The organism is Chryseobacterium sp. Mn2064 (assembly GCF_049319685.1).
In the GTDB taxonomy this organism is placed as follows: Bacteria; Bacteroidota; Bacteroidia; order Flavobacteriales; family Weeksellaceae; genus Chryseobacterium.
In genome coordinates, this window is the sequence record NZ_JBMOUE010000003.1 from 403,700 (window position 1) to 519,042 (window position 115,343).

General features: G+C 34.9%; 107 protein-coding genes, 1 tRNA gene, 1 pseudogene and 1 riboswitch (2 of these 110 running past the window's edge). Of the genes and pseudogenes, 82 read left to right on the forward strand and 27 right to left on the reverse strand.

Going from position 1 to position 115,343, the window contains the following annotated elements; translation table 11 throughout:
• The 5 genes from ACL9RH_RS14330 to ACL9RH_RS14350 form a co-directional block, all read right to left on the reverse strand.
• A protein-coding gene (locus ACL9RH_RS14330) for a deoxyhypusine synthase family protein (protein WP_184165598.1) crosses the window boundary here: on the reverse strand, positions 1 to 144 show its start. The gene continues 831 nt to the left of window position 1, outside the view; only the first 144 of its 975 coding nucleotides appear in the window; its start codon is at positions 142 to 144; its stop codon lies beyond the left edge, outside the window.
• Between the two features lie 386 nt (positions 145 to 530).
• Positions 531 to 911, reverse strand: coding sequence for a GreA/GreB family elongation factor (locus ACL9RH_RS14335; RefSeq protein WP_422694047.1), 381 nt, complete (start codon positions 909 to 911; stop codon positions 531 to 533).
• Positions 912 to 1,202: 291 nt separating this feature from the next.
• The gene (locus tag ACL9RH_RS14340; protein ID WP_422694048.1) at positions 1,203 to 1,850 is read right to left on the reverse strand and encodes a hypothetical protein; all 648 of its coding nucleotides are present in this window, start codon (positions 1,848 to 1,850) and stop codon (positions 1,203 to 1,205) included.
• 46 nt (positions 1,851 to 1,896) lie between these two features.
• On the reverse strand, positions 1,897 to 2,289 hold the full coding sequence (gene arfB / locus ACL9RH_RS14345) for an alternative ribosome rescue aminoacyl-tRNA hydrolase ArfB (RefSeq protein WP_422694049.1): 393 nt from the start codon (positions 2,287 to 2,289) through the stop codon (positions 1,897 to 1,899).
• An 11-nt stretch (positions 2,290 to 2,300) separates the two neighbouring features.
• Positions 2,301 to 3,329 carry an AMP-binding protein gene (locus tag ACL9RH_RS14350; protein ID WP_422694050.1) on the reverse strand — a complete coding sequence of 343 codons (1,029 nt, stop codon included), beginning with the start codon at positions 3,327 to 3,329 and terminating at the stop codon, positions 2,301 to 2,303.
• Positions 3,330 to 3,427: 98 nt separating this feature from the next.
• Here ACL9RH_RS14350 and ACL9RH_RS14355 point away from each other — a divergent pair.
• Positions 3,428 to 3,498, forward strand: a tRNA-Gln gene (locus ACL9RH_RS14355).
• A gap of 129 nt (positions 3,499 to 3,627) precedes the next feature.
• Here ACL9RH_RS14355 and ACL9RH_RS14360 read toward each other — a convergent pair.
• The 8 genes from ACL9RH_RS14360 to ACL9RH_RS14395 form a co-directional block, all read right to left on the reverse strand.
• Positions 3,628 to 3,945 carry an Imm32 family immunity protein gene (locus tag ACL9RH_RS14360; protein ID WP_422694051.1) on the reverse strand — a complete coding sequence of 106 codons (318 nt, stop codon included), beginning with the start codon at positions 3,943 to 3,945 and terminating at the stop codon, positions 3,628 to 3,630.
• 367 nt (positions 3,946 to 4,312) lie between these two features.
• Positions 4,313 to 4,921, reverse strand: coding sequence for a hypothetical protein (locus tag ACL9RH_RS14365; RefSeq protein ID WP_422694052.1), 609 nt, complete (start codon positions 4,919 to 4,921; stop codon positions 4,313 to 4,315).
• A gap of 3 nt (positions 4,922 to 4,924) precedes the next feature.
• Positions 4,925 to 5,488, reverse strand: coding sequence for a hypothetical protein (locus ACL9RH_RS14370; RefSeq protein ID WP_422694053.1), 564 nt, complete (start codon positions 5,486 to 5,488; stop codon positions 4,925 to 4,927).
• 499 nt (positions 5,489 to 5,987) lie between these two features.
• A complete protein-coding gene (locus ACL9RH_RS14375) occupies positions 5,988 to 7,091 on the reverse strand; it encodes an agmatine deiminase family protein (protein WP_422694054.1) in 1,104 nt (367 codons plus the stop codon).
• A gap of 4 nt (positions 7,092 to 7,095) precedes the next feature.
• The gene (locus ACL9RH_RS14380; protein WP_422694055.1) at positions 7,096 to 7,713 is read right to left on the reverse strand and encodes a hypothetical protein; all 618 of its coding nucleotides are present in this window, start codon (positions 7,711 to 7,713) and stop codon (positions 7,096 to 7,098) included.
• 103 nt (positions 7,714 to 7,816) lie between these two features.
• Entirely contained in the window at positions 7,817 to 8,617 is an 801-nt protein-coding gene (locus ACL9RH_RS14385; RefSeq protein ID WP_422694056.1) for an AraC family transcriptional regulator, read from the reverse strand.
• A gap of 174 nt (positions 8,618 to 8,791) precedes the next feature.
• Complete coding sequence (locus ACL9RH_RS14390) at positions 8,792 to 10,210, reverse strand: amino acid permease (protein ID WP_422694057.1); 1,419 nt, start codon at positions 10,208 to 10,210, stop codon at positions 8,792 to 8,794.
• A gap of 110 nt (positions 10,211 to 10,320) precedes the next feature.
• Positions 10,321 to 10,614: a helix-turn-helix domain-containing protein gene (locus tag ACL9RH_RS14395; RefSeq protein WP_422694058.1), complete on the reverse strand. Its 294-nt coding sequence runs from the start codon at positions 10,612 to 10,614 to the stop codon at positions 10,321 to 10,323.
• Positions 10,615 to 10,797: 183 nt separating this feature from the next.
• On the opposite strand from ACL9RH_RS14395, the gene ccoN reads away from it, so the two are divergent.
• The 5 genes from ccoN (at position 10,798) to ACL9RH_RS14420 (ending at position 22,593) form a co-directional block, all read left to right on the forward strand.
• A complete protein-coding gene (gene ccoN / locus ACL9RH_RS14400; RefSeq protein WP_422694059.1) occupies positions 10,798 to 13,077 on the forward strand; it encodes a cytochrome-c oxidase, cbb3-type subunit I in 2,280 nt (759 codons plus the stop codon).
• A gap of 19 nt (positions 13,078 to 13,096) precedes the next feature.
• Entirely contained in the window at positions 13,097 to 13,984 is an 888-nt protein-coding gene (locus ACL9RH_RS14405) for a cbb3-type cytochrome c oxidase N-terminal domain-containing protein (RefSeq protein ID WP_422694060.1), read from the forward strand.
• 293 nt (positions 13,985 to 14,277) lie between these two features.
• The gene (locus ACL9RH_RS14410; protein ID WP_422694061.1) at positions 14,278 to 19,305 is read left to right on the forward strand and encodes a translocation/assembly module TamB domain-containing protein; all 5,028 of its coding nucleotides are present in this window, start codon (positions 14,278 to 14,280) and stop codon (positions 19,303 to 19,305) included.
• The gene (locus ACL9RH_RS14415; protein WP_422694062.1) at positions 19,305 to 21,632 is read left to right on the forward strand and encodes a BamA/TamA family outer membrane protein; all 2,328 of its coding nucleotides are present in this window, start codon (positions 19,305 to 19,307) and stop codon (positions 21,630 to 21,632) included. Before ACL9RH_RS14410 ends, ACL9RH_RS14415 begins: the two co-directional genes overlap by 1 nt.
• 1 nt (position 21,633) lies before the next feature.
• Positions 21,634 to 22,593 (forward strand): YihY/virulence factor BrkB family protein, encoded by a 960-nt coding sequence (locus tag ACL9RH_RS14420; protein WP_422694063.1) that lies wholly within the window; start codon positions 21,634 to 21,636, stop codon positions 22,591 to 22,593.
• Between the two features lie 47 nt (positions 22,594 to 22,640).
• On the opposite strand, the gene argS is transcribed toward ACL9RH_RS14420, so the two are convergent.
• The 5 genes from argS to ACL9RH_RS14445 form a co-directional block, all read right to left on the reverse strand.
• Positions 22,641 to 24,725: an arginine--tRNA ligase gene (gene argS, locus ACL9RH_RS14425; protein WP_422694064.1), complete on the reverse strand. Its 2,085-nt coding sequence runs from the start codon at positions 24,723 to 24,725 to the stop codon at positions 22,641 to 22,643.
• 138 nt (positions 24,726 to 24,863) lie between these two features.
• Positions 24,864 to 26,318 (reverse strand): SusD/RagB family nutrient-binding outer membrane lipoprotein, encoded by a 1,455-nt coding sequence (locus ACL9RH_RS14430; protein WP_422694065.1) that lies wholly within the window; start codon positions 26,316 to 26,318, stop codon positions 24,864 to 24,866.
• Positions 26,319 to 26,342: 24 nt separating this feature from the next.
• Positions 26,343 to 29,375 carry a SusC/RagA family TonB-linked outer membrane protein gene (locus ACL9RH_RS14435; RefSeq protein WP_422694066.1) on the reverse strand — a complete coding sequence of 1,011 codons (3,033 nt, stop codon included), beginning with the start codon at positions 29,373 to 29,375 and terminating at the stop codon, positions 26,343 to 26,345.
• Positions 29,376 to 29,791: 416 nt separating this feature from the next.
• On the reverse strand, positions 29,792 to 31,429 hold the full coding sequence (locus tag ACL9RH_RS14440; protein WP_422694067.1) for a SusD/RagB family nutrient-binding outer membrane lipoprotein: 1,638 nt from the start codon (positions 31,427 to 31,429) through the stop codon (positions 29,792 to 29,794).
• Positions 31,430 to 31,460: 31 nt separating this feature from the next.
• Positions 31,461 to 34,457: a SusC/RagA family TonB-linked outer membrane protein gene (locus ACL9RH_RS14445; RefSeq protein ID WP_422694068.1), complete on the reverse strand. Its 2,997-nt coding sequence runs from the start codon at positions 34,455 to 34,457 to the stop codon at positions 31,461 to 31,463.
• A 303-nt stretch (positions 34,458 to 34,760) separates the two neighbouring features.
• Here ACL9RH_RS14445 and ACL9RH_RS14450 point away from each other — a divergent pair, with 303 nt between their 5' ends.
• A complete protein-coding gene (locus tag ACL9RH_RS14450) occupies positions 34,761 to 35,345 on the forward strand; it encodes a ribonuclease HII (RefSeq protein WP_422694069.1) in 585 nt (194 codons plus the stop codon).
• A gap of 124 nt (positions 35,346 to 35,469) precedes the next feature.
• Here ACL9RH_RS14450 and yidC read toward each other — a convergent pair whose 3' ends face one another.
• The gene (gene yidC / locus ACL9RH_RS14455; protein WP_422694070.1) at positions 35,470 to 37,269 is read right to left on the reverse strand and encodes a membrane protein insertase YidC; all 1,800 of its coding nucleotides are present in this window, start codon (positions 37,267 to 37,269) and stop codon (positions 35,470 to 35,472) included.
• Between the two features lie 178 nt (positions 37,270 to 37,447).
• Positions 37,448 to 39,055 carry a CTP synthase gene (locus tag ACL9RH_RS14460; protein ID WP_422694071.1) on the reverse strand — a complete coding sequence of 536 codons (1,608 nt, stop codon included), beginning with the start codon at positions 39,053 to 39,055 and terminating at the stop codon, positions 37,448 to 37,450.
• A gap of 153 nt (positions 39,056 to 39,208) precedes the next feature.
• On the opposite strand from ACL9RH_RS14460, the gene ACL9RH_RS14465 reads away from it, so the two are divergent.
• The 6 genes from ACL9RH_RS14465 to ACL9RH_RS14490 all read left to right on the forward strand — a co-directional run bounded on the left by ACL9RH_RS14465 (position 39,209) and on the right by ACL9RH_RS14490 (position 45,488).
• Entirely contained in the window at positions 39,209 to 39,811 is a 603-nt protein-coding gene (locus tag ACL9RH_RS14465; RefSeq protein WP_422694072.1) for a CDP-alcohol phosphatidyltransferase family protein, read from the forward strand.
• Entirely contained in the window at positions 39,801 to 40,604 is an 804-nt protein-coding gene (locus ACL9RH_RS14470) for a phosphatidate cytidylyltransferase (RefSeq protein ID WP_422694073.1), read from the forward strand. The genes ACL9RH_RS14465 and ACL9RH_RS14470 overlap by 11 nt, the downstream gene beginning before the upstream one ends.
• A 4-nt stretch (positions 40,605 to 40,608) precedes the next feature.
• Complete coding sequence (locus tag ACL9RH_RS14475; protein ID WP_422694074.1) at positions 40,609 to 41,652, forward strand: patatin-like phospholipase family protein; 1,044 nt, start codon at positions 40,609 to 40,611, stop codon at positions 41,650 to 41,652.
• A 102-nt stretch (positions 41,653 to 41,754) separates the two neighbouring features.
• Positions 41,755 to 42,510 (forward strand): SDR family NAD(P)-dependent oxidoreductase, encoded by a 756-nt coding sequence (locus tag ACL9RH_RS14480; RefSeq protein ID WP_422694075.1) that lies wholly within the window; start codon positions 41,755 to 41,757, stop codon positions 42,508 to 42,510.
• Positions 42,492 to 43,784, forward strand: a complete 1,293-nt coding sequence (locus tag ACL9RH_RS14485; protein ID WP_422694076.1) for a phosphatase PAP2 family protein — start codon at positions 42,492 to 42,494, stop codon at positions 43,782 to 43,784. The genes ACL9RH_RS14480 and ACL9RH_RS14485 overlap by 19 nt, the downstream gene beginning before the upstream one ends.
• A gap of 3 nt (positions 43,785 to 43,787) precedes the next feature.
• Entirely contained in the window at positions 43,788 to 45,488 is a 1,701-nt protein-coding gene (locus ACL9RH_RS14490) for a bifunctional alpha/beta hydrolase/class I SAM-dependent methyltransferase (RefSeq protein WP_422694077.1), read from the forward strand.
• Positions 45,489 to 45,581: 93 nt separating this feature from the next.
• Here ACL9RH_RS14490 and ACL9RH_RS14495 read toward each other — a convergent pair whose 3' ends face one another.
• On the reverse strand, positions 45,582 to 46,151 hold the full coding sequence (locus tag ACL9RH_RS14495; RefSeq protein ID WP_422694078.1) for a YceI family protein: 570 nt from the start codon (positions 46,149 to 46,151) through the stop codon (positions 45,582 to 45,584).
• 130 nt (positions 46,152 to 46,281) lie between these two features.
• On the opposite strand from ACL9RH_RS14495, the gene radA reads away from it, so the two are divergent.
• Complete coding sequence (radA, locus tag ACL9RH_RS14500; RefSeq protein ID WP_422694079.1) at positions 46,282 to 47,631, forward strand: DNA repair protein RadA; 1,350 nt, start codon at positions 46,282 to 46,284, stop codon at positions 47,629 to 47,631.
• 135 nt (positions 47,632 to 47,766) lie between these two features.
• Positions 47,767 to 48,360 carry an ACP phosphodiesterase gene (locus tag ACL9RH_RS14505; protein WP_422694080.1) on the forward strand — a complete coding sequence of 198 codons (594 nt, stop codon included), beginning with the start codon at positions 47,767 to 47,769 and terminating at the stop codon, positions 48,358 to 48,360.
• 11 nt (positions 48,361 to 48,371) lie between these two features.
• Here the strand turns inward: ACL9RH_RS14505 and ACL9RH_RS14510 are convergent, their stop codons facing one another.
• Together ACL9RH_RS14510 and ACL9RH_RS14515 are read right to left on the reverse strand one after the other, a co-directional pair.
• Positions 48,372 to 48,887, reverse strand: a complete 516-nt coding sequence (locus ACL9RH_RS14510; RefSeq protein WP_422694081.1) for a DUF6702 family protein — start codon at positions 48,885 to 48,887, stop codon at positions 48,372 to 48,374.
• Between the two features lie 80 nt (positions 48,888 to 48,967).
• Positions 48,968 to 52,201, reverse strand: coding sequence for a S8/S53 family peptidase (locus ACL9RH_RS14515; protein ID WP_422694082.1), 3,234 nt, complete (start codon positions 52,199 to 52,201; stop codon positions 48,968 to 48,970).
• A 152-nt stretch (positions 52,202 to 52,353) separates the two neighbouring features.
• On the opposite strand from ACL9RH_RS14515, the gene ACL9RH_RS14520 reads away from it, so the two are divergent.
• The 4 genes from ACL9RH_RS14520 to ACL9RH_RS14535 all read left to right on the forward strand — a co-directional run bounded on the left by ACL9RH_RS14520 (position 52,354) and on the right by ACL9RH_RS14535 (position 56,471).
• On the forward strand, positions 52,354 to 52,932 hold the full coding sequence (locus ACL9RH_RS14520; RefSeq protein ID WP_422694083.1) for a HupE/UreJ family protein: 579 nt from the start codon (positions 52,354 to 52,356) through the stop codon (positions 52,930 to 52,932).
• 67 nt (positions 52,933 to 52,999) lie between these two features.
• Positions 53,000 to 55,387 carry a M1 family metallopeptidase gene (locus ACL9RH_RS14525; RefSeq protein WP_422694084.1) on the forward strand — a complete coding sequence of 796 codons (2,388 nt, stop codon included), beginning with the start codon at positions 53,000 to 53,002 and terminating at the stop codon, positions 55,385 to 55,387.
• A 136-nt stretch (positions 55,388 to 55,523) separates the two neighbouring features.
• A complete protein-coding gene (locus ACL9RH_RS14530) occupies positions 55,524 to 56,165 on the forward strand; it encodes a hypothetical protein (protein WP_422694085.1) in 642 nt (213 codons plus the stop codon).
• Between the two features lie 171 nt (positions 56,166 to 56,336).
• On the forward strand, positions 56,337 to 56,471 hold the full coding sequence (locus ACL9RH_RS14535) for a hypothetical protein (protein WP_422694086.1): 135 nt from the start codon (positions 56,337 to 56,339) through the stop codon (positions 56,469 to 56,471).
• Positions 56,472 to 56,542: 71 nt separating this feature from the next.
• On the opposite strand, the gene ACL9RH_RS14540 is transcribed toward ACL9RH_RS14535, so the two are convergent.
• Positions 56,543 to 57,241: a LytR/AlgR family response regulator transcription factor gene (locus ACL9RH_RS14540; RefSeq protein WP_422694087.1), complete on the reverse strand. Its 699-nt coding sequence runs from the start codon at positions 57,239 to 57,241 to the stop codon at positions 56,543 to 56,545.
• A complete protein-coding gene (locus tag ACL9RH_RS14545; protein WP_422694088.1) occupies positions 57,234 to 58,202 on the reverse strand; it encodes a sensor histidine kinase in 969 nt (322 codons plus the stop codon). Before ACL9RH_RS14545 ends, ACL9RH_RS14540 begins: the two co-directional genes overlap by 8 nt.
• A 382-nt stretch (positions 58,203 to 58,584) precedes the next feature.
• On the opposite strand from ACL9RH_RS14545, the gene ACL9RH_RS14550 reads away from it, so the two are divergent.
• The 17 genes and pseudogenes from ACL9RH_RS14550 to ACL9RH_RS14630 all read left to right on the forward strand — a co-directional run bounded on the left by ACL9RH_RS14550 (position 58,585) and on the right by ACL9RH_RS14630 (position 73,585).
• Positions 58,585 to 59,190: a DUF2490 domain-containing protein gene (locus ACL9RH_RS14550; protein WP_422694089.1), complete on the forward strand. Its 606-nt coding sequence runs from the start codon at positions 58,585 to 58,587 to the stop codon at positions 59,188 to 59,190.
• Positions 59,190 to 60,503 (forward strand): CitMHS family transporter, encoded by a 1,314-nt coding sequence (locus ACL9RH_RS14555; protein WP_422694202.1) that lies wholly within the window; start codon positions 59,190 to 59,192, stop codon positions 60,501 to 60,503. The genes ACL9RH_RS14550 and ACL9RH_RS14555 overlap by 1 nt, the downstream gene beginning before the upstream one ends.
• Positions 60,504 to 60,548: 45 nt before the next feature.
• On the forward strand, positions 60,549 to 61,757 hold the full coding sequence (locus tag ACL9RH_RS14560) for a cation:dicarboxylate symporter family transporter (RefSeq protein ID WP_422694090.1): 1,209 nt from the start codon (positions 60,549 to 60,551) through the stop codon (positions 61,755 to 61,757).
• The gene (locus tag ACL9RH_RS14565; protein ID WP_422694091.1) at positions 61,744 to 62,535 is read left to right on the forward strand and encodes a TerC family protein; all 792 of its coding nucleotides are present in this window, start codon (positions 61,744 to 61,746) and stop codon (positions 62,533 to 62,535) included. The genes ACL9RH_RS14560 and ACL9RH_RS14565 overlap by 14 nt, the downstream gene beginning before the upstream one ends.
• 115 nt (positions 62,536 to 62,650) lie before the next feature.
• Positions 62,651 to 62,929, forward strand: a complete 279-nt coding sequence (locus ACL9RH_RS14570) for a co-chaperone GroES (protein ID WP_034696138.1) — start codon at positions 62,651 to 62,653, stop codon at positions 62,927 to 62,929.
• 33 nt (positions 62,930 to 62,962) lie between these two features.
• Positions 62,963 to 63,322 (forward strand): four helix bundle protein, encoded by a 360-nt coding sequence (locus ACL9RH_RS14575; protein WP_422694092.1) that lies wholly within the window; start codon positions 62,963 to 62,965, stop codon positions 63,320 to 63,322.
• 56 nt (positions 63,323 to 63,378) lie between these two features.
• Positions 63,379 to 65,004 carry a chaperonin GroEL gene (gene groL, locus ACL9RH_RS14580; protein ID WP_129054448.1) on the forward strand — a complete coding sequence of 542 codons (1,626 nt, stop codon included), beginning with the start codon at positions 63,379 to 63,381 and terminating at the stop codon, positions 65,002 to 65,004.
• 130 nt (positions 65,005 to 65,134) lie between these two features.
• On the forward strand, positions 65,135 to 66,250 hold the full coding sequence (locus tag ACL9RH_RS14585) for a DUF6794 domain-containing protein (RefSeq protein ID WP_422694093.1): 1,116 nt from the start codon (positions 65,135 to 65,137) through the stop codon (positions 66,248 to 66,250).
• Positions 66,251 to 66,294: 44 nt separating this feature from the next.
• Positions 66,295 to 66,490 (forward strand): annotated as a pseudogene (locus ACL9RH_RS14590) (hypothetical protein); the annotation flags it as partial.
• 54 nt (positions 66,491 to 66,544) lie between these two features.
• Complete coding sequence (locus ACL9RH_RS14595; protein ID WP_422694094.1) at positions 66,545 to 67,144, forward strand: hypothetical protein; 600 nt, start codon at positions 66,545 to 66,547, stop codon at positions 67,142 to 67,144.
• A 183-nt stretch (positions 67,145 to 67,327) separates the two neighbouring features.
• Positions 67,328 to 67,870 carry a hypothetical protein gene (locus tag ACL9RH_RS14600; RefSeq protein WP_422694095.1) on the forward strand — a complete coding sequence of 181 codons (543 nt, stop codon included), beginning with the start codon at positions 67,328 to 67,330 and terminating at the stop codon, positions 67,868 to 67,870.
• 264 nt (positions 67,871 to 68,134) lie between these two features.
• Entirely contained in the window at positions 68,135 to 68,707 is a 573-nt protein-coding gene (locus ACL9RH_RS14605; RefSeq protein WP_422694096.1) for a hypothetical protein, read from the forward strand.
• A 148-nt stretch (positions 68,708 to 68,855) separates the two neighbouring features.
• The gene (gene arr / locus ACL9RH_RS14610; RefSeq protein ID WP_422694097.1) at positions 68,856 to 69,281 is read left to right on the forward strand and encodes an NAD(+)--rifampin ADP-ribosyltransferase; all 426 of its coding nucleotides are present in this window, start codon (positions 68,856 to 68,858) and stop codon (positions 69,279 to 69,281) included.
• A gap of 369 nt (positions 69,282 to 69,650) precedes the next feature.
• Positions 69,651 to 70,643: a phosphotransferase gene (locus ACL9RH_RS14615; protein WP_422694098.1), complete on the forward strand. Its 993-nt coding sequence runs from the start codon at positions 69,651 to 69,653 to the stop codon at positions 70,641 to 70,643.
• A gap of 102 nt (positions 70,644 to 70,745) precedes the next feature.
• A complete protein-coding gene (locus tag ACL9RH_RS14620; RefSeq protein ID WP_422694099.1) occupies positions 70,746 to 72,179 on the forward strand; it encodes a ligand-binding sensor domain-containing protein in 1,434 nt (477 codons plus the stop codon).
• Positions 72,180 to 72,200: 21 nt separating this feature from the next.
• The gene (locus ACL9RH_RS14625; protein ID WP_422694203.1) at positions 72,201 to 72,335 is read left to right on the forward strand and encodes a hypothetical protein; all 135 of its coding nucleotides are present in this window, start codon (positions 72,201 to 72,203) and stop codon (positions 72,333 to 72,335) included.
• 206 nt (positions 72,336 to 72,541) lie between these two features.
• The gene (locus ACL9RH_RS14630; protein WP_422694100.1) at positions 72,542 to 73,585 is read left to right on the forward strand and encodes a hypothetical protein; all 1,044 of its coding nucleotides are present in this window, start codon (positions 72,542 to 72,544) and stop codon (positions 73,583 to 73,585) included.
• 130 nt (positions 73,586 to 73,715) lie between these two features.
• On the opposite strand, the gene ACL9RH_RS14635 is transcribed toward ACL9RH_RS14630, so the two are convergent.
• Positions 73,716 to 74,003, reverse strand: a complete 288-nt coding sequence (locus ACL9RH_RS14635) for a helix-turn-helix domain-containing protein (protein WP_422694101.1) — start codon at positions 74,001 to 74,003, stop codon at positions 73,716 to 73,718.
• 500 nt (positions 74,004 to 74,503) lie between these two features.
• On the opposite strand from ACL9RH_RS14635, the gene ACL9RH_RS14640 reads away from it, so the two are divergent.
• The 8 genes from ACL9RH_RS14640 to ACL9RH_RS14675 all read left to right on the forward strand — a co-directional run bounded on the left by ACL9RH_RS14640 (position 74,504) and on the right by ACL9RH_RS14675 (position 81,880).
• On the forward strand, positions 74,504 to 75,028 hold the full coding sequence (locus ACL9RH_RS14640) for a hypothetical protein (RefSeq protein WP_422694102.1): 525 nt from the start codon (positions 74,504 to 74,506) through the stop codon (positions 75,026 to 75,028).
• A gap of 173 nt (positions 75,029 to 75,201) precedes the next feature.
• On the forward strand, positions 75,202 to 76,239 hold the full coding sequence (locus ACL9RH_RS14645) for a hypothetical protein (RefSeq protein ID WP_422694103.1): 1,038 nt from the start codon (positions 75,202 to 75,204) through the stop codon (positions 76,237 to 76,239).
• A gap of 297 nt (positions 76,240 to 76,536) precedes the next feature.
• A complete protein-coding gene (locus ACL9RH_RS14650) occupies positions 76,537 to 77,025 on the forward strand; it encodes a hypothetical protein (protein ID WP_422694104.1) in 489 nt (162 codons plus the stop codon).
• A gap of 116 nt (positions 77,026 to 77,141) precedes the next feature.
• A complete protein-coding gene (locus tag ACL9RH_RS14655; protein WP_422694105.1) occupies positions 77,142 to 77,876 on the forward strand; it encodes a hypothetical protein in 735 nt (244 codons plus the stop codon).
• Between the two features lie 195 nt (positions 77,877 to 78,071).
• Positions 78,072 to 78,872, forward strand: a complete 801-nt coding sequence (locus tag ACL9RH_RS14660) for a tetratricopeptide repeat protein (RefSeq protein WP_422694106.1) — start codon at positions 78,072 to 78,074, stop codon at positions 78,870 to 78,872.
• A 187-nt stretch (positions 78,873 to 79,059) separates the two neighbouring features.
• A complete protein-coding gene (locus tag ACL9RH_RS14665) occupies positions 79,060 to 79,602 on the forward strand; it encodes a hypothetical protein (RefSeq protein WP_422694107.1) in 543 nt (180 codons plus the stop codon).
• Between the two features lie 605 nt (positions 79,603 to 80,207).
• Entirely contained in the window at positions 80,208 to 81,140 is a 933-nt protein-coding gene (locus ACL9RH_RS14670) for a Kelch repeat-containing protein (RefSeq protein WP_422694108.1), read from the forward strand.
• A 125-nt stretch (positions 81,141 to 81,265) separates the two neighbouring features.
• The gene (locus ACL9RH_RS14675; RefSeq protein ID WP_422694109.1) at positions 81,266 to 81,880 is read left to right on the forward strand and encodes a hypothetical protein; all 615 of its coding nucleotides are present in this window, start codon (positions 81,266 to 81,268) and stop codon (positions 81,878 to 81,880) included.
• A gap of 82 nt (positions 81,881 to 81,962) precedes the next feature.
• On the opposite strand, the gene ACL9RH_RS14680 is transcribed toward ACL9RH_RS14675, so the two are convergent.
• The gene (locus tag ACL9RH_RS14680) at positions 81,963 to 82,436 is read right to left on the reverse strand and encodes a hypothetical protein (protein ID WP_422694110.1); all 474 of its coding nucleotides are present in this window, start codon (positions 82,434 to 82,436) and stop codon (positions 81,963 to 81,965) included.
• A gap of 517 nt (positions 82,437 to 82,953) precedes the next feature.
• Here ACL9RH_RS14680 and ACL9RH_RS14685 point away from each other — a divergent pair.
• The 38 genes from ACL9RH_RS14685 to ACL9RH_RS14870 form a co-directional block, all read left to right on the forward strand.
• A complete protein-coding gene (locus tag ACL9RH_RS14685) occupies positions 82,954 to 84,126 on the forward strand; it encodes a Kelch repeat-containing protein (protein ID WP_422694111.1) in 1,173 nt (390 codons plus the stop codon).
• 143 nt (positions 84,127 to 84,269) lie between these two features.
• Positions 84,270 to 84,797 (forward strand): hypothetical protein, encoded by a 528-nt coding sequence (locus ACL9RH_RS14690; RefSeq protein ID WP_422694112.1) that lies wholly within the window; start codon positions 84,270 to 84,272, stop codon positions 84,795 to 84,797.
• Between the two features lie 85 nt (positions 84,798 to 84,882).
• On the forward strand, positions 84,883 to 85,377 hold the full coding sequence (locus ACL9RH_RS14695) for a hypothetical protein (protein ID WP_422694113.1): 495 nt from the start codon (positions 84,883 to 84,885) through the stop codon (positions 85,375 to 85,377).
• Between the two features lie 53 nt (positions 85,378 to 85,430).
• Positions 85,431 to 86,867: an MBOAT family O-acyltransferase gene (locus ACL9RH_RS14700; protein ID WP_422694114.1), complete on the forward strand. Its 1,437-nt coding sequence runs from the start codon at positions 85,431 to 85,433 to the stop codon at positions 86,865 to 86,867.
• Between the two features lie 3 nt (positions 86,868 to 86,870).
• Positions 86,871 to 87,953 (forward strand): alginate O-acetyltransferase AlgX-related protein, encoded by a 1,083-nt coding sequence (locus tag ACL9RH_RS14705; RefSeq protein WP_422694115.1) that lies wholly within the window; start codon positions 86,871 to 86,873, stop codon positions 87,951 to 87,953.
• Between the two features lie 166 nt (positions 87,954 to 88,119).
• Positions 88,120 to 88,788, forward strand: coding sequence for a hypothetical protein (locus ACL9RH_RS14710; protein WP_422694116.1), 669 nt, complete (start codon positions 88,120 to 88,122; stop codon positions 88,786 to 88,788).
• A 51-nt stretch (positions 88,789 to 88,839) separates the two neighbouring features.
• Positions 88,840 to 89,349 carry a hypothetical protein gene (locus ACL9RH_RS14715; protein ID WP_422694117.1) on the forward strand — a complete coding sequence of 170 codons (510 nt, stop codon included), beginning with the start codon at positions 88,840 to 88,842 and terminating at the stop codon, positions 89,347 to 89,349.
• A gap of 98 nt (positions 89,350 to 89,447) precedes the next feature.
• The gene (locus ACL9RH_RS14720; protein ID WP_422694118.1) at positions 89,448 to 90,140 is read left to right on the forward strand and encodes a hypothetical protein; all 693 of its coding nucleotides are present in this window, start codon (positions 89,448 to 89,450) and stop codon (positions 90,138 to 90,140) included.
• A gap of 30 nt (positions 90,141 to 90,170) precedes the next feature.
• The gene (locus ACL9RH_RS14725) at positions 90,171 to 90,722 is read left to right on the forward strand and encodes an HD domain-containing protein (RefSeq protein ID WP_422694119.1); all 552 of its coding nucleotides are present in this window, start codon (positions 90,171 to 90,173) and stop codon (positions 90,720 to 90,722) included.
• 10 nt (positions 90,723 to 90,732) lie between these two features.
• Positions 90,733 to 91,434: a hypothetical protein gene (locus ACL9RH_RS14730; protein ID WP_422694120.1), complete on the forward strand. Its 702-nt coding sequence runs from the start codon at positions 90,733 to 90,735 to the stop codon at positions 91,432 to 91,434.
• A gap of 33 nt (positions 91,435 to 91,467) precedes the next feature.
• Complete coding sequence (locus tag ACL9RH_RS14735; protein WP_422694121.1) at positions 91,468 to 92,130, forward strand: immunity protein Imm33 domain-containing protein; 663 nt, start codon at positions 91,468 to 91,470, stop codon at positions 92,128 to 92,130.
• 169 nt (positions 92,131 to 92,299) lie between these two features.
• Positions 92,300 to 92,959: a hypothetical protein gene (locus tag ACL9RH_RS14740; protein ID WP_422694122.1), complete on the forward strand. Its 660-nt coding sequence runs from the start codon at positions 92,300 to 92,302 to the stop codon at positions 92,957 to 92,959.
• Positions 92,960 to 93,141: 182 nt separating this feature from the next.
• A complete protein-coding gene (locus ACL9RH_RS14745; protein ID WP_422694123.1) occupies positions 93,142 to 93,990 on the forward strand; it encodes a metallophosphoesterase family protein in 849 nt (282 codons plus the stop codon).
• Positions 93,991 to 94,041: 51 nt separating this feature from the next.
• Positions 94,042 to 94,587 carry a hypothetical protein gene (locus ACL9RH_RS14750; RefSeq protein WP_422694124.1) on the forward strand — a complete coding sequence of 182 codons (546 nt, stop codon included), beginning with the start codon at positions 94,042 to 94,044 and terminating at the stop codon, positions 94,585 to 94,587.
• 205 nt (positions 94,588 to 94,792) lie between these two features.
• Positions 94,793 to 95,755 (forward strand): DUF2157 domain-containing protein, encoded by a 963-nt coding sequence (locus ACL9RH_RS14755; RefSeq protein WP_422694125.1) that lies wholly within the window; start codon positions 94,793 to 94,795, stop codon positions 95,753 to 95,755.
• Positions 95,745 to 96,815 (forward strand): DUF4401 domain-containing protein, encoded by a 1,071-nt coding sequence (locus tag ACL9RH_RS14760; RefSeq protein ID WP_422694126.1) that lies wholly within the window; start codon positions 95,745 to 95,747, stop codon positions 96,813 to 96,815. The genes ACL9RH_RS14755 and ACL9RH_RS14760 overlap by 11 nt, the downstream gene beginning before the upstream one ends.
• Positions 96,802 to 97,290 carry a GDYXXLXY domain-containing protein gene (locus ACL9RH_RS14765; protein ID WP_422694127.1) on the forward strand — a complete coding sequence of 163 codons (489 nt, stop codon included), beginning with the start codon at positions 96,802 to 96,804 and terminating at the stop codon, positions 97,288 to 97,290. Before ACL9RH_RS14760 ends, ACL9RH_RS14765 begins: the two co-directional genes overlap by 14 nt.
• A 53-nt stretch (positions 97,291 to 97,343) precedes the next feature.
• Positions 97,344 to 98,003 (forward strand): DUF2461 domain-containing protein, encoded by a 660-nt coding sequence (locus ACL9RH_RS14770; protein ID WP_422694128.1) that lies wholly within the window; start codon positions 97,344 to 97,346, stop codon positions 98,001 to 98,003.
• Between the two features lie 364 nt (positions 98,004 to 98,367).
• Positions 98,368 to 99,009, forward strand: a complete 642-nt coding sequence (locus ACL9RH_RS14775; protein ID WP_422694129.1) for a hypothetical protein — start codon at positions 98,368 to 98,370, stop codon at positions 99,007 to 99,009.
• Between the two features lie 11 nt (positions 99,010 to 99,020).
• A complete protein-coding gene (locus ACL9RH_RS14780; protein WP_422694130.1) occupies positions 99,021 to 99,521 on the forward strand; it encodes a DUF2004 domain-containing protein in 501 nt (166 codons plus the stop codon).
• A gap of 43 nt (positions 99,522 to 99,564) precedes the next feature.
• Positions 99,565 to 100,602, forward strand: coding sequence for a serine hydrolase domain-containing protein (locus ACL9RH_RS14785; RefSeq protein ID WP_422694131.1), 1,038 nt, complete (start codon positions 99,565 to 99,567; stop codon positions 100,600 to 100,602).
• 105 nt (positions 100,603 to 100,707) lie between these two features.
• A complete protein-coding gene (locus ACL9RH_RS14790) occupies positions 100,708 to 101,319 on the forward strand; it encodes a DUF7079 family protein (protein WP_422694132.1) in 612 nt (203 codons plus the stop codon).
• A 76-nt stretch (positions 101,320 to 101,395) separates the two neighbouring features.
• The gene (locus ACL9RH_RS14795) at positions 101,396 to 102,040 is read left to right on the forward strand and encodes a hypothetical protein (protein ID WP_422694133.1); all 645 of its coding nucleotides are present in this window, start codon (positions 101,396 to 101,398) and stop codon (positions 102,038 to 102,040) included.
• Positions 102,041 to 102,050: 10 nt separating this feature from the next.
• Positions 102,051 to 102,779 carry a phosphodiester glycosidase family protein gene (locus tag ACL9RH_RS14800; protein ID WP_422694134.1) on the forward strand — a complete coding sequence of 243 codons (729 nt, stop codon included), beginning with the start codon at positions 102,051 to 102,053 and terminating at the stop codon, positions 102,777 to 102,779.
• Between the two features lie 81 nt (positions 102,780 to 102,860).
• Positions 102,861 to 103,400 (forward strand): dihydrofolate reductase family protein, encoded by a 540-nt coding sequence (locus tag ACL9RH_RS14805; protein WP_422694135.1) that lies wholly within the window; start codon positions 102,861 to 102,863, stop codon positions 103,398 to 103,400.
• Positions 103,401 to 103,440: 40 nt separating this feature from the next.
• Positions 103,441 to 103,815: a VOC family protein gene (locus ACL9RH_RS14810; RefSeq protein ID WP_422694136.1), complete on the forward strand. Its 375-nt coding sequence runs from the start codon at positions 103,441 to 103,443 to the stop codon at positions 103,813 to 103,815.
• 21 nt (positions 103,816 to 103,836) lie between these two features.
• A complete protein-coding gene (locus ACL9RH_RS14815) occupies positions 103,837 to 104,625 on the forward strand; it encodes a hypothetical protein (protein WP_422694138.1) in 789 nt (262 codons plus the stop codon).
• Between the two features lie 65 nt (positions 104,626 to 104,690).
• On the forward strand, positions 104,691 to 106,301 hold the full coding sequence (locus ACL9RH_RS14820) for a serine hydrolase (RefSeq protein WP_422694139.1): 1,611 nt from the start codon (positions 104,691 to 104,693) through the stop codon (positions 106,299 to 106,301).
• Between the two features lie 129 nt (positions 106,302 to 106,430).
• Complete coding sequence (locus ACL9RH_RS14825) at positions 106,431 to 106,814, forward strand: 5-carboxymethyl-2-hydroxymuconate Delta-isomerase (RefSeq protein WP_422694140.1); 384 nt, start codon at positions 106,431 to 106,433, stop codon at positions 106,812 to 106,814.
• Positions 106,815 to 106,844: 30 nt separating this feature from the next.
• A complete protein-coding gene (locus ACL9RH_RS14830) occupies positions 106,845 to 107,342 on the forward strand; it encodes a DinB family protein (RefSeq protein WP_422694141.1) in 498 nt (165 codons plus the stop codon).
• Between the two features lie 36 nt (positions 107,343 to 107,378).
• A complete protein-coding gene (locus ACL9RH_RS14835) occupies positions 107,379 to 108,386 on the forward strand; it encodes a DUF2268 domain-containing putative Zn-dependent protease (RefSeq protein WP_422694142.1) in 1,008 nt (335 codons plus the stop codon).
• 541 nt (positions 108,387 to 108,927) lie between these two features.
• Positions 108,928 to 110,172, forward strand: a complete 1,245-nt coding sequence (locus tag ACL9RH_RS14840) for a hypothetical protein (RefSeq protein WP_422694143.1) — start codon at positions 108,928 to 108,930, stop codon at positions 110,170 to 110,172.
• Between the two features lie 36 nt (positions 110,173 to 110,208).
• A complete protein-coding gene (locus ACL9RH_RS14845) occupies positions 110,209 to 110,964 on the forward strand; it encodes a hypothetical protein (RefSeq protein ID WP_422694144.1) in 756 nt (251 codons plus the stop codon).
• A 14-nt stretch (positions 110,965 to 110,978) separates the two neighbouring features.
• Entirely contained in the window at positions 110,979 to 111,737 is a 759-nt protein-coding gene (locus ACL9RH_RS14850; RefSeq protein WP_422694145.1) for an ATP-grasp domain-containing protein, read from the forward strand.
• 136 nt (positions 111,738 to 111,873) lie between these two features.
• Positions 111,874 to 111,999, forward strand: a riboswitch (FMN riboswitch).
• A gap of 92 nt (positions 112,000 to 112,091) precedes the next feature.
• The gene (ribB, locus tag ACL9RH_RS14855; RefSeq protein ID WP_422694146.1) at positions 112,092 to 112,739 is read left to right on the forward strand and encodes a 3,4-dihydroxy-2-butanone-4-phosphate synthase; all 648 of its coding nucleotides are present in this window, start codon (positions 112,092 to 112,094) and stop codon (positions 112,737 to 112,739) included.
• A 136-nt stretch (positions 112,740 to 112,875) separates the two neighbouring features.
• The gene (locus ACL9RH_RS14860) at positions 112,876 to 113,874 is read left to right on the forward strand and encodes a T9SS type A sorting domain-containing protein (protein ID WP_422694147.1); all 999 of its coding nucleotides are present in this window, start codon (positions 112,876 to 112,878) and stop codon (positions 113,872 to 113,874) included.
• Positions 113,875 to 114,118: 244 nt separating this feature from the next.
• Positions 114,119 to 114,871, forward strand: coding sequence for a DUF3575 domain-containing protein (locus ACL9RH_RS14865; RefSeq protein WP_422694148.1), 753 nt, complete (start codon positions 114,119 to 114,121; stop codon positions 114,869 to 114,871).
• Between the two features lie 110 nt (positions 114,872 to 114,981).
• Positions 114,982 to 115,343, forward strand: partial view of an MFS transporter gene (locus ACL9RH_RS14870; RefSeq protein WP_422694149.1) — the beginning only. It continues 931 nt past the right edge of the window; 362 of the gene's 1,293 nt are visible here — the first part of the coding sequence; the start codon lies at positions 114,982 to 114,984; the stop codon falls past the right edge of the window.

Below are 115,343 nucleotides of genomic sequence, written 5' to 3' on the forward strand. Positions count from 1 at the left end.
AGTAGACATTGCTCCTGCTAAAGTAATCATCATTTTCCCGCCATCTTTAAGATGTGCAACATACCCTTTAGATGCATCTACCAATGCAGCTGCATTGAAGTGCAGGTAATATTTCTCTATAAATTCAGAAATTGGTTTGCTCATTTTTTTAATTTTTGCAAAGATAAAACTTAAAAACGGAATGCAATCAAAGCGCTTGAAGAAAGTATCAAAGCAAAGTCTTTTTTTATCATTTGTTAAATTGGAAAAGTTGAAATAGTTGGAAAACGCAAACGCGCAAAAGTTTTTTATGTCTTGTAAATATTTTAAGGCGCAAAAAAAATCTAAGACTTCAGGAAAGATGAGATTATTAATATTAAACTTTCTCACAGATTGCGCAGATTTCTATACTGTGTACAAAATTAACGGGAGATAAAAGATACCATACAAAATTTTATTGAAGATATATTCCTTACTCAATCTATAAAAAAGCGCAGCCCATCTGAGCTACGCTTCTATAATAATTCAACTTAATCGCATTCTGTGAAAACTTATCCTTCCCAGGTTTCTACTTTCAGGATTTCAATTTTTCTTTCCCCCTCTTTAAAAGGCCAGTGAATAATATCCCCCACTCTATATCCTACAACTGCGAGAGCGATATCGGAAAGAATAGAATGTTTATTCTTTTTCAGTTTTTCTTTATTAGATGCCACAAAAATATATTCATGCTCAACATCCAGTGTATGATCTTTTAAGGTCACTTTTCTTTCTACTGTCACAATATCTGCCGGAAGATCTCTTCTCAGTACCTGCTTGGCTTTTCTAAGCTCTTCAGCGAGTCTTTTTTCTTCTTCCATGCTTACTTTTTTTCTTCTGATCGTATCTTTTATAGCATCATAAATTCCTGTGGTTACAATAATATGATTGGACATTTTTTTAATTTTTAAAATATGAAATGCAGGTATTCCAACGATCCAATGTAGAATACGGACGAAAAGTCTTCTTCCATAGAAAACCGCAAAAACTAATCAATAAAAATCTGTAGTAGTCCCCTGTCTTGGATCCTGACAGGGCTTAATTAATAAAGTCCTTAGAACTTTTCAGAAACGAATCTGTGTGAAGATAAAGTAATGACAGCAACAATCCCGATCCTCTGCGCTCTGCCGATAAAAAGATTGTTGCTGTCATTGTATAAATTATTTTAATTCTTACAAATATAAGACTTAAAAACGGAATGCGGCAGCGGCGCTTAAGGAAATTCTTGTAAGTCCTTCTTTCTGATCATCAGGAAGTTCATAAGATCTTCCATCTATTTTTACTTTGCCTAATGTACCTGCAGTAATTCCGAATTTAGGACCGATCAGAAAGTTCTTGGAAACAGCGTACTGATAGCCAATTCCTGCTTCCAGACCAAGGTTGGAACCTGTTCCTTTTATAGCTCCTGTTTTGGTTGTATAAGTGATCACACCCAGAGAAACATCGGCTGCAAACTTATGCCTTGACGCTGCTTCGTTATAATTGGAAAACATTACAGAAGGACCAAAGAAAGTAATATTATCTTTAGTGCTTACATGAGCAGAAACTCTCTGAACATTAACATCGTAACCTTTTAATGTTCCACTGCTGGACGAGCTGAAATTGGAAAATTTAGCCCCGATTCCCATATTTTTTATGTTGTAATAGGCTGCAATCTCGAAATTCACACCGTTTTTCAGTCCCTCCAGATATTTTTTTTCATCTCTTGAAAGTCCCGACGGTGTCTGAGCTATTCTCCATGCATATCCTACTGCTGGTGAGATTGTTATTTTTTCCTGTGCAAAAGAAATGAAAGAATACGAAATAGCTCCCAGAAGCATTAATTTTTTTATCATGGTTTTATTTTTTTGCAAAAATAAAATTTTCCAGGAAAGAATCAAGTTAAAACTTGAAACGTCTGTTTTCTTTTTTATCAGAAAGCTTCTTTTTACTATCTAATCTTTTCTGTTTTTGCGTCCGTGAAGGTTTCGTGGCTGTTCTTTTTTTAGGAACAATTAAAGCTTTATTGACAATTTCGATAATTTTTTCAACGGCTTTGTTTTTATTCATCAGTTGGGTTCTGCTCTCTGAAACTGTTAAAAAAAGAAAGCCATCCGCATTGATTCTGTTTTTCAGTTTATTCTGAATCATTTCTTTTTCTTCATCACTGAAAAATTCTGATCCATCTACTTTCCAAAGTACAGTGACAGCCGTCTCCACTTTATTAACGTTCTGCCCTCCTGCTCCACTGCTTCTGGAGGTTTTAAAGCTGAGTTCTTTTGAAAAATTTTTCATCGTTTTCAGGGTTATAAGTTTTCCGTTATCTTTTTATACAGTTCCATCCTGCTTACTTTTCCATTGGGCGTTCTCGGAATTTCAGAGATAAAAATAATTTCTTTAGGCTTATGAAAGCTTTTTTCAAACGGAATATCTGAGATTTTCTTTTTTACTTCTTCTGTTTCTTTTCCTTCGATAGCCAATATTAGCTTTTGCCCCAAAGTTTCATCTGGCAACCCCATCAATACAGCTTCATTGGAAATTTCTTTTTTAATAAGTGTTTCAAGTGTTTCTGGAAAGATTTTCGCTCCTCCGGAATTGATGACGTTATCTATTCTTCCGAGAAATTTAAACTGTTTATCATTCTTAATTTCTACCAAGTCAGTAGTCTGTAATACTTCTGCATTAACGTTGGGTGCAAAAATTTTCAGGCAACCTCGGTCATCTAAAGAAATAGATACATTTTCAAAAACTGTAAAATAGTCTTCCGAGATTGGCATCAATTGCTTTAAACCAATATGAGAAAGGGTTTCAGACATTCCGTATGTTTCAAAAATACGATTTGATTCTCCTAGATCCATTTCCCGAATTTTATTTTTCAGGCTTTCTGAAACAGCGGCTCCTCCGATGATCAGGTTTTTAATCCAATGAAGCTTATCCAATGAATTTTCTACCTGAAGTGGGGTCATCGCACAAAAGTCTATTTCTTCATTTAAATTTTCAACAGGTTTCAGGTTGGGTTCTGCTATGATTAATTGTAATTTTCTTTCCCAGGAACGCACCACCATCATTTTACCCGATATGTATTCTACCGGCAGGCACAGAAGGGCTTTATCACCTTTTTTCAATTCCAAAAAGTTACAGGTCATAATGGCAGAATTGATCATTTTCTTTTTCTCAATTCCAAAAATTTTAGGAGTTCCTGTAGAACCGGAAGTCTGAACATTTACCGTTTCTTTGTCAAAAAGCCATTCCTGTAAAAAAAAATCAACTTTTTTTTCAAATTCCGTATGGGATGATAATTGATTCGTATTGAGATTATTGAAGTCTATCAGCATATTTTCCGTGAATAAAATCTACAGTAAATTTAAAAAAAAAATTAAAAAGTTCTTGTATATAAAGAAAAAAGCTGTAAATTTGCACCACTAAAACAAACAGACTCATGGTGTAGCGGTAACACTACTGATTTTGGTTCAGTCATCTGGGGTTCGAATCCCTGTGAGTCTACAAACCATCCTTTTTTAAGGATGGTTTTTGTTTATTATTTATATTAGGAAAATTTCAAGAATATATCATCTAAATACAAAAACAGTCATCATATTTTTTTTACAATGACTTCTTAATAAATAAAGATTATTATTTTGAAATAAAGCGATCATAGTATTTTCCGGTCTTTTTAGCATCCAGCCTTCCGACTATTACTTCGGTAGAACTTTTAGAAAGCTCCAATCCTGGCCTTAATTTTATATGTTGTCTCTCTCCAATTGGTAATTCCTTATCATCTATTATATCCTGATTAAAGTTTGCAATGTCAATTAATAAATTTGCAAAAGACTTCAATCCAGTCGGATCACCGTGTATCAGAACTTCATTCCATTCAGATATTTCACCTTCGAATTCATCCGTATTATGTATCACGAAAATATCTAGATTTCCTTTTACTTTAATATTCATTTTTGATTTATATTTTTGGTTTATATTTTTATTTTATCGTAAAATCAATAAATTTGTTTTGTATCAAACATTGGTTTCGGATTAACTGTTTCCATCATAAGAGATACTACCATACATAAAGGAGTCAATCTAGAAGTAGCTACATCTAAAACTTAAAGAAGCGATTGCTAATGCTTTGTTTCTTTAAAAGCAAATCCCGCCTTTTGGTTGTGTAAACTTCCCAAGCCATGTACATATGAAAAATAATGTGAAATTAAAAACTTATAAAAAGCAAAATCAGAATAGGAAAATTCCTACCCTGATTTAACTATATTTGATTTATTAAACTAGCCAACCTTTTTCAGGACTAGTCATTTACTTATTTAAATTACTGTTTTAAATAAGATGAAAGTTCAATAGGAATAGTAGGTAATTTATCTTTTTTATTACTATAAACAACCTGTCCACCCTCTTTATAAAGAACACTTACAACTTGATAATCAGAATTATAAAACCATATCTTATCTTCTTTATCAATATACAATGTCCATTTACTTGAACCGCTAAATGATTCTGAAAGATTTTGTTGAAATAAAGGTTTATTTCTTTCATCAAAAATACCATAAATTAACGTTCCATCATCAAACTGCTTAATTTTAATAATATAATCTTTAAAAAAGAAAATCCCCTTCTTGTTTATAAATTCATCGTTCTTAACTATATGATTTTCTAAATCCCCAGAACAAGAGAATAAGGACAAAATTATTATAAAAATTATTTTTTTTACATTATTCATATTATTTATCTTTTTACCAATTTCTGCTAGAATATTTCTTCTGTTAGAATAGTACTTTCTACCTCTTACTCTAACATCTTTATAATCATCTACTGGTCCATTTTCAATATTATCGATATGGCTCTCTACAATATTAAACTTAAAAAAACACTTTCCAATGCGCTGGCTTTGTAAATAAAACTTCCTGCCTTTCGGCGGCAAGTTTTATTGTAAATCATTTATTTTTTTGGAACTCGAATCATAAAATTTCCAAACATTTTCATCGACTAATATGTATTCAAGAGAGTCTACTTTAATTCCTTTATATGCTGAATTTTTATATTCAAACACTTTATTATAATAAATATTACTCTTCAGATCGTAATTAATTTGATCAACAATTTTATTTTTTACAATTCCATTTTCTTTGACAATCTTTGAAATATAATTTTCTTTCTTGGAAAAATATGGAACATACTCTTTTATCTGGGTATTTTGAGATTCATAATATGATTCTTTTGATTTGTATAGAATATTGAGCTTTACTTTAATTTTATCTTTAATTGGAGCAAGATTCATATAATATATTACAGAACAACCTGTTCCGCATCTTCCATTATAATAATAATCCCATTGGTTGTTGTTTTGTTTAACAATACTGTCTTTTCCATAATAGTTTCCAATATTCTGGATACTATCAATAATGATATCATCTTTGGTTAGGAATAATGTAGAACTTCTATTTACTTCATCAAATTTTGTAAGAAAATCATACTTGTTTTTAATCATACAGCTATTGAAGAAAACATAAGCTGAAAAAATTAGGATTATCTTTTTAATGGCCATTTCTTGTTGGGGCTTGTATATTTAAAAAATGTTGTTTATCCAATCTCAGCAGTAATTACATATGCACCACGATTGTCATCTTTTTTCGCATTTGCAAATATAAATTTCTTTTTAGGGTCAGGACCTTGATAATCCTCTATTTTCTTTCATAGAAAAATTGCAAACACTTTAGAGAATCGCAGGTATTGTAAATTCTGATAATATATTTTCGGATATGGATTCTCTTAATCAATCTGTTGTAGAAAAAGTGCAGATTATAGAACAGTTGGACGCAAAACAAAAAGAGTCCATTTTTAGTATTAAATGGATCTCTACAATATTAAACTCAAGAAAAGGATTTCTAAAGCACACGCTTTAGAAACAAAATCCCACACAAAGGTGGGAGTTGGTTTATTTTGTCATGTCTATTTCTTTTTCTAAAGATTTCTTTTATCACTTCCATCTACTTTAAAAGATTTCCGGCAGGCTGCTGCTGAGTAACACAGTGCACCATTCCGCCATTTTCATAAAGATTTCTTACGTCTATTCCTACTACTTTTCTGTCAGGATATTGCTGTTGAATAATCTTATTGGCAATAGTATCGTTAGGATCTCCGTAATTCGGAACCAAAACTACGGTGTTAGCCACATAATAGTTGATGTAAGAGCCTTTTTCATCAAGTTGTTTCCCGTATGCTGTTTTCACCTTGTTTTGGGTAGCCGGAAGGTATATTTTCTTGTATTCTTTTCCTTCAGTATTGGAAGCTTTGTACAGCGTATTAATATCTTTATCAGACAACCCAAGTTCCAGAAGATCGTCCTCCTTCATGGTAATCATTGTCTGAGGATTGATAAACTTCATAAAGCCATCAATATGCATATCGGTAACATCCAGTCCGGTAACTCCGTCCAGCCATATAACTTTGGATACTCCGTAATAGGTTTCAAACATTTCTTCTGCTTCTTTCTGGGTAATTCCCTTGTTTCTTGTTGAACCATTTTTCTGGCTGATCACAGAGCTTTTGCAAGCCATCAACACTCCGTTTCCATCGGTTTCTACTGAACCGCCTTCATTCACCATTTCGTCATTCAGATCAATAACTTTCACCCCAAGATCTTTACCAATACGTGTTGGAATTTCGTCACAGTTCTCAGAATCAAATTTCTCTCCCCAACCATTGAATCCCCAATCTTCAATCAACACATTTCCTTTATTATCTTTAACGAAAATAGGTCCGTTATCTCTGATCCAAACATCATCTGTAGGATAAATTCTGAAATCCACATTCTTTAAAGGCACTTTATTTTCTTCCAAAAGACGGATAATTCTATTTTTCTCTTCTGTATTATAAGCAACGATATGTACTTTTTCTCCTGTCTGTAAAGATTTTGTCATATCGATCCAGGTTTGCTCAACTCTTTTACGATAGGTAGTACCATGCTGATAATGATGAGGCCATTGGAGCCATGTTCCCTCATGGCGTGAAGATTCTTCGGGAAAGTGATACGTTTGTGCCATAATTCCTAGATAACTAAGGATGAATGTAAGGGTGAATAATTTATTCATATCGTTAAAATTTTTTTCCTATAAATACACCGAAATTAATTTCGGTTTCAAAGTGGGTTCCGGTTTGAGAAATATTGCTTCCTATTCCGAACTGCATTTTATTTTGATTTTCAATGCCTAAACGAATAACCTGACTGCTGGATTGATGTTCTTTGAAACTGAAGTCTGATTCTACAATCAACATTGTGTAAAGATTCAGCCGTTCGTTAATTTTTGGGGTATATTCTAATAAAGTATACAGTCCCAATCCAAATTCCTTAGCATCTGCAGAGTAAGTAAAAGCCGGAAAAACACTGATTCCGAAAACATCATTTTCTTTTCCATACGCCAAACCTACCGAAGGCATTATATCCTGATCTGAAATGTGAACTCCCGCTGAAACGCCCAGGTTTTTTCCAATCCCATAATTAAGGTTTTGGTAAATTTCCGGATTTACTTTTCCGGAATGGTAATCGTATGCTACGGTACCTGATGCAAAATAATTCCATTTGGTTTTAAAGTCTTTAGAATAGATTCCCAAGAGTTCGGTTTCTTTATTGCCGCCATAAGTCTGAACTGAAATCTGAGACTTCGCACAAAAAGAAAATAGTATCAAACTCAAGGAAAGTACATTTTTTTTCATTGTCTTGTTTTCTTACATTTTACTCTGTAAACAATAATCTCTGATTATTTACTGATGCAAAATTAGACCTTGAGAAAAACAAAACTTGTCCTAAAAAGACATTCTACTCATACAGCGGAAAATAAATATGAGTAACTTTTTCACCGCTTTCTGTTTCCGTATATTCTTCAATAACGTCAGAATTATCAAGTAAAAGACTCTGCTCGGAAAGCCAAAAACGATAAAACGAACGATAAGTTCCTAAAATATGTTCATACAATCCGTAATGGGTAAATTTTACATATTTCCTGCCAAATATCTCTTTTTTCAAGAATCCTTTTAGATCATTATCATACGTTACTGCAGCGCCATATCTGCAATGGAAACGATTGGTAATAAGAGGCTGATCGTGAATAATTCCGTAAGCGGATTCAAATATTTCATCTTCCGGTTCTATTTCTTTCCACAATGCATCAATCTCTGCATTATGATAGTCCTTGGTTTTAATAAATTTACAATACACAATTACCTCATCCTTGTATTTGATCTCAAACTTCAGGTTAGGGCTTCCGTTTTCTATAAATTGTCTGAAAACGTCCTGCTTTTGTTTTCTTGCCTCTACCGGAGAAACAGAAAATTGTTTTTTAAAGGCTTTTGAAAATGACTGGATGTTATCATATCCTACCTGCCATGCAATTTCAGATATTTTATCTTCGGTATAGATCAGTTTTTTATACGAATTTTCAAGTTTCAGCCGTTTTTGAAATCCAGAAACCGTCTCATTGAAAATTTTGAAAAAGACACGCTGAAAGTTTCTATAAGAATAGTGAGACAGCAATTCTATTTCATGAGCTGTGATCTCCCTATCAAAATTGGTTTCAATATGGTCAACGATTTTTTGGATCTCACCGAAGCTTGCCTGCATTTTCTGCTATTTTAAAGATATGTTATCTGTAATATCTTATGCAATAATCGGGCGATTTTTTTTCTGACATGAAAAATATAGGTTGGAGCAATTTATAAAAACAGAGACAAAAAAAAGATGAAAATCATAGTGATCTTCATCTTTACAAAAACATAATAGTTCTTTTTATATAATTTAGTTTGGTTTGTAGAGTTTATACATGATAAATAAGAATGCAATCCAGACCGGGATCAGGATAACCTGTATCTCCATCCCTGTAATGCTCATCAGCACCAGAATAAGCAGCAAAAATACAATACAGATATAATTGGATATCGGATAAAATATGGATGGGAATTTTGACTGAGTTCCTGATTTATCAATGGATTTTTTGAATTTCAGATGGGTGTAGCAAATCATCAGCCAGTTGATAATTAAAGTAGAAACTACAAGAGCCATAAGGTATTCGAATGCTTTTTCCGGCACCAATTTGTTAATGATTATACAGATCCCGGCAAAACATGATGATACAAGAATAGCATTGATAGGCACTGAATTTTTATTTAGTTTCTTTAAAAACTTAGGGGCATTTCCCTGCTGAGACAATCCAAAAAGCATACGGCTATTACTGTAAACACTACTATTGTAGACTGACAGAGCAGCAGTAAGAACAATTAAATTAAGAACATTCGCAATCAATGTATTGAACTGAATTACTTTCCCAAAAACACTGAATTCAAGGCCATTTAAATTTTGAAAAACCATTACAAACGGACTTGATCCTTCTGTAATATCTCTCCATGGGCTTAGCGAAAATAAAATCACCAAAGCGCCTACATAGAAAATTAAAATCCTGTAGATCACCTGATTGGTAGCCTGCGGAATGGTTTTTTCAGGGTTTTTGGCTTCTGCAGCCGTAATTCCGATCAGTTCCAATCCTCCGAAAGAGAACATGATCATTGCCATTGCAGCAAATAATCCTGAATAACCGCCTTCTGTTTTATTGAATAATCCTTTTGGGAAGAAACCTCCATCATTCCACAAATTGGTAATGGTTGCTTTTTCTCCTCCTGACCCACTTATTAGTAGATACACTCCGAAGATGATCATAGCAATAATGGCTACTACTTTGATGATGGAAAACCAGAATTCAGTTTCACCATATACTTTCACTGAAGCAAGATTAAGGGCATTGATTACCACAAAGAAGAATAAACTGGAAACCCAGAGTGGTATTTCCGGCCACCAGAAGTGAATATAATGTCCGATGGCTGTAAGTTCAGCCATACTCACAAGAATATATAGAATCCAATAGTTCCAACCGGAAGCAAAACCGGGAAAATTTCCCCAATATTTGTAGGCAAAGTAGCTAAAGCTTCCCGAAACCGGCTCCTGAACTACCATTTCACCGAGCTGACGCATAATAAAAAAGGCAATGATACCTGCTAAAGCATAGCCTAAAATAACGGATGGTCCTGCCAATACTGCTGCAGGTCCAATTCCCAGGAATAACCCGGTTCCGATGGCACCTCCAAGGGCAATTAACTGTATATGTCGATTTGTTAATCCTCTAACTAAAGTCTCGTTTTTTTCTGTTTTATTTTCGTTGCTCATTGAGTGAATTATTCGGTCGCTAAATATATAAAAACTTTTCAGAGAAATTCACATTCCATGGGGTAAATTGATAACCCGAACAGCAACAACAGGAATAGGATCATTACATCCTATAAAAACTCTTTTGGGATCGAAATATTATTCTTTTTCAGGTGGTCCAGAAGACTTTGGTATTTATCTTCATATTCATCATTTCCACACTTATGCGAAATACTGCAGATATCGGAAGGTTTGATGTCTAAAATATCTGATATTTTAGTAAGGATTTCCAGATTGATCTTCACCTTAGAATTCTCAATGTCGGAATAGGCTTTTTGGGAGATACCCATTTCAAACGCCATATACTCCTGCGTAAGATCTCTGCTCCTACGTATTTTTCTGATATTTTGTCCACACACTTTCATCGTTTTTGTTTTAGTAGTTTTCGGTATATTTTAGAAGATTATCTATTAGCCTCTAACAAAGTTAATAAATACCTTTGGCAAAACATTATACACGTTACATGATATTTATTTTCAACATAGAAAAAGCTACAAAATAGGGCTTTTTCAGAGAAAATATCACTTCGGTAAACACTATTGGAATTTATGGAGACGCAAAAATTTAATTATGACAATAATATTGTCAGAGCATTCCTCTATGCTACTATCGCATTTGGACTTGTCGGATTTCTGCTGGGGCTTACAGCCGCATTGATGCTTTTTTATCCTGAACTGCCTGAATTTTTATTCGGTACTGATGATACTACTATTAAGAGTTTAGCCTCGGGGAATATTCAGGGACTGATCAATACACAGGGAGCGATGGGCTTTGGAAGGATCAGAATGCTTCATACCAGCGCCGTTATTTTTGCCTTTGTCTGTAATTCCTTTTTCTGCGGTGCGTATTACAGCATGCAGAGGCTGCTAAAAACAAGAATGTACAGTGATACCCTTTCATGGATTCATTTCTGGTCTTGGCAGATTATGATTATCAGTGTAGTAATCACCTTCCTGATGGGAATCAATACATCTAAAGAATATGCTGAACACGAATGGCCTATTGATATTTTGATTGCCTTCTCATGGATCATATTCGGAATCAATATGTTTGGAACTATTGCCAAAAGAAGAGTAAGACACCTGTATGTAGCCATCTGGTTTTACCTAGCAACATGGATTGCCGTTGCAATGCTTCACATCTTCAATAATCTGGAAGTTCCTTTATCTTTCACAAGCTGGAAATCTTATTCTGTATATGCAGGTGTAAAAGATGCATTAGTACAATGGTGGTATGGTCACAATGCAGTGGCATTCGTATTAACCACTCCTGTATTAGGTCTTATGTATTACTTTATGCCAAAAGCGGCACAACGTCCGGTATTTTCATACAAATTATCTATTATTCACTTCTGGTCGTTGATCTTCGTATATCTTTGGGCCGGGCCTCACCACCTGCAGTATACAGCTTTACCAGCCTGGGCTCAGGCTGTGGGAACAGGTTTTTCCATCATGCTTATTGCCCCGTCTTGGGGAGGGATGCTGAACGGTCTGCTTACCTTAAGAGGAGCATGGGACAAGGTAAGAGAAAATCCTATTCTTAAATTCTTTGTGGTTGCTGTTACCTGCTATGGTATGGCTACTTTCGAAGGACCTTTATTAGCAACAAAATCATTAAATAAAATTGGTCACTATACCGACTGGGTAATTGGCCACGTACATTTAGGAGCTCTTGGATGGAATGGTTTCATGGCATTCGGAGTGGTATATTACCTGGTTCCAATTATGTGGAGAACAACACTTTGGTCTAAAAAACTGGCCAACTGGCACTTCTGGCTGGGAACATTAGGAATCATCTTCTATGCCGTTCCTATGTATATTTCAGGATTTACCCAGGGATTGATGTGGAAACAGTTCAACCCAGACGGAACCTTATTATGGAAAAACTGGTTAGATACTGTTACAGCTATTATTCCTTACTTTAAGATGAGGTTCCTTGGAGGAGTTCTGTATCTGTCCGGAGCGATCTTAATGGTGATCAATGTCATCAAAACAATTAAAGCCGGTTCATTCCAGAAAGAAGTTCCTGCTGAAGCTCCTGCATTGGCCAATATCGGCAGTACAAGAAAAGAGGGCGAAGGCGTACACTTATGGTTAGAAAGAACACCTACTCTTTTATCCATATTAGCTTTTATTACCATTGCCATTGGTGGACTGGTAGAAATTGTACCTACATTATCTCTCAAACAAAGTGTGCCTACCATTACTGCAGTGAAGCCCTATACTCCATTGGAACTTGAAGGAAGAGATCTGTATATCCGCGAAGGATGTAACTCATGCCATTCTCAGATGATAAGACCATTCAGAGATGAGGTGGTAAGATTTGAAGGAAAAAACGGACAGTATTCCAAAGCGGGAGAATTTGTATATGACAGACCCTTCTTATGGGGATCTAAAAGAACGGGACCTGATCTTCACAGAGAAGGAGGAAGAAACCCTGATTCATGGCACTTTAAACATATGTATAACCCAAGAATTACTTCTGCAGGTTCCATTATGCCTCGTTTCCCATGGTTAATTACCAATAAACTAGACAAAACACAAATGGTGGACAAAATGAAACTAATGAAAAACGCCTTTGATGTGCCTTATACAAAAGCTCAGATCGATTCTGCCAACCAATGGGCAGATAACCAGTCCAAAGCAATTGTACAGAGAATCTACTCAGAAGCTACGGATGTAAAAGATCAGATGATCAAAGAAAAAGCGGCAAAAGGATCAGCGTATGTTCCGCTTGAGCAAAGAGAAATTGTAGCAATGATCGCTTACCTTCAAAGATTAGGTACAGACATCAAAACAACTCAGATACAAACAGCCAGCGTAGAGTAATCATTTAAATTGTATTGTAATGAAAACGAGAACCCCAATTTCAATATATATAGCGGCAACAATAGGTTTAACAATTATGGCCTTTGAAATGTTCGCAAGCGATTCAGATTATTTTTCTTCCCCATTTTTCTGGGCGTTGATCCTGATTGCGATTATTCTTCTTTTCATCATGAATTCAATTGGTGATCTGATAGAGAATGAAAATTTTAGCAGATTGCCGGAAGAAGAAAAACAAAAATATCTTGAAGAAAAAAAAGTTCCCTATTATCAGAAACTTTGGAATTCAGCTTTCAAAAAACAGTCTGTAACTGAAGAAAAAGATATTCTTATTGATCATGGTTTCGACGGAATTACAGAGCTGGACAACTCTCTTCCAAAATGGTGGATCGGTCTGTTCTGGTTTGGATGTATCTTCTGTGCGGTATACCTAACGGCTTATGCTTTCACAGATTATGCTCATCCGGAAGTAGAATATACCAAAGAAGCCAAAACAATGCTTGCCTCTATTGAGGAATATGAGAAAACAGCTCCTCAGATCAATCTTGAATCTGCAAAATACAGTGCAGACAATATCGCAGAAGGCCAGGAACTCTTCAAAACCAATTGCGTAACCTGCCACGGAGATTCCGGGAAAGGAGGTATTGGTCCTAATCTTACCGATACACACTGGATCAACATCAAAGAAAAAAGTTTATTCAAAAATGTTTTCTGGATGCTTGAAAACGGTTCTCCCAACAACCCAACGATGAGACCTTTCATCAAAGAAGGAACCATTACCGGAAGAGATGCTGAAAAAATAGCAGCATATATTTATCATATCAACCAGGAAACCTCCCCTATTACAGTAGCACAAGGCGGTGCCACTCCACAGGGAGAAGAGGTGAAATGGGAAAACGGAAACGATTAAAAACTAATAACCTTTTCATAAAGAACCATGCCACGCCCCCTTTACACATACTAACATTTGAATTTTCATTTTTGCTAACTAACCTTTTCAACATTAAAAAATGATATAAAGGGGGCTTTCTAAAAAATAACAATCCTTACCTTGGCTCGTCTTACTCAACTATTCACTTGACAACTACACACTAAAATTCCATAAAAAGGCAGCCAAGGCAGGATTTTTGCATTTGCAAAAAGGTACCATAACAAAGGCTAAATAAAATAGTATTATTATCTTTGTTACAAACCATATCGCATTTGAAACTGAAAATCAACACCACAAAACTTCTAAGGCGTATTGTAATAACCTTTATTTCAATATTGGTTTTTCTTACCCTGTTGATCCTAAGCCTAAGACTTCCAGCTGTTCAAAACTTTATCAAAGACAAACTTATTGTCTATCTTGAGAAAAAAATCAAAACCAAAGTAAGCCTCGAAAGAGTCTACATCGGATTTCCCAATAGCCTTGTTATGGAAAATCTTTACCTTAAAGGGCAGGATGTAGATACCCTTCTGGCAGTCAAAAAACTTGATGTAGGTCTTCATATGCTCAAGCTCCTCAATTCTACGGCAGATATTACCTCGGTAGAAATGGAAGGAACCCGTGCCCATGTCATCAGAAAACCGGACGGTAAGTTCAATTTTGATTATATTATGGATGCTTTTGCCAGCAACGATAAGGAAGAAAGTCCATCCAAACCCTTTATTATTTCTCTTGACAAAATCAATCTAAAAGATGTTGGAGTCATCTTCAACGATCAGCAGTCTAAGAATGATATCAACATCTATTTTAAATCATTCGATACCAGAGTCAAAACTTTTGATCTTAACAAAAACAGCTATGCTGTCAACGATATTAATCTCGACGGATTACGATTAAATTTAAAACAGGGGCTTCTGGAAGAAGTTTCCAAAAAAGTAGAAAAAAAGGTAGATTCTCTAAATAAAAAGAAACCGATGAATATCGGTCTAAGAGGAATCAAGCTTACCAATTTTGACATCAACTACGGAGATGATAATACTAAAACATTTGCAAAAGTTCTCTTCAAAGAGCTCAGTACAAAAGTGAACAAGCTTGATCTCGAAAACAATGCGTACGATATTGCTAATGTATTCCTTTCCGGTGCAAATATCAATGCCAATCTTTACCTTCCTGCTCAGAATGCCAATCCAAAAAAATCCAATGAACCGGAAGTTTCAAAAGCGTCTGATAAAGATAAGGCGATGAAAGTGCTTTTAGGAAAACTGGTTCTTAACGATGTAAAAGCAACTTACAACAACACAGCCATTGTCCCAACTCAAAAAGGGATGGATTTCAACCACCTGAATTTTTCAAAAATGAATGTGGAAGTCAGAAGTTTCAAAATGGAGAACAATACTTTCGCAGGAACTGTGAATTCCGCTGAAATTCAGGAATCAAGAGGTCTGGATATTCAGAAATTCAATACCGATTTTGTGTATGCAGAAAAAGAAGCTTATCTGAAGAGTCTATATCTTCAGACACCAAAAACATTGCTGCGTGATGAGGTTATTTTAAATTATAACTCAATCAACGAACTTACTTCCAACCCAGGTGCGGTAAAAATTTCGGCCAATATAAAAGATTCTAAAATTGGATTTTCTGATATTTTAAACCTTGTCCCTACTTTAAGAAATACGGTTCCGTTCAATAAATATCCGAATGCGATCCTCAATGTAAATGCTAACGTAAAAGGAAGTGTCAATGATCTTTTCATTCAGGATCTTAAAGTTTCCGGACTGGATCAACTGAGAGTTTCAGCATCCGGAAAAATCAAAAATGCGATGAATCCTTCTCAGCTTTATTACGATCTGAGAATTGGGGAATTTTCGTCCAATGCCAAAACAGTTTTTAACCTTGTTCCTAAAAATACCATCCCGTCCAATATTGCTCTTCCTTCTCATTTCAGTATAAAAGGAAATGCAAAAGGAACTTCCAAAGTAGTAAATGCAGACCTGAACCTTTACTCTACTCTCGGAAATGCCGCTGTTGTAGCACAGGTTGACATGCGGAGAAAAAATCACGAATTATATGATGTAAAAGCAAATCTACAGGGCATACAGGTAGGAAAAATGATTCAAAATAAAGATATTGGCCCTATTACTGCCCAAATAGCCGTAAAAGGAGAAAGTTTTGATTTCAAAAATGCCAATGCTGACTTAAAAGGACATGTAGCTTCTGCGGTTTACAAAGGATACCGCTATCAAAATATGAATCTGACCGGTAAGATCAATAAAGGGGCTTATCATGTGATTCTCAATTCAAAAGATCCGAATGCGGATTTACAACTGACTGCTTCCGGAGTATATGATGAGAAAAATCCTACGGTAAAAATTAATGGTGAAGTGATCAAACTGGATGTCAACAAACTTGGCTTCTATGAGAAACCAATGATCATTGCAGGAAAAATTGATGGTGATTTCGCCAGTCTTGATCCTAATAACCTGAATGGATATTTAAATCTAAAAGATTTCGCATTTTCGGATACCAAAGAAGTGTATCCGGTACAGGAAGTTAATCTTAAAGCGTCTTCCACAGCAGATTCTACGCAAATTATTTTCAATTCACAAATTGCGGATGTTGAACTGAAAGGGAAATATAAACTTACTCAGATTTTCGGAGCTTTAACGAAAACGATCAATCAGTATTATCAATTCCAAAAGCCCGATAAAACGCAAAAAATTGATCCTGGACAGCATTTCACCTTTGTTGCAAAAATTAAGAATGATGATCTGATCAGAAAATTTGTTCCCGATCTGAAAAGTTTTGAAACCATCAATGTAACCGGAAACTATGATGCGGATTCTCAAAAAATTGAAATCGACGGACAGATTCCGCAATTGCTGTATGGAGAAAATACCATTGAAAAAGGAGCTTTAAAAGTTACCAATGAAAACCAGGCTCTGCAGTATAGCCTGAATGTAGCCGCCTTAAAAAGCTCCAGCCTTTCACTAAATAAAATAAGTATTGATGGGGATGTAGCGGATAATACAATCAATTATAATATCATCACTAAGGACGAAAAAGATGCGACCCAATTCCTTATTGCAGGGAATGCAAAGTCTTTGAATGATATTACAGAAATATCTCTGAAACCTAATGGCTTAAAACTGAACTACTCAGATTGGAATGTTGCTGAAAACAATAAAATACAAATCAGTAATAAAGGAATTCTGGCAGAAAATTTCATCCTGTCTAATGCAGGAAGTGAAATTGCCATCCAGTCTGAAAGCAGCAGCCCAACAAGTCCTTTGAATATTTCGTTGAAAGATTTTAAAATAGAAACTATTACAGAGCTTATCAAAAAGGATACTGTTCTGGCAAGAGGAACCATCAACGGAACAGCACAGCTAAGGGATGTTATGAAAAAAATGACATTTACCTCAGATTTAAATATTTCTAACCTGATTGTCTACGGAAGTCCTGTTGGAAATCTGGCCGTAAAAGTGAACAATTCTTCACCGAACGTTTTAAACGCTGATATTGCTCTTTCAGGAAATAATAATGATGTAAAAATTCTGGGAGATTACAATACTTCTTCCAGCAGTTTCGACATGAATATGGCGATTAACCAACTTCAAATGAAGAGCATTCAAGGTTTCTCTATGAATGCTATCACCAATACAGAAGGTTACCTTTCCGGAAATCTGAAAATCACAGGAACCACAACTCAGCCGAATATTGCCGGAAAAGTAAAATTCAATGATGCAGGGTTGGAAATTGCCAAAACAGGAAGTGATTTCAGAAAACTGAATGATGAAATAGATTTTACAAACCGAGGTATTGAATTCAATAAATTTAAGATCAACGATAAAGACGGAAATGCTCTTATTATTGATGGGCAGGTGCTTACACAAACGTACAGAGATTTCGCTTTCAATCTTAATGTAAATGCTAAAGATTTTAAAGTCGTTAATTCTGAGAAATCAAATGATGCCATGATGTACGGTGTTCTGGCTATTGATGCCGGTCTGCACATCCGTGGAAATCTTGATCTGCCAAAAGTAGACGGCAGGTTAAGCGTTGCCGATAATACAGATTTCACTTTTGTACTGCCACAATCTAATCCTTCACTACAGGAAAGAGATGGTATTGTGGAATTTGTTGATCAGGATCAGGTTGTTTTGAATAAAACCATTAAAGCAGACTCACTGAACGCACAAAGCCGCATCAAAGGAATGGATGTAAGTGTAAACATTGAAGTGAGTAAGGAAGCTAAACTTTCTATTATTATCGATAAAGTGAATGGTGATTTCGTAAAACTTCAGGGTGAAGCTGAACTTACGGGAGGTATTGATCCTTCCGGAAAAACAACTCTTGTAGGAGTATACGAAGTAGAAAAAGGAAGCTATGATCTTTCGGTAAGTTTACTGAAACGTAAATTCGACATTCAGAAAGGAAGTACCATTACCTGGACCGGGGAACCTACCATGGCTCAGATGGATATTACCGCTGTTTATAAAACGGAAGCTCCGCCTATTGATCTTTTAGAACAGCAGATGAGTGGAAAAACATCTTCTCAGATGAACCAATACAAACAAAAAATTCCTTTCAATACCTTATTAAAGATGAAAGGTGAGCTTTTGAAACCACAGCTTACCTTTGATATCACTACCGATGAAAAAAACAATTCTGTTTCATCTACCATTACAGATGATGTGAATGCAAAGCTTGCCCAGCTTAGAAATCAGGAATCTGAATTGAACAAACAGGTGTTTGCATTACTGCTTCTTAATCGTTTTATCGGAGAAAATCCTTTTGAAAGTGCTGTCGGAATGTCTGCTGAAACCATGGCGAGACAAAGTGTGAGTAAAATTCTTTCTCAGCAGTTGAATAATCTTGCTTCCGATCTCATAAAAGGAGTTGACCTGAACTTCGGTCTGGATTCTACAGAAGATTATTCCACAGGGCAGAAAAATACAAGAACCGATCTGAATGTGGATATCAGTAAAAAATTATTGAATGACAGGCTGAAAGTAACGGTAGGAAGTAATTTCGGTCTAGAAGGAGAAGCCCGCCAAAATGAAAACATGACCAATATTGCAGGTAATGTTTCTGTAGACTATAGCCTTTCTAAGGATGGAAGATATATGCTTCGAGCTTATCGTAAAGATGAATATCAGGTGGCTCTCCAAGGGCAGATCATAGAAACCGGAGTTGGGTTTATCATTACATTGGACTATGATAAATTCCGGGAAATCTTCCAAAAATCTAAAGAAAAGAAAACCAAAAAGAATCAAAACAATCAAGTGGTAGAATTTAAATAATGAGTAAAATATTCCCTACATATTGTAAATATCTATTGGCCTTCGGGTTGGCCTCTGCTGTGGTTTCCTGTAGCAATACAAGATTCCTGAAAGAAGGCCAGATGCTTTACACCGGTGCTGAAGTGAAGATTGAAAACGATACAATTTCCAAAAAAGAGAAAAAAGATCTTCAGTCTGCTCTGGAAGCCAATCTCACCCCAAAACCCAATTCTACATTTTTAGGAATGCGTCCCAAGCTGTATTTTTATAATATTGCCAAAGAGCCTAAAAAAGATAAAGGATTCAATTACTGGCTGAAATATAAAGTAGGTGAAAAACCGGTATTACTAGGAGATGTAGATCGTGAATTCAATAAAGATATTATTGAGAATTATTCTGAAAACAAAGGATACTTTAATGCCAGAGCAACTTATGATACAGTTTCAAAGAACAAGAAAGCGAAAGTTGTTTACACGTTAAGGCCCGGTTCCAGATATCTTATTGATGGAGTAAAATTCCAGAAAGATTCTACATTGATCAATAAGGAAATTCAAAATCTGACAGCAAGAACACTGCTTAAAAACGGACAGCCTTTTGATCTGGATGTCATTAAAGCTGAACGTGAAAGAATAGACAGTCGTTTAAAAGAAAGAGGTTTCTATTACTTCCACTCTGATAATATTATTGTACAGGCAGACAGTACGGTGAGCAAAAATCATAAAGTTGAACTCAACGTAAAACTGAAGGATGATACTCCTGATCTTTCTACCCAGCAATTCAGTATTGACAAGGTGGTTGTATTTCCCAACTACAATATTCAAGATGTAAGAGACGGAAAGTACACAATCCCTATGGATAAAGATTCTCTTTCCAAATATACTTTTGATGATATTTATGTCATAGATCCACAACATAAATTCAAACCGAAAATTTTTGACCGGGCACTTTATTTCAAAAAAGGGGATCTTTACAACCGATCCAATCACAATCTTACTTTAAACAGATTGATCAGCCTTGGCGTTTTCAAATTTGTAAAAAATGAATTTATCACGTCTGATTCTCTAAACCATAAATTTGATGCCTACTATTTATTAACACCAAGACAGATTCAGTCACTTCGTCTGGAAGCGTTGGGGAGAACAAACTCTGCCAATTACGCAGGAAGTGAACTTAACCTCAACTGGACTCACCGAAATTTCTTCCGGGGGGCAGAGCAGTTTAAAGCCGCAATTTTTGGTGCTTTTGATTTTCAGATGGGTGGCCCAGAAAATGCCAATAATATGTTCCGTGCAGGGGCCAATGTACAACTTTCAATCCCGAGAATTGTAGCACCATTCCGTTTTAATTCTTCCAGTGCGTTTGTACCAAGAACGAATATCAATTTGGGATATGAATTCCAGAACAGAACACAATATTATACCCTTAATAATTTCACCGGCTCCTTTGGATATATATGGAAAGAAAACATAAGGAAAGAACATGAACTGAAAGTGATTGATATCACCTTAGTTTCTCCGGCAAAGGTTACTGATGAATACAAGAGAATATCTGAAAATAATCCTGCCATGCAGAGAATTGTAGCCAAACAGCTTATTTTCGGTCCTACTTACTCCTACACGTATACCAATACAATGCAGCCGAAAACGAATACTTTTTATTATAAAGGAACCCTCGATCTGGCGGGAAATCTTACAGGCCTGCTTACAGGAGCTAATGTAAAACAAGGTAAAGAAAAAGATATTTTTGGAATCGCTTTCAGTCAGTATGCTAAGATTGAAAATGATGTCAGATTCTATCATAAATTTACAGAGAAATCATCGCTTGCAACGAGATTTATCGGAGGTATTGCCTATCCGTATGGAAACTCAGAATTCATTCCTTTCTCCAAGCAGTTTTTCTCTGGAGGAAGTAACAGTATCAGAGCTTTCCGAGCAAGAACACTGGGACCTGGAAGTTTTGATCCTAGAACAATTGAACAAGGCGCTTATTTTGATCAATCCGGAGATATAAAACTGGAATTAAATGCCGAATACCGTGCTAATCTTTATAAGTTTTTAAACGCAGCAGTTTTTGTAGATGCTGGAAATATATGGCTCCTTCATGATGATCCTCAGAGGCCGGGCGCTAAATTTTCAAAAGACTTTTTAAATGAAATTGCAGTAGGAGCCGGAGTAGGTCTGAGACTGGATTTTTCTATCCTGATTTTACGACTGGATCTGGCCATGCCATTACGTGTTCCTTATTATGAAAAAGGGAGCAGATGGGCCTTTGATAAAATTAATTTCGGAGACTCGAGCTGGAGAAAAGATAATCTTGTATTAAATATTGCCATCGGATATCCTTTTTAATATGATTAAAAATGCTAAATTTTTCTGGGAAGTTCTAAAAGATACCTTTACGGAATGGAACAATTCTTCTGCGTCAAAAGACTCAGCAAGTCTTGCCTATTATGCTATATTTTCTATCCCGGGATTGTTGATCATTATTATCTGGGTATTGGGAAATTTCTTTGGAGAAGAAGCCATCAGAGGGCAAATCAGTTCTCAAATCAGTGGAATTATGGGTGCAGATGTTGCCAAAAGTATTGAAGGAATGCTGGCTGGTGCTCTCATCGACAAAAAGAATGTTTTTATGAAGGCAGTGGGAGTAGGCTCGCTTGTTTACGGTTCTACTACTCTATTCTTTCAGCTTCAACATTCTTTGAATGCACTTTGGGATGTGGAAGCAGCTCCTAAAAAGGCACTTCTCAAATTTTTACTGGATAGAGCCAACTCTCTGGGAATGATTCTCATCCTCGGATTTTTATTGATGATCACCATGATTTTATCATCGCTTATCAGCCTTTTTAATCAGATTATCACTCAGTATTTTGGGTTTGAAACCTATATGTTGGTTGAGCTTGTCAACTTTGCCATAGGTTTTGGGCTTGTCATGCTTTTGTTTGCCTTGATGTTTAAAGTTCTTCCGGATGTATTGATCAGCTGGAAATCGGTATGGAGAGGAGCTTTCCTGACAACCGCGTTATTTACCCTCGGAAAATTTTTATTAAGTCTTTATTTTAATCAAGTAAAACCTACTTCAGCTTTTGGAGCTGCCGGAACGGTAATTTTAATCATGATGTGGATTAATTACTCCTGTATGCTGATCTTCTTTGGAGCGAAGTTCACTAAAGTATATACTTACAAAAAAGGATATCCAGTAACTCTTTCCAAGCATGCACGATGGAGTGCGGCTAAATTATATGCAGATAGCCTGAAGCAGATAAGTGCAACGAACCAAGATAAAGATTCACCTTCTACAAATAATTAAAATATTTATACAAAAAAACCTCTTGAAAATTCAAGAGGTTTTATATTTTACATTCTGTTTACGATTCCTATTCCCAGAAGTTCCAACGATTTTTTGATCGTCTTTGCGGTAAGGTCTGAAATAGTTAAACGGAATTGTTTTACGCTTTCATCTTCATGATTCAGAATCGGGTTATTCTGATAGAATGAGTTGTATGCTTTTACAAGGTCATATACATAATTTGCGACTAAAGCAGGGCTTAGTGTTTCAGCAGATTTTGCCACTACTGTCTTAAAATTCGTCAACTGCATCGTCAGTTCTTTTTCAGACGGGTTTAGGGTAATATCAGCCGTTTCTGTCTGTACAGCTCCTGCTTTTGACAATAGAGACTGGATACGGGCATAAGTATACTGGATAAACGGTCCTGTATTTCCGTTGAAGTCGATACTTTCAGCAGGGTTGAAAAGCATTTTTTTCTTTGGATCTACTTTCAGCATGAAATATTTCAAAGCCCCTAATCCTACTGTTTCGTAAGAAGCTTCTTTTTCTTCATCAGAAAGTGTTTCCAGTTTACCTAATTCCTGAGCTTTAGATTTTGCTGTTTCATACATCTCCTTCATCAAATCATCAGCATCCACAACGGTTCCTTCACGGGACTTCATTTTTCCTTCAGGAAGTTCTACCATTCCGTAAGAAAGGTGATACAATTGATCCGCCCATTCATAACCTAATTTCTTCATGATTTTAAATAAAACTTGGAAATGGTAATCCTGTTCGTTTCCAACAGTATAAATCAGCTTTTGAATATCATTCTGCTTAAAACGCTCAACTGCTGTTCCCAAATCCTGAGTCATATATACGGAAGTACCGTCTGAACGTAGTAGCAATTTCTGATCAAGCCCTTCATCGGTAAGATCGCACCATACGGATCCGTCTTCTTTCTGATATAGAACTCCTTTTTCCAAACCTGCCTGAATAAGGTCTTTTCCTAAAATGTAGGTATTACTTTCGTATTGAACCTGATCAAAATCAACCCCCAATTTTTTGTATGTCTCATTGAAACCTTTGTATACCCACGAGTTCATTTCTGCCCAAAGATTTCTTACTTTTTCATCTCCATTTTCCCAATCCAAAAGCATTTTCTGAGCCTCCTTCATTATTTCAGTGGAAGGTTTGCAGATCTCTTTAAGGTTAGATTTTTCAGCTTCAAGCTTACCTTCAATCTCTAAAACATCTTTAAAAATCGTATTAAATATAAGGGTCTGCTTTTTGATCAGCTCCAAATCTTCTTCTTTTGCAGACTTTAGTGCTAAACCTGGCACAGAAGATATAAGTAAATCATTATCTGAGACCGTCTCTAATTGAACTTCAAATTGATAATGAAGATCTGAAATCTCACTATAATCTACATTCTCAAGAGATTCTTTCTTTTTTGTTTCAAGAAGGTTAATTTTCTCATTTAGGCTAGCAACCTCTTCCTTCTTATTGGTATCGAAAGTGGTAAAGTTATTATTTCTAAAATCCTGATAAATAATATTAACCTGTCTCTTTAGTTCTTTATCAAACTCAACATAGTAATTTCCTACAAACTTATCTCCTTTCGTATGAGTGGTTTCAGGAGTTTCTCCTTTCCCGAATTTCTCCCATGCCAACATCGACTTACAGATGTGAATTCCTCTATCGTTGATAATCTGTGTTTTGATCACATCATACCCCGCTTCTTTTAAAATCTGCGCAACAGAGAATCCTAATAAGTTATTTCTGATATGTCCTAAATGCAAAGGTTTATTGGTATTCGGTGAAGAATATTCTACCATTACCGTCTGACCTTTCTTTTCTATCACTTCAAAGTTTCTTTGTACAGATCTGAAGTTATCCACAAAAAACTGATTCTTAACTTTAACATTAAGAAATCCTTTAACCACATTAAAGCTTTCCAGCAACTCTGTCTGTGCAGTGAATGCTTCCCCTAATTCTACCCCGATACTTTCCGGGTTTTTCTTTAACTGTTTCACCAACGGAAAGGTAACAATGGTAAAGTCGCCTTCAAATTCCGTTTTATTTTCCTGAACTTCCAGTTTGATGTCTTTTAACTGATATACATTTAAAATAACCTCTGAAAGTTTTTCTTCTATAATATCTTTAATATTCATTTTCTTACGTTCAATTTTACTATTCAGAGACAAAACACTACGGTGAAGGATCTTATCTCAGAATTTTGAAGTTACAAATATACGGAAATAAAAAAACCGCCCGAAGGCGGTGTAATATGAATGTTAAATAAGTTTTGATTAAAATTTGTCCCAGAAAAGTTTTGTAGTGGCCTTATCTCCACCGATATTATTAGCTGCTGCTGTAACATTAGTTTTGTTAACATCATATTCTCGGTCAGAATATGGCATTCTTACAGGTACTCCACCTACTAATGATCCCGCAGGAGTTGGCAATACAGGAGTGTCTAATCTTCTTACAAAATTCCAGGCACCAAAAGGATTATTCCATAGAGCAACCCAAGCTTCGTTTCCTATTGATTGCTTCCAATTAGCTGTGTTTAATGGATTAGCTGCAACATACGTTGTAATATCAGTTTCTGCCACGCCATTTTCTCTCATAGAGGCTTTAATTGCGTCGCTAAATAATCCTGTTGCTGTACCACCGGCATTATACCCTCTTGATGCTGCTTCAGCTTGTAAGAATAATACTTCAGAATAGCTTAAAAGGTTTGCAGGCGCATTGGCCTTTGTGTAAGTAGGATTTACATGTGAATATTTACTAAAAGAGTTTTTAACTCCATAAATTCCTCCTTTATAAGTACCATCATCTAAAGGAGTAAAATAAAATGCTCTTCTTGGGTCAGAAGTTGTATTCATTCTATTCACTAAAATATCGGATGGCACAAAATCGTTTCTTCCTGATGCTACCAGATCATCAAATAAAGGGTTTGTAAATGTTCCTCCATCAAAAACAAGGATGTATGAATCTGTATTAGATGTGAATACTCCTGATGCGATTGCACTTTCTGCAGCTGCTTTTGAAGTGGCTGCATCGGCATCAGCCAAATTAATCGCTAATCTTAATTTTAGAGAATTAGCTAATTTTAACCATTTTGACATATCTCCTTTATATACCAAATCGTAAGTTCCGTAGCTACTTTTTCCAACTTTGATTTTTGCAATAGCCACATCAATTCTTTTTAATAGATCAAGATATATCGTTTTAGCATCGTCATATTTTGGCGACTTATTGGTTTCTACCTGTAATGCTTCAGAATAAGGTACATCACCATAAGTATCTACAATATTTTCCCAAACAAATATTGATGAAAGCTCTAAAATAGCCCATTTATTATTATAAACATCTATATCAGAATTCTCTTCATCCACAGTTTGTTCAGCGGGTAAATTTTTCTGAGCCTGATGAAAGCTATTCAGTACTCTCACATACATTGCGGTAAAATACGTTCTAGGCTGATTTCTTGTTACCAGGTTGTAATTTGTCTCATCGGTATAAATTGTTTCTGTCCATTGTTGGATAAAAAATCTAAAGTTATTAGAGTTTACACTTCCCGTATATATATTATAAAAGTTCTCATACTGCCCACTCGCTAATAAATTTCCAGACTTTAAAATGTTGGGGTGTTTAGGGTCTTCATTCAAACTGGTCATATCTCTTTCGCACGATGTGATCGAGAATACCAGAGTCAGTAAACTTACACTTAAAAAAAGCTTTTTTATGATGTTTTCCATGTTTTACAATTCTTGTAATTAATATTAAAATTTAAATGTTAAGTTCACCCCAACTTCTCTGGTTGTCGGAAGAGATCCGATAGATGAACCATACGAGAAAAGACCTCCCATCTGGGTAGATTCAGGATCTGCATAAGGTAAGTTTTTATGAATAATCCAAAGGTTTCTTCCAATAATTGAAACTCTAGCTTCGTTGATAAAGGTATTTTGCAATAGAGATTTAGGTAACATATATCCTATACTTGCTTCTCTTAGTTTTACAAATGATCCGTCATATACAAATCTCTTTCCTGGGGCAAGTGAGTAACTGTCATATGGATTATTTCTATACCCGTCTGCCGGAAATGCAGTTTGGTTGACTGGAGTTGTATTAACTTGTCCATTTGGATTAACCCCCTGTAACGTTACCACATTACTTCTATATCCATCTACAGCTGTTTCCGGATAAAGACCGCTGGATAATCCATAATATAAATCACTTGAATAAACGTCTCCTCCTTTTCTGATATCAATTAGGAAACTTAAAGAAAATCCTTTGTAAGAAAAAGAGTTTCGAATTCCTCCTGTCCATTCAGGTAGTACGTTCCCTATTACCTGATTACGGTTCAGAACATAAGTTCCAGTAGTAGGATCTATCACTTTCTGTCCGTTGATATATGTATAATCTGTCCCATAGATATCTCCCCATGCATTCCCAACATTTGCAACAATACTAGCACCTCCTACCAGGTTAGCCAACAGGTATGAATTAACACCCGGGCTAAGATCAACAACTTTACTTCTATTACGAGACCAGTTGACATCCATAGTCCAATTAAAGTTGGTTGTTTTTATTGGAGTGATTCCTAAATGAGCTTCAAGACCATTGTTATTGATCTGTCCTGCATTAATAGTAGCTGCTGATTGTCCAGAACCTGGAGAAATGAATGGAGAAATTAGCTGATCAAAAGTTCTTGTATTGTAGTATGCAGCATCAAATACGATTCTTCCTTTAAGGAAATTTATCTCTGTACCTACTTCAAATTCTTTAGATCTTTGAGGTTTTAGATTATTGTTTGGATAGGTTAGAACAGGGGTATACAAATTCACGCTTCCACCAAAGATTCCTGCTGTTCTATAAGAGTACTGAAGTTTATAAGGATCTGCTGTTCCTCCTACTTCGGCATAATTTCCTCTTACTTTCCAGAAGTTAACAACACTATTATTTAATTTCAATAGTTCTGACAAAATCAAAGATCCGGAAATTGATGCATATCCATATTTATTGTTTCCACTTGGAAGCGTAGAACTCTGATCGTATCTGTATGTACCATCTAAATAAAAGTATTTGTAGAAATCAATAGACGCTGTAGCATACACACTACCTGTTTGTGTAGAATAGGTATTTTCATAAGGAGGTAATACATTGGCCTTGGAGTTTTCCAATGAATAAATACCACGGTTGATAAGCCCTCCTTCCGTAGAAGCTTCTAAATAATCATAATGATTTCTTCTAACATTTCCACCCACAACACCGCTGATGTTGATTCCATCAATGATGTCATACTTATAGTTAGCCATTAAGTCATAATTAATTTCTCTTTGTGTAAAATTCACTCGCCAATATCCTGATGGTGTATTTTTTAATGATAAACCAAAGTTCTGCGGGTAAGAGCCTTGTGCCAGTCTTCTCTCATACAAAACGGAAGTATTATCATATGATAATTTACCTATAATATTGATATGTTCATTTACATCATACACCAATTGAGCATAGCTAAATGTTCTGGTTCTGTTATCTGATTGATAATTCTGGTATCTTACAAAATATGGATTATTCCAAAATGCGGGTTTTCCATTAGCATCGTCTATTCTATTCCATGTTACGTTACCATAGTTATTAGCAGCTGTAGGATTAGCAACATTATTGAAATAGGATTGTTTTAAAGCTTCCACGTCGACGTTTGTCTGCCACCATTGTCTGAACCCACCAATAATATTGTCATTATAACCGGTTTCATTTCTTCCTTTTGTATCTTGTAATGTTAAAGTAGAATAAACTGTAGCATGTAATTTAGGAGTAAGGTCATAATTTATTTTAGCAGATAGTGTATTCTTTCTCAGATCTGAATTAGGCATTAAACCATTGGAAAGATTATTATCATAAGTAAGGCTAAAATTATTCCCTTTTGTTCCTTTATTCAAAGTAATGGAATTGATATAAGAAACCGGAGTTTCAAAGAACGAAAGAGGGCCATTTTTGGCTGCTACCCAAGGAGTAGCTTTTCCGTAATTAGGTGACGTAGGATCAAATGAATCCCATTGACGAACGAGTAGGTTAGGATTATAAGCAGGTCCCCAAGAGGCATCTTCACCGAAATTTACAAAAGGATTTCCGTTAGCATCATCACCGTAATAAAATGAAGGGTCATATCCTCCACCGTACTTATTTTGATATGTTGGAAACGTAGATTTATCGATAAATCCTGCCTGTATTGAACTTGATAAAGTAACGCCCCAACTTCCATCTTCTTTACCTTTTCCATTTTTTGTTGTAATTACAATTACCCCATTCAGACCTCTTTCTCCATACAAAGCAGAAGCAGCAGCTCCTTTTAAAACGTTAATAGATTCAATGTCTTCCTGATTGATATCAGATAATGCATTACCCAAGTCAAACCCTCCATTTCTGTCTCCTGAGTTTGTGGATACGTTATTAACAGGTGAACCATCAATAACAATCAAAGGATTAGCTCCATCTAGGGATTTGATACCTCTTATGACAAGGTTAGTAGATCCTCCGAAGTTACTGTTTGCATTTACATTTAAACCTGCTACTTTACCTGAAAGTTGAGAAGCAACATTCCCAGTATTGGTTGTACCGCCGAAAAGCTCGCTCGATTTAACCTCCTGAGAAGCATATCCTAATGATTTTTTCTCTCTTTTTATTCCCAGCGCAGTTACTACTACACCTTCAATTTCTTTTGCTTTTAGTGTATCATTCTTTTGCTGAGCTTTCGTAACAGCAATAGAAGAAGACAACACTAAAACAAGAAGACCTGTTGTTAGTTTCTTCATATCAAATTAATTTTTGTGACTGTACAAATTTGTAAAACTTTCTTAATATCACAAAGAAAAATTCAATAAAAATATCGTTTGTTCAATATTTTAGAACAAAACATAATTAATAAATAATAAAATATGTTAAAATCATTACATTTAACAAAAATGAAATATTTATATAGTATATTTTTTTAGGAAATAATAACATTTATTCACATTGATATTATCTATATCATCACAATAAAAAATCATATATAAAACACTGATTCTCAATTAAGTGAAAAATAAATAATAAAAATACACAACGTATACAGAACAAAAGCTATGCAACCCATATGTTTTGAATAAGTATAAAAACTAACTTGGGAAGACCTATTTAAACAAAAAAACCGCCCGAAGGCGGTAGTAAAATATATTAAAAATTTGTAAAATTAATTTTGGTTCCAGAAAGGAGTTTTATTGTTCTTAGTAAACACCTCAGTACTTGAAATATTTGGAACATTTGCTGAATTGCCTACATATTCAGATGTAGGATAGATTAATCTCCAAGGTTTATTTGCTCTTACTGAAGTAGTAGCCATAGGAGAGTAAGGATACTGCTGCTGCATTCTATTGTACTCAATATACATTTCTGTTGGATTATAATGAGTTAATAGAATCCACTTCTGTGTCATGATTGCTTCGTACTTCTGATCGGTAGAACCTGTCCAACCTAATCCCGGTCTCGTAGCAATACTTGTTTTATAAGCATCTATTGTTGTAAGAGGAGCATTAGCATTCATTAATGTGGAAGAAGATGTGATGGCATCGTTAAACAACTGTTGAGAATTCCAAGAAGTGAATATCCCTGGATATCTTAATGCTGCTTCTGCTTGTAGTAATTTAACTTCTGCCAAAGACATTAACACCCCTCCTCTATTATTTCCACTTGTAATAAGTGTTGCTTTACTCAATGTTGTTGACCCTACATAAAAGGAAGATAAACTTGAAACTTCATTGTTATCATTTGGAGCTCCTGGCTGCCCTGGAGTAGCACCCTGTCTAACACCTTTTACAACGTTACTACCATTGTAGTTAACCAATGTAAATATTCTATTTCTTCTAGGATCTACAATACCATTAAATTTTTGATAAAATGCGTTAGTCATCCCTGTATTATTACCATTTAAAACCGTTGCCATATGCTCAGAAGCAGTCATTAAAGCCCTATTCTGAACTTCAGCCTGAGCAGAATTATAAAATAAGCTCAAAACCAAAGGATTCATAGCATCATCACTACTTGCAGAATATCCTGGTATTTCGAATACATTTTCTTCAATTATATTTTTTGTTGCAACTACGGCTAATTGCTGGTTTCTATAGGTAGCCAAATCACCAGTAACATTAGACATTCTTAAAAGCAATCTCAACTTTATAGTATTTGCCAATCTAGCCCATTTATCCATTGTCCCACCAAAAACAATATCAGTTGTTCCTAATGCAATAGGAGTATAGGCTGTAGTTGCCTTAGCATTATCAATAAGAATAATTGCGTCATCCATATCTTTAATTAAAGATTTATAGATAGCAACATCATCGTCATACTTTGGAGTCAGATTTACCTGTCCTTTAAATGCGTCAGAATAAGGAGCATCCCCATAAAGGTCAACTATATATTGCATGTAATACGCTTTCATCACTTTGGATGCTGCAACATAATAATCTTGGGCATGATTTGTATTTGCATATTTCTCTATGTAAGAAAAGTTAGCTAAATTAGAATATATACCATCCCAGATATTATCATAGAAACTACTATTTACTGATGACAGGGTATATTCAGCCGAAAATGGCCCCCCATAAGCATAAGTATTCCCCGCCCAGCTATTCATCATAATGTTACCAAACTGCATCATATCCCTCGCTTGAGTTCTATATAACTGAGTAACTGCACCAGGAAATATAAGCTGAGGTGTTAAATTTTCTTGATGAATATTATTAGGATTCTCATTAATATCTAAATAAGTATCACAAGAACTCAATGTAAGTCCTACCGCAAATAAAGCGATTAAGATTTTTATTTTTTTCATTTTCTTTAATTAACAATTAACATAAAATAATTTAAAAGGACGCATTTAAGCTAAAACCAAAAATTCTGGTTGTAGGATACTGGCTTGTAGCAGCAATACCACCTACACCTATTGAAGAAGTTTCTGGATCTGCAAAGTTCCTATTGGATTTAGCATACCACACAAATGCATTTCTAGCATATACTCCTACAGATAACGATCTTACGAATGTACTTGCTAATACTGATTTAGGAATCTGATAAGACAATGCAATTTCTCTAATTTTTAGAGCCGTACCATCAACAACAAATTCTTCTCCCACTGCTGTCTGATAGCTACTAGTAAAGTAATCCGCTACCCCTTGATAACTTCCGTCTCCTAAAACCGGAGTCGTATTTGGAACATATTGTCCATTCACTAGCTGAACAGAGTTAGGAATAACATATCCATATCTTCTTTCCTGATCGGCTGATTTCTCCAAAGCTCCAGAAAAACCTAATAAACTTTTAGTATCCGAGATAAAGCTATTTCCAGTTCTATAATCCCCGGTAACAGAAAGCGTTAAGTTTTTATAGCGAATATTTGTTGAAAACCCAATAATGTAATCTGGAGTTACTTTACCTAAGATTTCGTATTTAGAATTCGTAACTGGTAAACCATTTTCGTCAACAATAATGTTTCCATTATTATCTCTTTCATATCTAACCCCCTTGATAACAGGCATCTGCTCACCTTTAACTGCAAATATTCCAGCAGGAATACCATAAGTATCAGCACCTAAACTCACTTCATTAACTCCATCTCCTAAATCTTCAACCAAAGATTTGTACTTAGAATATGAACCTTTCAAATTCCATTCAAAATCTTTCGATTTAAAAGGAGTTATTCCTAAATCAATTTCAAAACCTGTGTTTTTAATTTTCCCAACATTCTTTGTCAGAGAAACAATACCGGATGCTGTAGAAACAGTACTTCCTGTAATCATATCATTAGTTCTTGTTAGGAAAGCAGAACCTTCTAATGTAATTCTATCTTTCAAGAAACCTAAACTGATATTACCTTCTAAAGTTTTATTAGCTTCAGGTCTTAAGAATTGATCGGTAGGATTTTTATTTAATAAGTAGGAAGAGTTAGTCATTGGATATCCAGTTGGGAATGCTCCAATTTCATCTAATGCATAAGCTCCTACTACAGCATTACCTGTAACGGTGTAACTTCCACTAACTTTTAAATAATTTAAAATGTTATTTTTTGTTAAAGCTTCAAATGCCTTTGTTGGTATAAAGGAAACCCCAGCAGAATAATATGGGAAAATTTTATTCTTTAAATCAAGAGTATAAGTTGGTCTAACACTAAGGCGAGAAGTCTCTTCTCCTCTTCCTGTTAAATTCAAAAATAAATAGTCCTTATAAGCTAAGTCAACGTTAGCAAATAGAGCAACCTGTCTCGTCCTTGTATAAGAATTATCTAAAGCATACCATGGCGTATTATTCTGAACGTTCTGAACATTATACCATCCTGGAATTTTTAAATTAGTACCCCCTACATTTGATGTTGTGGTATAATTATCCGTAATGTTATTACCAATATTAGCTACAATGTTTAAATTATCTGTCAAATCATATTTAAAATTCAACATTAAATCCCCATAATAATTTCTTGTTCTCGAAACAGTTTTATTATAAGCTGAAGTTATACTTCTAAACCCAAATCTAGTTAGTGGATAATTTATTAAGCTAGTTCCTGGAATATTATATACAATACCAGAAGCATCAAATCCATCTGTATGGTTTTCAACTTCTTGTCCCATCATATACAAGGTTCCATTATAAGTTACACTAATATTTTTATTGAACTCATACCCCATTGATATAATACCTGTTGCAGAAGTAAGAGCACTTGCTCCTCTTAAATTATCTCTGTATCTATATGGATTATAAACAAATGGAGAATAATTGCTTGCAAATCCTGAGTTGCTAAAATCACGAACATCTATATTCGTTGGAGTCTGCAACATTTGAGCATATAAATTAGCATTAGTCTGCTGTAGGGATTGATCAATTATGTTTAACGTACCATCAACTCTAAAGTTTCCTAATTTTTTTCCTGCCTTGAAGAAAAAAGTATTTCTTTTTAATTTATCTCCCGGAATAATAAATTCATTTTCTAATCTGTCATATGACAAAAACGTATATGAGTCTTGTCCACCCATACTTACATTGAATCCATTTTTATACATAATCCCAGTATTGAAAAACTTACTAATATTGTTTCCGCCGTTTTTAGCAGAGTATGTTGTTTTCAAAAACTGTCCATTAGCCTGAGGTAAGCCTACTTCAACTAATTGTCCTCCAATATTCGGGTCTGAAAATGCTGGTCCCCATGCCGTATTTTCATAAGGAACCCAATTAGTTCCATTATAATCTTCTTCTGAGAAATCCGACTCCCCCGGATATCCTTGGCCATATAATTTTTGCCTGATCGGCAATTTATATGCACTTGTAAACTCTAAGGAAGAACTTAGATTTACTGTAATTTTCTCCGATTTCGTTCCTCTTTTTGTAGTAACAACAATTACCCCGTTACTACCTTGAGATCCATATAATGATGATCCTTGCTGACCTTTAATTACATTGACATTCTCAACAATATCTGGAGGAAGTTGGTTAAACACCGTAAGTGTAGATACAACTCCATCAATAACTACTAGCGGGTTAGTATCCCCAGTGATAGATCTGAATCCTCTTAAAAGAATCTTGGTGCTTGGATTAACACCACTAGTTGTTGTATTAATCTGCAAACCTGAAACTTTACTTACCAAAGCCTGCGCTAAGTTTGGACTCGCAGCCTGATTCAACTCAGCAGTTCCAACAACTTTGTTACTTGTAACAACAGCATCTTGTCTTTTCTTGATTCCAAGAGCTCCTGTTACTACAATCTCACGTATATTCTGAGTCTTTGCTGTATCACTTTGTGTATTTTGCGCATTCACAACTACAAAGGACGAAGTCAGAACTATAGCTATAACACTCGTAGTTAATTTCTTCATGTTTAAAATGATTATTTTTTTAATTGCCTACAAATATGTGAAACTTTCTTAAAATCGACAAGTAAAACTGTTAATTTTTCATAAATAGCATTAAACACATTAAACAAATAAAGCAAAAAACTACCACAAAACAATAAAAAACACACTAAACACAATTCATGAAAAACGATATAATTCACTATTATTAACATAAAAAAATATACAAAAAATACATTTTATAGTATATTTTACAAAACACCAAACACCTAAAAATCACTGTTATTGGAAAATTCTATATTTTTGCAGAACATAGAAAAGAGCTTAATGGATTTAATAAAAAACTGGTCAAATCTTTACATCGAAGCAGGGTGTGATGAAGTAGGAAGAGGATGTCTAAGCGGGCCGGTTGTTGCAGCAGCCGTCATTTTAGATGATGATTTTAAACAGAATCTTGTTAATGATTCAAAAAAACTGACATTCAAAACACGAATGGAACTTGACAGCTACATAAAAGACAATGTTAAAAACTATGCTATTGCAGAACTACCTCCTTCATTTATTGACGAACACAATATACTGAATGCCAGCATCCATGCGATGCATCGCGCATTGGATAATTTAACCATTACCCCGGAATTGATTTTGGTAGATGGCAACAAATTTCATCCTTACAATTACATTCCTCATCAATGTATCATCAAAGGAGATTCGAAGGTATTATCTATTGCTGCGGCCTCTATTCTTGCTAAAAACTATCGAGATAAATTGATGATTGAACTTCACGAAGAATATCCTGAATATGGCTGGGATACCAACTTTGGTTATGCCACAAAAAAACATCAGGAAGCTCTCATAAAACATGGCCCAACAAAACATCACAGACAATCATTCAGACTTAAATATGACTAAAAAGTCATTTTGTGAATTATTACATATTTCAATATTATAAGTGGAATTAAAACCTTCTTATAAAGAAAAAAGAGAAACAATAAATTATTGTTTCTCTTTTTTATGGTAATAATTAAAATATTACTTACTTCTTTTTATTTCTTTGTTGTTCCTGAGCTTGCTGCTGCTGTTGAGCACTCTCCATCATTTCTCTCATCTTTTTCTGGAACTTGCCTTCTGTTTTCGGCTTTTCCTTATTAGACTGAATCTGAGCATGAATTTTCTTCTCATCCAAAATCACATATTTAATCACAAGGATAATCAGAATATTAATCGCATTCGATACGAAATAATACCATGAAAGACCAGATGCAGAAGTATTCAGGAAGAATAGGAATGTAACCGGGAAAATATACATTAATACCTTCATGTTCGGCATTCCTTCTTGTTGTGGCTGTTGCATATTTCCGGACGTCATTACTGTATAGATCAAGATAACCACAGTACACGCTAATGCAAAAATACTCAAGTGATCTCCCAAGAAAGGAACCTTGAATGGCAGTTTAATCAAATCATCATAAGCTGTTAAATCTTTTGCAAACCAGAATCCCTGTCCTCTCAAATCAATAAAGTTCGGGAAGAAACGGAACAATGCATAGAAGATCGGAATCTGAACCAATGCCGGTAAACATCCCGCCATCTGATTTACGCCTGCTTTCCTGTAAACCTCCATCGTTGCTTGTTGCTTTTTCATCGGATCAGCATCCTTAAACTTAGCATTTACCTCATCAATTTCCGGACGAATCACCTTCATCATAGCACTCAATTTATGTTGCTTATACATAATTGGTGATAAGATCAACTTAACAATGATGGTCATTACAAAAATCACCCAACCTGCAGATAATCCCCAACTTGCAATGATACCATATAACCACATAAAGAAGTAACGGTTCATTGCTCCAATGAATGACCACCCTAATGGTAGGATCTCATCAAAATTCTTATCATAAGATTTTAACAAAGGTAAATCCAATGGCATAAAATACCATGTAAAGTCCTGGTTCAATTCACTTCCAGTCATCTGAACAAAACCTTCATAGTTGAATTTCTTTAGATATTCTCCTTCTTCAACATTTTCCTGGTTTCCTTTACTTTGAATGAATCCGTTTTTAGCTTCAATTACAGAAGAGAAAAACTGTTGCTTTACTCCAATCCAGTTAAGGGTTTCTTTTTCTTCCTCCATAGTAGTTCTTCCGTCATAATCATAGTCTTTATAATTATTGAAAGCATAAGAGAATTCTGAGTGAGACTGTTCCTGAGCTCTTCCTTTTTCAAGGTTTCTTACATTATAATCCCAGATGAAATCTGCTTTATTGTCTGAAGTAATTTTAGAAAGCCCTTGAGTTCTCACTTTGAAATCAAGAGTGTATTTAGGAAGTAACGTATAGATAAACTGAATGACAGCTCCGTTATAGTCAGCCGTTAAGGTAACAGCATTCCCATTAACCGTTGGAGAGAAAACTAAATCTTTAGTATTAACAACTTTCCCTGTTTTGTCTTTAAACTGAAAACCGTAGTTCGAGTTATTTTTGTTAATCAGGTAAAGTGGCTGGTCAGCATGATCTGTTTTGTGATCATAGGCTTTATACTTTAAAAGTTCCACTTTAGAAACCTGTCCTCCAAGACTTGAAAATTCAAGTTTCAGTTCATTGTTTCCAAGACTTGCCGTTTGAATTGCATTAGGAGTTACACTTGGATTGATATTGGTGGCCTGAGTTGGTTTTACAGCATTTTTTGCCTGTTCCGTTTTCTGCTGCTGAGCTTTCAACTCTGCTTCTTTTGTTTGTTTGTTCTGGAAGTAGAACATAAAACCAAAGAGAACCAGGCATAAAACCGCGAAACTAATCATTTGCTTCTTATCGATTCCGTTGTTTTGTTGCATTTTATTTTATATTAAAATTTTAAATTTAAAATGTACATACTGATGTACGTAATTTGAGCTGACAAAAATACTGTTTTTTTATCAAAACTCTATGCTTTACCCTGTTACTATATAACAAACTCAAGCTGAGAATAATCAGCCTGAGTTTATTTGTAGACGTTTATGATAAAATTTTACCTTATTTCTTTTCGCAAGCTTTAATGAAAGCTCTAAATAAAGGATGCGGTGTAGCAACCGTACTCTTATATTCCGGGTGATACTGAACCCCAACATAGAATGGGTGATCAGGAAGTTCAAGAGCCTCTACCAATCCGGTTTCAGGGTTGGTACCTGTTGCAAGGAAACCATGTTTTTCAAATTCCTGAAGATACTCACTGTTGAATTCATAACGGTGACGGTGTCTTTCTGAAATATTTTTACTTCCATAAATTTCTGATAACTTAGAACCATTCTTCAATGAACACTTCCAAGCACCAAGACGCATTGTACCTCCTTTATCTACTACGTTTTTCTGTTCTTCCATTAAAGAAATCACAGGGTCCGGAGTAGCGGTATCAAATTCCATTGAGTTGGCTTTGGTATGTCCAAGAACATTTCTTGCAAATTCAACAGTCATGATCTGCATTCCTAAACAGATTCCCAACATAGGAATTTTGTTTTCTCTTGCATATTTTGCGGTAAGCACTTTTCCTTCAATTCCTCTGTCTCCAAAACCTGGTGCTACAAGAATACCATTCACTCCTTTCAAAGTATCTTTAATATTCTCTTCTGTAATATCACCACTGTATACCCATCTTACTTTTACTTCAGTTTCAAGGTCAGCACCTGCATGTTTGAATGCTTCAGCAATAGAAATATAAGAATCCTGTAGGGAAACGTATTTTCCAACCAATGCAATTTCAACAGTTTTCTTAGGATTCTGGAATTTTTTAAGGAAACTTTTCCAGTCTTTAAGATCAGCTACTTTATCACTTTTCAGATCCAGTTCTTTCAATACTACATCATCGAAGTTCTGCTTCTGAAGATACATTGGAACTTCATAAATGGTTTCAAGATCTTTACATTCGATCACATTATCCAAAGGAACATTACAGAACTGAGCCAGTTTTGCTCTCTGATCTTTAGGAATTTTGTGTTCTGTTCTGCACACTAAAACATCTGCCATGATTCCGCTTTCCATTAACTGACGAACGGAATGCTGAGATGGTTTTGTTTTTAATTCTCCACTTGAAGCCAGATAAGGCAGCAGCGTTAAGTGAATCACCATAGAATTGCTTTCTCCCAACTCCCATTTCAACTGGCGAACCGTTTCAATGTAAGGTAAAGATTCGATATCCCCTACCGTTCCTCCGATCTCAGTAATGATGATATCGTAGTTTTGTTTTGAAAGGATTTTAATTCTACGTTTGATTTCGTTCGTAATATGAGGAATTACCTGAACTGTTTTTCCAAGGAAGTCTCCTTTTCTTTCTTTTTCGATGACAGTTTGGTAGATTTTTCCTGTAGTAACGTTGTTGTTTTGGGATGTAGGAGCATCAAGATAACGCTCATAGTGGCCTAAATCCAGATCCGTCTCCGCACCATCTTCAGTCACATAACACTCTCCGTGTTCATAAGGATTCAATGTTCCCGGGTCAATATTGATATATGGATCAAGTTTTTGGATCGTAACGTTAAAACCACGTGATTTTAACAATAGTCCCAGAGAAGCAGACACGATTCCTTTTCCCAAAGATGAAGTTACACCTCCTGTCACAAAGATGTACTTTGTATTCTTTTTACTCATTAGATTAGGTTTGTGCAAAGTTATGGGAAAAAGAGATACAAAGCAATCTTTTAGATTTTGAAAATGCTAAAACATCCCTCAAACAGTCATAAAACCTGATAAAAAAAATTATCTATATTTGATCTAAACAAATGAAACAAAGCTATAACCACTATGATTTCAGTCTATAAACTAAAACCTAAATTCCAGCAGCTCCTCACTCCTGTTTTATTATTTTTACACAAGAATAAGATCACAGCTAACCAGATTACCATAAGTTCGATTCTCTTATCTGTTGTAATTGGCCTATTATTCTGGAATGCCGATGTTTCAAAGTGGTTCTTTTTAAGCCTTCCGATAGGACTTCTACTTAGAATGGCGTTGAATGCCCTGGACGGAATGATGGCCAGAAAGTTTAACCAAACCAGCAAACTGGGAGAAGTTTTGAACGAAGTAGGTGATATTGTTTCTGATGTGATTATATTTTTCCCTCTTCTGAAGTTTCAACCGGAAAGTCTATATCTTATTATTATTTTCATCCTTTTGAGCATTATCAACGAATTTTCAGGGTTGATGGGAAAAGCTGTAGGAAAAGAGCGTCGCTACGATGGTCCGATGGGTAAAAGTGATCGCGCATTCATAATAGGATTATATGGTTTATTGATATTTTTCGGAGTCAGTATTACAGGAATTTCTCATTACATTTTTGGAATTCTCATCTTTCTTTTACTGATAAGCACTTACACACGCCTTAAGAAATCTTTGCATGAAAACTGAAGAAAATAAATTTGCAGATGTTCCCCTAAGAGTAAAAACATGGATCTACATTATTATTGTTTTTGCTGCAGGCATTTCATATCCGTTTGCGATGGCACTTTTTGTTTCATGGATCGGATTACAGTCATTCTTTGAGTTTTCAAAAATGTTTAAAACGCCTTTCAATCCTGTCATTTCATCTATTTTCATTGGAATCTCCCAGTTTTATCTGGTATTTTATCTCAATATTGAAGAGTACTTATTATACAGCATTATTATAGGCATTGCAGTTCTCATCTATTTATTATTGCTAAAACTTAACGCTAAACAGATATATGGGACTCTCGTCGGGTTATCTATCTGCTTATTTTCTTTTCCACATTTATTCTGGATAAGAAATATGACCAATGGCTTGAATGCGATTATTTTTCTTGTCGTAGTAACAGAACTGAACGACGTGTTTCAGTATTTGATGGGTAAATTCTTCGGAAAACGTAAAATTGTTCCTCAGATAAGTCCTAATAAGACAATGGAAGGTTTTATAGGCGGTGTTTTTCTTACTGTTATTGTAAGCAATGTTTTAGGTTTCTTTCTACTCAAAACCGACATACTTACCAATTGTATTTTAGGAATAACTCTTGGTATTTTCGGTTTCTTCGGAGATCTTTTCATGTCTTATATAAAGAGAAAAACGAATGTAAAAGACACCGGTAATCTTCTTCCCGGCCACGGCGGACTGCTGGACAGAATGGATAGCCTTATCTTCAATGCGCCTTTATTTTTCTGGACCCTTTCACTTCTGATTAAAAGCTAAACTCATGAATCAAACATTTAAAAGAGCAGTAATTTTCTCAGGGGGCGGAACAAGGCTGATGATCTATTTAGGCATTTTCGCAGCATTGGAAAAATTGAATATAAAGCCTGACCTTCTGATTGCTTCCTGCGGTGGATCATTTGCAGCAACAGTGATCAATGCATTTCCTGATCATTTTTCAAGGAAAGAATATTTAAAGTCGGAGGAATATTACCGATTTGTCACTCAAACTACTTTAACAAGACACAGAAAGCTTTCTGAAATAGGTATTTTCTCATTAAAAAAAGTATTTACCACAGCAAAAGCACCTTTCATTGAAGATATTTTCGGCCGGTATATTGTTGAGATGCCTCAAAATCTGTCAGAATGTTTTCCATCTTTACAAAATGTACAATTCTCGCAAGAGATTCCAACCCTTATCATAGGTTCTGAACTTTTATTCAATCCCAGCGAAACAGGGCAAAAAAGAAAGGATAAAAAACTATTCAGAAAAGTCATCTTTACCAATCCTGAAACGGCTCTGAGTCTAAAACCTGAACAAATAGCATCCAATTCTGATTGTTTTAAAGACAGCGCTGTGGATAAAGTTTCAAAAATACGATTCGACATTTCCATGCTTGAAAGTACCAGAGCTTCTATCTCTGATATGTTTTATGTGCAGCCTGCTTATATTCAGGATCAGTATTTTATGGGTGGAGTCATCGACCTGGTTCCAATGGAACTGGCAAAACATATCGCAAAGGAAGTGATTACAGAAAAAAAACAGATCTATACAACCGTTGAGGAATCGCTTATTCGCGCTGTTTTTGGTTTCAGCGCCAATGAGAGGCTGTCAGAAACCGAGAAATTGATCTCCGATCTTCAAATTGATACAACGGGTATAAAAGTTGACTTGAAAGGACATTATCTGGAAAAAAGTATCAATTGGAAAAAACTGGAGCTCGATTTCTCCTTTCCAAAAACTTATCTACAATTTAGAGAAGATATGGAGATGCAGTGGCAGTATGGTTTTGATCAAACCGTTAAAGCCTATCATCAAAATTCATGAAATATTTAACAAAATCTGCTTTCATTGAATAAACCTCTGTCATTGTCATACTTTCAGTTTTAAAATCTATTTTTACATACAATTGAAAATCACGAAACACGTATGAACATTTTTATTGCGGGCGGAACCTCAGGTATTGGCTACTCTCTGGCCACACATTATCTTGCGAAAGGAGATCATGTCGGAATCTGTGGAAGAAATCCTGATAAAGCACCTCAGAATAATTTTAAAAACCTTCAAGTTTTTCAAGCAAATGTGGGTGATATCAACTCAATTTCATCCGCATTACAGACGTTTCTTGCGGATAAAAAAACACTTGACCTATTCATCAATTGTACAGGCAGTTATGCCGAAGATGTAGCTGGAGAAATTTCATACGAAGAAGCTGAGGAAATGCTCCAAACCAATATTTTAGGGACAGCGAACTGCTTCGAAGCCGCTCGAAAGGTAATGAAAGGCCAACAAGAGGGAAAAATAGCTGTGATTGCTTCCGTTTCCGGCATTTTAGAATATGAAAATTCCAGTCTTTACACCAAAACAAAACGTTCTGTCATACAAATTGCTGATGCTTACCGAAGAGCATTGAAACCTTTTGGAATTTCTGTGACTACCATTGCTCCGGGTTATGTAAATACTGAAAAGCTGAGACAGCTCAATCAAAATGACCTAAGCAAAAAACCTTTTCTTATCGATATAGAAACAGCAACTGCCATCATTACTGAAGCTATTGAAAAAAGAGAAAAACTTATTATTTTTCCTGTAAAAATGAAGTGGATGATGAAATCACTGTCTCTTCTTCCCTCTTCATTATTAAATATAATCATGTTCAAAAAAGCCAAATGGATGAAAAAAGATTAACCATACAACAGAAATTCTTTGCTCTGCTACTCTGCTCCATTATATTTATGATGGTTTATAACTTTGCTGCCTGGTATACTTCCACGTTGGCAACAGTTCCATCATTGGTTTTTGATTTTGAAAAATATATTCCATTCATCCCGTGGAGTATCATTCCTTATATGACAAGTGGATTGTTTTTCTGTACCGTATTTTTCTTTTGTAAAGAGAAAGAACAGCTCGTTGTCTTAACCCGGAGAATGCTTTTTGTAACCTTTGCAGCCGGACTTTGTTTTGTATTATTTCCTTTACGGTTTTCGTTCTCTAAACCTGAAATTGATAATCATTTTTTACAATATTCTTTTCAGTTTCTAAAAACCTTCGATTCACCTTTTAACCAAGCGCCTTCACTTCATATTACTTATGCTTTTATTTTTTGGTCGGTGTTCAGAGAGTTGAAAAAATTCCGGATATTTCTCATGATTGCGCTTCTTCTTTTGGGAATTTCTACTTTAACGACTTATCAACATCATGTTATAGATATTGTCACGGGAAGCATTCTTGCTCATTTAAGTTTTATCGTTTTTCCTTTTAGAAAAAATAATATTCTTTATAGAAATTTTCATGTAGCCAACGTCTATTTTTTTTCAGGATGGATTTTGATTTTGATGACATTATCGGTGAAGCAACTGATCGGTCCTTCAGCATTGATCATCTTATGGCCGGCATTCATTATTTTTCTGGTAGGATTCCATTATCAGAAAAACAATATTTACTTCTTAAAAAACAGAGCAGGAAATATTTCATGGATCAAAAAAATATTATACTTCCCTTACATTATAATCTATAGAATATTCTGGACTTTCTTTCGTAAGAATAAAGCTCCTGTACAGATTTTCCATGGACTTTATATTTCATCCAGACCTAATGCTGAGGATTTGAAAAATTTTACGGCTTTTGCGATCTATGATTTGTCTGCAGAGATGGAAGAAGTGGCTATTTTAAAGGAAAACCCTCGTTATCATTTCATTCCCTTTCTGGACGTAGGAACTTTTGATCTTTATGAAACTCAAAAACTGATCTCTGACATTACAAATCAATATAAAATACTTCCCAAAGACGGAAAAATTCTGATCCACTGTACTATGGGATTCACAAGAAGTTCAGTGATTGCCATTCTGGTGATGAAAAATATTCTATCTTTATCTCTGGAAGAAACAATAAACACCATGAAAACCATCAATAAGAATGCGGTCATCCCTTCTTATCTGCAGGATTTTCTGAAAAAATTTTAAGGTATGAAAAACGGACATTTTAAGAGTTTTGACAATAGTGAGATTTTCTATCGTGAATGGAATTATCAGCCTCATCAGAAAACCATCATCATGATTCACCGGGGGCATGAGCATTCTGAAAGATTGCATGACATTGCGCAATCACCTCAGTTTTCAAAGTATAATATTTTTGCGTTTGATCTTCGGGGACATGGTCATACAAAGACTAAAACCTCATCCGTTTTTATGGATTATGTAAGAGATCTGGATGCATTTTCCAAGTTTATTATCACCCAGTATAATGTAAAGATTTCAGATATTTTTGTGGTTGCCAACAGTATTGGCGGTGTGGTTGCCTCTGCCTGGGCGCATGATTTTGCACCTCGTATTGCCGGAATGGCATTGCTTGCGCCTGCTTTTAAAATCAACCTCATCGTTCCACTGGCTAATGAAATGATCACTTTGGGAACCAAGCTTAAAAAAGGACTGATCATCAAAAGCTATGTAAAATCCAAAATGCTGACACATGATCCTGAGCAGCAAAAAGCCTATGACACCGATCCTCTTATCTCAAGATCTATAGATGCCGAGTTGCTTATTGATCTGGCCAAAGCCGGAAAACGTCTTGTAGAAGATGCAGAAGCTATAGATACTCCTACTTTAATTTTAGCCGCTGAAAAAGATCATGTGGTTTTCAATAAAGAACAGAAACTTTTTTATGAAAAGCTGGATACAGATCTAAAGAAATACGAAATACTCCCCAATTTCTTTCATGGAATTCTATTTGATTCCGGAAGAGAAAAAGTGTATGATAAAATTGTAGCTTTTGCTGACCAATGTTTCAATAGAACTCCAAAACAAGCTAGCCTTTCTCCCGATCGTTTCTCTGTAAAAGAATATGAAGATCTTCAGAATAATGTAGGAAATAATCTGAATTTTAAAATGCAGAAATTCTCTTTGGGAAAAATCGGAAAAATAAGCGACGGAATGGCAATAGGCTTACGATATGGCTTTGATTCCGGGGCTTCGCTGGATTATGTCTATCAAAACAAACCTAAAGGCAAACTTGGTTTCGGGAAAATGATGGATAAGAATTATCTGAATGCTATTGGCTGGAAAGGAATCCGTATCAGAAAACAGCATCTGCTTCAGCTATTGGAACAACATATTCAGACGCTGAAACAACAAGGCAGAAAAGTAAAAATCCTTGATATTGCAGGTGGTACAGGAAATTATTTATTTGACATTAAAGAAAAACATCCTTACGTTGAAATTGTCATCAATGAATTCGTAACATCCAATATAGAGATTGGAGAAAAAGTAATCAAAGAAAAAAAGTACCAGGATATCCGCTTTACCAACTACGATTGTTTTGATCCTGCCACCTATCAAAAACTGAACTTTGAACCTAATATCACCATCGTATCCGGAATTCTGGAATTGTTTGGAGATAATGAAATGGCCAGCAAAGCTATTCAGGGAATTATATCGGTTTCAGAAAAAAATTCTTTCATTGTTTATACAGGGCAGCCATGGCATCCACAGCTGAAAATGATTGCCTATGTCTTGAATAACCACCAAAATAAAGATTGGATCATGAGAAGACGCTCCCAAAAAGAACTGGACAGTATAATGACCTACAACTCCATACAGAAAGAGAATATGCTGATTGATGATTTTGGAATTTTTACCGTTTCTTCCGGAAAAGTGAATTCGGAGAAGTAATTTTTTGATAACAGTTTTTTTTAACAAACTTATATACATTTAAATAAAAAGGCTTCCAAGAAACTTGGAAGCCTTTTTATATATGATATCAAATTATTGTTTAACTAATTCGAAATAACCTGTGATTTCAACATCTTTTGCTACACCGGCACCCGTTGGGTCGTATTTAATTCCGTAGTCTAGACGGTTGATGGAAAATTTGGTCTGAATACCCATTATTTCTTTTCCGTCTTTATTTTTGGTAATTCCTCCGAATGTTACAGGTACGCTGATTTCTTTTTCAACATTTTTAATCGTCAGTTTTCCTTTTAAAACATAATTATTACTCTTATCTTTGGTAATAGAAGTACTTTTAAATTCTATCGCCGGAAACTTTTCTGCATCGAAAAAATCAGGGCTCACAAGATGTCTATCTCTCATTTCAACTCCTGTGTTGATAGAACGGACGCTTAGCTCAAAATTAAAATCGGCATTATCCAGATTGGCTGCGCTATTAGTAACTCTTCCCGAAAACTTATCGAATCTCCCCTGCACAAAATTGATTCCCATATGTTTAATATTGAAATTAATAGAAGAATGCATCGGATCTACTTCCCAGGTTCCCTGAGCGAATGCTACCACACTAAAAAGGGCAAATACAAAAGATAAAAATACTTTTTTCATTGGATTTCTATTTTACGTTACTATTTTATTTGAATAAAGCTAATATATGAAAGATATTGCTAGTATAAACATCAGTTAGTTTTTAATATTGTATCATTTATAAGAATTGCTTTTTTTATAACTTCGCAGTATGGCAAAACTGAAAACAGCATATTTCTGTCAAAACTGCGGAACTCAATACCCTCAATGGCTAGGGCAATGTAAAAATTGTGGAGAATGGAACACTTTGGTGGAAGAAGTCGTTGAAAAACCTTCCCATAAAACCCCTCCTTTTTCAAAATCCAAGCAACACGTCATCAATATTGTTGAAGTAGAAACGAGTGAAGAGCCCAGAATAAAAACCCCTTCTGAAGAGCTGAACCGCGTATTGGGAGGAGGAATTGTCTTAGGATCAGTCACTCTTATCGGTGGAGAACCCGGTATTGGAAAATCTACCCTTCTCTTACAGCTGGCATTGAAAATGAAGAAAAAAATCTTCTATGTTTCCGGGGAAGAAAGTGCCTCTCAGATTAAAATGAGAGCAGACCGTTTGACTGATATTCAAAATCCGAATTGCTTCCTTTATACAGAAACTTCATTGGAGAAAATTCTTCATGAGGCTAAAAAGTTGGAACCGGATTTCGTCATTATTGATTCCATCCAGACTCTCCAGTCTCAACTTATTGAAAGTTCACCAGGTACTGTTTCTCAGATCAGAGAATGCTCCAATGAAATTATAAAATATGCCAAAGAAAACAGTACTCCGGTATTTCTGGTTGGGCATATTACCAAAGATGGGCAAATTGCGGGTCCTAAAGTCTTGGAACATATGGTAGACGTTGTTTTGAATTTTGATGGAGACAGAAATCACCTTTTCAGATTGCTGAGAGCGAATAAAAACCGTTTCGGTTCAACTTCCGAAATTGGAATTTACGAAATGGTTTCCCAAGGGTTAAAGGAAATTAAAAATCCTTCTGAAATTCTGATCACCAAAAAGTTTGAAGAGCTTTCCGGAAACTCTGTGGCAGTTACACTGGAAGGAAACCGCCCTATGCTTCTGGAAATACAGGCTCTGGTAAGTACTGCCGTATATGGTACTCCCCAAAGGAGCTGTACAGGTTTTGATTCTAAAAGATTGAATATGCTATTGGCTGTATTGGAAAAAAGAGCAGGCTTTCAGTTAGGAGCAAAAGATGTCTTCCTTAATATTACGGGAGGGATAAAAACAGACGATCCAGCGCTGGATTTGGCTGTAATTGCTTCTGTACTTTCCTCCAATGAAGATATTGCCATTTCGGAACATTATTGTTTTGCCGGAGAGATAGGATTAAGCGGAGAAATTCGTCCTGTTGCCCAAGTTGAACAGAGAATCACCGAAGCAGAAAAGCTTGGATATGAAAAAATATTTGTTTCCAATCTGAATAAAATCCCGAAAAGAAAATTTGGAATTAAAATTGAGGAAGTGAGCAAGATCGAAGATTTCCACGAGAGACTTTTTTAATGGTGAATGCTCAGTTTTGGTGTGCAGGTTAATGGTCAATTTAAATGTGTATAAAAAATTCATAAGCAAAGCAAATTCACGATCTACCTTTCATTATCGTATCCAACATTGATATTTAATTCATACCTTTAAATTATGAATTATCTGGCTCATTCCTTTTTATCGTTCACCGACGGGCAAATTGTAGGACAGTTTCTCGAAGACTTTATCCGCAACAAAGAGCGTTTTTCTTTTCCGAAAGATATTCAGGAAGGTATTACAATGCATAGAGCTATAGATACTTTTACAGACTCACACCCTGCTATTCATGAAGCCAAAAAAGCATTTGCTCCATTGGTAAGACTGTATTCCGGGGCGTTTGTAGATGTTGCTATGGATTATTTCGTAGCCCATGATCTTTCTCTGAATACTCCTGCCCAATGGAAGGAACATTCTCTTCATGTTTACAGTGTTCTGAACGCCAATAAAGAATGGCTTCCTGAAAATTTTAAAACAATGCTTATTAAAATGGAACAGGATGACTGGCTTTATAATTACCGTGAAGATTGGGGAATTAAGTTCAGTATTCAAAATGTGTTGAATAAGGCGAAGTATTTGGATAAAGATATTCCTGTTTTTGAAGCTTTTTTAGAAAACAAAAATTTTCTTCAACAATGTTATAATGATTTTTTTCCTGATCTGATGACTCATGTGAAGAGTATAAATACCTCAATTCAACTAAAAGATTAATTCGTTTTCCTTTAAAATTGTTTGTAGAGATAGCGGTTGGGATAAGTTAATTTCTCACTGTTTCTCTGCCCGTTTACAATAATATGTACAATATTGATCTGATCATCAAAAAGATTATATAAAAAGCTGACAGCGGCTTCTACCTTTTTTGGATTGGCTACCGATTCAGATTCCAGAAAAACATTGACAGATTCCTGATCTTCTTCATATCCAACGTAATTTACCTTTAAAAATTTGTTATCCACTTTCAGCTTCAGGTATTCTGAACAATATTTCTGTAAGGCATCGTTAAGTCGTGCTTTGTATTTTTCATCGTTAAAATGAAAAGAGCCTCCATATTTTTTGCTCAAACCATCCTCAAGATCATCCAGAAAGAATCTTCCTGTCACTTCAAAGGTTTTTGATTTTGAGTTATAGTTGATCTCTACAGAGCCTACATGATAAGGATGAAAGTTTTCTACACTCGAAAAACTCTGGAATACAAAAGTCAGTAAGAAAAGAAATCCAAAAAAAAGTTTACGCAACATTCATTCTATTTTAGAACAAATATAAAAAAAGCAGCAGTTATATACCTGCTGCTTTCTATTATAAATTAATACTTGAAAATTTATTGCTTAACCACTTTCTTAGTAATTTTCGTGTTATCGTTCAATGTAATTGTAAACAGATAAGTTCCTTTTACAAGTTCTGAAACCTCAATTCTATTCGAATTGGTATTTACATCAACTGTTTTAATAAGCTTTCCTGAAGCGTCATAAATGGTCACGGAAGCTTTAGAATGATTACCCAGAATAACATTTACAAAATCTTTAGCTGGATTTGGAGTGATGTTCACTTCAGAGTTCAGTTTAACATCTTTAGTTCCAAGTGTTGAGCTTGTTTTCACAAAATATCCACCAAAACCTACAGCCTGGAAGCTTACTTCCCAATATTTGTAAGTATCATTCCATACAATATCATTAATATCCGGTGTAATGTAAGTTGGAGTGCCTCCAAAAGAAGCTACCGTTCCGGAATTGCCCGCACTTGTTCCATTATATTTCTCAATGATAAGATTAGCTTTGTTGGCAACATCTGTAGGAGAAGTTGGAAGTTTAATACCATTTGTCAAGTTGTAACCATCAAAGTCAGACTGACTAAAATATAAAGTTACACGGCCTGTTGCTGTGTTTGCATTTGTAGCAGGATTTACTTCATATCTTCTGGATACATAATTAGGTTGTACATTGTCTACCCATACTTTTGAAGTTACATTACCCGTTACTGTACTTGCTGCTTCTTTTTCCACTCTGGCAATAAGCTGACACGAATTGGTAAAGTAATTATATCCTGCAGCAACCGAATTGACTTTCGTCTGATTAGAATTAGCGATATTCTTCACCTCGGCAATATTCTCATAAACAGTAGCTCTCATTTTAAGATCAAATGTTCTTGAAAGCCAATTTGTACCGTCTGTTGAAGTTTTACTCTTCCCGTTTACAGCAATAGCTTCGTTCTTTATAGATACTCTTCCACTAAGACCGTTGATAACAATATAAAAATCTTTTCCTGTAGTTGTCTGAACATTTAAACTTGATAAATCTACATAGTTCCAGGTAAATCTCTGAACATCATTCACCCATGAAGAAACAGTTTTTGTGGCAATAATATCTCCAGGATCTCCATTAGCATTTACTTTTCTGATCTGAATATCTACCGCCATATCACTAGGAATTGCAGTTGTTCCCGTTGAAAATGAAAAACCGCCCAATTTTCCTGTTAAAGTAGGAGTATAACGAACTGCTAAGGCTGTATTATCAAAATAAGTATTACTTTCAGTATTAGCAATGATAAAAGGTTCATCATAAGTTACGATTTCAAAATTAGATTTTACACATCCCAATTCATCAGTAACAGCTTTATAAATATCTAATTTTCCAGAACCCCATCTTGTATTAGGTACTGTTCCTGTAGCCCCATCCATTCTTGCGTTAGAAGTAAGACGTGATTTAACCTGTGCTACCGTTAAAGAAGGATTCGCTTGAAGCAATAAGCCAACCGCTCCCGCAACGCCCGGTGAGGACATACTTGTTCCCTGATTTTTCACATAATAGTTGGTTCCTCCAATAATATCCGTTGCTCCCGGAGCAGAATCGCTGGATCTTGAAGAAATAACATTTTGCCCAGAAGCGGTAATATCCGGTTTTTGGAAACCATCTGCTCTTGGCCCTTGTGAACTGAAAGAAGATATAGATTCCTGAGGAGTAAGTGTATAATACCCACCAGCACCCGTGTACCAGCTTGCTCTTCCCATGTAGGAAGCAACTGTAATGGCACTTGTTGCATTACCTGGAGTACCCACAATATATTCGTTGTCACCATTTTGCAGAGTGGTAGCCACCCCTTGGCTGTAAAGCCATCCATGCGCTGTTATCTGTTGGGTGCCATTATTCGTAATTTCTAAGGTATAATTTCCCTGACAGTTCACTGTAAATCCGGAATTTCTACTAACTACCAACTGAACATAACGTTTATTATTATCATTTCCCCAATAGTTATACATAGCAGCAGTAAGGCCACCTCCTAAAATACTATGAGATGTATTCGTACTTATATTTTGTATATACTGTTGTCCGTCAGGAGTAGTAAGCTTTGCGGTAACTGGTGTATTGTCATTGGCATACATTATAAAAGAGAATACACTAGCAGTAGAAGTATTACTTGCCACCGTAAAGTTATATGTTTGTGAGCCACTAGGCTCAATGTCAACTTTTCTGTGAATCCCATTAGTTGCATAATCATTTCCGGCAGAAATAACGACTACTCTTCCCGGTCCTGAAGATGTAAAACTGTCTACAGCCACTTCATGACTAGCCGTTCCGTCATGAGCACTTCCCTGTCCTCCAATACTCATATTGACAACGATAGGCTTATTCAGGGCAGTTGCAACATTTTTGAAGTAGGTTAATGCATTAATAGTATTGGTAGTAGGAAAAGATCCATTTCCACCTTTTACAAAAACAATATCAGCATCAGATGAGAAACCTTTATGTCTTTTATCTGCAAAAGCGGCTCCATTTCCAGCTGCCGTACCAGAAACGTGAGTTCCATGGCCGTTGGTATCACTTTCACGAACAAAACCTGCTGGAGTTCCGTCTAATTCATCTTCAATCTGAGCTCTTGTATATTCTACTCCTGTTGAAAATCCTGTAGGAGTTGTTTCACCACCCTGCGCTGTTAAGGTTTGGTCCCAAATGGAAACAATTCGGCTTTTTGTCTGATCATCAGCCTTTCTGAAGTCGGGATGTTTCCAGTCTATCCCTGTATCATATACTCCTACCAGCACTCCCGTTCCGTTGTACGCTGTATTATTGAAAACTCCAGCCTGCAGAAGACTTGCTCCTGATTGTGCTCTACTCACATCATTATGAAGTTCATCAAATGTAGGTGCCATTACAGAAGTCACATAAGGAAGTTTCGTAAGCTTTTCGATATCATCAACTGTAACCAAAGCAGTAGAGAGAGTTGGTAGCTGAGTTTGAACTAAAAATCCGTCAGCTTTCAATTTTTCAGGCTCTTTAGTATAAATGATACATGAGTACATTGTCTGTGCTCCTTTAGAAGTCACAACTAAATGCTGATCTAATTTCATATCAGCACTTTCAAGTTCTTTTACAGCACTCCCTTTAGCAAGATTTTCTTTATTTCTCAGTAAGACATCGAAACGGGAGTCCAGTTTCTGAACCTGAGCGTTCAAAGTATACGAGTATAAACCTAAAAACGCAGCTGTTGCATTTCTGAGAAACTTCGTTCCTCCATGTGAAATGTTTACTTTTGTAAAAAATAATTTTTTAATATCCATTTTCATCTTTTTTAGCGATTACAATTATACAATTTTTATCCAATATTACAATTATCAAAAACATCGATAAACATTACAAATCATAAGTGTAAAAACTACAATAATTCACTTATTTTAACTAAAAAATAAAAATCTTATAACCTAATATAAAAATGCAGGATTTTCTACTTTATCTAAACCTTGGATGGGAACATATTATATCACTGGATGCTTTAGACCATCAGTTATTTGTACTTGCTCTGATTGCGGTCTATTCTTATAATGACTGGAAAAAAATTCTGATCCTCGTTACTGCCTTTACAATTGGACATTCTATTACATTGGCCTTAAGTATTCTGGATGTATTCAGAGTGCCATCAGACTGGGTGGAATTTCTGATTCCACTGACTATTGTACTCACTTCTTTGGATAATATCATCATGAAAAACCAAAAACAGACTCTCATGCGGGCCAATTATTATCTTGCCCTAATTTTTGGTCTTGTACACGGGATGGGATTCGCCAATACAGCCAGAGTAATGATTGCCAAAAGCCAGAGTATTGCATTTCCACTTTTGGGCTTCAATATTGGATTGGAATTGGGACAGATAGCCATTGTTTTTGCCATTTTAGTCGTTTTATTTATTCTTCTTAATCTTTTTAAGGTGAACAAAAAAGACTGGATTCTATTTGTCTCTTCAGGTGTCTTTGCTTTATCCCTGAAAATGACTTTGGAAAGAATTCCTTTTTAAGGGTGAAATATTTTCATTATTTCAACAGCTTATTATTATCTTTGATCATTAATAAATCATTTCGGTTATGAAACTAAAAGTTGTTATACTTTCACTTTCTGTATTTGCATATACAGGTTTCACCGCACAAAATATTCAGAATAACCCCGGCAGCAACCACGGAAATAAGTTTGAGCAACTGGGAACTATTCTACCAACACCCAACATTTATAGAACAGCTTCGGGAGCACCCGGACACGGCTACTGGCAAAACAGGGCCGATTACAACATTACCGCTTACCTGGATGAAGACAAAAGAAATCTGAAAGGTTCAGAAACGGTTACTTATTACAATAATTCTCCTGATGAGCTGGATTATATCTGGCTTCAGCTTGATGAAAACGAACATTCAAGTATTCGAAATGCAGGGTATGACAAGTCATCTGTCCTTCAACCTTCAACAACGGATCAACAGCTAAAAGTTACAGAGCTTCCAGCTAAAGACAATGGTTATGGAGTAAGTCTTGAAAAAGTAACGGATGCTTCAGGTAATACTCTGAAGTATACTGTTAATAAAACAATGATGCGTATTGATCTTCCGAAAGTTTTGAAGAAGGGAGAAAAGTTTGTTTTCAAAGTAGACTGGAATTATAATATTTCCAACAGGATAAAAATGGGCGGCCGCGGAGGTTATGAAAACTTCCCTGAGGATGGCAATGATCTCTACACGATGACTCAATGGTATCCAAGAATGTGCGTTTATAGCGACTTTCAGGGATGGCAGAATCATCAGTTCACCGGAAGAGGTGAATTTGCTTTAGTCTTTGGAGATTTTAAAGTTTCAATGAATGTTCCTGCCGATCATATTGTAGGAGGAACCGGAGAATGTAAAAACTATGATCAGGTATTAACTTCTGATCAGCTTTCAAGGTATAAAAAAGCCGAAAGTGCTTCTGAACCTATTGAAATTGTAACATTGGACGAAGCTAAAAAAGCTGAGAAAAATCATTCAAAACAAAGAAAAACTTGGGTTTTTGAAGCGAAAGACGTACGTGATTTTGCATGGACTTCTTCCAGAAAATTTGTCTGGGACGGAATGCGTGTAACGATCCCTGAAAACAATAATAAAGTAATGGCAATGAGTTTCTATCCCAAAGAATCTTATGGTCTTTACAGAAAGTTTTCCACAAAAGCTGTGGCCCACACCATCAAAACCTATTCAGAATTCACAATTCCGTATCCGTATCCTGTAGCTCAGTCTGTAGAAGCAGCCAACGGAATGGAATATCCAATGATCTGTTTCAACTTCGGAAGAACTGAAAAAGACGGAACCTATTCTGAAGGAACCAAAAATGGAATGATCGGCGTAATTATTCACGAGGTTGGGCACAACTTCTTTCCAATGATCATTAATTCTGATGAAAGACAATGGGCATGGATGGATGAAGGGCTTAATACCTTTACAGAATATCTTACAGAAGAAAAATGGGATAATAAATTCCCTTCCAAAAGAGGTCCGGCATGGACGATTGTGGATTATATGAAGCTTCCGAAAGATCAGTTGGAACCTATTATGAGTAATTCTGAAAATATTGTTCAGTATGGGCCGAACGCTTATTCAAAACCTGCTACAGGATTGAATATTCTTCGTGAAACGATCATGGGAAGAGAACTTTTCGATAAAGCATTTAAAACATATGCTAAAAGATGGGCTTTCAAACATCCTGAACCTGCAGATTTATTCCGTACAATGGAAGATGCAAGTGGTGAAGATCTAGACTGGTTCTGGAGAGGATGGTTCTACGGAACAGATCCCGTGGATATCGCCATTGATAAAGTAACAGTAGCTGTCCCTGACTTGAATACAAACCCTAAAGCTGCTGCTGAAGTAAAATATCAGGTAGAAAAGCCTTTGGTGAACAGCTTTGAAGATCTTTCAAAAATCAGAAACAGAGAGGATAAGAATATTAAATTCTATGTAGATGGAGATAAGGAATTGCAGGATTTCTATTATAAATATGACAGAGGACAGGAAAAGGTTGACAATTCAAAAGAGTTTGTAACCAAAACCGAAGCAGGCATTCCTTTAGATGCTAAGGACAAAGAAAAGTTTAAAAATATTACAGCCTATCAGATCGATTTTGCCAATAAAGGCGGTTTGGTAATGCCAATCATTCTTGAGTTCACCTTTGAAGATGGTTCAAAATTATATGATAAATCATCTGCACAGATCTGGAGACTGAATGAGCAAAAAGTTTCCAAGACCTATTATTTTGAAAAGAAACTCAAATCTATTCAGCTGGATCCAATGAGAGAAACGGCTGATATTGATACTACCAATAATTTCTGGAGCAGCACAGGAGCAACTGGCGAGACTTCGAAATTCCAACTCTTTAAGCAAAAACAGGAAGCTGGTTCTGTACGAGGAGGTTCTAATGGAAAAGTAAATCCGATGCAGGCAGCAGGAAAAAGTTAATAATCAAAAGGTTGTAACTTTAACCAACAAGGCACTACTTATTAGTAAAAAGATCATGAGAACATTTTTTCTGCTTTTACTACTAAGTAGTGCCCATTTTTTTTCACAGAATCTGCTGACTCCTAAAAATTCAGGGATGGATTCCAAATTAATCCAAGATGAGACTTCTGAGGCTGTATGGTATGCTGAAAATGTCGGAACAAAAATAGAAATCGGAAGCATCATTACAGAATTCAAAAAACTGAACAAAACGGATCTTCTCATTAAGACCACCGTAAAAATGAAACAGGCTCCGGATTCCAAATGGACGGATTCTACACTTGTAAAAATCAAAAATTTTGATCCCATCTATCACTCTTCTTACAATACAATGAGAGATATGGCACTCACATCTGGTAAAAACAAAGTCACTGGATATTATCTTGACAAGAAGTCTCAGAAAAAAGATATTATTGATCTTCCTGCCAATCAATATTTCGACAGCAGCAGCTATGCAATGCTGATACGATTTCTTCCTTTAAAAGAAAACTATACGGGTGAGATTTCCATCTTTGACTATAATCCTAAATCTGAGAAAAAGGGAATGATGAAAGCTTATATTCTGGATACTCAAAAGTCAGAATATAAAGGGAAAGCGGTCTGGATAGTAAAAACGACTGATGACATCAGTAATAAAACTACCACCACAACCTACTATATTGATACTGCAACACGAAAGATTGTTAAGCAGGACATGGACTTGAACGGAAGAAAAATGTCGTTAGATATGATCAAATAAGAAAAAATATTAGCAATTGATAATCATAGTTTTATATCGAATATAAATAATTTAAAATATATCACACATAAAGGAAAAATTATTATATTTGAAATACAAATCAACACCAAATGTCAAAAAACCTGATTGACTTTAAATATTCAGGAATTGTACAAACAAAAATGATTACCTATGAAAAATGCTAAATTGCTAAGCAGAGATGCTCAGAAATCAATTCAAGGCGGAGCTCCAGGACGTTTCTGCTGCGAATACAATTACAAAGGCCAGTGCAGTCTTTGGATTGGACCGGGAGAATCTTGTCCATAATAGAACTCATTGAATAAAAATCTAAAAAGGCTGTCTTACAGGTCATATTATTTGACTTTTGAGGCAGCTTTTTAATTTAAATGGGCTTTTACATTCTTTTTATACGTTCGCCCCAAAGGAAGTTCTTCTCCGTTCTTCAAGAAAACATGACTGGAATTATAAGAATTGATATGTTCTGATAATACAATATAAGACTTGTGAATTCTGATAAACCCGAAATGCTGAAATTTCTCTTCAAAATTGGACATTCTTTCCAAGATCATATATTTTTTCAGAGGGGTCATCAGCACAATATATTCCCCGAATCCCTGTATCCAAAGGATATCTTTAAGAAAAACTTTATTCATCACATAATTGGATTTGAACATAATATAATCTTCCTGATGCTGGCTGGCCGCAGAGTTTTTAAACTGAACAAAATCTCTTGCTTTATTGACTGCTTTTTTAAAAGTATCAAAATCCACAGGTTTGATAAGATAATGAACCACATCCAGTTCAAATGCTTTCACCGCATATTTTGTTTCCAAAGTAAGGAAAATACATAGTGGCGGATCGGGAAGCTGCTGCAAAAGCTCTACCCCATTCATTCCGGGCATATTGATGTCGAAAACAACCAGATCTACTTTATTTGCTTTCAAAAACGCAAGCGCTTCTTCCGGTTTCTGAAATGAAGCCAGCAGTTCAACTTCTTCAAGCTGATCACAATATTGTTTTACAAGCTGCAATGCAGGATATTCATCATCTACATTTACGATAGTCAGATTAGCCATGGATAATAATTGTTAAAGCAATTTTATATTGATCATTTTCTTTCGGTCCGGAATAAAATTCATATTGATCAGGATAAAATTTTTCCAATATATGAATAATTGCTTCATTACCCAATCCGTGATAATTAGATTCTATCTCACCAGTTTTATCTTTTCCGACTGAATTTATAATTTCAAAATACAGTTCAGAACGCTCAATGTTACAGAATAATTGTATAAAACTGTGAGCATCTTCCCCTATCGCGGAATGTTTTAAAGCATTTTCAAATAAAGTAAGAAGTATCGCAGATGGAATTTCAGCAATGTCAAATTCTTCCTGATCTTCGATATCCATCACAATATCAAGCTGATTATTATATTTAAGCTGATACAGAGCTGCAAGCGCTTTCAATGAAGAAAATTCCTGGGAAACCGTTACTTTTTCTTTTCCACTGTCATAAATAAGATATTTTAAAAGCCTGCTCAACTGCAGAATAGAGTCGGACGTTTTTTCAGAATGGGTAAAACTGTTGGCATATATATTATTAAGAGTATTCAACAAAAAATGAGGATTCAGCTTAGACTTCAGCAAGTCAAGGTAAAGCTGATCCTTCTCTTCTCCAAGGCTTATCACATCCTGTTCTATTAAAAATTTGTCTTTCGTAATCCCCAAAAAAGAAGCCACCAGAATAATAACTCCCTGTGAGATGTACACATTATAGAGAAAACCAACGTGATATCCTTTCTCACTGAAATCGATCTGAAAGACCGCCGGCTCCCATAAAATTCTGAAAAGACTGGATACCAGAAAACAGATTAAAGCATACAAAATAAACTCCGGATACTTGTTGGATAAATAGAAACGGGGAACCAAATAATAGTACACCAGATAGTAAATTCCCACATTGAAAATGGTGTTCAAAATAATGCTTATTACCAACTGAGTGGAATCTAGGAAGTAGTTTTCGGTGAAATAAGTCATCAAAATGAAGATAAAAAGGAAAAATATATGCTGAAACCTCAACAAAAATTTCCAACGGTACTTCATAAGGCTTTCCAGAATCTTACCACTAAATAAAATCCTGATAATCAATAATATAATAATAAAATTAATGATTAAAAACATACTCCATACCTAATTTTGACACACGTCAAATATAATATCTTTTTGCCGCAAAATGCAGTTCGTTGAGAAAAACTGTCATTGATTGAAAAAATCCGAGCCCCCTCTTTTGAATAAATATATTTGAGAAATCGCAATATTAATCAAATATTACATGAAACTTAATATACAATTAACCCTTATTTTATCATTTTGCTTGCTAAGTAGTTTTTTTCACAGTCAGAGTAAAGACAATTACAATATGTGGTTTCAGTACCTCATGTCGGCAAAACTTACGGATAAAAGTACGTTAACAGCACTTACCCAGTACCGCTCTTTTGATCTGGCTTACGACACAAGACTTTTCCTTGTGAATGCTTATGTAGATTATGAAGTGGCGGAAAATATAAGACCTGCTGCAGGAGCCATGTTTTTGATCCTCGAATCTTATAATACCGATGGTTCTAAAAAGATAAGATATGAGAAAAGACCTTTCCAGCAGGTAACCGCTGAGTATTTTATTGGAAGAACTTCCATTTCCAACCGTCTTAGAGTGGAAGAACGTTTCCTCAGCAATCCTGATGAACTGGAGGTAAGAATCCGATATCTGATCTCTGTCAGAATTCCTTTCAACAAAAAGGGTGAAAAAGAAAAACTCTATGGGATTCTTAAAAACGAAATAAGAATGAATGTAGACAGAGAAGAGCCTTTCGATAGCAACCGTATTACGGCAGGACTAGGAATAAAAATAGGAAAAAACTCCGCTTTGGAGCTTGCCTTTATCAATCAGATGGAAACCAAAAAAACAAGTAACTACGGGTTTATAGGTTTCAGAAACAGTTTCGACTGGAGAAAAAAGAAACAATAATAACCTCATTAACATTATACTATATTATGCTTACATTTCTTGGTTTTTTAATGATTTTCATCTTCATGATTCTCATCATGAACAAAAAGATGACTCCGCTTACGGCTTTGGTCCTTGTCCCGGTTCTCATCGCTGTAGTAGCGGGATTCGGGCCAGACCTTGGGAAAATGATGAAAGATGGAGTAAAAGAAATAGCACTCACAGGGGTTATGCTGATCTTTGCTATTCTATATTTCAGTCTGATGATCGACACCGGGCTTTTCGAGCCACTTGTGAACGCGATATTAAAGGCTGTAGGAGATAATCCTGTAAAAACGACCATCGGAACCGCCCTTCTTACCACTTTGGTTTCTTTAGACGGTGATGGCTCTTCCACTTACATTATTGTAGTGGCAGCATTACTCCCGCTTTATAAAAAACAGGGTATGAATCCTTTAGTTTTAACCTGTATTATCATGCTTGCAGGTGGTATTATGAATATTCTACCATGGGGAGGGCCTACAGCCAGAGTGATGAGTTCTCTTAAATTGGGGCATACAGAAATATTTGTTCCTATGATTCCGGTTATGCTGATCGGGTTGGTATGGGTATTTTTTGTTGCCTATATTTTGGGAGTACGGGAGAAAAAAAGAATTGCCAAACATGGAAAATACGCTAAATACAGCGGACAGGATATCGCTGGTGAAAACGATCCGGCATTAAGGCGTCCAAAACTTATCATTATCAATCTGATCCTGACCATTGTTCTGCTTTGCGTTATGATTCTTGATATTATTCCTTTGGGAATCGCCTTTATGATTGCGTTCTGTATTGCTTCCCTAATCAATTATCCTAAACTGAAAGACCAGCAGAAAATCATTTCAAAACATGCAGGAAATGCTTTATCGGTAGCAGGAATGATCTTCGGAGCCGGAATTTTCACAGGAATCCTGAATGGAACCGGAATTATGAATGCGATGGGAAACAGTATTATCAGTATTGTTCCTAAAACCTGGGGTGGATATCTGAATGTAATTACTGCTATATTCAGTGTACCGTTGACCTTTTTCCTTACCAATGATGCTTATTATTTTGGAATATTACCTGTCATTACAGCGACAGGCAGCCAGCTGAATATCCCTCCTGATCTTTTGGGACGTGCCAGTCTTGTAGGACAGGCTTCCCATTTACTAAGTCCTTTGGTTCCTTCCACTTATCTATTGGTTTCACTGGCGGGTGTTGAATTTTCCGATCATTTGAAATTCACCTTAAAATGGGCCATAGGATCATCAATTGTGATGTTGCTGGGTGCTTTAGTTCTTGGTATTATATAAGGTTATATCTTTGAATATTGTAATCTTACTATAAAAAAGTGACTGATGAAAACGGCTAAGCAAAAAACATTTACAGACTCTTATTTAAGAAACCTTACTCTTTATGTATTCACAGCAATTATCTGTGGAGCATTAACCGGTTATTATTTTCCGGAAGTCAGTAAACAACTGGAAACGGTGAGCAGTTATTTCTTCACGCTTCTTGAAGTTCTGATTATTCCTGTCATTTTCATTGCCGTCACCTATGGAGTAAGCTATATTTTCAGCACTAAAAATGCTTTTAAAATTGTCACCCAGATGGTTGTTTATTTTTTAATCATCACTTCTGTAAGTATTTTTCTGGGAATCGGTTCCGGATTACTTTTAAAGCCAGGTGCCAATACAGGAATTATTATTTCTTCACACAAAGCGCTTCCTGAAAGGTTTTTGGCCAAAACATCAAATCCATTACATATCAGCAATTATGTACTCTTTCTTTTATTATCTATCTCTGCAGGTATTGCGATTGGTCTTTCAAAGAAAAAGAACAACATTCTTAAAACCATAGACGTAGGAAGGAATTTGTTTTTCAAACTTATCAAGTATGTTTACTTATTTCTTCCGATCGTCATTTTTTCCAATATTGCTTATGGAATTTCTGTATACGGAATTAATACCCTTTTGCCTTTAAGTAAAATTGTCGCTACGGTATATCTTACCAGTGTATTTTTTATTTTCGGTGTGTTAGGAGTGATTACCGCTTACTTTAAAATTAATCTTTGGGATTTTCTGATCAGTATTAAAGAAGAAATCATTCTTGTTGTGGCTACTTCTTCATCGAAGACCGCCTTCCCTATGATTTTCGACAAAATGGAATCACAGGGCTACGACCGGAAAATACTTCGCCTTATTATTCCTCTCGGATACAATTTTAATCTGGCGGGAGCTTGCATTTATCTTTCCATTTCATGCATTTTCCTGATCCAGTTTTATAATATTCCTCTTACGATAACAGATTATTTCTGGCTTTTCATTACCATATCCATTGCTTCAAAAACAGCTTCGGGAGTTCCTGGATCAGGTTTTCTTGCGTTGATGTTTACTTTAAGCAGGTTTGGAAAAATTCCTACTACAGATCTTGCTCTTTTATACAGCATAGACCGCTTTATGAATGAGGCCCGATCGGTCACCAATTTCATTGGCATTTCAGTTTCTGCCGCCATTATTTCAAAACTTAACCAAAATACTATTTCTTTAAAAAATGATGTTTCCTGATTTTACCCATCTCTTCAATGACATATTAGAAAACCCTGCAAAATCGATCGCCATTATCGGTAATCTTATCCTTATAGAAAGTCTTCTCTCTGTAGACAATGCGGCAGTATTGGCCACCATTGTGATGGATCTGCCCGAGCATCAACGAAAAAAAGCCTTGAAATACGGAATCCTCGGAGCTTATATCTTCCGTGGACTGGCTCTTATTTTTGCTTCCGTACTGATTTCCGTTTGGTGGCTAAAACCATTGGGAGGATTTTATCTGATTTATATCTCCTTCGACTGGTTCATCAAGAAGATGAAAAATAAAGACAGCGAAAAAGATGCAGAAGAAAATCTGGATAAAAAATCCAGTTGGCTGTATAAAAATTCAATTGGCTTGTTAGGACAATTCTGGGCAACGGTTGCCATTGTAGAAGTCATGGACCTTGCTTTCTCAATAGACAATGTTTTTGCAGCAGTAGCTTTTTCCGATAATTTACTTTTGATAACCATTGGCGTTTTTATAGGTATTCTGGCCATGAGGTTTATTGCGCAGTGGTTCGTTCGTTTGATGCAGGTATTTCCTTTCCTGGAAACTGCGGCTTTTATTGTGATTGCTATTTTAGGAATTAAACTAAGTTTGTCTTTATATGAGCACTTCTACCCTGCTACGGCATTCGCTCAATTTTTAGCCAGCCATACTATGGAAATTTTAGTTTCCACCATCACTGTTCTTTTGTTTGTTGTTCCTGTAGCAACAAGCTATCTCTTTGGATTTCCAGCACGCAAAAAATAATTTTTCTGCCAAAATTTCACATTCCTCAATAAAAGTCTGCCATTTCAGCCATCCCCGTCTCATGGCATACATTTAGAGAATTACAACACAGAAATAATTAAAAAATAAATATATTATGTCAGTAAACTTTAAACCATTGGCAGACAGAGTTCTGGTAGAGCCAATCGCAGCAGAAACTAAAACAGCTTCAGGAATCATCATCCCGGACACTGCAAAGGAAAAGCCGCAAGAAGGTACTGTAGTAGCAGTAGGTCCTGGTAAAAAAGATGAGCCTACAACAGTTCAGGTAGGTGACAAAGTTCTTTATGGAAAATATTCAGGTGCTGAATTGAAGTTGGAAGGTAAAGATTACTTAATTGTAAGAGAAGCTGACTTATTAGGAATTATTGGGTAAAAGCAGTAAGCATTAAGCTATAAGCAGTAGGCAATGAGAGACTACAAAAAATATGATACCTGGAAAATTTCTCATGAATTGGTAAAAGAAATTTATGTCATTTCTGAAAACTTTCCAAAATCAGAACTTTTTGGCCTTACTTCTCAAATAAGAAGATCAGCAGTTTCTATTCCTACCAATATCGCAGAAGGTTGTGGAAGATCCACAGACAAAGAATTTGCAAGATTTTTAGAAATAAGTATAGGTTCCACAAATGAAACCGAATATCTTCTCTTATTATCTTGTGATTTGGGATTTACTTCTGAAGATAAAATAGCAACAATTAATGTGACCCTAAATTTAATCCGACAAAAACTTATACAACTCAGAAAAAAATTATTAAATAATAATTAATTGCTAAAGGTAAAAAAGCTTATTGCTTAAAGCCTATAGCCTAAAGCTAAAAAATTATGGCAAAAGAAATAAAATTCGATATTGAATCAAGAGACGCTCTAAAGAGAGGAGTTGATGCATTGGCTAATGCAGTAAAAGTAACTTTAGGTCCTAAAGGGAGAAATGTAGTAATCGAAAAATCTTTCGGTGCTCCACACGTAACTAAGGACGGTGTTTCTGTTGCAAAAGAAATCGAACTTGAAGACAGAGTAGAAAATATGGGAGCGCAAATGGTAAAAGAAGTGGCTTCCAAAACTAATGATATCGCAGGAGACGGTACTACTACCGCTACTGTATTGGCACAGGCTATCGTAAGAGAAGGTCTTAAGAACGTAGCTGCTGGTGCTAACCCAATGGATCTTAAAAGAGGTATTGACAAAGCGGTAACTGCTGTTGTTGAAAACCTTAAAACTCAGTCTCAGGCTGTTGGAGATTCTACAGATAAAGTAAAGCAAGTTGCTTCTGTATCTGCTAACAACGACGAAACGATCGGTGCTTTAATCGCTGAAGCTTTCGGAAAAGTAGGAAAAGAAGGTGTAATCACTGTAGAAGAAGCTAAAGGTATCGATACAACTGTAGATGTTGTAGAAGGTATGCAGTTCGACAGAGGATACCAGTCACCTTACTTCGTGACTAACCCTGAGAAAATGTTAGCTGAACTAGAAAACCCATATATCCTTTTAGTAGAGAAGAAAATCTCTTCAATGAAAGAATTACTTCCTGTTCTTGAGCCAATTGCACAAGGTGGTAAGTCTCTATTAATTATCTCTGAAGAAGTTGAAGGGGAAGCTTTGGCTACTTTAGTAGTAAACAAATTAAGAGGTTCTCTTAAAATTGCTGCTGTAAAAGCTCCAGGATTCGGAGACAGAAGAAAAGCAATGTTAGAAGATATCGCAATCCTTACAGGAGGTCAGGTGATTTCCGAAGAGCAAGGTTTCACTATGGAAAACATCTCTTTAGATATGCTTGGAACTGCTGAGAAAGTAACGATTGACAAAGACAACACAACTGTTGTAAACGGTGGTGGTGATGAAGCGAAAATCAAAGGAAGAGTAGCTCAGATCAAAGCTCAGATGGAAACTACAACTTCTGACTACGACAGAGAAAAACTTCAAGAAAGATTAGCTAAGTTAGCTGGTGGTGTTGCTGTACTTTACGTAGGTGCTGCTTCTGAAGTAGAAATGAAAGAGAAAAAAGACAGAGTAGATGATGCACTTCACGCTACAAGAGCAGCTGTTGAAGAAGGTATCGTTGCAGGTGGTGGTGTTGCTTTAGTAAGAGCCATCAAATCTCTAGACAACCTTTCTGGTGCTAACGCTGACGAAAACACAGGGATCAAAATCGTTAAGAGAGCAATCGAAGAGCCATTAAGACAAATCGTTGCCAACGCAGGTGGTGAAGGTTCCGTAATCGTTGCTAAAGTAGCAGAAGGAACAGGAGACTTCGGATACAATGCTAAAACTGACGAGTATGTTCAAATGCTTGAAGCAGGAATCATTGACCCAACTAAAGTAACAAGAGTTGCCCTTGAAAACGCAGCTTCTGTATCTGGAATGCTTCTTACAACTGAATGTGTTATCACTGAAGTAAAGAGCGCTGAACCAGCTATGCCAATGGGTGGTGGAATGCCAGGAATGATGTAGTAGCGAGTCGCTAAGACAAATTTAATATACTAACCGTTCTGCTTTTGTGGAGCGGTTTTTTTGTATCATTATAATAATTAAACACATATAATATTTCTGTAATTCGTAGATTTGGATCATCTACAACATCATGAAAAAAATATTCTTAGTAAGCACTCTCTTATTTTTAGTACAATTAAATGTATTTGCGCAAAATAAATTACCCCAAAATTTAAAGCAAGTTGTAATGTATTTAGATAAGGACTGTCCAGATAGTATTAAAATACAAATTAAAAATACTCATCAAGATAGTTTAATTTATACTGTTTATCCCTTTGCAAAGACAAAACCATACAAAGAGTATAGAACAATTTTTAACTGGACAAGTGAAAACGGCAATCCAAAAATCAATAAATATTTAGATAAAAAAGGAATTTTTGATAATCATTCCAATATCTTGTTATATAGCTTTAAACAATATCTTGTAAATGGTAAAATCAAAGAAAAAGATATCCTTAACAGGTATATTAAACTTCAAAAACAACTAGATGATAAAAACAAGATAAAATATATAGCAGACACTATTAACAAAGTATACATTCCCAAAGACTTGGAGGATTGCTTTGCTCAGATCAATACATTCTGGAATGATAGTATAAAAGCAAAAGTTAAAACCTTAGAAGAAAACGAATTTACTGGAAGGGTTCACTTAGGGTTTGGAATGTGGATGAGAAATAACTGGCAACTTTGGGGAGGCTCAAGACTATCAAAATACTTTAATGATTTAAATATTTTTCATCCGGATGATATGTCGGGAATTATTCTGGTAGGTTATCACAGATATTTAAACAATAAAGAGATTAGACTTGAAGAACAAGTCAAATACTATCAGGATTATTGGGAGAATTCTAAAAAAAATGAACTAAAAGCAAAGACAGAAAGCTTTTCAAAATATAAAGTTGGAGATACACTGGAATTTAGATACCAAAAAGGATTTGTAAGTAAAGAACAAGAAGATAAATATGATAATGGTATTTGTACTGCAAAAGGAATAATTACAGAACGTAACGAAAAAGATTTTCTCATTAAAGTGAAAATTATTGAAACTTGCGACAAAAAAGGAATTGTCTATTATGACAATGATGGAGATATAATATATGATCCGAAAACTAAAAGGTCAAGCAAACCTCCAAAAAGAATCATAAAAAAAATAAAACGTAATAAAGAACAATGGTTTGATTATAAAAGCTGGGAACCTATTGAATGATAAAAGTAACGTAAATAATAAGTCTTTACCTTCATTTCCTCTCTACTAATATTAATGTTCAAATGCTTGAAGCAGGCATCATTGATCCAACTAAAGTAACAAGAGTTGCCCTTGAAAACGCAGCTTCTGTATCTGGAATACTTTTTAACAACTGAGAGTGTAATCACTGAAGTAAAGAGCGCTGAACCAGCTATGCCAATGGGTGATGGAATGCCACAGCGTGTCGCTGAGACAATTTAATATACTAACCGTTCTGCTTTTGTAGAGTAGTTTTTTTTATATTCGTAAAAAAACATGAAAACCTTATTATCCATAATTTTTATAACTGTTTTACATATTTTTGTTTCAGGTCAAAATAAAAATATCATAAGTTGTAAAATCACCTACTTACCCACTATCCAATATGAGGATACATCAACCGAAATATCAAAAGAACAAGCAAAGAAAATAGACAGTTTAATTCATTTAAAATCCTATACAATTGATCTTAATGACAATGATTTAAAAATGATAAAGGAACTGTATGAGCACAAAATTTCTGAATCAACATTTTTAAAATTACGTAAGGAAAAAGAAATTATTATAGATTTTAATAGTATAAAATTGGTTTCAGAAAAAAGTATTACAGATTTACTAAGCTCAGTAATTGATGGTTCTCCTTTCACTCTAACAGCAAATACAAAAAATAGCCATTTAATCTATAACGATAATTTTTCCGGAATGCCAAGATTAAAAGAATTACAAAAATATCTTATTTTTTACGCTATTTATAATGAGTTGCCTTTTTGTAGAAATGATAATGAGCTTGTCAAGGCCTATTTTGAAAGGAAGAACTTAATAAAAAACATAATGTATTTCATAATGAGGCAGGAATCATCGATCCAACTAAAGTAACAAGAATTGCCCTTGAAAATGCAATTCCTGCTTCTGAAAAAAAATTATAAATTTGTGAGCCATTTAAATTTCTTAAAATTGGTTAATAAAAACGAAATCCTAATAAAAGCATTAAAAATAAATACAGGGAAATAAGCTGAACGGACACCCTACAACAATAGTAAGCATTAAATAAAAAAAACTATGACCAAACAATTAAAACTGGCAATTGTTCTACTCGTAACAGTTGCAAGCATGGGAGTAAATGCTCAAAAGAAGACAACTGCAAAACCAACCAAATCAGCCACTGAAAGCAAAACAGCAAAACCAACCAAACAGGAAACAATGGATTGGATTGGTGGAAAAATGAAAGAAAATTTAGCCGGAAAACTAGGCGATTTCAGACATTTTGTTTCTTATAGCAATGGTATTTTTGTCTATAAAAAAGAGATGAAAATGAATGAATGGTATTTTACAACAATCGATTTAAACACAGTTAAAGGAATGAATGATGAGTATTCAAAAGACTTTTATGTAACTGGGAGAAAATTGGTCAAAACTGTATTAGAAGGAAAAGAATATGGTACCGAAAAAGATTTTTTATCCATTAGTGGGCCAAATTATGATGACTACCCTTCTCCATTTAATTTTACAGCTGACCAATCGTTAGTAGAAAGATTGAAAAAAGCCTTCGCTACACTCATTGAATATAATGAAACGAAAAAAGGAGCTGACGAAAAATTTTAATTCCAAAGCTATATTTAAAACCACCCTTCGAATATATTATCACTGAAGTAAATAGCGCTGAACCAGCTATCCAATAGATGATGGAATGCCACAGCGTGTCGCTGAGACAATTTAATATATAAACCGTTCTGCTTTTGTAGAGCGGTTTTTGGTATTTTTACCGCAAAACTATCCATGATAAGCAGAGTAAAAAAGGAAACGGAATTACTACAAAATCAGAAGCCCAGATATTTAATAAAATAATAAAAACTACATACCATTCAAATGAAAAATAAAATCTACATTAAAAATGTAATCATCTTTTCCATCATTTTATTTATTTCCAATAGAATCCTCTCTTTTTATTACAGCTATTTCAATTTAGGAAGCTTTTCAACAGGAAATACTTTGTTATTTTCTATTTACTGGTATGGATTAATGCTCTCTTATATCTTAATCATCTACTTTGCGCTGAAAAAGACAATTACAGAAAGTAAAGAACTGAAACTGCCCAAATTAATAGTAACATCCCTAACCATCATTTTTGTGTCTTACAATCTTAGCTTTTTAGCAGGATACATCCAATATTACTACATTGATGAAACAGATAAAATCGTGACTAAAAATAATATGGATAAGTTAGTATATCTTCTCAATGGTGAAGACCACTCTGCGCCAAGCTATGAGCCTTTTAATAATTTTATCAAATACCCTTATTTGGTACTGATCGATATACTTTCAGAGTTCAACATCCTTAGATTATTCTTTTTCTTAATTACAGATAGAATCATTATGCCCCTACTGGTAAGCTTAGCTTTATACAAATGGTATAAAAAACATCCCGAAAAAATAAAATAATGCAGATTCTTACTTCCATGCAAGTAGATTTACGAAAAGTCAAAGGCAGCAAACCCAGGAATAAACAGGCCTTATTTTGACAACCGTTTTTAATGTAAAAATAAATACCTAAGTTTACAGGTTCTTCAAACCTCAAAATATTCCCGCCATGGAAAATAAAAATGACGAACAAATTCTGGATAACGGCCCATTCTATCATGGGACAAAAGCCGATTTACAAATTAATGATCTGCTTAATGCCGGATTTACGTCGAATTACTATCCCGAGATTATCATGAACCACATCTATTTTACGGCTTTGCCCAACGGAGCCGGATTGGCTGCTGCATTAGCTAAAGGAGATGGCCGTGAGCGTGTTTACATTGTAGAGCCAACAGGAAAATTTGAAAACGACCCTAATGTAACCGATAAAAAATTTCCGGGAAACCCTACCCGATCTTATCGCAGCAAAGAACCGTTGAGAATTGTCGGCGAGCTTACAGACTGGATTCAACTTACAGATGAAGAACTCCAAAACTGGAAAGAAAGAATTGCAAAAATCCGGGAAAATCCTGATGCGGAGATTATCAATTAAGGCAGCTCTTAAGTAACAAGACTTGCTCTTGAAAACACAGCGTCTGCATCTGGAATGCTTCTTACCACTGAGTGTGTCATCACTGAAGTAAAGAGCGCTGAACCAGCTATCCCAATGGATGATGGAATGCCACAGCCTGTCGCTGAGACAATTTAATATACTGACCGTTCTGCTTTTTGTAGAGCGGTTTTTGGTTGAATTATGATTTCCCTTAAGAAAATGGCATATTTTAATTTAATGATTGACAAATAGATACCTAAAATCAAAACGTCATAACCCAATGACATATAATATATAATGGCGCAATGCGTAAATTTGCATGTTAACAGCCATTATAGAAAACTATAACCAAAGATAAACGCAGAATTGATGACAGAGAAATTTCCCACAATAAACAGCACGCTTTCACCGAACGCACTTGGAAAACTTATTCAACAACAATATGGATTAAGTGACAGAACCGAATGTAGCATATTTCGACTTGGCATGAACCATTTATACATCGTTCACGATAACGAAGACAAATATGTTTTTAGGGTTTATACTTGTGATTGGCGGACAAAATCACAAATTAAAGAAGAGCTGAGACTTTTACTTCACTTAAAAGAAAATAACCGGCAAGTTGCTTATCCCATAAAAGGCAAATCAAACGAGTACATTCAGGAAATTGAAGCACCGGAAGGAAAAAGATTTGGAGTTTTGTTCTCCTATGCCAAAGGAGCAAAGACCGCAAAATTTTCATCGCAGGCAAGTTTTCTCATCGGGGAGGCTTTGGCCAAAGTACATCAATCAACGGAAGGTTTTGAGCTGGAAAGGATGTCTTACCATAGTGAGAACCTGCTTATACAACCTGTTTCCAGGATAAAAGAATTCTTTCATAAAAACACCAGCGAAATTGAATTTTTAGAAAAGCTCTCTGCTTTTTTAACACTGAAAATCCATAATACTGACCTATCGAAAATGAGACATGGAAGTGTTCATCTTGATGTTTGGTTTGATAATTTACACATTGATGAAGAAAAGGAAATAACATTTTTCGACTTTGATTTTTGTGGTAACGGGTATTTATGTTTTGACATTTCTTATTTTATGTTCCAGCTACTTACCACCCATTTAAACGAAGAAGAATATCAGGAAAAAGTAGAAAGCTTTTTGAAAGGTTACCAAACCGTAACTAAAATCAGCAACGAAGAAAAGCAGTTTTTACCCTTCGCCTGTTTAGCCATTATGACCTACTACATCAGTGTTCAATGCGACAGATTTAACCATTGGACGAATATTTTCCTGAATGAAGATCATTTAAAAAGAATGGTTGGAAATTTGAAACGCTGGATGGCATACAACAACATTGAAATTGAATAACGGTCAGCGACCGAGACAAATTAATATACTAACCGTTCTACTTTTGTGGAGCGGTTTTTTATTATATTTGATGAGTAACTATGATACATGAAAAATAATCAAATGAAAAGAATTATACTTTTATTATTGACCTTCTTTAATTTAACATTAAGCTATGCCCAACATCTTTATCCCGAAAAATATAAAAATTGCAATTTAGGCTCCTTTTGTCTTGACTGTGGTGAAACTAAAGCTAAACCTCAGAATTCAATAATAAATGAATTGTTGAATAAATTTGATAAAAAGAGTTTGAGTAAAATAGCAGGAAAAATTGAAGTACAAATACTAATTGACAAAGATGGCAAACCCTGCCTTCTTAGTTCATTAAACCAAACTAATATCTCCTCAAAAAAATTAGGCTTACAGGATGCTATAAACTCAACATCAAATTGGGAACCTGCGATTTCAGAAAATAAAAAAACAAATAGCTCAGTTTCATTAATTTTTGAATTTGAAAATGGCACCGTTTCTGCAAAGCGTAAAGTCTTCGATTTTAAAAATCAATCCAATGCCAAATCTGTTGGAAGCCCTGATATAAAAGGAACCGATAAAGAAAAACTTTCAAAAGGCTGGACTGTATTCACTCAACAAAACTCAGAGTTACCTTGGGATATGACAAGAGCTGTTGCCAATGATTTGGACAATAATATCTGGATTGGGACAGATAATGGAATTGTAAAAATTAATAATGGAAAATGGGAACATTTTAACTCAAAAAACACATTAATCTCCTCTCCTGCTTATAATAAAACACAATCAGTACGAGATTTAGAAGTTGACAAAAATAACAATAAATGGTTTGTTGCTGGTTGGGATGTATATAAATACGACAACAAAAACTGGATAAAATACGACTCAATAAATTCTCCAATCAATTGGGCAAGAAAAATATTTGTTGACCACTCTAATAATGTATGGTTTACTTCTTGGAATGGTGTAGCAAAGTTTGACGGAAAGAATTGGTCGACAATTAACAAGCAAAATTCCAATCTGCCAACTGACAAAGTCCTTGGTGTTTATGTAGACAAAAAAGATAGAATTTGGATTGGAACATTTGAAGGAAACGTAATGATTGAAAACGGTGTAACAAAATTGTTAAACGATAAAAATTCACCTTTATCAAAAGCCTACATCTCAAAAATCTATGAAGATAAAAAGGGAAATTTATGGTTTGACTTATACAAAGATAAATCAGATGATGCTGGGATTTATGTATTAGATTTACAAAAAAAATGGACAAGAATAAATCATCCAAATCCTAAAATGTTCAGTAAAAATTCAATCAATGATTTTTATTTAGATGAAGAAAGCAATTTGTTATGGATCACATTAAATGGAGTTGGTGTTTTAAGTTATGACACGAACTCAAAAAAATGGGAAACTTACACCAATGAAAATTCAAATGTTCCAAGTATTCATAGCGAGAGAATAACAAAAGATAAAGATGGTTCGATTTGGATTGCAACTTATGCTGGAGTAATCAAACTTAATAAATAAACATCTGCGAACAAAAAATCATTGACCCAAAGAGTTGCCCTTGAAAATGCAGCTTCTGTATCTGGAATGCTTCTTACTACTGAATGTGTAATCACTGAAGTGAAAAAAGACGAACCAGCTATGCCAATGGGTGGTGGAATGCCAGAAATGATGTAACGGTCAGCGACCGAGGCAATTTAATATATTAACCGTTCTATTTTATAGGGCGGTTTTATGTTTAAATTGTGGTTTTCCATAATGAAATAGTATATTTATATTTTAATTTAATGATTAACAAATAAATAGCCATAATAAAAATAACATTAGCGTAATTGTATATATTATAATATTGGCGCAATGCGTAAAACCAAATTAAAATGTCCATGAATTTGAATAGCATAAACAAAGAATTGCTAATTGATACAATTAATGATGAACATGAAGCAGGTACAAAATACCTAAAATATGCAAAAGAAATAGAATCACTTTGCGATGATCCATTAAAATTATACTCTAACTTAGAATTTCCTGATGAAGAAAAAGATTATAATTCTTTTACTCAAAAAGTCTATTTATCTAGTATAATGTCTGATATTTCTAAAATAACACCTTCATCAAAATTTGCAGTTTATTATGGTGATAATCGCTATAACAAATACGAAGTTGAAGAATTGCTAAAGCATCATAAATTAATAAACAATTCAAATGATATTCAATCAGTTACAGAAGGTTATTTTACATTTAGTGATTATGAAGCAGAATTTTTACAATCTAATTTTGAGCCTCTATTCGAGATGGGACAATTAACATTATCACCAAAACCAAATCTTATGGCTATAGTTGGAGAAAAGGAAAATCCAAACTTCTATACAATACCTGCTGAATTTGATATAGAAGAACAAAAATGGAGAGCCCCACTATACAATGGAAACCAACGAGATATTCCGATAAGAAATCAAGATACTTCAAATGATACTCAGTCTACAATAATCGAAGAAATTATGATACCTTTTATTTCTGGTATTTCTGCGAAAGATTTTTCACTTATTCTTCGAGATGAAGCAGATTTAATTAGTTCTTTTAGAAGTGATCTTTTAAAAATAACAAACAGCAATACTCACCAAGAAGGCCGTGAGATTTATCAAGATTTAATTAGACCAAGAATTGACAAAATAAATCAAAAATTCAAATCAATTTCCGAATTACATTCATTCAAAATGAAAGGCGTTACAGTTTTCACAGCAGCCTTATCTTTATTATCTTTATCAGCTGGAGATTATATGGGAGCCACATCAATAATGGTGGGAGTAGGAACAGGAACAGCAGGCTTAATAAAATTTGAGGCTGACTATCACAGCGAAATCAACAATTTAAAAAATGACTCCATGTATTTATTGTGGAAGTTAAATAATTTATCAAAAAAATAGGCTACAGCTAACATATTATTAGCAAAATATGAAGTTAAAACACCTGTTGCACAAAGTCTCTCGAATTTGAGTAATAAAAAAATGTCACGAAATCTGTAGACTTCGGAAAAAAGAAAAATCCTATACTCATTTAGGATTTTTTCTTTACTTCTATTTCTTTTACAAATTCGTATTTCTCTTCCAAAATCGGCTCCTCTGGCCAAAAATCCTTTGGAGAGCATCCCAGAGCTTTTGATATTAAGTTTAAGCTTTTAATATTATATTTCGCTGTTTTGGAATGTGCTTCAATATCTGAAATATAACTCGTACTCTTACCAATAGCCAAAGAAAGAGAAGTTTGGCTAATACCTCGTTGTTCTCTTATTTCTTTCACTTTTGAAATTATAAATCGCTCTATTTCGTCTAAAGAATCATGCATAATGACAAAGTGAGCCAAAAACAAAATAAAAAACTAAGGACTATAGTCCTGTATATTGAAAATATTATTATATTTGGCAAAGATTACTCATTAAAGTAATTTTGCGATACTTCAAAGAAATATAGAAGCTATTGCTTAGAATCTCGACTTGAAAACTGGTAATTTAAAAGCAACGAGAAGATAAGCAAGAAGCTCACGACCTAGGCGTGAGCTCTCTTATCTGTTGCACGGTATACCAGTACCTCAAGTCGGATATTGTAGAGTCTCATGCCGTTTTTATTTTCATGCTGTTCTGCTTTTCTACAATCATCTTTTTCTAAGCCTGCTTTACCATATAAAGTATCATGATACGGTACAATGGGGTGTACAATCCATTGCGGCTTTCGGGCTTTTAGAAAAACACAAATTCTATCATATTCATTCGGCTTGTATGGGCAGGAAGTTCAGACGGACTTTCTCCTTTACGGCCAGTAAAATCGTACAACAAAAAAAACACACTCATGAAAAAAATCAGAACAAACCTTCATCTCCGGCTTGGTAAAGACCGGAAGAAATATTGCGGCTTACAGCTCATGGAAACCTACTTTAAGCTCAATGACTTGACAGCATCCAAAGAACTGCTAAACGACATTACAAGTTATGCCGTAAAAAGAAATAGCTGGATAAAAGAACATCCGTCCGTTATTCTTCATTTTCAGCAGGCGATGCGGTCATTCATCCGTGCAGGTTACTTCATAACGTTGCAGGAAAAGAAAAAGACCGCAACTAATCAGTTGGAAAATGTTTCTCCGTTAGTTCTTGGCTTGCTTTCGGAAAAAGAATACCACAATCCCCTGTTGGTCTTTAAAAAAGCATTCAAAGAATACAGCATCAAGGAATTTGATTATTTTATTTCCGGAATGGTTCATTTCTCATTGGGAATCTATGATCATCTACCAGAAAGGAACATCATAGCACCATACATTCACCTTACCAAAATGCTGGATGCAGCCTACATTATTATTGACAGAAAAGGAAAAAGATAAGATATCTGTAAAGTCTCCCGAATTTGAGTAATAGAAACATCAATGATAGAAAATAGCGAAAAAGGGTAATTTCAACGGGTCTATATATTGGCTAGCTTTGATTTAATCATTAAAGAAACAGACAGACTAGCCGAACACTGTCTCAAAAAGTAGGCACATAAAAAACTTAAACCATGGATTGCTCAACCAAACAAAATGATTTTCAAAATTCAATTTCACTTATTCAGGAACAGTTAAAACAGGAAATAAATGAAATTGTGGCATCAACCCAAGGCAAAACAGAAAAACTCTCTGAAAAAGCCGAGGGAAACAATGACGTTACTACAGGCGTAATAACTGCTGCAGGCACTGCCGTCGGAACTTTTTTGGGCGGCCCCGTAGGAGGTGCTGCCGGTGCGTATGTTGCAGATTTTTTAACGAAATTCTTCGTTGTGGAAACCCATATGAATACGGTTAAAATTAGCTTGGATCTTCCCGAAGTGACCATTAAAGATCAGGATTGGATTTTTGATCTACCTTCTGTAACGGTTAAAGATTCTGATATTATATTTCATCTCCCTTCCATCAGGATGAAAAGAGTTAAAACAGGAGAATACCCAGAATTTACCTGTCATGGTTTTCCTCCTCAATGTACCGTAAAATGGTCCCCGATATGGATAGATCTACCTGAACCATTTATGGAAGAACACAGAATCGTCATCGGAATTCCGGAATTTTATATGAATGAACAACGATTTGTAGTAGGCGTTCCTGAAATTACAATGAAACAGCAGGAAATAAGCTTTGACCTGCCATCTATCACCATCAAAACAAGAGAAGACATTGGTAAAGAGGTTTCAGAGGAAGCATCATTATTAGCCAATGAAACAAGAATATTGGTGAATCAGAAAAAGGAATCGTTAAAGGAAAGAATGAAAATTGAAATTCTGCCAAAAGCAATTGCTATGATGAATTGTTTTAGAGACAGTCTTACAGAACGAAAACAGGAAATCTACAATTCTTTCGATCCCGCGATTAATCAGATTACAGAAACGCTAAAAAACCTGAAAGGCCAATCTGTTCCCGAAGATGATGATGATTACATTAAAGTAAAAACCAACCTGGATCAGTTATTTGAAAAGCGAAAAGAAACATTGGCAAAAATCGACAAGTCTCTGGAAGAACTTGAGGCGAGTGCAAAATTGACCATTGATTCACTTGCAAATTCTTAAAATACAACTAGAGTACATAATGCCGGAATAGTCATCGACCGGGGCAAATTACTATACTAACCGCTCTGCTTTTGTAGGGCGGTTTTTTACACAGAAAATCCAAGGAACTTTCCACTTGAAATTTGAGCTGCAATTGTATATAAGCGTAATATGTCAATTGGGATGATATTACCTCATTTTAAAAAGACAGATCAAAATGGAAAGAATTGAAATATATTCAAGTAAAAAAATCATTAATGCTATTGTTGATTAGTGTAATGTGTAAATTTGAACATTAGGAAATATTGTAATAAGCATATGGGATTTCAATCAATTGTACACGGAAGAATAGTTATAGAAAGTAATCTTGACAAGGTAAGAGAAATTATTCAAAATCTAGGAAATGATGAATGGATGTTTAGAACTGAAATGTTTGGAACCGGTATATCAGATCAGACTTATTACGAAAATCCTGTAATTTCATTTGGAGCAACCTACAAGCAGATTGAGTATTATTGGGCAGAGTTTATTCAAGAATTTGAAAACATCTTACGGCAAATTGACTTCGATACGGCAAAAATTCAATTGGAAACTGAAATATTGGGGACTTATAATTTCTTTTGGAAGTCAAAAAAACAAGATAAAACAAGTTACGAAAAAGAGGCTCGAATGATTGAAACTGAAAAATGGTTTTTTGGATTTGGAAACCGGGACAGATGGGGACTTCTGGAAACGGATTTACTTGATGAAGAAATTTTCGCAATAGATGGTTTTAAATACCCAGTCATAGATGCTGGTTCCCAATAGGTATCTATTAAAATAGCTCAACAGTGAAAGTATTCGGAGATTAAAAAATGATAAATATATGTATTGATTGAATCATTTTACCATTGCTCAGCATACCATTTTAAAACCGACCGCAAGTGAACAATATATATAAAGATCAACTTGAAATATTACAAAAACGAATTCCCATTGGACTTCGCCATGGATTGACATTGCTTGAAAAAACAAATGGCAATGTTGAGAAAGCGGAAGAATATTTTCGTAACGAAATGGTTGCCCTTACAGTTAATAAAACAAATGTCACAAGTGAGATCGCTTCAAGACATCTTGTAAAAAACAACTTCGACATTGGCTTGACTATTAAAAGCATCGACGAAGAACGCTATACTTTGACAGAGCTAATTGTCAGAAAATATGGAAACAGAAAAGAAGAAGCTCTAGAGAAAGTAATGTACGCCATTGAGGAAACACATTCTATTGAGCGTCAATTTTGGTTGAACTTCCAGGATTTAAAAGAACTATCAGGCGAAGCATTTTGTCTGTTAACTATCATGGAATGGATAAATTATGAAGATTACGAAAGTTTTGAAATCGCTTTAACATTTGAACTTGAAACAGTCACTCAACAACTTGAAGATAAATTGGCACTTCCAGAATTAGCTGATTCCTTACGACGAGCAGGCGAAATTCAGAAAGTACTCTATGAAAAAAACAAAATTGATAAGGGGATTGAAAATTATATAAAAGCAACAAATCAATTGCGTGAAAACAAGGAATACCAAAAATATGAGACCACCTATCAGGAACAACGATCGTTACTAATAGACAGTCTTTATGAATGTGTAACTGCAAATATTGATAAGTTTCCGTAATAGTAAACACCATATAATATGGCATGGAATCTATTCCCTCATCTGAATTCTTTTAAAATTATTTCCCCATTTTTTCTTAGTTTAGCTCACGAAAAATAGCGTCATTGTTTGGTAAGAAACCGAAGTAAAATTTAGCCTTTACGATCATTCAGTCCAATACTTTTCGTTATATGATAGTGTATAAAAACTTAATTCATGAAACAATTTCTATTGCTGCTATCGGTGCTGTTATGCCTGATCAATATTTCAGCACAACAAAATCAGACAGACTATTTTTTAGGAAACAGAACCTATTGTAAAAAGCCGGATAATGAAAGAGTGAACAAAATATATCCTCTGGGAATAAGGGCTGTTCAGCAGAATAAATATCTCGGAGCCGCTTTTAAAATTTTTGCAGAGGTAATAGAAGCAGACAATTCTTTTTGTGATGCCTATTTCTGGGCCGCCTATACTTTAAGACTAAGCAATAGCAATTTGGATGACGCTGTGATTTTCTATCACGCCGCCGACAGTCTTGCCCAAAACAGATCTATAGAATTTAAGCAAAATCTTGCCACTCTTGCCATGAAAACAGGGAGGATAAGTTTCTCAAGAAATAAATTCAAAGAAATGGCTCAATATTTTCCTGCAAGTCCCGAAGGATATTATGGAATAGCACTTACCTCATTATTTATCGAAGATTATAAAAACGGGCTTGAAAATATAGATATTGCAGAAAAAAAATATAATACTCCAAGCAAAGACTGCCAATCCATCAAAGCAATATTATTAACGTTCAATGAAAAATATGAAGAAGCCCTTCCCTATTTTGAAAAGGTAGAATCAGATTTTAAAAAGGATGATATTTTTAATGGATGCTATGCATTAAGTCTGCAGCAGGTCGGTATGAAAAATTCTGATGAAAAGCTGATGAAAAAATATAAAAAATATTACGAAAAGGTACAAAACAAAGCAGCATTACCCGAGGCCATAAAAAATGCTTTCAAAGAATCATAAAAAGATATATTCAAGCTTTACAAAATTTCCGATCTCGCGTCAATAAAAACAAAATCCAAAGTCAAAAGACTTCGGATAGCAAAGAAGGAAGAAATAAAAATGGCTCAAACAATATTATCATCACAGTATATACTTTATCTGGTTACAATATGTAAATTTGGGTATTACTAAACACTCCGTTATCAAAATGAAATTAAACATTAAACTTTTCTCCATCTTTATTCTTCTTTTGGTTTCCACCTCTTATTTTGCGCAAAAGAAGACTCCTTTTCAAATTAATGGAGAGTTATTTGAGCTTCCTGGGAAATGGGAATATAAAAATCAACTGAAACAATCCGGACAATTCCATCTAAGCAATAAGGATGAAAAAATAAGTATGATGGTTTCAGTAAGAAAACCAGAAAAATTTGAGTTTTATAAAGAAGGGTTAACAGAAAAAGAATTGCTGAATGCCTTTTATAAGTGGGAATATGATTACTGGGCATCTTCAGCCGGAATGAAAGCGGAAGTTTCTGAAGTAAAACGAAACGAAGAAAAAAATTATATCATCTGGAAAATTATTGTAAAAAACATGTCTCAGAATGACCATAAGGATCAGACGTCCTATTTGCTATATGCCGTTAGAGACAATAATCTGATCTCATTTAATATAACAAATAATATTGATAAAAAGGTGCCATTAACTGAAACAGAATCAGTGGAACTTCTTGAAAAAAGCTACTTGAAATAAAATATAAACATTCTCAGAAAGGCCTCCGCCTGTATGTAGAAAATAAAATCCGAAGCTTTCAGCTTCGGATTTCTTATGACAGTACATCACCTCAACCCATCAGATTTCGGCAGTAACCTCGCTCCACCCTCTTTCGGAAACCCTCCAGCTTATCTTATAACCCTCTCCAGGCACTTCCGAACATCTGATAGATACTTCATAAAGCCTCTTTCCCTAATTATATAAGTCCCTAAAGTCACTTGGGAAAGTCGCTCTACCCTTTTCGGAACAGCCTGAAGCCCGTTGAACAAATAGGTACCCCCACTTATATAAGCCCCTGAAGCTTGTTAGATAAGTCGTTCTACCCTTTTCTGAATAGCCTGAATCCGGTTGAAGAAATAGGTATACCCCCTTACGCAACCCCCTCCCCCCTCTTACATAAGGGGTAACCGTACCTTATAATACCATAAAGAACGGGAATGAAACGGTCATATTTTTAGAAAAAACAACTTGAGGTTTATCTGATTAAAAGCAATTTTAAAACATTCTCTTCAACTTTTTCCTATCTTTAAAGCTCCATTAATCTGTAAATTCCAGTAAAAGAACAGACACTAAAACTCATCGCATTGAAAACAAAATTATTATTCCTTTCATTTTTAGGGTCGATACTGGCCCACGCCCAAACCCTTCAATTTAGAGATCTCGCCAGTATTTCTGCGGGCAGAGGGGGGATAAGCAGTGTAATAGTGAATGATAATATCTATGTAAGCAATGGATATCAGGAAAAAGCAAGTGATGCAAAGTTTGTTGAAAAATATAATATAGCCAATAACACCTGGAGTGTTTTCAACGCAACGCTGCTTCCCAAAAAATTTGCTAATTCGGAGACTTACAATGATAAAATTTATATTTTTAACGGTTGGGGGAATAGCCATCTTGAAATTCTAGACCTGGCAACCAATACCATAACGAAAGGAGCTGTTAATCGTTCCTATACAGGAAATGCAGGTTCTGCCATCCATAATGGCAAAATATACGTGTTTGGCGGAAGCGGCCTCAATGGAGCGGCAACCACTGTATTTTCCAATAGATTCCAATATTATGATATTGCTTCCAATACATGGAACCCATTACCCAATATGCCCACAGCCAGAGAAACAAAGGGCAAAATTGTAAATGATAAACTTTATGTCATTGGGGGTTTTAACGGTACTACATCCCGTCTGATTAATGTATACGACCTCAACACGAATGCTTGGATCAAGCAATATACAATGCCTGCCGGAATAGCTGGGCACTCGTTAGCAGTATCCGATAATAAGATTTTTATTGTAGGAGGTCTTAATAATCAAAGTTTTCTGGCCTATTTTGATACGACAACCAATAAGTTTCATCAGTTATCCTCCAATATGATTCCCAGAAGACATGCTACAGCGGAAGTATATCACAATAAACTATACATCATCGGTGGAAGTACTACTTCTTCAACGAAATCATCTATTAAAAGTATACAAGTGGCAGATATCAGTGAGAGTGTACTGACCGCAAACGAAAAGTAAAAAGAGTACATTTCCTAAAATACCGATAAAAAGAATCTATTCACTGAAATGAAATCCATTGAGCTTCTTGAAAAGATATATTTGAAATAAAAAGTTTCTGTATCAATAATAAAATGATCTCGCTGATGAAACCTTTAATTACTGCCATTTTTTTCACCATAACTGTAACTTCATGTTCTGAGAAGTTTCAAAAATTGCCTTCAAAAGAATCTGATGTAGAGCATCTGCTCAAAAAGATAAAGCCAAATAATAACGTTTCGTATTGGCAGGTTGAGCACTTTCCCAACTATGAGGATGAAACCCAAGAATCAAGAATAGTATTTTCAAAAGGTCAGTATTCCAACAAACAAGTATCTTCACCTCCTAACCATAATGACTGGAATGGATTTTTTGAAGGATGCCAACCTATATTCTGTGCTTATCGAATCGTATATCTGGAAAATAATATCTGGAAAACGGCAAAATCAGAAGAGGATCTTAAAAACTTTATCAGCACCATCGACAATGAATATGAAGCTTTTTTAATTGGAAAAATAAACGGCTACGAAATAGATTATTATTCTGAAAAAGGCAACGGTTTTATAAAAGACAAAAGCGGTTACAATCTAAACATGATGAAATATAATAGTTGTCCGGAATCCAAAGAAAGTTTTACTCTTTTTATCAATGACTCCGGCAAAATAACAGCTACTAAAAACAATGGCTTCTATTTAAAAACTAAAAACTGTATTGTATACTAAAAGCTGACTTCACAAAAGCTTCCTCAAGCCCGCTCTTTTCAGAGCGGGAGTTTGGCTTCAAAATTGAAATTGAGGTATTTTATTACTTTTTCACTTCGTTAATAGCTTTCAGATAGGCCTGCATTTCTTTATAATAAAAGCTAGACCACGTTTTTCTATTGTACTCTTTGTTGGTTTTTCTGTCGAGAATAAAATATCTTTTTCCCGGAACTGTTTGGGATTTGGAAGAGCCAACAACCATAACGCTTCCCGTTGCTCTTTCATAATCCATAATATAACGGTACTTATCTACATCACTGTATTTTTCTTTGATTTCGTTTTCCGTAGCCAATACATATTTGCCTGTATAATCTGCAAATGCCTTTTCTACATATTTATCATAGCTCCCTCTCTCTTTCAACACACCAATTAATGTAAAATCTTCAGATTTCATGTCGGGAGGAATTTCACCAGACTCAACAGTAATTTTAGTGGCTACAGAGCCTGTACTTGCACAAGATTGCATAGAAGTAGAAAGAATAGCAATAGTCGCCAAACTCATAATGAATGTTTTCATGTTTATTATTTTTCACAAATATATATTCTTTCATTTAAAATTGTAAAATACTTTTTTGAAAAGCGAATCCTGCCGGGCGCTGTAACTCATAAAATAAACAATCTGAAGTCTGGAAATTGTAAGCAGTAAAAAGCCACCACCCTCTTCCATACCCCATCTACCCACTATCATAAGTGCCTCCAGCTACTTGATGAAGAGGCTGGAGACACTTCCGTACTCCCTATAACCACTTCATGAACTCCCTCTGCTCCCTTGTATAAAGCCCTATAGCCTGTTAGGAAATAGGTGTACCCCGTTATAGAAGTGGCTATAGCCTCTTAGGCAACCCACTATCCCCCCTTAGGTAAGGGGGGTATCAAACCTGAAAACTCTAGTCAGAATTAAGAAAATAGTGAAGAAAACCTTTTGAACTTTTTCCTATCTTTAAAGATGGTTTTGCTGTTGAAGTTCCTTACGGGAAAAGTTAGGGTCAACATGACTAAATCCATTAAAAACCAAACTTTAAAACAGACCACCATTGAAAACAAAATTAGTATTTCTTTCATTCCTAGGCTCATTATTAGCCCATGCTCAAACACTTAGTTTCCGAAAACTGACCGATATGCCTACAGGCAGAGGGGCCGTAGCAAGTGTAATAGTGGATGATAATATTTACGTATCCAACGGCTATACTTCCAATGGAGATAGCAATTATATTGAGAAATATAACATAAGCGATAACAAATGGAGCGTTCTCAACTCAAAACTAACTCCTAAACGATTTGCTAATTCAGAGACTTATAATAATAAAATTTATATTTTTAATGGGGTAAAGAATAAGCGTCTTGAAATTCTGGATCTTGCAACCAATATTCTCACAGAAGGAGCCAATAATCCTTTTTATGCAGGAGCTTCGGGTTCGGCAATACATGATGGCAAGATATATGTGTTTGGCGGTAGTGGACTAAACGGAGCGCCCAATACTGCTTTCTCTAATAAATTTCAGTATTATGACATTGCTTCCAATACCTGGAACTCTTTACCGGATATGCCCATCGCCAAAGAAACTAAAGGCAAAATCGTTAATAATAAGCTTTATGTAATTGGTGGTTTTAACGGAACGTCATCGGATCTTATCGACGTATACGACCTGGATTCCAACCGTTGGATCCAACAATATACAATGCCTGCTGGTGTATCGGGACATTCTTTAGCGGTATCCGGCAATAAGATTTTTATTATTGGTGGTTATAATAATCAGACTTTCTTAGCCTATTTTGATACGACAACCAACGAATTGCATGAGCTATCATCCAATATGATCCCTAGAAGACACTCCACTGCGGAAGTATATAACAACAAATTATACATTACCGGCGGTAGCAGCACTTCTATTGTTACTTCGGCTATTGGAAGTACACAAGTCTCAGATATTAATGATAATGTACTTTCTGCAAATGTACCTCATGAAGATCAGCCACAGAAAACAAAGGTTCATACAAATGCACAAAAAGACGGTTTTGTCATTAGTAATAAGAATAGCAGTAATCAATTTGAATACACTGTTTACTCCATAGATGGAAAGCAAATCATCAAAGGGATTGCTTATTACAATAGGAATATAGATTTATCAAGAGTACAAAAAGGAACTTATATTTTTAGTTTTAAAAATGAGAAAGGAGTTTTACAACAGGTTAGAATTATAAGATAACACTATAAGAAAGATATTTCAGGGTAAAACACTCTTTTGTACTTCGTCATTGTTTCTACTTTGTTTAGCCATAAAACCTGAAAAGAATAAGTAACATTTATGTAAATTAGCGCACTCTAAATAAAAACTAATTTCTTTAATTTATGAAATACTTATTTTTCACATTCTTCTGCGTCTCTATGGGCTTTGCACAATCTTCTCAATATGGTTTGGATAAACTTGGAAAAGATCCCGTAACGTTTATCGATAGTGTTAAGGTTAGCAGATCTGAAGTTTTATCCTTTGATTCAAAACGTGTCACTTTAATGACTGTTTACGATCCTACTGAAGCGAAATCTTTAATTGGAGAAGATGGGAAAGACGGAGCGATCTATGTAGAAACAAGAGACTTTGGAAGAAAAAGATTTTTAAGATATTTCAAATCTAAATCAGCCGAATTTTCCAAACTATTAGATTCTAAAGGGAATGACAGTACTTTTCAGTACATTCATAACGGAAAAGTACTTACCAATAATTTTGAAGGAGGACTGGCTCTTGTTGATGACAGGGTTTTCAAAGCAATCCAGATTATAAATAAAAAAGAATTATCATCAGAGTATAATATTACGGATAAAGAGTATGGGATTATCATCACTTCCAATGTTCCGGAAAATGCTCCTAAGAAAGAGTAAAAGGAGAACATTATCACCATAATTCAACTTCTTTATGGTGATAATTACCTTTTATTTGATAGGCTATTATTCAAAAAACAAAACCATGAATTTCATAAAAAACGGAGCCGGATTAAAAAGAAAAATAAACGTTATTTTAACTTTACAGGTTTCTGAATCAGATATAAACACTTCTGAATATAAAGGTTTCAGGATTTTAAGCTGCTATGACATGCTTGAAAAATATGACTATCGCTCGTCCACAGATTCTAACCAAAAGAAACTTGAATACATGTTGGAAGAAATCATTCATTCAGAATATCATATTTTAATTTGTAATACCCATTTGGATGTTGTTGATTTTGATACCCTCTCTGAAATGCTTATGCCACACGAATTAATCATAGATGAGATTTTAGTTCCCAACGAATCCAAAAGAAACAAAAAATTGGCTGACGGACAGGAAGCCTATAGAAATCATAGCCGTTGGCTTCATTTTTACCCGGGAGAAATTGAGGATATCTATGAAAGATTTGAAGCAGAAATAAAAAGCTTAAAAACAAGGTATAAAAATACCGAAACAAAAATACAGGAAGTATAACCCAAGACACAAGGTAATGAAAACTAAAAATCAAAAACTGACCAAATAACACGATGCTTTTTAACTCAATAGGCTTTGTTATTTTTCTACAGATTGTATTTCTGCTTTATTGGTTGGTAACAAATAAAAGTTTACGTCTTCAGAATATACTTTTACTGGTAGCCAGCTACTTCTTTTATGCTTGCTGGGATTGGCGTTTTTTGTTTTTGCTCATGTTTTCCACTCTTCTGGATTATTTTACAGGCTTAAAAATGCAGGATGCCGAAAATCAAAAAAGAAAACGTTTTTGGTTTTGGCTGAGCATAACCATCAATCTCGGGTTTCTTGGGGTATTCAAATATTATAATTTCTTTGCAGAATCTTTCGCCGAAGCCATTTCTCATGTAGGTTTACAGGTAAATCCCTGGACTTTAAAAGTAATTCTTCCGGTGGGTATTTCATTCTATACATTTCATGGGCTTTCCTATGTGATCGATATTTATAAAGATAGAATTAAGGCAGAAAAAAACTTTGTAGATTATGCTGTTTTTGTAAGTTTCTTTCCTTTACTGGTGGCCGGTCCTATTGAAAGAGCAACCCATTTATTACCCCAAATAAAAAAAAGACGGACTTTCGATTACACAAAAGCCGTTGACGGTTTAAGACAAATACTTTGGGGGCTGTTCAAAAAAATAGTGATTGCTGATAATTGTGCTGAATTTGCCAATCAGATTTTCAACAATTCCGGAGATCAATCCGGAAGTACTTTAGTAATGGGAGCTGTATTTTTTGCAATCCAGATTTATGGAGATTTTTCAGGATATTCTGATATTGCGATAGGAACAGCCAGACTTTTCGGAATAGATTTATTAAGAAATTTTGCCTTTCCTTATTTTTCAAGAGACATTGCAGAGTTTTGGAGACGTTGGCACATTTCACTTTCTTCCTGGTTCAAAGATTATTTATACATACCTTTAGGAGGCAGCCAAGGAGGAAACTGGATGCGCATCCGTAATACATTTATTATTTTTATCGTAAGCGGTTTCTGGCACGGAGCCAACTGGACTTTTATTGTTTGGGGAGCTTTGAATGCGCTTTTCATTATGCCATCCATCGTCATGAAAACCAATCGTAACCATTTGGAAACCGTGGCCCAAAATAATCTACTGCCTACGGTAAAAGAATTTTTTCAAATAGTACTCACTTTTATATTAGCAGTGTTCGCATGGATATTCTTCAGGGCAGAAAATATAACACACGCCTTTTCATACATTTCAGGTATATTTTCTAAGTCTCTTTTTTCCATCCCAACCATTAAACCACTTTTTCTGGTTCTCCTTATTATTATTTTTATGATCGTTGAATGGTTAGGAAGAGAAGAGCAATACGCTATTGCAAAGTTGGGAACGAAGTGGAAAAGTCCAATAAGATATGCCCTGTATTATGCAATCATTATTGCAATATTTTGGTTCGCAGGTAAAGATCAGCAGTTTATTTATTTTCAGTTTTAACTTATGAAAAGATTTATTTTAAAAACCGCATTCTTCGTTGCTCCGTTCCTGATTTTATACATCATTACGTATTCGTTTTCCATAGCCGATGCAGGAGATTTATTGCGTTTAGGATATCTTCCTTCTACAGATAAGAACTACCGGCAGAAATTCACTTCGTTCAATCATGCCATCAAGTTTACAGAGTTATCAAAATTGAAAGAAAAAGGGAAAAATTATAAAATCCTGACTATAGGAGATTCATTTTCAGAGCAAGGGCCATCTGGTTATCAGAATATTTTAGCTAACGATTTCAGTGTTTTGCATGTAGACCGCTTTATTTCAAATAATCAAATCCAGAAACTGATTGAATTATGCAACGGTAATTTTTTTGATACGTATAAAGTTCAATATGTGGTTCTACAATGCGTAGAACGTAATTTATCCAATAACCTACAAAATATAGACAACAAGACCAGAATAACCACTCAGCAAATTGACTCGATCATTATCCATCACAAACCTCAAAAAGAGCAGGACGGGTATGATTTCTTTTCGCGTACAACCCTTAGATTTCCTTATTCGGCTTTGAAATACTTCACAGACAAAAATTATCTGGCTAACGGGCAGGTTTACAATTTTGATTTGAATACAACTTCACTATTCAGCAATCACTCCAATAAGTTGCTTTTTTATTATGACGATTTGATGTATACTCCGAAAAATAATTTACCTGAAAGCACTATAAAGCTTAACCAGATTTTAAACAATCTTTCAGAAAAACTTAAAGAAAAAAATATAACCCTTATATTTTTACCTTCTCCAGACAAATATGATCTATATTATAATTATATCGTTGACAAGCAAAACCTGATACAACCTAAATTTTTTGATCATTTTGAAAAGCTTCATAAAGAATTTATCTACATCAACTCCAAAGAAATACTGACCCAAGAATTGAGTCGTAAAAAAGACATTTACTATTTTGATGACACTCACTGGTCGCCTATAGCAGCATCACTCATCGCACAGCAAATAAAGGAAGCGATAGTATCACATGAACAAAGTATGAATGCTCAACAGCATCCACATCTCTCTACAAAATAAATCAATATTCTACTCCAAAGCCTTTCATTTTTACTCTCATTTATATTCTCCATAAAGCAATATTCATGATGTAAACGTTTTCTGGTTGAAATTTTAACCTAATTATAGCTACGGTATTATTCTAATTTGTAGATTTGGTTTCTATAAAAACTAACAACCTCTTACCATGAAATATTCAGTATTCCTCATCACTCTACTGTTTTCTGTATTTTTGAGTGCACAAAATCAATCTGATAAAGCCGACAAAATAATTGATGAAATGTGTGCAGATTTTAAACAAAACGAGAAATTGGGTGATTCTTTAAGAATTGAAAGACTCAACGAAAAATTTATCATTCCCTATGTCAATCAATTTTCCGGTTCAGAGCGTCAAAGTAAAATTGATTATTTAAATTTCAGGTTTCAAAACCGTTGTGAGTATTTTAGAGAGTTCCTGCAAAAAATAGATCCTCCAAAGAATGATAATTGGGTAAGGTTAAATACCCGTCCCGACATTACCGTTTCTGAAAATGAAATGAGTCAGTTTAAAAAAATCACAGAATTTCATTATTTTGAATATTTCGGAGAAAAAACAACGGTAAAAACAGATAAAAGCTTTTGGATAGAAACATTTGCCGACGGAACCCATTCAAAATTATATTATAAATGGCTGGATAAGAATAAATTTGAGTTGGAATTTATTGAAAGTAATAATATTGGAAGAAAGAATTTCAGTAAAAAAGGTGACCGATATAAGTATGAAATCATCAGTAAAGAAAATAATTTCTATTGGATTCTTGTTCAAATTCCCAACCAGTCGGAGCTTCTTAAATTCAAATTATTTGTAGAAAAATAATCTCAGCTTGAAATAATTTATGCTCCGGCTATTAACAATCGACACAACAAGATGGAAAGGATATCAAATAGTACAGAGGCCTTGATGAAGGAGGCGGAAATTGAAATAGAAAGTTTCACAATAAATTCCGGACAGAAAATCGTCGCTTACTTCTCTGAAATTCCTGCACTTAGAGGATTTCCCTATAAAATAATTCTAGTAGAAAACGCTGATGGAACCATTTATTCTGCATTCAGACAATGGGATACGGCATATAATTTCGAACAATGGACCTTTGGAATTTACAATCTGGATAGGCTGAGAATGATCACCGATGAAAAAATTCTTCCCGATACAGATCTTGTATCATTAAAAATAGAATTAGCAAGATTAGAACAAATAGCACTCCCGGAAAGCATATGGAATAAAAAAGCTATTGTTCTGGATTCCTCTAAATGGAAATTTGGCTTCAGACTAGCCAATAAAAATGTTGATTATACATGGGTTGCATCCACAGATGATATTGACCTCTTTATTCCCATCATTGAACTGATAAGAAAACAGTATCTGGATAAAATATGAATGGAAGACAAGATCCATTTACAGAAGACAAAAAGCAATGATACAGAATTTAAAAACAGGTTGGAACAGTAGTTCTTATAAACTTTACTATTCAAAAAATGGGAAACATATATCATGTATATCAGCTTAAACCTAAAGTCGTTTATACCGGGGCCTTTTTACGTGTTCGGAAAGACAAAGAAATTATTTTTTCAGAAAAATATCCTCTTATCAATCAGGTTCATCAGAAGACCAGTGTTTTAGGTATTTTTGAAAACACCTTTATCATGAATTCTCACGATGGGAAAGTCAGAAAAGATGAATATGTTGGCAAAGACACCATAATAGATTTTGAAAAACCTGGCATTTATGTTTCTATTCACAGTGGTAGTAAATATGGATTTGGCCGGGATTTCAATGAATTTCTCAGTATAATGTCTCTTTATTTAGAAGACGCCTTATTTTATGTGACTCAAGATGCTACCATTAGTCGGTATGAAATTATTAATGGAGAATTACATTATAACAGCAATAATGATTTTGGCCGCTGGAACTATTTTATTGAAGAATATGTAGCAGATACCTACTCTTCCTCCAAACAGCTCGTTGCGGAGTTGTATGTTGAAGAAACATATGAAATGATTAGGAGATATGACAGACACATTGAAGATGGAGAAGATCCTGAGGACTTCTTTTACGAAGCAGAAGACTATAAAGATTTACTCAACAAGATTACTAATTATAAAAGCCACATTGAAACTGAGGAATTTAAAAAATTGGAAGACTGGCTGAAAACTCAGATGAACGAATAATAATCATCAAAACCTAAAAATAAAACAAATATGAACGATACTTTCACGATCGATGATCTGCAGAATATATGGCAGAAAGTAAGCATCCTCCATAGCGGACAAACATACGGAGGACAACATAAAGATGAAAAAATTGAATACATCAACCATATCGGAAGTGTGGTATTTGAAATCATGAACGCTTCCAGAAACACTCCTGATTTTAACACAGAGCTTGCGGTAAAATGTGCATTTCTACATGATACTATAGAAGATACCAGCTTCAGTATAGAAGAACTGGAAAAGGAATATGGTACACAGGTAAAAGAAGGTGTTCTTGCATTGACTAAAAATACAAAGCTTGAAAAAGAACATCAGATGACCGATAGTTTAAACCGCATAAAAGCACAGCCAAAAGAAGTTTGGGCTGTTAAAATGGCAGACAGAATCTGTAATTTATATGCCCCACCCTATTACTGGAAACAGGTGAAAAAAGAAAAATATATTGAAGAAGCCAAAATAATCTATGAGCATTTAAAAGCTGGCAACGACTATTTGGCTAAAAGATTAGCAGAAAAAATTGAGTTGTATCCATACAAATAAAGCAAAAGATATGACAGAAATAGAAAACGGCCTTTTTGAAAATTCGGAAGAAATAATAAACTGGACGTATCCCGGAGCAACGTTATACTATAAAGATTGTGATATACATCCTTCTGTAGTAGAAAAATTTACAAAAGACAGACTCATTAGAAACGGCTTTTTCCTTGATGTAAGCTCTAGAGGTGGAGGAATGAAATTTGACACAAGATTCCTGATTGCCTCTGCAAAAGCGGCAGAATTATATAAAGTAAATCCTGACAATGAAAGATTTGGTCATTGCTGCTTAAACCTTGACAGTTATTTCAAAGTTCTTGACATTTATAAGCTTGAAGGTAAAACTCAGATCTTTTTACTGCACATCCCGGCAAAAAGCTTGAGATATTTTGAAAGAGTCTCCTCAAATTGGGATGAAGATTTCATAAAAAAAGCAAGAAAAAGCCTGGATGATAAAATACACATGGAACCCATAAGTGATTTGCTGGAACCATTTTGGCTGAAACGTACTAACTTCCCAGTTGGAATGAATGCTCGCAACAATTTTTTCCCTCTAAGCTCTGTATCAACCATTACAAAAGAGGAACAGCCTTTGTATAACGGCATCAAAAGTCTGTCCAATGATAAAAGTGACATTAATATCCCGACACCATTTTTCAGTAAGCAGGATAATCAGTCCAATGGAGGTGGCTTTTGGAGCAAAATATTTGGAAGATAAAACTACAATCTAAAAAACAAAAACAAAATATCCATGGGATTTTTCAGCAGAAACAAAACATTTAAAATCAGAGATATAGAATTCTATTCAGAAGAAAACTATCACTATTCAAAAGGATTACAGTCATCCATTACAAAAGAAATAAAAATTGCAAAAAATAACCTTTCATTAGAGCAATTAAAACCAATTCTACAATACCTCGTCGAGTTTATTCAGGATGAGAAGCCGCACATTAAAAGCGGAGAAAAAACGACCTGTTTTTCCTGGTGCATTTTGTTCCATGAAGAATCTGACGCTTTCGAAATTCTTGAAGTCATACCAGAACAAGGAGGCTTTGGAGAAGGTCTTAGCCGTACCCTTCATATAGTAGATCAGCAGCTCTCCGTCTGTAATCAGCTAAAAGTAGAACCGGATTTTCCTGATTTTGATCATATTGTTGCTATAGATCCTCTCATACAAAAAGGATTACGACCCAATTTGTTCCGCTGGAAGGGAGAAGATCCGGATTCAGGATGGGTGGTTATGAGCAATAGCTTTAATGAAGAAACTATGTCCTTCGAAGAAATGACAATCGGGCAGCTGATGACGATGAGACCGGAAATTGTTCAATTTATGGCTCTTCCTGCCGGATTTAAAGTAATTTCGCAAGGCAATGATGTGCATATAGCATTTGACAAACATCTGACGGAAAATTAAACTGCAGATAAAATAAAAATGCTATTCCAATGGAAAAACGAAAGTGACAGTATAATTCATTTGGCACAAGCTGTCAACAAAGAACAGGAAGTATATCGCTTAAAAAAACTCATTGAGATAAAAATAAAACTTATAGACTCAGGAAGTATTTCTGATACAGCAACCAAATATGACAATACTTACAACAAGAAACGAAATCGTTACATCAAAGAAAATTATTGGCTCGGAAATAGCCAGTATACAGAAAGCATGTTACGATGAAGATATACTGCAATATTACAAAGACGATCATGAAGAAGATTTATATTGGGAACAATTTGACTGCTGGAACAATGAAATCATTCCGATGATTACTTTCAATAAAATTATTGGGTTAAATCATTCTGACCTTACCACTTTTGCCAGCAAACTGTCGGAAAAGCTGGTAGAATTATTTCACACCATTCACGCAAACGGGTTCATCATTATTTCACATCTTAAACTCGACTTTTTCGGAAACAGAAAGAATAATTTCAAACCCTTAAAAGAAGCATATAGAAAGCTTGAGGAAATTACCGGCAATACAACCTACAAAGAAGCATTTGAAATTGAAACTGACGATATCTCTGTATTTATAGACATTCTGTTCTGGATTACCCGCTGCGATCCCAGTATTGCGGAATACATTTTCTTATTCGACAAAGACGAGCAAATTCAAATTAATATTTGTAAATACGGAAATATCCATTTAACAGAATATCACAAAGAACAATTAACAGCAAGCAAACTTAAAGAATTGGGCTGGAAAATTATTGAAGGACAGGAATTCGATCAGTTTACAACTGATTAAAAAATACAGGAAAAATAATCCAAAAACACGACCATGATTACAATGAATTTAAATTTTAATGATACTCAAATTAAGAATCAAAGCATAAAATTTTACAGTAATTTTCTATTTTTAAAACTGAAACATGAAATTCACGAATTTTTCTAAGGTATAAGAACAATTCAGAACAACAAACTTACATTATGAAAATAGCCATTTTTTCAGACATCCATGGTAAAATACTATTACCGTTCAAATTGGTTGATCTCTACCAGAAAGAGACCGGTAATACCATTGATTTTATTTTGCAATGTGGAGACATGGGTGCTTACCCAACCATTGAAAATCTGGATAAAGCCACCATAAAACACGCCCAATACGATAGAGATGAATTGGGATTTCATGACGATTTCACAAAAAAAGATCCAAGTATACAGTCATTTTTAGATCAACTCAAGATCAATATGATTTGCGTGCGTGGAAATCATGAAGATCACGATTTTCTGGATCAGCTGGAAAATGAAAATCCACAAAGCAGTATGTTTCCCATTGACGTTTATGGAAAAGTATTTGTCTGCAAATCCGGATTCAAACAAAAATTAGAAACAGAAAATGAAACGTTAACGTTTGTGGGTATTGGCAGAATTGGAGACAGAAAAGGAAGATCGGAAAAAAGATTCATTCAGGATTATGAAAGAAAAGCCGTCAAAAAACTACTTACAACAAAGGATATTTTTGATGTTTTAATCACTCACGATAAAGATGACAGCAGCCAAAGAGGATATGGAATGTCTGAAATAAGGGATGTTCTGGACAATATTATCTTTCATTATCACTTTTATGGTCATACAGGAGAGCCTTTCAAGCAGGAAACAGATGTTAATGGTATAACACAATCCATAAAAGTAAAAGAACTGGAATTTAATGATACCGGAATTCTGGAAAAAGGCTGTATGGTGATATTAACAAAAGAAAACGGGGAAATAGATATTGAAATTGTTGATCAGAAACTGACCAATAGAATGACAAAATACAATTGGAAAATTCAATAAAAACAGTCACGAACAACGATATATGTTGACAACACGAAACCAAAACAAAATATGGCAACAAAAGAAGAATTCTGGGAAAGGAAAAAGAAATTAAATGACGATTTTTTCGTGATGGGTTCCGTAGCAAATCCGGCCACCGAAAAACAGATTACGGAGTATGAAGAGCATAAAGGGTTTACCTTTAGTGAAGATATGAAAGATTTTCTGACTACTTTTGGATCTTTAGTTTTTGAAGTGAAAGAAGAAGTATGGAAAAGACCGAATGAATTTGATGTTCTTCCGAGCTGGAAATTTGGATATGGCTTTTTTGTGTACGGTCTTTCTCAGGACGAAGAAATGCCTTCATGGATGAATTTTGAAGAAAAATATCATGAATCTCTGGAATATAAAGAAAAACCATTAGGACAAATGTTTTTCAAACGCAGCGGAAATCTCTACAGAGCCTATACCGACAACGGCGTTATAAAAATTGAGTATGATAAATATGATGATAAAGATTACGAAGTTTTTGAGGGAAATATGTACGACTTTTTAATTCAGGAGATTAATAATTTAGAAGAAGATTATAAAGAATATATCAACGAGGGGAAATCGTGAGGTAAAAATACGCGGACTTCAATAATATATCCTTTCATCAAACTTTTACCTATATTTGTTTTTACACCCAACACCCATATGAAAAAACTGAGTAGAATTCCCCAGCCTTCTTGTGAGATAGTAAGTGCATAAAATACATTTTACACTTTTAGCTTCAGATTTCCATAAGATTAACGATAAAAATATAAAAAACAAAACACGATCCATGAAAAACATCCAGCGGGAAGATCTCCACATCGTAAGCCGCCATTCTAACCTGACAGAACAGAGCATAGAAAGAGTCCTTAAAGAAAATATTTACCCTGATAAAGAAATGTGGAAGAAGTTTCTTCGCCTGTTTCTTCTTACTTTGGGAATCGGTTTTACCACCGCAGGAATTATTTTCTTTTTCGCGTATAACTGGGCTGATCTTAATAAATTTGTAAAGCTTGGGCTAACCGAAATTCTTGTTATTGCAACCACTATTATTGCTTTGCTGCCCAAAATAAATAATACAACCAGAAATATCATTCTTACCGGTTGCTCTTTTTTGGTTGGAGTTTTATTTTCTGTCTTTGGGCAGATTTATCAGACAGGGGCCAATGCCTATGATTTTTTCCTGGCCTGGACACTCTTTATCACCTTATGGGTAGCCATTTCCAACTTTGCACCATTATGGTTACTGTATATTGTTTTGCTCAATACGACCTTCTTTTTATATACCGAACAGGTTGCAAAAGACTGGCCATGGTTATTGATTGTTACCTTACTCTTTCTGTTCAATACGATCATACTTCTTACTTTTATCTTCCTGGAAAAGGATAAGAAAATTGAAAAAGTCCCGCAATGGTTTATTTATATTTTAGCTTTAGGTTCTGCTGCATTTGCCACTTCCGGAATGGTTTCAGGAATTTTTGAAAGCTACAATCCCAGTCCTGTGTTCCCTGTTTTAATACCAATCGTTATTGTGGTTTTTGCCTTTGGAATCTGGCATGGTATTCAGTCGAAAAGCGGTTTTTATCTTTCTGTGATTCCGTTAAGTATCATTATCATCATTTCAGCATTACTTCTCAAAATATCAGAAGATATGGGTATGCTGCTATTAATAAGCATGTTTATCGTTGTAAGTGTTACGTTGGTAATCATGAATCTGATCAACCTTCAAAAAAAATGGAATCATGAGAAATAAAGAAGAAGCACAGGAATTACTGGAGCATTTCAGAACTTCAGAAAATAAAAATTTCACATGTAATGAAGAAGCCATCTTTTCGGCTTATGACAATAACCATGGGCATCAATCTTTAGCCATTAAAATCCTTTCTATTTTTGGAGGTGTTTTAGCAAGCTTCTCCTTTTTAGGATTTCTTCTTGTTGCGGGGCTATACAACTCTCCGGTAGGCCTTTTGGTATTGGGGATAATAGGTATTGCTGCAGGAATATTTATCAATAAAGCCTATGATAAAATTATTATTGATACAATAAGTGTTTCATCATTTATCATCGGCTTTGCCCTTTTAAATTTTGGATTATCTACGATGGAAGTGGATGACAACATCAATTACCTCATCTGTATTTTGATAGCAACCGCTTCCCTAATAATTACCCGAAGTTATATTCTCGTATTTATTTCGGTTCTCATTATCAATGGAGGAATCTTGATGATCATTCCATCCAATAAAGAGTTTGACTTTATTCATCTTTATACTTCTCTTCTCGCCATTATTGTTACCGCTTTTTATCTGAAAGAGGCCAAAATAATTGCTCAACATACCGCTTTTTCGAGATTATACAACCCGATTCGTATTGCTCTTCTTCTTTCATTTCTTACCGGATTAGCCAGTATAGGAGATGATTTCATTACAGTTTCTGATGATTATATTTGGGTTTCATCTGTGGTTATTATACTCGCCATCCTATATGTCCTTTCCAGAATTTTTGAAGTACTGAATATTTCTCAGATGCCACAAAAGGCAGGAATTTATATTATAACCGTAGCCTTACTTCTACCAACAGTATTGTCTCCGGCAATTTCCGGAGCTATTCTTATTATTCTTTTAAGCTTTTTGGTGAATTACAAAACCAGTCTGGTGATTGGTATCCTAGCTTTTGTGTATTTTGTTTCACGATATTATTACGACCTTCATTTTACTTTGCTTACAAAGTCTATCCTTTTATTTTCGTCAGGTATTTTATTCCTGGGACTTTATCTATTAACTCATAAAAAACTGACCTCCCATGAAGAAATATAAATGGTTCATTATTCTGACAAACCTTATTATTGTATTGGTGTATTTCAACTATTCTATCTCTCAGAAAGAAGAGCTTCTACAAGACGGAAAACTGGTTCTTCTGCCACTGGCTCCTGTTGATCCCCGTTCACTAATGCAAGGTGATTATATGAATTTAAGATACAGCATTTCTCAGGACGTTGATTATGAAAAACTTGCTAAAAGAGGATATTGTGTAGTACGTCTGGACAGTGGCGACATTGCAGAAAAAGTAAGGTTTCAGCAGAATACAACTCCGTTAAACAAAGGTGAATATCTAATTAAATACTCTTCTTCCGATCAATGGAATATCAATATTGGAGCAGAATCTTTCTTTTTTCAGGAGGGACATTCCAAAAAATATGAAGTAGCAAAATATGGAGGCATAAAAATCGACAAAGACGGAAACAGCTTGTTGGTTGGTCTTTATGATAAAAATCTTAAAAACATAAAATAAATCCTCTTCCCTGATCTATTCAGAAAAATTATTTCTAACATTCATACAGAACTATGAAAAAAGCATTTGAATTCCTTACTCATTTAAAACATAATAACAACCGGGAATGGTTTGCCCAGAACAAGACCGAATATGATTTGATCGTAAAGCAAAATAAAATTTTGTTCAATCAAATCTATGCTGAACTTCAGGAATATGACAATCTAAAAGGCAATCATATTTTCAGAATTTACAGAGATGTGCGCTTCTCGAAGGATCAAACACCTTATAAAACCAATTTTGGAGTTGGGTATTCACGCTCCAAACCTATGCTAAGAGGCGGATATTATATCCAGCTGGAACCTGGCAACAGTTTCGTGGGCGGTGGATTTTGGGGGCCCGATGCCAAAGATTTACTTCGTATCCGTAAAGAATTTGAGATCAGCACCACAGAAATTGAAAAGATTACTTCTGACAAAAATTTTATCCGCTACTTTGGAGAGCTTCAGGGCGACTCGGTAAAAACAGCTCCCCGTGGTTTTGATAAAAATCATCCAGCGATAGATTTGATCAGAAAAAAGCAGTTTCTAGTCATGAGAAAATTTACAGACCAAGAGGTTCTTTCAGACAATTTTCAGAAAGAAGCCGTTCTTACGTTGTTGGCCATGCGTCCTTTCTTTGATTATATGAGCGAGGTGCTGACAACGGATATGAATGGAGAACCATTATTTTAACATGAAACTGAGTTCAAAATTTTTTAATATATAAATAACCTTATCTCATAAAAATAATATGAAGTATTTATTATTATTCTTTTTATGGATACTGAGCTCAAATTGCTCTATAGACAAGTTGAATAGCAACGATTTAGATACAGACCTTATTATTGAAAAAATAATTGATTTCAACAATATGAATCAAAATTAGCAAATAGTCAGCAAAATAAATTTATGGTTCTCATAAAAACGAAGAATCGTCTTATCATATAAAAAGCCACGATACAACCAGCTTTAAATAAACGTTAATCTTTACACACTTCTTCCTCTTTACCTTTCTTTTTTTGTATTTTAGGTGTTTAAAACTAATTAAACCAAGATCATGAAACTGTACATTGTACCGCTATTCTTCTTCATTTTCAGTACTACTTTCGGGCAGAAAAAAGAATATCCTTTCATAAAAAAAGGAGATTTTCCTGAAGGAATTTATATGACCTTAGAGGATGTTCTGAATAAAAAGCCATCTTCTACTGAAGAAGTTTACTTCAAGTCTTCTCAAAAAACAGACTCTCTCAGTTTGCCGGAAAAAGTATTGTTTTACGAAAAACAAAAAGATAAAAGGGTAAGGCTTCCGTTAGCGGTATCTTATAAAGGAGAAATGTATTTCCAAACCTACCGGAAGTATACCAACCGAGACGACAGAGGTTATGATCCCGACCAATATTCGAGATTTTGCAAGGTTTTGAACTACGGCCGTTTTTTATACTTTGAAGAAAATATGAAAGGATTGTGGTCAAAAGCATTTTTGGGAGCCTTAACTCCTTTAGCATCTTCTATCAATGGAAGAACTAAAGGTATCGTCCTGGATCTGGAAAATAAAGAATTCAATATTTTACAGGACTGTGATGATTTAAATGACTTTTTATTCGCCCATGAATTTTCCTCTATCCCTTGTGAATCCGACAAATTTACCATTAAAGACCTGAGAGCAAAAATTGACGAAATTAATACCCCTTATCACTAAAAATTTTAATTATGCCAGAATATATTCTACCCCATTTCGGAACCTTATCAACAGACAATTTAGAAGAATATTACAATATTAACATCGAGTGTAATGGAAAGGAAATTCAGATCGATCTGAACTTTGAAGATAATAATATAACGACTACACAATTGGATAAAGTAAAGAGCTATCTGGAAAATCTCGAAAAATTTGATAAACTTAACAAAGCCTATATTGTGGAAGATTATCATGATGAAGATGGTGATACGGTGAGATTCTATTTGGAACATCACCTTGAAGAAGTTGAGAAAGAAGAACTTTCCACATTAATTAATTTTGAAGATAAAAATACTCAGCCAGACCAACAGCTTTTGACAAAACTGGAATTGGTAAGAGTGGGAATTTATCCTGACAGTGAAGATCATTTTGCCATTTCAGACTATTCCATCGGGAAAGATGTAACGGATTATTTGGTTGTTATTAATACTGATGAAAACGGTCAATTGGATTATATGGCCATGGAAAGCTAAATAATTACATTCCATAAAAACACAAAAGAGAAAAAAATTATACATGCAATATTATAGACAAATCCCATTATTTTTCACTCTCCTCATATTTTTGACTCAGAATGCATTGGCTCAGGGGAAAAAGGTCTATCAAATTGATTCTTTAATAAAAAAGTTGAGTCAGGCCGGAGATTTCAATGGAAATATTTTGGTAGCAAAAAATAATAAAATCATTTATAACTCTTCTTTAGGGTATACCGATGTTACAAAAACTAAGAAGCTTACATCAGATGACAGGTTCAACATCGGCTCTATCACCAAAGAATTCAGTGGTGTGGCATTATTACAATTGCAGGAACAGGGTAAGTTACAATTAAAAGACCCAGTTTCCCGGTATATTTCCGAATTACCTCAATGGGCCAATGAAGTTACCCTAAAAGATTTATTACAATATACAAGTGGCATTCCCGATGTAAACTGGAAAAAAGTAAAAAATGATCAAGATATTTTTGATGGTTTGAAACTCGTTGATTCTTTAGAATTCAAACCAGGCACGAACTACGGATACAACAATAATAATCTGTTTTTGCGGCAGTTCATTATAGAGCGATTAACCGGAATGACCTTTAAAATGTACACGGAGCAATTGATCTTCAAGCCTTGTAAAATGACCTCTTCCGTTATGACTCCTTTTGAAAATGAAAAAAACATCGCCAAAGGATTCAACAGTAAATCAGTAGCGGACAAGCCAGATTTACCCATAATCGGAGGAACATATCTTACTACAAGTGATTTGCTGAAATGGTCAAAATGTCTTCACTCCAATAAGCTGATTCATGCCAACTCTTTGTTTGAATTGGGGCAGCAATTTAATCTTCCAGAAACTCAATCTGCACTGGGACAGGCAAAATTCAAGAATGGGAAACTGACTGAACATCTCCATGATGGAAGAGCAGGAAGCTATGAAGCTATTTTCATCTCTGATCTAAAAGAGAAATTTACCATCATATTGTTAGGAAACAATTATCACGGAAAAGTATTTGAAATTGCTGACGCCATTACATCAATATTGAAAAAAGACTGGAATATAAATTCAAATTAAAAAGCTAATTTAAAATTACAGATATAATTTATAGGATAAAACCGTTCTGTTGATGAGAACGGTTTTATTTGTACATTTAGTTATAAAAGATATCTAAAACGGAGAATGAAATTTTTCAAAATATTTAATCAGTCAAATAGCACACGAACCAGAAAATCTGATCCGCAAGAGCTCCTTATACCTTTGGGGCAATTCTCTATTTCTCATAACTCTTTGATCATAGAAAATTATCCGTTTAAACCTTCTATTGCTTATCAAAAAAGCATTTTTAAACCTGAGGAAATTGATGATATCGATTTTTCTTCTTATCCTCCTACATTCCGAATTCAAAATGAACTGATCTTTTTACCCAAAAGTCAAAAAAAAGAAATTGAAGATTTTGCCATACAAAATAATATAAAGACCATTAAAAGACCTCCCATTTGGGAATGGCTGCTTGAACCGTTTTTAGATAATGAATATACGTGGGAAACCGATCAAAATTTGATGAAAAATCTAGGTGAATACGGTTTATCAGTTCATCAAGTCAGTCTCCTTAGAGCCGAAGTAGAATCTCAAATGCTTCAGTATAATTTTGATACCATGCTTTGGGAATGGGTTGCTTTTGATGCTTCAGATGTACTCAGAGCAATGCGTCCAAAATACAAAAAAAACGAATTTGAAAGCTTTTATAAAAGAGTAATGAAAGTAGCCTTACTGACAAAACAAACTGACTGATGTAAAAACATCCCTCAATATTTTACTTATAACATTGAACTTCATTAATTCTAAACAAAAAACACATTATCCTTCTATGAAATTCAGAATTTTATTATTTTTCGTATTGGCTTTTGTAAAAACATGGGCTTGCAAATGTAGTGAAACACCCTCTTTACAGTCTTCTTTTACCAATGCTGATTTTGTTTTCATTGGTGAAGTTTATGATATCATTGAGGTACCATCAGGATTTAAAACCGCTCAAAGTGTTCTTAGTAAAGTAAAGATTAATAACATCTATAAGTCAGGAGGCTATAATGGATTTTATACTCAGACAGCTACTTTAGCAGCTTCTCCAATCAATTCGTGTGATGTTTTTTTTACAGAAAAAGGGAAATATCTCATTTTTGCTTATGACAAACAGGATTCTGACTTTCTCCATTCCAGTCAATGCTTTGTCCAAAAAAGATTAGACCAACTTTCTCCACAAGAATTGAAAGAACTCGAAACCTTAAGTACGGCGTATAAAAAGAAAGCTATTGAAAATAACCAAAAGTTGACCAACGATATTATAGAAGAGATAGACCAACCAGACAAAAAAGTTCACGAACTTACCCAGGAAATAGGTTTTCTCAGGCAGCAGAATGACCGATACAAAATAATTATCTATACATTCTCTTTAGTCATCATTCTTTTTCTTATTACACTCATCATAATCTGGAAAAGAAGAACTCATCGATAATCATAAATCTATGATCAAAACAATACTGAATATTTTCCTACCTTTCCTTCTACTCTTCTGTACATGTTGTAAAGAGAAGATAACCTATGAAGATGATTTTGTCATTTTTAAGACTGATCCTCAAAAAGAAAATATAAAATTCTACTGGAAAAATACAAATCATACTATTCTGGGAAGCATTGGTCATTTAAAAAAAGAGATTGAAACCAGAAACGAAAAGCTACTGTTTGCGATGAACGGAGGAATGTTTGAACCAGATAGTTCTCCAAAAGGACTTTATATTGAAAATTTTAAAATTCTCAAACCAATTGATACTGCTCGGCAAGGTTCCGGAAATTTTTATCTTCCTCCTAACGGAATATTTTATCTCGCTAGAAATCATAAAGCAGGAATAACAGTAACTCAAAACTATCGGCAAAATAATGACATTCAATATGCTACTCAATCCGGGCCCATGTTACTCATGAACGGAACCATCAATCCAATATTCAACAAAGATTCTAAAAATCTGAATATCAGAAACGGAGTCGGTATTTTAGAGAATGGAGAAGTTGTTTTTGTCATGTCGAAAAAAGAGGTGAACTTTTATAATTTTGCACGACTATTTAAAGAATTAGGGTGTAAAGACGCTCTATATCTTGATGGTTATGTTTCCCGAGCTTATCTTCCGGAAAAAAACTGGATTCAGACCGATGGAAATTTTGGAGTGATTATAGGTGTTTCAAAAACTGAGAAATAGAGAGTATTGTTTCGATTACATTTGAAATATTCATAACTTTAAGAACCAAAAATTCTTTATCAAAAAACAATCAAAGCATTCATGAAAAAAGTAATATTAGACCTGGCAACCACCTTAGACGGATTTATTGAAGGACCCAATGGAGAAACAGATTGGTGCATCATGGATGATGACATGGATTTCGATGGCTTTATTTCCAATATTGATACCATCTTCTATGGAAGAGTAAGCTATGACGCGTGGGGAAATTATCACCCGGAAGACAGCGCAGCCCCGGAAGAGCAAAAACTTTGGCAGGAAGTTCATTCGAAAAGTAAATTTGTGTTTTCGCATCAAAACAGAGAAGATGAAAAGGCGACTTTTATTAATAATGATATTGCTGAAAAGGTTTCGGAAATTAAAAACCAGGGAGGAAAAGACATTTGGCTGTATGGCGGTGCAAGCCTTATAAAAACATTTATACAGCTCAACCTGATTGATGTGTACAGAATTTCAGTTCATCCTATTGCTTTAGGAAAGGGAAAACCTCTTTTTGAAGATTTAAAAGACAGATTAAATTTAAAACTGATCAAAACCAATGTTTTTAAATCGGGTGTTGTTCAGCTTATTTATGAAGCTTAAAAAAAACTAAGATTCAAACCGTTCTAAACAATTTCACCCCATGAATGCAAAGCTTGACACCCTTATTTTATACGTGAAAAATACGGAATTGCTTAAAAACTTTTATGTTGAAAACTTTAACCTGAAAGTGATTGAGGAAGATCATATTTGGGTTTTGCTTAATGCAGGATCCGCCAATATCGGGCTTCACAAAATTGGATATGAATACCTTCAACAGATAGATCCCGCTCATACTTTCGATAACAATACCAAGATCGTTTTTGAAATTGATACGGACATAGAAACAGCGAGGAAAGAACTGATGGCAAAAAAAGTTCAGGTAAGGGAAATGAGAACATTTGATCATTATCCTTTCTGGCTCTGTGACGGCACAGATCCTGAAGGAAATGTATTTCAGTTAAAAAGCAGAAAATAAAAACTAATCCCTTTTACAACCATGAAAAAAATATTTGGAATCCTGTTCTTCCTTTTCTTTGTCGGCATTGTATCTGCCCAGGATATAGCTGCCATTGAAAAAAAACTGAATCACTCTTTTCACAGAATTCAATATTGGTATGATGCTATTAATGATCATAAAAATGCTTATGATTCTCTGTATGCAGCCAATAAAAATTTCGAAAAGATGCTACATCAATACGGTTCCAATCCCCAAACCCTGAATCATGATTTTAAAACATTAAAAAGAGAAGGGGTAAAGATCAGCACTTCAGAAGATGGAAAATTCAGGATCTATTCCTGGGATACTCTTACTGGAGGAACCATGCATTTTTACAGATACGTATTTCAATATGAAGCCGGCAAAAAAGTTAAAGCAGAAATATCGGACACCAATATGGAAGATGATTCAGAAAGCCTGTATTATAAGGTTAATGATGTAGTATCGGAGGGTAAAAGATATTATCTTACCCAGAACCATGCTGTATATAGCAATGCTCTTCTCTACTATACTGTAAAATTTTTCACCATAGAAAACGGTCAATTAAAAAGTGACGCCAAGCTGATTAAAACTCCAACGGGCCTCCAAAATGAACTCACCTGCGAGCTTGACTTTTCAGCAACTGTTAATCAGAACAATCCCATTACTTACGAGGATTATAAAAATCTAAATCTTAGATATGATCCTAAAAAGCAGATCATAAGCATTCCTCTTGTTCTTGACAATTCTAAAATTACAACCAGAAGAGTACGTTACCAGTTTAATGGTAAGTATTTTGAAAAATTATAGAACGAAATTTATTCATAAAACATGTAACACAATGCCGGTTTTAGCTGTCTTATCTAAAAAAATACATGAGACTCTTTTTAACCTGCCTGTTTTTGTTATTGGCTATTAATCCTTTTTTTTCACAAAAAACAAAACAACTGGACCAACTGTTTACGACCTATGATAAGGCGGGTTTATTCAGTGGGTCTGTTTTGGTTGCCGAGAAAGGAAAAATTATTTTCGAAAAAAGCTATGGCTACAGAAATGCTCCCAAACGAGAAAAAAATACCAACAATAGCCTTTACCGAATTTATTCCACAACAAAAATGTTTACAGCGGCTGTTATTCTTCAGCTGGAAGAGCAGGGGAAATTATCTTTAAATGATAAACTTTCCAAATACTATCCCAAATTTCCCAAAGGAGATAGCATTACCTTAGCTCATGTACTTTCCCATACTTCAGGAATTCCCAGCGATGAAGATTCAGAAAATACGGTTGATGAAGATACCTTCATAAAGTATATCTCTGCCAAACCATTGGATTTTTCTCCTGGCAAAAAATGGAATTATTCCAATTCCGGATATTATATTCTTGGGTATATTATTAAAAAAGTCACGGGATTAAGCTATGACAAAGCAATAGAAAATTATATCCTGCAGCCATTACAAATGACTCATACCGGCTTTGATTTTAATCATGTTACCGATGCCAATAAAGCTTTAGGGTATGAATTTTTGTCTGATCATTTTTCTCGTGAAGCATTCTGTTTCAACACGGATCATCCTTTTTCGGCGGGAGCCATGTATTCTACCGTTGAAGACCTGTTTAAATTTAATGAAGCTTTAAAGAATTATAAGATTCTCAAAAAAGAAACCACTGAAAAAGCATTCACTCCTTATCTTAATGATCAATATGGATTGGGTTTTCAGGTCTCAACACTTTATGATAAAAAAAGAGTGGGTCATGATGGGGGTGGACCAGGATATAGAAGCAGATATTACAGAGTTCTGGATGATGATATCTGTCTTATTATTATTTCAAATTCAGAATTATCACATACCGATTTTCTTACGCCTGCCATTGAAAAAATTCTCTACAATAAACCTTACCGTATCCCGGCAATTGGAAAAACTGATCCTAAAAATTTAGAAAGACTCGCAGGAACTTATTCCAACGAGAATACAGATTTCTTTATTTCCGTCATTGATGGTCAAGTTATCTTCCGGGAAAGAAATTATGGGGCCTGCAGCTTAATTCCTATTAACAAAACATTATACCAACTGGATGAGAATTTCACTTTTACTTTTAAACCTGGTTCCGACAAGCAAACGGATTCCATTGCTATTCATTTTCGCGACGGATCGGTAAAAACAGGTACAAGAAGTAACAAAAGTTTTCAGTGGGGAATGATTGGAGATGCTACATCAGCCGGCTGGGACGGAAAAGATATTCCTTTGCAAAAAGACTCTCAAAATCCGAATCTGTATTTTCTGAAAAATTACCCACTGAAAAAAGGAGGCTTTAAATTCAGGTTTGATAACGACTGGGGCAACAATTTAGGACTGAATAATGATGGAAAAACTATCGCCCGTGATGCTTATAACTTTAAAATAGAAGAAAATGGGTCCTATGATATTTCCTTAGACCTTTCTGATACAATGAACCCTACCTATATCATCAAAAAATCTGTTCTATAAAACTAACATTCATACTAACAAAGAACAGATTTCTCAAACTACCCTATTATCAGGGTAGTTTTTTATTTTAAATAGGAATCAAATTTTTCGTTATTTTTATCCTATCCAAATCTTTTGACAAAATAATTTATGCCACACTTTGTTATAGACTGTTCACAGGATATTCTTCAGCAAAAAACACCTGATGAGATCATGAATGCGGTATATGAAACAGCTGTTTCCTCAGGTCTGTTTGCCAGCAATGACATCAAAGTCAGAATTCATCCTTATCAATATTTCAGGTTGGGAGATGGCAAGAAAAATTTCCTGCATGTGTTTGGCTATATTATGGAAGGGCGCAGTACAGAACAAAAAGCAGATTTATCCAAGCAGATCAACATCCGATTGGCAGAACTTCTTCCCAACATTTCTTTTCTGTCTGTTACGATTACTGAATTTGAGAGTGCCACTTATAGCAACAAAGCACTTATTAGTCCGGAGAATACGGAGAAAAGTCGTCATTTTGGATTATAATAACCTTGAAACCAACAAAATATTGATAATATGAGTCTAAAAGCATTAGCCACAAAAAGCGTTCAGTACAATAACTGGGTAGTTCATAAATATATAGACTGGCTGGCCACAAAGTCCGACGAACAGCTTAATCAGGAAGTCATTTCAAGTTTTCCTACTATTTTAAAGACTTTACACCACATCTGGCAAACCCAGGAGTTCTGGTGGAGTTACATTTCTGAAAGTAATGATTTTGATTTTGAAAAAACCTCATCAATTACCGACAAAGAAGGAGTTTTCAATGCTATAAAAAATAACTCCCAAAAATTGGCTGATTACGTAGAAACGTTATCCGAAGAAGATCTGATGAAAAATATTAAAATAGAGACGCAATGGTTTCAGTGTGACTTTTCAAAATATGAATATATCCAGCATATCATTCTTCACGGTACCTATCACCGTGGCCAAATTGTAACTATGGGGAGAAATGCGGGAATTACAGATGCTCCTATGACCGATTTTAATTTCTGGAACATCTATAAAGAGTAACCCTTGCCTTTCCAATAAAAAAACATTCCACTGTATATGAAGAAAATTCTTTCGTTCCTATCGCTATTTCTTATTTTTTTCTGTTCGGCTCAATATAATGGTGATAAAAATTTTGATTATAAAAAACTGGAGCAAATTTCTGATAGCATAAAGATTGAAAATATTGTTATCCACAATCTGTTCAAGCACCAACTTCTTGCTCATCAGAATAGCCGATACGATTCTGCCAGAATAGTTCAAAATGTATATCTCCCTCATAAAAAGCTTTGGGACAGCTGCTACGGAGTTATTTTTGGAGATGAGAACGGGAAACTTTTTAACAATCCCGGAGGAATGATGAAATGGAATAAATCTTTATATGAAAGCAACAGAAAGCAATGGGAAGATAAAGCCAATATTCTTTTGGGGATCAATATTAAAAAAGTCTTTAAGGAAAACCTTACTAAATTCAGCAAACTGGTTCCTTATCAGCCTAAAGCTAAAATCAGTTTAATTTTCACTCCGTTAACGGGAATTTCTTTTGGCGGATGCAATAATGAACAATTTGCTTTGGAGCTTAATAATGATCATGTGAATATTCTTTATGCTTTGGAAAAAGGACTTCCTCATGAACTGAACCATATGGTTTACGAGCATTTCAGAAAGAATGATGTCAACAGAGATTCTGCCCTTAGCCAGACTATTGATGAAGGTTTTGCCTGCTATTTCACATACCTCTTTTTCGACCGGAAAATAGAGAAATCTGAAGCGGTTGAAAATATGACTCCACACAACTGGAAATGGTATATTAAAAATGAAAAAGAAATTTTCACTAAGCTGAAACCCTATTTTTCTGATACCTCAGGCAACAATCCCCTGTTGAGAAACGACCAGCTGAAATTATTTCCCGATGCCCCTAAATCGATGAACTACTGGTTGGGATTCAGAATTATTGAAAAATATGTAGAAAAAAACGGACCTCATTCCTGGAAAGATGTTTACCATTTAACAGCAAAAGAAGTTTTGGAGAAAAGTGGTTATGAACATTATATAGAAAGTCTGTAGTTTTCCACAAAGAAATACAAAATGTGGATAACTTTTTAATCTATGCTTTTTCCTTGTGGATAAAGTATGAATAAGTTTTACAAGACTCCTTTAAAATCCTTCTAATATTATATATTCTAGAAAATTATAATAAAAATTACTTTTTCAACAAGACCAAAAAACATTGTGGATAAGTTATGTGGATAACTTATCCACACTTGTTTTAAAGCCCTGATAGAAGCCATATCTATCTTTTGATAATTCAGTAACAATCGGTATGGTAAATATAATTTCATCAACCATAAAACGATTCCAACCGGAACCGTTCTCATACAGAAGTTTTTAAAGAATCTGATTTATTTCAAATGTGAAATAAAAGCTACTTCCGGAAATTCATATAGTATTATTGTTTTCAACATACAGGCAAAAAATTAAAATAATGATAGATACTGTAGAATACAGTGTTTATTCTTTTAAATACCGTTGCAATTCAGGATTTGTCTTTTCCTTTTCGTAACTTAATCCGCACAAAATATAAACGGTATTACAAAAAAATACATCAATGTACGACACTAATATCCAAAAAGAATGGTTCACGGAAGGAGAACGTTACGCAAAAGACGTTAATGAAATGGTTGAATTCGGTGAAAAAAATGGTTGGGAAAACTGGAAAGGTAAAGAACCCGAAGACAAAAGAGAAAAATTGGCAAAAGAAGTTTTTGAGCTTCTTAAAACCGCCAATAAAAATGAAGATACAGAAACTTTCAGAATGTATTTTCCTCCGGCTCACACTCCGATGATTCCATTAATGGAAAGCAAATCTCAAAGCATTGAGCATCTTCACTTTATTGATGATCAAAAAATTGTTTTTCTTACCGGAACATCTTACGAAAAAAGATATGCTTACCTTCTTGATGGTAACAAGATTACCAAACTTGACGAAGAGATTCGAGCTATTGGAAAATCTAAACAAGGCAACATATTTGCGGTAGCAGATTCTCAAAAAGTAACTTTATATAAAGGATGGAACGGCGATATCATTAACGAAATCAAACTTGACGAAAACCCTGATTTTACCATTACGCAACTTCTGCCATTCAATGATGGAAGCAAAGTTGTGATTGTTTCTTCAAATGGAATTTTTCTTCTTTCAAACAAGGACCAAAAGCTCATCCATCCCCTCAACGAAGACAACGAGGAAGACTGGAGTTCACAAATTGACATGGAAAACGCAACGTTGTCCAACGACAATTCTTATATCGTAGTTGGAGACCAATGTTACGATCATAGAATATTGGATCATGAAGGAAATACTATAGGTTCTATTGGGCCACAATCTTCTTATCCACATTTCTGTCTATTTGCCAAAGACGACAGCCAGCTGATCACCAATTCCTGCCATTTCTACAATGGTGTTACTATTGGTATTTTATCAGATCAGTATGCAGGAGCAGATATTGAAGCTTATACAGAATCTGATGATTTCACTTACATTAATGAAGAAATGAGAGTGTATACAGGAGTGGCTGCTAAGGATTATTATATTCTGGGAGATGCTTATGGCTACATCAAAGCTTTTGACAAAAATGGAAACACGCTCTGGAGACACTTTCTAGGTTCTACCATCAGCGGAATGGCAATTTCTGATGATGAAAAAACGCTTTGGGTAGCAGCTTGTTCAGGCTTTTTACACAAACTAACACTTGGAAAAGGACACAGAGATACTCATACTATAGGAAACGGAAACCATTATGAAGAATTCAGATTGGTGATCTGGAAAAATGAAGCCCAAATCTGGAAATGGTAGCATAGACTATACAATATCAATAATAGGTAGCGAAATATGACTCAGGAAGAAATCATTAAACAGTTTACAAACCTATCAGAAGGAAAGCTAACGGGTCCAGAATGGCTGAGTTGGTTTAATGATTATACTGATGATATAGAAAAATTATGTGGAAGAAGAGCTTTTCTTGCCGTAAAACCTAAGGAAAGTCTTAGTGATATCAGAAACTTATACATTGGTCAGTTGGGAGCTTTTGAATGGCTTCAATCCAAAAAAGTAGAGACCTATTTATCTGATCTTTACAAAAAAGGTTGGGAACAAGAATTTGAAGAGTTTTGCAGACAGGAAAAACAAAAAGAAAAGGAACTTCAGAAAACTGTGGAAGAAAAATTCGGGTATCTGAAAACGGTTTATCCTAAGTTTTTCAAACAGTTAACCCGATCTTACAGCAATTCAGACCATATTGAAAAAGGCGTAGAAGGAGAAACCATTAAGAAAAAAGAACAAGACCTTTCTATAACATTCTCCGATGAAATCATCATTTTCTATCAAAGCATTTCAAAACTACAAATGGAAGGAATAGCAATAGATTTTGCAGAATTAAGCACTGAAACAATACAAAATAAGAACTATCTCTTCATGGGAGAATTCTGGTTGCATGGAGATGGGGATCATGTATTATACAATACTGAAAACCAAAATGTATACGTTCTCGCTCACGAAAACAATCCTCCTAAAATGATTAAAATCAGTAATTCACTACATGATCTGGTAGAGAAAAAGATCGTTACTTATTTAAAGGAAAACGAATAGGAAAACTACTATTTATGATCTCAAAAGCATATATCCACGAATATGGTAATAGGAAACTAGAACCGGAACATCAGGATGTGATAGATATTCTGGAAAGCAGAAATATTCCGTTTGAACTTTTTACAGATAAAAAAATTACCCGCAATCAGATAAGTGTTGACAATAATACTTTGATTGTGGGAAATCACTTCGTCTTTTCCTCTATTTTCAAAAAATATAAAATAGAAGTTCCTTCAAATTGCTATCCAAAAAGCTTACAGAAATATCTTCACAGGAACATTCGGGAAAACACTATACGTGAACTTGCTTTAACCCTTAATGAAGATTTTCCACCTATTTTTGTAAAGCCACGCTCAAGAACCAAACTTTTTACCGGATTTACCATAGCATCATCACTTGACGCATATCGTCTGATGGAATTTCCTAAAAATACAGAACTTTATATTGCTCCTATTGTCGATTGGAAATCGGAATACAGGGTTTTCGTCAACAATTCAAAAATTGTAGGAATAAAAAAATACAGTGGAGAAGAGCATTACTCACTGAATATGAATGTTGTTGAAAAGGCAATCCATGATTTAGAAAATTCCGATGAGAAAACTCAGGGATATGGAATTGATTTTGGAATATTATCCACAGGCGAAACCGCATTGGTAGAATGGAATGATGGTTATGCTTTAGGATCTTATGGACTGGATAAAGGAATATACACCGATTTATTACTCACAAGATGGGCAGAAATTCTCAATCAATTATTTCCCTATGAAACCTAAATATTATCACTGGCATTATAAATAGGAAAAATATCTTCTTCAATTCAAAAAACTTCCCGAAATTAGCAATCTGTGCGTTAAATATGATTCAATGAAATAACAATTTAAATTAAAACATACAGTAAAACTTAGTATAAGTTTTCTTCGGGGCGGGGTGCAATTCCCTACCGGCGGTTACAGTCCGCGACTCCTTTCTCCGGAAAGGACTGATCTGGTGAAATTCCGGAACCGACAGTTAAAGTCTGGATGGGAGAAGAAAATGAGATGATCAATAAGAGTCCTTATGGGTTCTTGTTGTGTCGTATTTCATTTCCATGTACCGAAGACTATTTTAACTTTTAAAAGTAAAATAACATGGAAAAATTATTAGAACAATTTGGAGCGACCTCCAAAGAACGTGTAGAAAAAGCACTTTCAACATTACAACAGGGAAAAGGTATTCTTTTAGTAGATGATGAAAATCGTGAAAACGAAGGAGACATCATCTTTCCCGCTTCCACTATTACAGAACAGGACATGGCACTTTTAATTCGTGAATGCAGCGGTATTGTCTGTTTATGCATTTCTGAGGAAAAAAGTAAACACCTCAACCTACGTCCAATGGTCGAAACCAATAATTCGAAAAATCAAACTGCATTTACCATTTCTATAGAAGCAAAAGAAGGCGTAGAATCTGGTGTTTCTGCAAAAGACAGAGTAACAACCATCAGAACAGCTATTGCAGCAAACGCACAAGCCGCACATATTGCAAGTCCGGGGCACGTTTTCCCTTTGATAGCCAGAAAAGAAGGTGTTTTTGCAAGACGCGGTCATACAGAGGGCAGTGTAGACCTTGTAAAAATGGCCAACCTAGGGGACGATGCTGTACTTTGCGAACTGACCAATGAAGACGGTTCCATGGCAAGACTTCCGGAAATTGTAGACTTCGCTATTAAAAAAGGAATGAGTGTAGTGACCATTGAAGATATCTACGCTTATCGCAAAATGATCATGAGCAACTAAACCTCTATCTATTTGACGCACAGAGCCGGCGGCTGATTTCATCAGCCGCCGGCTTCATTATAAATATTTGATGAAAAAACTGCTTAAATAAAAAAATATAATCAAGTTTTTATTTAACTTTAATAAAAAATTGGCCATGAAAAAATCTATACTCTTTTTGTTGGGAACTTCAATGATGTTTTCAGCTCAGATTACGCTTACCAAAGCATCGAATGATCCTATTATAGGAGATATTGTTAACAACAATCTGGTTATCGGTATTGTAGATAATACAGTATCTGGAGCAAATGTTACATTTAATAACACAGCTTTAACATTGGGAACAGCATCACAAGTTACTTACTCCACTCCCATTTCTACAGAAATCACAACATTTCCGGGATCCAATCTTAAAATGGTAGATGGAACTACAACAATTTATTATAAAACATCAGCTACAAAACTTGAAATTACAGGAATTGTAAATCCTCAGGCTACTTTAAACTTTAATGTAGATAACGGAACTTACATGAACTATCCTACAACATATGGACCCGCTCAAACCGATACTGCAAAAGGAACTTTTTCGTCTTCTGTTGCGAATGGTCTTTTCAGCGGAACAATGGCAACGCAGGCTGACGGATATGGGACACTTCTTATAGGAAGCCAGGTTTACAACAATGTTCTTAGGGTAAAATATACGCAGACATTCAATTTATATGCATCTTTTGATATCACCTATTCCAACGCAATAGGAACGGCTACCAATACAGCATATGCCTATTATGATGCTTCTCACAGATATGCCCTATTAAGTTCTACAAGTGCCAATATCAGCGTTCCTTTGTTAAGTATCAACCAGTCTACCTCAAGCGCAGCAGCTTTATCGGCAGCTTTCTTAGCAGTTGATAAAGTATCCAAAAAAGAAAACCTATCCATTTACCCAAATCCGGCACAGGATTTTATTGGATTTAAAGGAAATACAGATTCTTATTCCAAAGCAAATATTTACAGTTTGGATGGAAAACTGGTTAAGACATCTGATATAAAATCAGGAAACATACAGATTTCGGATCTTCCTCCTGCATCTTATTTCATTGAAATCAGTGGAAAAAAAGCAGAAGACAGTCAAAATATAAAATTCATCAAGAAATAAAAAATAAAATCCCTGCCCGTAACAATGAGCAGGGATTTTTTATTAAAACTCAATACTTATAGCTGCTTAGCCCTTTTGACTATTTAATATTTCCTGTATTTCCAGGCTCTTTTAGTAAAAAAGTCAACAGTACCATCACCCGGATACATCATAAAAGTGAATTTATTTTTCTGTTAATTTAATTCATTATGTTAAATTCAGCCCGTTTTTTGCTGGTACTTTTTTACCACAAAATATTAACATCATGAAAAAAGCAGCCCTATTACTTCCCTATTTTCTGTTTTCCGCGGTCAGCGCACAGGAAATTGAAAATAATTCGTCGGAAAAGATGAATATTGTTAAAACGAATGTTACCGCTTATGCTTTCAGAAACATCAACCTTTCCTATGAAAGAGCATTTACTCAGTGGTTTTCATTAAATATTGGTTTTGGAACAATGCCGGAAGGAAAAGTTCCTTTCATCAATGCTTTTTTGAAAGACGAAGATGAAAAAAGATTTCAGAATCTTAGGGTGAAAGCGACCAATTTTACCGTTGAACCCAGGTTCTATATAGGAAAGGGATATGGAAAAGGATTTTATTTCGCACCCTATTACCGATACTCAGATCTTTCATCCAATACATTTGATTTCTATTACGATTATAATGGTCCCGATGGAAATACCTATCAGATTCCTTTAAAAGGAGGCGGAAGCGCCAAAGGAAATAGTGGAGGACTCATGGTCGGGGTACAGTTTTTCCTGACAAGAAGTCAAAATCTCGTTCTTGATTTCTGGATTGCCGGTGCTCACTATGGTGGTGGAAAAGGAGATTTCAGCATGACTTCCGATTATGTTCTCACTCCCGATATGCAGGCACAACTCAAAAAAGAGATCGAAAACTTGGATATTCCGTTTGTGAAATACACCGTAGAAACAAATGCCAATGGAGCCAGAATAAAAGTGGACGGCCCGTGGGCAGGCTTCAGAAGCGGACTTTCTCTAGGATATAGGTTCTAAAATTTTACACCCACATACTTAAACCGTTCTTTTTAAGAACGGTTTATTCTTTTTCCGATTTTTGTATCTTGGCTTCGTTTATTAAAAAACTTTTCTGAAAAAATAATGATATGAACTCTACTTCCATCACAACGGCACAAAGAATTAAAGCCATCATAGGTGGTTCCATCGGAAATCTTGTGGAATGGTACGACTGGTATGCCTATGCTGCTTTTGCCATTTATTTTTCTCATTCATTCTTTCCTGATTCAGACCTCAATGCACAACTGATGAACACCGCCGGTATATTTGCTGTAGGTTTTCTGATGAGACCAATTGGCGGATGGATGTTTGGAAGTATTGCAGATAAAATCGGAAGAAAAAGAGCCATGACGCTTTCTGTACTATTAATGTCGTTCGGTTCTCTTCTTATTGCTCTTACTCCCACTTACAAAACCATTGGAATTCTAGCTCCGGCATTGCTTTTACTTGC

What these genes read in the sequence shown, in the direction of transcription:
- ACL9RH_RS14715 (WP_422694117.1), top strand. Translation starts at nt 88,840, where the DNA reads ATGGAAAGGATATCAAATAGTACAGAGGCCTTGATGAAGGAGGCGGAA.
- ACL9RH_RS14520 (WP_422694083.1), top strand. Translation starts at nt 52,354, where the DNA reads ATGCAGGATTTTCTACTTTATCTAAACCTTGGATGGGAACATATTATA.
- ACL9RH_RS14510 (WP_422694081.1), bottom strand. Translation starts at nt 48,887, where the DNA reads ATGTTGCGTAAACTTTTTTTTGGATTTCTTTTCTTACTGACTTTTGTA.
- ACL9RH_RS14475 (WP_422694074.1), top strand. Translation starts at nt 40,609, where the DNA reads ATGAATCAAACATTTAAAAGAGCAGTAATTTTCTCAGGGGGCGGAACA.
- ACL9RH_RS14630 (WP_422694100.1), top strand. Translation starts at nt 72,542, where the DNA reads ATGAATTTGAATAGCATAAACAAAGAATTGCTAATTGATACAATTAAT.
- ACL9RH_RS14740 (WP_422694122.1), top strand. Translation starts at nt 92,300, where the DNA reads ATGACAATACTTACAACAAGAAACGAAATCGTTACATCAAAGAAAATT.
- ACL9RH_RS14690 (WP_422694112.1), top strand. Translation starts at nt 84,270, where the DNA reads ATGAAATACTTATTTTTCACATTCTTCTGCGTCTCTATGGGCTTTGCA.
- ACL9RH_RS14800 (WP_422694134.1), top strand. Translation starts at nt 102,051, where the DNA reads ATGATCAAAACAATACTGAATATTTTCCTACCTTTCCTTCTACTCTTC.
- ACL9RH_RS14640 (WP_422694102.1), top strand. Translation starts at nt 74,504, where the DNA reads ATGAAAAAAATCAGAACAAACCTTCATCTCCGGCTTGGTAAAGACCGG.
- arfB (WP_422694049.1), bottom strand. Translation starts at nt 2,289, where the DNA reads ATGAAAAATTTTTCAAAAGAACTCAGCTTTAAAACCTCCAGAAGCAGT.
- ACL9RH_RS14620 (WP_422694099.1), top strand. Translation starts at nt 70,746, where the DNA reads ATGAAAAGAATTATACTTTTATTATTGACCTTCTTTAATTTAACATTA.
- ACL9RH_RS14710 (WP_422694116.1), top strand. Translation starts at nt 88,120, where the DNA reads ATGAAATATTCAGTATTCCTCATCACTCTACTGTTTTCTGTATTTTTG.
- ACL9RH_RS14805 (WP_422694135.1), top strand. Translation starts at nt 102,861, where the DNA reads ATGAAAAAAGTAATATTAGACCTGGCAACCACCTTAGACGGATTTATT.
- ACL9RH_RS14385 (WP_422694056.1), bottom strand. Translation starts at nt 8,617, where the DNA reads ATGCAGGCAAGCTTCGGTGAGATCCAAAAAATCGTTGACCATATTGAA.
- ACL9RH_RS14390 (WP_422694057.1), bottom strand. Translation starts at nt 10,210, where the DNA reads ATGAGCAACGAAAATAAAACAGAAAAAAACGAGACTTTAGTTAGAGGA.
- yidC (WP_422694070.1), bottom strand. Translation starts at nt 37,269, where the DNA reads ATGCAACAAAACAACGGAATCGATAAGAAGCAAATGATTAGTTTCGCG.
- ACL9RH_RS14660 (WP_422694106.1), top strand. Translation starts at nt 78,072, where the DNA reads ATGAAACAATTTCTATTGCTGCTATCGGTGCTGTTATGCCTGATCAAT.
- arr (WP_422694097.1), top strand. Translation starts at nt 68,856, where the DNA reads ATGGAAAATAAAAATGACGAACAAATTCTGGATAACGGCCCATTCTAT.
- ACL9RH_RS14375 (WP_422694054.1), bottom strand. Translation starts at nt 7,091, where the DNA reads ATGAATAAATTATTCACCCTTACATTCATCCTTAGTTATCTAGGAATT.
- ACL9RH_RS14815 (WP_422694138.1), top strand. Translation starts at nt 103,837, where the DNA reads ATGAAAAAAATATTTGGAATCCTGTTCTTCCTTTTCTTTGTCGGCATT.
- ACL9RH_RS14835 (WP_422694142.1), top strand. Translation starts at nt 107,379, where the DNA reads ATGAAGAAAATTCTTTCGTTCCTATCGCTATTTCTTATTTTTTTCTGT.
- ACL9RH_RS14575 (WP_422694092.1), top strand. Translation starts at nt 62,963, where the DNA reads ATGAGAGACTACAAAAAATATGATACCTGGAAAATTTCTCATGAATTG.
- ACL9RH_RS14825 (WP_422694140.1), top strand. Translation starts at nt 106,431, where the DNA reads ATGCCACACTTTGTTATAGACTGTTCACAGGATATTCTTCAGCAAAAA.
- ACL9RH_RS14840 (WP_422694143.1), top strand. Translation starts at nt 108,928, where the DNA reads ATGTACGACACTAATATCCAAAAAGAATGGTTCACGGAAGGAGAACGT.
- ACL9RH_RS14615 (WP_422694098.1), top strand. Translation starts at nt 69,651, where the DNA reads ATGACAGAGAAATTTCCCACAATAAACAGCACGCTTTCACCGAACGCA.
- ACL9RH_RS14440 (WP_422694067.1), bottom strand. Translation starts at nt 31,429, where the DNA reads ATGAAAAAAATAAAAATCTTAATCGCTTTATTTGCGGTAGGACTTACA.
- ACL9RH_RS14340 (WP_422694048.1), bottom strand. Translation starts at nt 1,850, where the DNA reads ATGATAAAAAAATTAATGCTTCTGGGAGCTATTTCGTATTCTTTCATT.
- ACL9RH_RS14405 (WP_422694060.1), top strand. Translation starts at nt 13,097, where the DNA reads ATGAAAACGAGAACCCCAATTTCAATATATATAGCGGCAACAATAGGT.
- ACL9RH_RS14725 (WP_422694119.1), top strand. Translation starts at nt 90,171, where the DNA reads ATGAACGATACTTTCACGATCGATGATCTGCAGAATATATGGCAGAAA.
- ACL9RH_RS14665 (WP_422694107.1), top strand. Translation starts at nt 79,060, where the DNA reads ATGAAATTAAACATTAAACTTTTCTCCATCTTTATTCTTCTTTTGGTT.
- ACL9RH_RS14600 (WP_422694095.1), top strand. Translation starts at nt 67,328, where the DNA reads ATGACCAAACAATTAAAACTGGCAATTGTTCTACTCGTAACAGTTGCA.
- ribB (WP_422694146.1), top strand. Translation starts at nt 112,092, where the DNA reads ATGGAAAAATTATTAGAACAATTTGGAGCGACCTCCAAAGAACGTGTA.
- ACL9RH_RS14465 (WP_422694072.1), top strand. Translation starts at nt 39,209, where the DNA reads ATGATTTCAGTCTATAAACTAAAACCTAAATTCCAGCAGCTCCTCACT.
- ACL9RH_RS14480 (WP_422694075.1), top strand. Translation starts at nt 41,755, where the DNA reads ATGAACATTTTTATTGCGGGCGGAACCTCAGGTATTGGCTACTCTCTG.
- ACL9RH_RS14860 (WP_422694147.1), top strand. Translation starts at nt 112,876, where the DNA reads ATGAAAAAATCTATACTCTTTTTGTTGGGAACTTCAATGATGTTTTCA.
- ACL9RH_RS14700 (WP_422694114.1), top strand. Translation starts at nt 85,431, where the DNA reads ATGCTTTTTAACTCAATAGGCTTTGTTATTTTTCTACAGATTGTATTT.
- ACL9RH_RS14445 (WP_422694068.1), bottom strand. Translation starts at nt 34,457, where the DNA reads ATGAAGAAATTAACTACGAGTGTTATAGCTATAGTTCTGACTTCGTCC.
- radA (WP_422694079.1), top strand. Translation starts at nt 46,282, where the DNA reads ATGGCAAAACTGAAAACAGCATATTTCTGTCAAAACTGCGGAACTCAA.
- ACL9RH_RS14335 (WP_422694047.1), bottom strand. Translation starts at nt 911, where the DNA reads ATGTCCAATCATATTATTGTAACCACAGGAATTTATGATGCTATAAAA.
- argS (WP_422694064.1), bottom strand. Translation starts at nt 24,725, where the DNA reads ATGAATATTAAAGATATTATAGAAGAAAAACTTTCAGAGGTTATTTTA.
- ACL9RH_RS14505 (WP_422694080.1), top strand. Translation starts at nt 47,767, where the DNA reads ATGAATTATCTGGCTCATTCCTTTTTATCGTTCACCGACGGGCAAATT.
- ccoN (WP_422694059.1), top strand. Translation starts at nt 10,798, where the DNA reads ATGGAGACGCAAAAATTTAATTATGACAATAATATTGTCAGAGCATTC.
- ACL9RH_RS14530 (WP_422694085.1), top strand. Translation starts at nt 55,524, where the DNA reads ATGGATTCCAAATTAATCCAAGATGAGACTTCTGAGGCTGTATGGTAT.
- ACL9RH_RS14605 (WP_422694096.1), top strand. Translation starts at nt 68,135, where the DNA reads ATGAAAAATAAAATCTACATTAAAAATGTAATCATCTTTTCCATCATT.
- ACL9RH_RS14490 (WP_422694077.1), top strand. Translation starts at nt 43,788, where the DNA reads ATGAAAAACGGACATTTTAAGAGTTTTGACAATAGTGAGATTTTCTAT.
- ACL9RH_RS14735 (WP_422694121.1), top strand. Translation starts at nt 91,468, where the DNA reads ATGGGATTTTTCAGCAGAAACAAAACATTTAAAATCAGAGATATAGAA.
- ACL9RH_RS14350 (WP_422694050.1), bottom strand. Translation starts at nt 3,329, where the DNA reads ATGCTGATAGACTTCAATAATCTCAATACGAATCAATTATCATCCCAT.
- ACL9RH_RS14515 (WP_422694082.1), bottom strand. Translation starts at nt 52,201, where the DNA reads ATGGATATTAAAAAATTATTTTTTACAAAAGTAAACATTTCACATGGA.
- ACL9RH_RS14810 (WP_422694136.1), top strand. Translation starts at nt 103,441, where the DNA reads ATGAATGCAAAGCTTGACACCCTTATTTTATACGTGAAAAATACGGAA.
- ACL9RH_RS14415 (WP_422694062.1), top strand. Translation starts at nt 19,305, where the DNA reads ATGAGTAAAATATTCCCTACATATTGTAAATATCTATTGGCCTTCGGG.
- ACL9RH_RS14595 (WP_422694094.1), top strand. Translation starts at nt 66,545, where the DNA reads ATGAAAACCTTATTATCCATAATTTTTATAACTGTTTTACATATTTTT.
- ACL9RH_RS14745 (WP_422694123.1), top strand. Translation starts at nt 93,142, where the DNA reads ATGAAAATAGCCATTTTTTCAGACATCCATGGTAAAATACTATTACCG.
- ACL9RH_RS14460 (WP_422694071.1), bottom strand. Translation starts at nt 39,055, where the DNA reads ATGAGTAAAAAGAATACAAAGTACATCTTTGTGACAGGAGGTGTAACT.
- ACL9RH_RS14420 (WP_422694063.1), top strand. Translation starts at nt 21,634, where the DNA reads ATGATTAAAAATGCTAAATTTTTCTGGGAAGTTCTAAAAGATACCTTT.
- ACL9RH_RS14770 (WP_422694128.1), top strand. Translation starts at nt 97,344, where the DNA reads ATGAAAAAAGCATTTGAATTCCTTACTCATTTAAAACATAATAACAAC.
- ACL9RH_RS14795 (WP_422694133.1), top strand. Translation starts at nt 101,396, where the DNA reads ATGAAATTCAGAATTTTATTATTTTTCGTATTGGCTTTTGTAAAAACA.
- ACL9RH_RS14645 (WP_422694103.1), top strand. Translation starts at nt 75,202, where the DNA reads ATGGATTGCTCAACCAAACAAAATGATTTTCAAAATTCAATTTCACTT.
- ACL9RH_RS14565 (WP_422694091.1), top strand. Translation starts at nt 61,744, where the DNA reads ATGATGTTTCCTGATTTTACCCATCTCTTCAATGACATATTAGAAAAC.
- ACL9RH_RS14560 (WP_422694090.1), top strand. Translation starts at nt 60,549, where the DNA reads ATGAAAACGGCTAAGCAAAAAACATTTACAGACTCTTATTTAAGAAAC.
- ACL9RH_RS14750 (WP_422694124.1), top strand. Translation starts at nt 94,042, where the DNA reads ATGGCAACAAAAGAAGAATTCTGGGAAAGGAAAAAGAAATTAAATGAC.
- ACL9RH_RS14675 (WP_422694109.1), top strand. Translation starts at nt 81,266, where the DNA reads ATGAAACCTTTAATTACTGCCATTTTTTTCACCATAACTGTAACTTCA.
- ACL9RH_RS14635 (WP_422694101.1), bottom strand. Translation starts at nt 74,003, where the DNA reads ATGCATGATTCTTTAGACGAAATAGAGCGATTTATAATTTCAAAAGTG.
- ACL9RH_RS14395 (WP_422694058.1), bottom strand. Translation starts at nt 10,614, where the DNA reads ATGAAAGTGTGTGGACAAAATATCAGAAAAATACGTAGGAGCAGAGAT.
- ACL9RH_RS14585 (WP_422694093.1), top strand. Translation starts at nt 65,135, where the DNA reads ATGAAAAAAATATTCTTAGTAAGCACTCTCTTATTTTTAGTACAATTA.
- ACL9RH_RS14540 (WP_422694087.1), bottom strand. Translation starts at nt 57,241, where the DNA reads ATGGCTAATCTGACTATCGTAAATGTAGATGATGAATATCCTGCATTG.
- ACL9RH_RS14820 (WP_422694139.1), top strand. Translation starts at nt 104,691, where the DNA reads ATGAGACTCTTTTTAACCTGCCTGTTTTTGTTATTGGCTATTAATCCT.
- ACL9RH_RS14760 (WP_422694126.1), top strand. Translation starts at nt 95,745, where the DNA reads ATGAGAAATAAAGAAGAAGCACAGGAATTACTGGAGCATTTCAGAACT.
- ACL9RH_RS14755 (WP_422694125.1), top strand. Translation starts at nt 94,793, where the DNA reads ATGAAAAACATCCAGCGGGAAGATCTCCACATCGTAAGCCGCCATTCT.
- ACL9RH_RS14850 (WP_422694145.1), top strand. Translation starts at nt 110,979, where the DNA reads ATGATCTCAAAAGCATATATCCACGAATATGGTAATAGGAAACTAGAA.
- ACL9RH_RS14370 (WP_422694053.1), bottom strand. Translation starts at nt 5,488, where the DNA reads ATGATTAAAAACAAGTATGATTTTCTTACAAAATTTGATGAAGTAAAT.
- ACL9RH_RS14765 (WP_422694127.1), top strand. Translation starts at nt 96,802, where the DNA reads ATGAAGAAATATAAATGGTTCATTATTCTGACAAACCTTATTATTGTA.
- ACL9RH_RS14785 (WP_422694131.1), top strand. Translation starts at nt 99,565, where the DNA reads ATGCAATATTATAGACAAATCCCATTATTTTTCACTCTCCTCATATTT.
- ACL9RH_RS14730 (WP_422694120.1), top strand. Translation starts at nt 90,733, where the DNA reads ATGACAGAAATAGAAAACGGCCTTTTTGAAAATTCGGAAGAAATAATA.
- ACL9RH_RS14450 (WP_422694069.1), top strand. Translation starts at nt 34,761, where the DNA reads ATGGATTTAATAAAAAACTGGTCAAATCTTTACATCGAAGCAGGGTGT.
- ACL9RH_RS14705 (WP_422694115.1), top strand. Translation starts at nt 86,871, where the DNA reads ATGAAAAGATTTATTTTAAAAACCGCATTCTTCGTTGCTCCGTTCCTG.
- ACL9RH_RS14695 (WP_422694113.1), top strand. Translation starts at nt 84,883, where the DNA reads ATGAATTTCATAAAAAACGGAGCCGGATTAAAAAGAAAAATAAACGTT.
- ACL9RH_RS14865 (WP_422694148.1), top strand. Translation starts at nt 114,119, where the DNA reads ATGAAAAAAGCAGCCCTATTACTTCCCTATTTTCTGTTTTCCGCGGTC.
- ACL9RH_RS14780 (WP_422694130.1), top strand. Translation starts at nt 99,021, where the DNA reads ATGCCAGAATATATTCTACCCCATTTCGGAACCTTATCAACAGACAAT.
- ACL9RH_RS14680 (WP_422694110.1), bottom strand. Translation starts at nt 82,436, where the DNA reads ATGAAAACATTCATTATGAGTTTGGCGACTATTGCTATTCTTTCTACT.
- ACL9RH_RS14485 (WP_422694076.1), top strand. Translation starts at nt 42,492, where the DNA reads ATGGATGAAAAAAGATTAACCATACAACAGAAATTCTTTGCTCTGCTA.
- ACL9RH_RS14495 (WP_422694078.1), bottom strand. Translation starts at nt 46,151, where the DNA reads ATGAAAAAAGTATTTTTATCTTTTGTATTTGCCCTTTTTAGTGTGGTA.
- ACL9RH_RS14430 (WP_422694065.1), bottom strand. Translation starts at nt 26,318, where the DNA reads ATGGAAAACATCATAAAAAAGCTTTTTTTAAGTGTAAGTTTACTGACT.
- ACL9RH_RS14775 (WP_422694129.1), top strand. Translation starts at nt 98,368, where the DNA reads ATGAAACTGTACATTGTACCGCTATTCTTCTTCATTTTCAGTACTACT.
- ACL9RH_RS14545 (WP_422694088.1), bottom strand. Translation starts at nt 58,202, where the DNA reads ATGACTTATTTCACCGAAAACTACTTCCTAGATTCCACTCAGTTGGTA.
- ACL9RH_RS14550 (WP_422694089.1), top strand. Translation starts at nt 58,585, where the DNA reads ATGTGGTTTCAGTACCTCATGTCGGCAAAACTTACGGATAAAAGTACG.
- ACL9RH_RS14720 (WP_422694118.1), top strand. Translation starts at nt 89,448, where the DNA reads ATGGGAAACATATATCATGTATATCAGCTTAAACCTAAAGTCGTTTAT.
- ACL9RH_RS14360 (WP_422694051.1), bottom strand. Translation starts at nt 3,945, where the DNA reads ATGAATATTAAAGTAAAAGGAAATCTAGATATTTTCGTGATACATAAT.
- ACL9RH_RS14650 (WP_422694104.1), top strand. Translation starts at nt 76,537, where the DNA reads ATGGGATTTCAATCAATTGTACACGGAAGAATAGTTATAGAAAGTAAT.
- ACL9RH_RS14845 (WP_422694144.1), top strand. Translation starts at nt 110,209, where the DNA reads ATGACTCAGGAAGAAATCATTAAACAGTTTACAAACCTATCAGAAGGA.
- ACL9RH_RS14790 (WP_422694132.1), top strand. Translation starts at nt 100,708, where the DNA reads ATGAAATTTTTCAAAATATTTAATCAGTCAAATAGCACACGAACCAGA.
- groL (WP_129054448.1), top strand. Translation starts at nt 63,379, where the DNA reads ATGGCAAAAGAAATAAAATTCGATATTGAATCAAGAGACGCTCTAAAG.
- ACL9RH_RS14535 (WP_422694086.1), top strand. Translation starts at nt 56,337, where the DNA reads ATGAAAAATGCTAAATTGCTAAGCAGAGATGCTCAGAAATCAATTCAA.
- ACL9RH_RS14830 (WP_422694141.1), top strand. Translation starts at nt 106,845, where the DNA reads ATGAGTCTAAAAGCATTAGCCACAAAAAGCGTTCAGTACAATAACTGG.
- ACL9RH_RS14525 (WP_422694084.1), top strand. Translation starts at nt 53,000, where the DNA reads ATGAAACTAAAAGTTGTTATACTTTCACTTTCTGTATTTGCATATACA.
- ACL9RH_RS14470 (WP_422694073.1), top strand. Translation starts at nt 39,801, where the DNA reads ATGAAAACTGAAGAAAATAAATTTGCAGATGTTCCCCTAAGAGTAAAA.
- ACL9RH_RS14435 (WP_422694066.1), bottom strand. Translation starts at nt 29,375, where the DNA reads ATGAAGAAACTAACAACAGGTCTTCTTGTTTTAGTGTTGTCTTCTTCT.
- ACL9RH_RS14380 (WP_422694055.1), bottom strand. Translation starts at nt 7,713, where the DNA reads ATGAAAAAAAATGTACTTTCCTTGAGTTTGATACTATTTTCTTTTTGT.
- ACL9RH_RS14570 (WP_034696138.1), top strand. Translation starts at nt 62,651, where the DNA reads ATGTCAGTAAACTTTAAACCATTGGCAGACAGAGTTCTGGTAGAGCCA.